Annotated in this window: 97 protein-coding genes and 1 rRNA gene; 49 read left to right on the top strand and 49 right to left on the bottom strand. The window is 59.0% G+C overall.

Translation table 11 applies throughout. From position 1 onward, the window contains the following. The first annotated feature begins 381 nt into the window (after positions 1-381). Positions 382-780: an endonuclease domain-containing protein gene (locus E8K79_RS18980; protein WP_136516121.1), complete on the top strand. Its 399-nt coding sequence runs from the start codon at positions 382-384 to the stop codon at positions 778-780. A 383-nt stretch (positions 781-1,163) separates the two neighbouring features. Beyond that, on the top strand, positions 1,164-4,886 hold the full coding sequence (locus E8K79_RS18975; RefSeq protein WP_136516120.1) for a choice-of-anchor D domain-containing protein: 3,723 nt from the start codon (positions 1,164-1,166) through the stop codon (positions 4,884-4,886). Between the two features lie 117 nt (positions 4,887-5,003). On the opposite strand, the gene E8K79_RS21630 is transcribed toward E8K79_RS18975, so the two are convergent. Then, entirely contained in the window at positions 5,004-5,582 is a 579-nt protein-coding gene (locus E8K79_RS21630; RefSeq protein WP_216629474.1) for a hypothetical protein, read from the bottom strand. A 111-nt stretch (positions 5,583-5,693) separates the two neighbouring features. After that, positions 5,694-8,336 (bottom strand): hypothetical protein, encoded by a 2,643-nt coding sequence (locus tag E8K79_RS21625; protein ID WP_216629473.1) that lies wholly within the window; start codon positions 8,334-8,336, stop codon positions 5,694-5,696. Between the two features lie 39 nt (positions 8,337-8,375). Between E8K79_RS21625 and E8K79_RS21360 the strand changes: the two genes are divergently transcribed. From E8K79_RS21360 to E8K79_RS18900, 15 genes are all read left to right on the top strand, one after another. Further along, positions 8,376-10,115, top strand: a complete 1,740-nt coding sequence (locus tag E8K79_RS21360; protein WP_198419855.1) for a collagen-like triple helix repeat-containing protein — start codon at positions 8,376-8,378, stop codon at positions 10,113-10,115. A 342-nt stretch (positions 10,116-10,457) separates the two neighbouring features. Next, the gene (locus E8K79_RS18965; protein WP_136516118.1) at positions 10,458-11,252 is read left to right on the top strand and encodes an ABC transporter permease; all 795 of its coding nucleotides are present in this window, start codon (positions 10,458-10,460) and stop codon (positions 11,250-11,252) included. Between the two features lie 116 nt (positions 11,253-11,368). Continuing rightward, complete coding sequence (locus E8K79_RS18960; protein ID WP_281276111.1) at positions 11,369-12,475, top strand: ABC transporter ATP-binding protein; 1,107 nt, start codon at positions 11,369-11,371, stop codon at positions 12,473-12,475. After that, positions 12,472-13,503 (top strand): FkbM family methyltransferase, encoded by a 1,032-nt coding sequence (locus E8K79_RS18955; protein ID WP_136516116.1) that lies wholly within the window; start codon positions 12,472-12,474, stop codon positions 13,501-13,503. The genes E8K79_RS18960 and E8K79_RS18955 overlap by 4 nt, the downstream gene beginning before the upstream one ends. A gap of 35 nt (positions 13,504-13,538) precedes the next feature. After that, the gene (locus tag E8K79_RS18950) at positions 13,539-16,580 is read left to right on the top strand and encodes a glycosyltransferase (protein ID WP_136516115.1); all 3,042 of its coding nucleotides are present in this window, start codon (positions 13,539-13,541) and stop codon (positions 16,578-16,580) included. 160 nt (positions 16,581-16,740) lie between these two features. After that, entirely contained in the window at positions 16,741-20,028 is a 3,288-nt protein-coding gene (locus E8K79_RS18945; protein WP_136516114.1) for a glycosyltransferase family 39 protein, read from the top strand. Between the two features lie 60 nt (positions 20,029-20,088). Further along, positions 20,089-21,051 (top strand): glycosyltransferase family 2 protein, encoded by a 963-nt coding sequence (locus E8K79_RS18940; protein ID WP_136516113.1) that lies wholly within the window; start codon positions 20,089-20,091, stop codon positions 21,049-21,051. Next, positions 21,044-21,691, top strand: a complete 648-nt coding sequence (locus E8K79_RS18935) for a class I SAM-dependent methyltransferase (protein ID WP_136516112.1) — start codon at positions 21,044-21,046, stop codon at positions 21,689-21,691. Before E8K79_RS18940 ends, E8K79_RS18935 begins: the two co-directional genes overlap by 8 nt. Next, positions 21,655-22,641 carry a hypothetical protein gene (locus E8K79_RS18930; RefSeq protein ID WP_136516111.1) on the top strand — a complete coding sequence of 329 codons (987 nt, stop codon included), beginning with the start codon at positions 21,655-21,657 and terminating at the stop codon, positions 22,639-22,641. Before E8K79_RS18935 ends, E8K79_RS18930 begins: the two co-directional genes overlap by 37 nt. Beyond that, positions 22,641-23,693 (top strand): GDP-mannose 4,6-dehydratase, encoded by a 1,053-nt coding sequence (gene gmd, locus E8K79_RS18925; protein ID WP_136516110.1) that lies wholly within the window; start codon positions 22,641-22,643, stop codon positions 23,691-23,693. The genes E8K79_RS18930 and gmd overlap by 1 nt, the downstream gene beginning before the upstream one ends. A 43-nt stretch (positions 23,694-23,736) precedes the next feature. Then, a complete protein-coding gene (locus E8K79_RS18920) occupies positions 23,737-24,711 on the top strand; it encodes a GDP-mannose 4,6-dehydratase (protein ID WP_136516109.1) in 975 nt (324 codons plus the stop codon). A 47-nt stretch (positions 24,712-24,758) separates the two neighbouring features. Further along, a complete protein-coding gene (locus tag E8K79_RS18915) occupies positions 24,759-25,919 on the top strand; it encodes a glycosyltransferase family 4 protein (RefSeq protein WP_136516108.1) in 1,161 nt (386 codons plus the stop codon). Next, positions 25,916-27,109: a glycosyltransferase gene (locus tag E8K79_RS18910; protein ID WP_136516107.1), complete on the top strand. Its 1,194-nt coding sequence runs from the start codon at positions 25,916-25,918 to the stop codon at positions 27,107-27,109. Before E8K79_RS18915 ends, E8K79_RS18910 begins: the two co-directional genes overlap by 4 nt. Positions 27,110-27,509: 400 nt before the next feature. Then, entirely contained in the window at positions 27,510-28,868 is a 1,359-nt protein-coding gene (locus tag E8K79_RS18905; RefSeq protein ID WP_136516106.1) for a phosphohexomutase domain-containing protein, read from the top strand. A gap of 90 nt (positions 28,869-28,958) precedes the next feature. Continuing rightward, the gene (locus tag E8K79_RS18900; protein WP_136516105.1) at positions 28,959-29,447 is read left to right on the top strand and encodes a hypothetical protein; all 489 of its coding nucleotides are present in this window, start codon (positions 28,959-28,961) and stop codon (positions 29,445-29,447) included. Between the two features lie 362 nt (positions 29,448-29,809). Here E8K79_RS18900 and E8K79_RS18895 read toward each other — a convergent pair whose 3' ends face one another. After that, positions 29,810-30,493: an RES family NAD+ phosphorylase gene (locus E8K79_RS18895; protein ID WP_136516104.1), complete on the bottom strand. Its 684-nt coding sequence runs from the start codon at positions 30,491-30,493 to the stop codon at positions 29,810-29,812. Next, positions 30,493-30,900 (bottom strand): MbcA/ParS/Xre antitoxin family protein, encoded by a 408-nt coding sequence (locus tag E8K79_RS18890; protein ID WP_136516103.1) that lies wholly within the window; start codon positions 30,898-30,900, stop codon positions 30,493-30,495. The genes E8K79_RS18895 and E8K79_RS18890 overlap by 1 nt, the downstream gene beginning before the upstream one ends. 1,357 nt (positions 30,901-32,257) lie before the next feature. Between E8K79_RS18890 and E8K79_RS18880 the strand changes: the two genes are divergently transcribed. Together E8K79_RS18880 and E8K79_RS18875 are read left to right on the top strand one after the other, a co-directional pair. Beyond that, on the top strand, positions 32,258-32,527 hold the full coding sequence (locus E8K79_RS18880) for a DUF4160 domain-containing protein (RefSeq protein WP_136516101.1): 270 nt from the start codon (positions 32,258-32,260) through the stop codon (positions 32,525-32,527). Between the two features lie 8 nt (positions 32,528-32,535). Further along, positions 32,536-32,772, top strand: coding sequence for a DUF2442 domain-containing protein (locus tag E8K79_RS18875; protein WP_136516100.1), 237 nt, complete (start codon positions 32,536-32,538; stop codon positions 32,770-32,772). Between the two features lie 320 nt (positions 32,773-33,092). Here E8K79_RS18875 and E8K79_RS18870 read toward each other — a convergent pair whose 3' ends face one another. Continuing rightward, positions 33,093-33,734: a hypothetical protein gene (locus E8K79_RS18870; RefSeq protein WP_136516099.1), complete on the bottom strand. Its 642-nt coding sequence runs from the start codon at positions 33,732-33,734 to the stop codon at positions 33,093-33,095. Between the two features lie 292 nt (positions 33,735-34,026). Continuing rightward, positions 34,027-34,788, bottom strand: coding sequence for a hypothetical protein (locus E8K79_RS18865; RefSeq protein WP_136516098.1), 762 nt, complete (start codon positions 34,786-34,788; stop codon positions 34,027-34,029). Between the two features lie 517 nt (positions 34,789-35,305). On the opposite strand from E8K79_RS18865, the gene E8K79_RS18860 reads away from it, so the two are divergent. Both E8K79_RS18860 and E8K79_RS18855 read left to right on the top strand, forming a co-directional pair. Further along, positions 35,306-37,108 carry a tetratricopeptide repeat protein gene (locus E8K79_RS18860; protein ID WP_136516097.1) on the top strand — a complete coding sequence of 601 codons (1,803 nt, stop codon included), beginning with the start codon at positions 35,306-35,308 and terminating at the stop codon, positions 37,106-37,108. A gap of 35 nt (positions 37,109-37,143) precedes the next feature. Then, positions 37,144-37,839, top strand: a complete 696-nt coding sequence (locus tag E8K79_RS18855; protein ID WP_136516096.1) for a hypothetical protein — start codon at positions 37,144-37,146, stop codon at positions 37,837-37,839. Between the two features lie 327 nt (positions 37,840-38,166). Here E8K79_RS18855 and E8K79_RS18850 read toward each other — a convergent pair whose 3' ends face one another. From E8K79_RS18850 to E8K79_RS18775, 16 genes are all read right to left on the bottom strand, one after another. After that, a complete protein-coding gene (locus E8K79_RS18850) occupies positions 38,167-38,556 on the bottom strand; it encodes a hypothetical protein (protein WP_136516095.1) in 390 nt (129 codons plus the stop codon). Between the two features lie 87 nt (positions 38,557-38,643). After that, positions 38,644-41,862, bottom strand: coding sequence for a cytochrome c3 family protein (locus E8K79_RS18845; RefSeq protein ID WP_136516094.1), 3,219 nt, complete (start codon positions 41,860-41,862; stop codon positions 38,644-38,646). Between the two features lie 114 nt (positions 41,863-41,976). Next, positions 41,977-42,732: a cytochrome C gene (locus tag E8K79_RS18840; protein WP_136516093.1), complete on the bottom strand. Its 756-nt coding sequence runs from the start codon at positions 42,730-42,732 to the stop codon at positions 41,977-41,979. 657 nt (positions 42,733-43,389) lie between these two features. Further along, positions 43,390-45,153: a cytochrome c3 family protein gene (locus E8K79_RS18835; protein ID WP_136516092.1), complete on the bottom strand. Its 1,764-nt coding sequence runs from the start codon at positions 45,151-45,153 to the stop codon at positions 43,390-43,392. Next, positions 45,150-46,217, bottom strand: a complete 1,068-nt coding sequence (locus E8K79_RS18830) for a 6-bladed beta-propeller (RefSeq protein WP_198419850.1) — start codon at positions 46,215-46,217, stop codon at positions 45,150-45,152. The genes E8K79_RS18835 and E8K79_RS18830 overlap by 4 nt, the downstream gene beginning before the upstream one ends. Before the next feature lie 15 nt (positions 46,218-46,232). Then, on the bottom strand, positions 46,233-48,197 hold the full coding sequence (locus E8K79_RS18825) for a hypothetical protein (protein ID WP_136516091.1): 1,965 nt from the start codon (positions 48,195-48,197) through the stop codon (positions 46,233-46,235). Between the two features lie 11 nt (positions 48,198-48,208). Next, positions 48,209-48,790 carry a cytochrome c3 family protein gene (locus E8K79_RS18820; RefSeq protein ID WP_136516090.1) on the bottom strand — a complete coding sequence of 194 codons (582 nt, stop codon included), beginning with the start codon at positions 48,788-48,790 and terminating at the stop codon, positions 48,209-48,211. 93 nt (positions 48,791-48,883) lie between these two features. Continuing rightward, positions 48,884-50,002, bottom strand: a complete 1,119-nt coding sequence (locus E8K79_RS18815; protein WP_162604719.1) for an NHL repeat-containing protein — start codon at positions 50,000-50,002, stop codon at positions 48,884-48,886. Between the two features lie 119 nt (positions 50,003-50,121). Continuing rightward, positions 50,122-51,459: a cytochrome c3 family protein gene (locus E8K79_RS18810; protein WP_136516088.1), complete on the bottom strand. Its 1,338-nt coding sequence runs from the start codon at positions 51,457-51,459 to the stop codon at positions 50,122-50,124. Positions 51,460-51,711: 252 nt separating this feature from the next. Beyond that, positions 51,712-52,338 carry a hypothetical protein gene (locus tag E8K79_RS18805; RefSeq protein ID WP_135872507.1) on the bottom strand — a complete coding sequence of 209 codons (627 nt, stop codon included), beginning with the start codon at positions 52,336-52,338 and terminating at the stop codon, positions 51,712-51,714. A 454-nt stretch (positions 52,339-52,792) separates the two neighbouring features. Continuing rightward, positions 52,793-53,266, bottom strand: coding sequence for a DUF2318 domain-containing protein (locus tag E8K79_RS18800; RefSeq protein ID WP_136516087.1), 474 nt, complete (start codon positions 53,264-53,266; stop codon positions 52,793-52,795). Between the two features lie 147 nt (positions 53,267-53,413). Next, entirely contained in the window at positions 53,414-53,824 is a 411-nt protein-coding gene (locus E8K79_RS18795) for a heavy-metal-associated domain-containing protein (RefSeq protein ID WP_136516086.1), read from the bottom strand. A gap of 191 nt (positions 53,825-54,015) precedes the next feature. Continuing rightward, positions 54,016-55,107, bottom strand: a complete 1,092-nt coding sequence (locus E8K79_RS18790) for a two-component system sensor histidine kinase NtrB (protein ID WP_136516085.1) — start codon at positions 55,105-55,107, stop codon at positions 54,016-54,018. Positions 55,108-55,115: 8 nt separating this feature from the next. Beyond that, entirely contained in the window at positions 55,116-55,310 is a 195-nt protein-coding gene (locus tag E8K79_RS18785) for a ferredoxin (protein WP_129128002.1), read from the bottom strand. Positions 55,311-55,442: 132 nt separating this feature from the next. Then, on the bottom strand, positions 55,443-56,402 hold the full coding sequence (arsS, locus tag E8K79_RS18780; protein WP_136516084.1) for an arsenosugar biosynthesis radical SAM (seleno)protein ArsS: 960 nt from the start codon (positions 56,400-56,402) through the stop codon (positions 55,443-55,445). An 8-nt stretch (positions 56,403-56,410) separates the two neighbouring features. Further along, positions 56,411-56,743, bottom strand: a complete 333-nt coding sequence (locus tag E8K79_RS18775; RefSeq protein WP_135872495.1) for an arsenosugar biosynthesis-associated peroxidase-like protein — start codon at positions 56,741-56,743, stop codon at positions 56,411-56,413. 239 nt (positions 56,744-56,982) lie between these two features. On the opposite strand from E8K79_RS18775, the gene E8K79_RS18770 reads away from it, so the two are divergent. Genes E8K79_RS18770 through E8K79_RS18760 form a run of 3 tightly spaced genes read left to right on the top strand, consistent with a single transcriptional unit; the run spans position 56,983 to position 59,321 of the window. After that, the gene (locus E8K79_RS18770) at positions 56,983-57,402 is read left to right on the top strand and encodes a QcrA and Rieske domain-containing protein (protein WP_135872493.1); all 420 of its coding nucleotides are present in this window, start codon (positions 56,983-56,985) and stop codon (positions 57,400-57,402) included. Between the two features lie 24 nt (positions 57,403-57,426). Further along, on the top strand, positions 57,427-58,524 hold the full coding sequence (locus tag E8K79_RS18765; RefSeq protein ID WP_136516083.1) for a cytochrome b: 1,098 nt from the start codon (positions 57,427-57,429) through the stop codon (positions 58,522-58,524). Then, a complete protein-coding gene (locus E8K79_RS18760; RefSeq protein ID WP_136516082.1) occupies positions 58,521-59,321 on the top strand; it encodes a cytochrome c3 family protein in 801 nt (266 codons plus the stop codon). The genes E8K79_RS18765 and E8K79_RS18760 overlap by 4 nt, the downstream gene beginning before the upstream one ends. On the opposite strand, the gene E8K79_RS18755 is transcribed toward E8K79_RS18760, so the two are convergent. The 14 genes from E8K79_RS18755 to E8K79_RS18690 form a co-directional block, all read right to left on the bottom strand. After that, on the bottom strand, positions 59,318-59,806 hold the full coding sequence (locus E8K79_RS18755; protein WP_136516081.1) for an acyltransferase: 489 nt from the start codon (positions 59,804-59,806) through the stop codon (positions 59,318-59,320). The genes E8K79_RS18760 and E8K79_RS18755 overlap by 4 nt on opposite strands. A gap of 10 nt (positions 59,807-59,816) precedes the next feature. Next, the gene (locus tag E8K79_RS18750; RefSeq protein ID WP_136516080.1) at positions 59,817-60,077 is read right to left on the bottom strand and encodes an acyl carrier protein; all 261 of its coding nucleotides are present in this window, start codon (positions 60,075-60,077) and stop codon (positions 59,817-59,819) included. Positions 60,078-60,102: 25 nt separating this feature from the next. Continuing rightward, positions 60,103-61,089, bottom strand: a complete 987-nt coding sequence (gene nadE / locus E8K79_RS18745; RefSeq protein WP_136516079.1) for an NAD(+) synthase — start codon at positions 61,087-61,089, stop codon at positions 60,103-60,105. 31 nt (positions 61,090-61,120) lie between these two features. Then, entirely contained in the window at positions 61,121-62,677 is a 1,557-nt protein-coding gene (locus tag E8K79_RS18740) for a class I adenylate-forming enzyme family protein (RefSeq protein ID WP_136516078.1), read from the bottom strand. After that, on the bottom strand, positions 62,674-64,701 hold the full coding sequence (asnB, locus tag E8K79_RS18735) for an asparagine synthase (glutamine-hydrolyzing) (RefSeq protein WP_136516077.1): 2,028 nt from the start codon (positions 64,699-64,701) through the stop codon (positions 62,674-62,676). Before asnB ends, E8K79_RS18740 begins: the two co-directional genes overlap by 4 nt. A gap of 277 nt (positions 64,702-64,978) precedes the next feature. Then, positions 64,979-66,016 carry a lipid II:glycine glycyltransferase FemX gene (locus tag E8K79_RS18730; protein WP_136516076.1) on the bottom strand — a complete coding sequence of 346 codons (1,038 nt, stop codon included), beginning with the start codon at positions 66,014-66,016 and terminating at the stop codon, positions 64,979-64,981. Continuing rightward, positions 66,006-67,115 carry a DegT/DnrJ/EryC1/StrS family aminotransferase gene (locus tag E8K79_RS18725; protein WP_136516075.1) on the bottom strand — a complete coding sequence of 370 codons (1,110 nt, stop codon included), beginning with the start codon at positions 67,113-67,115 and terminating at the stop codon, positions 66,006-66,008. Before E8K79_RS18725 ends, E8K79_RS18730 begins: the two co-directional genes overlap by 11 nt. Continuing rightward, on the bottom strand, positions 67,078-67,605 hold the full coding sequence (locus E8K79_RS18720; protein WP_136516074.1) for an acyltransferase: 528 nt from the start codon (positions 67,603-67,605) through the stop codon (positions 67,078-67,080). Before E8K79_RS18720 ends, E8K79_RS18725 begins: the two co-directional genes overlap by 38 nt. A gap of 41 nt (positions 67,606-67,646) precedes the next feature. After that, positions 67,647-68,672: a Gfo/Idh/MocA family protein gene (locus E8K79_RS18715; RefSeq protein WP_136516073.1), complete on the bottom strand. Its 1,026-nt coding sequence runs from the start codon at positions 68,670-68,672 to the stop codon at positions 67,647-67,649. A gap of 25 nt (positions 68,673-68,697) precedes the next feature. After that, entirely contained in the window at positions 68,698-69,831 is a 1,134-nt protein-coding gene (locus E8K79_RS18710; protein WP_136516072.1) for a sugar transferase, read from the bottom strand. A 129-nt stretch (positions 69,832-69,960) separates the two neighbouring features. Further along, positions 69,961-70,674, bottom strand: a complete 714-nt coding sequence (locus E8K79_RS18705; RefSeq protein WP_136516071.1) for a Crp/Fnr family transcriptional regulator — start codon at positions 70,672-70,674, stop codon at positions 69,961-69,963. A 26-nt stretch (positions 70,675-70,700) separates the two neighbouring features. Next, on the bottom strand, positions 70,701-72,011 hold the full coding sequence (locus E8K79_RS18700; protein WP_136516070.1) for a pilus assembly protein TadG-related protein: 1,311 nt from the start codon (positions 72,009-72,011) through the stop codon (positions 70,701-70,703). Positions 72,012-72,026: 15 nt separating this feature from the next. Next, complete coding sequence (locus E8K79_RS18695; protein WP_136516069.1) at positions 72,027-72,545, bottom strand: TadE/TadG family type IV pilus assembly protein; 519 nt, start codon at positions 72,543-72,545, stop codon at positions 72,027-72,029. Then, on the bottom strand, positions 72,545-73,036 hold the full coding sequence (locus E8K79_RS18690) for a TadE/TadG family type IV pilus assembly protein (RefSeq protein ID WP_135872464.1): 492 nt from the start codon (positions 73,034-73,036) through the stop codon (positions 72,545-72,547). The genes E8K79_RS18695 and E8K79_RS18690 overlap by 1 nt, the downstream gene beginning before the upstream one ends. Positions 73,037-73,463: 427 nt before the next feature. On the opposite strand from E8K79_RS18690, the gene E8K79_RS18685 reads away from it, so the two are divergent. The 18 genes from E8K79_RS18685 to E8K79_RS18600 all read left to right on the top strand — a co-directional run bounded on the left by E8K79_RS18685 (position 73,464) and on the right by E8K79_RS18600 (position 93,371). Then, positions 73,464-73,652, top strand: a complete 189-nt coding sequence (locus tag E8K79_RS18685; RefSeq protein WP_198419477.1) for a Flp family type IVb pilin — start codon at positions 73,464-73,466, stop codon at positions 73,650-73,652. Positions 73,653-73,786: 134 nt separating this feature from the next. Continuing rightward, positions 73,787-74,647, top strand: coding sequence for a Flp pilus assembly protein CpaB (cpaB, locus tag E8K79_RS18680; protein ID WP_136516068.1), 861 nt, complete (start codon positions 73,787-73,789; stop codon positions 74,645-74,647). Between the two features lie 44 nt (positions 74,648-74,691). Continuing rightward, positions 74,692-76,014 carry a type II and III secretion system protein family protein gene (locus E8K79_RS18675; protein ID WP_136516067.1) on the top strand — a complete coding sequence of 441 codons (1,323 nt, stop codon included), beginning with the start codon at positions 74,692-74,694 and terminating at the stop codon, positions 76,012-76,014. A gap of 58 nt (positions 76,015-76,072) precedes the next feature. Further along, a complete protein-coding gene (locus tag E8K79_RS18670) occupies positions 76,073-77,194 on the top strand; it encodes a nucleotide-binding protein (RefSeq protein ID WP_136516066.1) in 1,122 nt (373 codons plus the stop codon). Positions 77,195-77,246: 52 nt separating this feature from the next. Continuing rightward, on the top strand, positions 77,247-78,554 hold the full coding sequence (locus E8K79_RS18665; RefSeq protein ID WP_136516065.1) for a CpaF family protein: 1,308 nt from the start codon (positions 77,247-77,249) through the stop codon (positions 78,552-78,554). Positions 78,555-78,569: 15 nt separating this feature from the next. Then, entirely contained in the window at positions 78,570-79,529 is a 960-nt protein-coding gene (locus tag E8K79_RS18660; protein ID WP_136516064.1) for a type II secretion system F family protein, read from the top strand. 9 nt (positions 79,530-79,538) lie between these two features. After that, positions 79,539-80,447 (top strand): type II secretion system F family protein, encoded by a 909-nt coding sequence (locus E8K79_RS18655; protein ID WP_136516063.1) that lies wholly within the window; start codon positions 79,539-79,541, stop codon positions 80,445-80,447. A gap of 605 nt (positions 80,448-81,052) precedes the next feature. Further along, a complete protein-coding gene (locus E8K79_RS18650) occupies positions 81,053-81,373 on the top strand; it encodes an STAS domain-containing protein (protein WP_136516062.1) in 321 nt (106 codons plus the stop codon). Positions 81,374-81,423: 50 nt separating this feature from the next. After that, positions 81,424-83,466: a chemotaxis protein CheW gene (locus E8K79_RS18645; RefSeq protein WP_136516061.1), complete on the top strand. Its 2,043-nt coding sequence runs from the start codon at positions 81,424-81,426 to the stop codon at positions 83,464-83,466. Positions 83,467-83,487: 21 nt separating this feature from the next. Beyond that, positions 83,488-84,015, top strand: a complete 528-nt coding sequence (locus tag E8K79_RS18640) for a chemotaxis protein CheW (RefSeq protein ID WP_136516060.1) — start codon at positions 83,488-83,490, stop codon at positions 84,013-84,015. Further along, on the top strand, positions 84,012-85,748 hold the full coding sequence (locus tag E8K79_RS18635; protein WP_136516059.1) for a methyl-accepting chemotaxis protein: 1,737 nt from the start codon (positions 84,012-84,014) through the stop codon (positions 85,746-85,748). The genes E8K79_RS18640 and E8K79_RS18635 overlap by 4 nt, the downstream gene beginning before the upstream one ends. Before the next feature lie 8 nt (positions 85,749-85,756). Next, a complete protein-coding gene (locus tag E8K79_RS18630; protein ID WP_136516057.1) occupies positions 85,757-86,617 on the top strand; it encodes a CheR family methyltransferase in 861 nt (286 codons plus the stop codon). A 2-nt stretch (positions 86,618-86,619) separates the two neighbouring features. Beyond that, positions 86,620-87,189 carry a histidine kinase gene (locus tag E8K79_RS18625; protein ID WP_136516055.1) on the top strand — a complete coding sequence of 190 codons (570 nt, stop codon included), beginning with the start codon at positions 86,620-86,622 and terminating at the stop codon, positions 87,187-87,189. Then, positions 87,174-88,259, top strand: a complete 1,086-nt coding sequence (locus tag E8K79_RS18620) for a protein-glutamate methylesterase/protein-glutamine glutaminase (RefSeq protein WP_136516054.1) — start codon at positions 87,174-87,176, stop codon at positions 88,257-88,259. Before E8K79_RS18625 ends, E8K79_RS18620 begins: the two co-directional genes overlap by 16 nt. 28 nt (positions 88,260-88,287) lie before the next feature. Beyond that, the gene (locus E8K79_RS18615) at positions 88,288-90,054 is read left to right on the top strand and encodes a cache domain-containing protein (RefSeq protein WP_246043885.1); all 1,767 of its coding nucleotides are present in this window, start codon (positions 88,288-88,290) and stop codon (positions 90,052-90,054) included. Then, positions 90,051-92,423, top strand: a complete 2,373-nt coding sequence (locus E8K79_RS18610) for a GAF domain-containing protein (protein WP_136516053.1) — start codon at positions 90,051-90,053, stop codon at positions 92,421-92,423. Before E8K79_RS18615 ends, E8K79_RS18610 begins: the two co-directional genes overlap by 4 nt. Then, entirely contained in the window at positions 92,420-92,818 is a 399-nt protein-coding gene (locus tag E8K79_RS18605; RefSeq protein ID WP_136516052.1) for a response regulator, read from the top strand. The genes E8K79_RS18610 and E8K79_RS18605 overlap by 4 nt, the downstream gene beginning before the upstream one ends. Further along, the gene (locus tag E8K79_RS18600; RefSeq protein ID WP_136516050.1) at positions 92,808-93,371 is read left to right on the top strand and encodes a CheB methylesterase domain-containing protein; all 564 of its coding nucleotides are present in this window, start codon (positions 92,808-92,810) and stop codon (positions 93,369-93,371) included. The genes E8K79_RS18605 and E8K79_RS18600 overlap by 11 nt, the downstream gene beginning before the upstream one ends. Here E8K79_RS18600 and E8K79_RS18595 read toward each other — a convergent pair. Next, positions 93,368-94,279, bottom strand: coding sequence for a LysR family transcriptional regulator (locus tag E8K79_RS18595; RefSeq protein ID WP_136516049.1), 912 nt, complete (start codon positions 94,277-94,279; stop codon positions 93,368-93,370). The two genes, E8K79_RS18600 and E8K79_RS18595, sit on opposite strands and share 4 nt — an antisense overlap. 241 nt (positions 94,280-94,520) lie before the next feature. On the opposite strand from E8K79_RS18595, the gene E8K79_RS18590 reads away from it, so the two are divergent. Both E8K79_RS18590 and E8K79_RS18585 read left to right on the top strand, forming a co-directional pair. After that, positions 94,521-95,750 (top strand): MFS transporter, encoded by a 1,230-nt coding sequence (locus E8K79_RS18590; RefSeq protein ID WP_136516048.1) that lies wholly within the window; start codon positions 94,521-94,523, stop codon positions 95,748-95,750. Positions 95,751-95,810: 60 nt separating this feature from the next. Continuing rightward, positions 95,811-96,083 (top strand): hypothetical protein, encoded by a 273-nt coding sequence (locus E8K79_RS18585; RefSeq protein ID WP_136516047.1) that lies wholly within the window; start codon positions 95,811-95,813, stop codon positions 96,081-96,083. Positions 96,084-96,126: 43 nt separating this feature from the next. Here the strand turns inward: E8K79_RS18585 and E8K79_RS18580 are convergent, their stop codons facing one another. Beyond that, positions 96,127-96,303 (bottom strand): hypothetical protein, encoded by a 177-nt coding sequence (locus E8K79_RS18580; protein WP_162604718.1) that lies wholly within the window; start codon positions 96,301-96,303, stop codon positions 96,127-96,129. A 238-nt stretch (positions 96,304-96,541) separates the two neighbouring features. On the opposite strand from E8K79_RS18580, the gene hcp reads away from it, so the two are divergent. Then, positions 96,542-98,176, top strand: a complete 1,635-nt coding sequence (gene hcp, locus E8K79_RS18575) for a hydroxylamine reductase (RefSeq protein WP_281276110.1) — start codon at positions 96,542-96,544, stop codon at positions 98,174-98,176. 230 nt (positions 98,177-98,406) lie between these two features. Here hcp and E8K79_RS18570 read toward each other — a convergent pair whose 3' ends face one another. From E8K79_RS18570 to E8K79_RS21355, 3 genes are all read right to left on the bottom strand, one after another. Then, a complete protein-coding gene (locus E8K79_RS18570) occupies positions 98,407-98,682 on the bottom strand; it encodes a hypothetical protein (RefSeq protein ID WP_136516044.1) in 276 nt (91 codons plus the stop codon). Between the two features lie 112 nt (positions 98,683-98,794). Further along, positions 98,795-101,395 (bottom strand): polyphosphate kinase 1, encoded by a 2,601-nt coding sequence (gene ppk1 / locus E8K79_RS18565; RefSeq protein ID WP_246043882.1) that lies wholly within the window; start codon positions 101,393-101,395, stop codon positions 98,795-98,797. Positions 101,396-101,559: 164 nt separating this feature from the next. Further along, entirely contained in the window at positions 101,560-101,709 is a 150-nt protein-coding gene (locus tag E8K79_RS21355; protein ID WP_198419476.1) for a hypothetical protein, read from the bottom strand. A gap of 164 nt (positions 101,710-101,873) precedes the next feature. On the opposite strand from E8K79_RS21355, the gene E8K79_RS18560 reads away from it, so the two are divergent. Beyond that, a complete protein-coding gene (locus E8K79_RS18560; RefSeq protein ID WP_136516043.1) occupies positions 101,874-103,286 on the top strand; it encodes a B12-binding domain-containing radical SAM protein in 1,413 nt (470 codons plus the stop codon). 16 nt (positions 103,287-103,302) lie between these two features. On the opposite strand, the gene E8K79_RS18555 is transcribed toward E8K79_RS18560, so the two are convergent. The 5 genes from E8K79_RS18555 to E8K79_RS18535 form a co-directional block, all read right to left on the bottom strand. Continuing rightward, positions 103,303-104,391, bottom strand: coding sequence for a type III polyketide synthase (locus E8K79_RS18555; protein WP_136516042.1), 1,089 nt, complete (start codon positions 104,389-104,391; stop codon positions 103,303-103,305). Continuing rightward, positions 104,391-105,620: a U32 family peptidase gene (locus E8K79_RS18550; RefSeq protein ID WP_136516041.1), complete on the bottom strand. Its 1,230-nt coding sequence runs from the start codon at positions 105,618-105,620 to the stop codon at positions 104,391-104,393. The genes E8K79_RS18555 and E8K79_RS18550 overlap by 1 nt, the downstream gene beginning before the upstream one ends. Then, on the bottom strand, positions 105,617-106,324 hold the full coding sequence (locus E8K79_RS18545; protein WP_136516040.1) for a methyltransferase domain-containing protein: 708 nt from the start codon (positions 106,322-106,324) through the stop codon (positions 105,617-105,619). Before E8K79_RS18545 ends, E8K79_RS18550 begins: the two co-directional genes overlap by 4 nt. 20 nt (positions 106,325-106,344) lie before the next feature. Beyond that, on the bottom strand, positions 106,345-107,109 hold the full coding sequence (locus tag E8K79_RS18540) for a hypothetical protein (protein WP_136516039.1): 765 nt from the start codon (positions 107,107-107,109) through the stop codon (positions 106,345-106,347). 111 nt (positions 107,110-107,220) lie between these two features. Beyond that, positions 107,221-108,636 carry a B12-binding domain-containing radical SAM protein gene (locus tag E8K79_RS18535; RefSeq protein WP_136516037.1) on the bottom strand — a complete coding sequence of 472 codons (1,416 nt, stop codon included), beginning with the start codon at positions 108,634-108,636 and terminating at the stop codon, positions 107,221-107,223. A 567-nt stretch (positions 108,637-109,203) separates the two neighbouring features. Here E8K79_RS18535 and E8K79_RS18530 point away from each other — a divergent pair. Both E8K79_RS18530 and E8K79_RS18525 read left to right on the top strand, forming a co-directional pair. Beyond that, complete coding sequence (locus E8K79_RS18530) at positions 109,204-110,112, top strand: alpha/beta fold hydrolase (protein WP_136516036.1); 909 nt, start codon at positions 109,204-109,206, stop codon at positions 110,110-110,112. Positions 110,113-110,162: 50 nt separating this feature from the next. Beyond that, a complete protein-coding gene (locus tag E8K79_RS18525) occupies positions 110,163-110,852 on the top strand; it encodes an OmpA family protein (RefSeq protein WP_136516035.1) in 690 nt (229 codons plus the stop codon). A 70-nt stretch (positions 110,853-110,922) separates the two neighbouring features. Here the strand turns inward: E8K79_RS18525 and E8K79_RS18520 are convergent, their stop codons facing one another. Then, positions 110,923-111,822 carry a pirin family protein gene (locus tag E8K79_RS18520; RefSeq protein ID WP_136516034.1) on the bottom strand — a complete coding sequence of 300 codons (900 nt, stop codon included), beginning with the start codon at positions 111,820-111,822 and terminating at the stop codon, positions 110,923-110,925. A gap of 65 nt (positions 111,823-111,887) precedes the next feature. Next, positions 111,888-112,568, bottom strand: a complete 681-nt coding sequence (locus tag E8K79_RS18515; protein ID WP_136516033.1) for a type 1 glutamine amidotransferase domain-containing protein — start codon at positions 112,566-112,568, stop codon at positions 111,888-111,890. Positions 112,569-112,768: 200 nt separating this feature from the next. Between E8K79_RS18515 and lon the strand changes: the two genes are divergently transcribed. Next, positions 112,769-115,174: an endopeptidase La gene (lon, locus tag E8K79_RS18510; RefSeq protein WP_136516032.1), complete on the top strand. Its 2,406-nt coding sequence runs from the start codon at positions 112,769-112,771 to the stop codon at positions 115,172-115,174. Positions 115,175-115,260: 86 nt separating this feature from the next. Here lon and rrf read toward each other — a convergent pair. Further along, positions 115,261-115,343, bottom strand: a 5S ribosomal RNA gene (gene rrf / locus E8K79_RS18505); the annotation flags it as partial.

Raw genomic sequence — 115,343 nt, 5'->3', positions numbered from 1 at the left:
TATATCTTTAGTTATGGGTCAAATCGACCCGTGCCGCACCCATATGTGGGTATAACACCTACAACTTCCTACGCCCTTCCCCCGCCCTTACATATGAAAATCTGGAAAATCGAATACTTATAAAAGATTCATATTTTGGTACCAATGTTGCTAACGTTGCCCCCATCCAATTAACCGTTACCAAGCGATCTTCATCACTCCCGCCGCAAACACCCGACCGCGTAACGGCAAACGCCCGAACAATTGGTTTCAAAACTCAGAAGTCCCACGTAAGTGTGCTGCGTTCCACGAAGCGCCGCACGTGCCCAGGCGTCCCCCCCTTTGCGAAGGGGGACTTGACAGCTTCAGGGGGAAGAGAGCAGGGGCGGGGGGGGATTTGCCGTGGTCAGACCCTACAACCACCGACTGAAGGGGTTCTCCCGGGAACTGCGTAAGGATATGACGGATGCCGAGCAGTTGTTGTGGTCTCATCTGCGCGGCAAGCAGCTTTTAGGAATCCAGTTCAACCGGCAGAAGCCGGTCGGCCCGTATATCGTCGACTTCTATACCGCCGCAGCACGGCTGGTGATCGAGGTGGATGGCAGCCAGCACCTTCAGAAGGAACATCGCGAGCGTGATGCCGCACGCGATTGCTTTCTTAAAGAGCAAGGGTTGATGGTTCTTAGATTTGACGACCGGCAGGTGCTGTTGGAAACGGATGCAGTATTGGAAGAGATCTTCAGGATCTGCCGACAAAGAGCAAATCCCCCCCGCCCCCCCTTCGCAAAGGGGGGAGTTTAAAGGCCTCGCTTCCTACTTTTTGCGAAGCTTCTTAAGGAAATACCGGGGAAGCATGTGTGCATCAGTCTCGAAGCGGTGAGCATGGCATCACGTCCCCCCCTTTGCGAAGGGGGGACAGGGGGGATTTGCCTTCTCTGACCATACCAGAACCCGCTGACGCGGCCATCGCACACCTTGGGCATGGTATGGCGAGGGGGACAGGCGCCTGCGGAGCAAAAATCCCCCTAAATCCCCCTTCGCAAAGGGGAGCTTGCCCCCCGTAGCGTTCCGCGGAGGGGGGACTTAAATAACATGCATTGCGAGAGCCGCGGCACTGCCCGCCCGGCTCTCTTTTCAGCGCTGCCGTCCACCTGCCGGCAGATTTTAATCTAAAGGAGGGTACCGTGACACTTAGAAGCGCCTATCACCTCGCAGCAGCCGTTATTCTATTACTGCTGTCGCTGCAACCGGCCCGCGCCTCCACCTGGACCGCGTCCGTGGTCGACAACTCGGCGAGCGCCACCGGAAAGAACCTCTCGGTCGCGGTCGATCCGGCAGGAAAGCTCTACCTGGGCTACCTGGACACCTCGACCTCGGGAGCCCCGTATCTTAAATACGCCAACAACGTGTCGGGGAGCTGGTACACGGAGAGCCTGAAGAACATCCTCCCGAACGCCAGCGACGCCTCGACCGCGACGGTCTACACCCCGGGCGGCCCGCGCATCATGGCCTACTCCTACAACTCCGCCACCGGGCGGACCATGTACCAGGGGGCCAGGAAGATCAACGGCGACGGCTGGCAGCTCCAGGACATCGGCGGCGGCATCAACCCGCTCGACGGGAGCACGGAGGAGGCGATGACCGCCATCGCCACCGGCACCCAGACCGGCGCGGTCCAGTACATGGGCTTCACCTTCATCACCTTCAACAACGGCAACAAGCTCAAGTACGCCAACGAGCGTGACATGAAGTGGTACGACTTCTCGACGGCCGGGGTGCAGAGCGACCTCGCCATCGACGGCAACGGCAACGTGCACGTGGTCTACGCCACCGGCAACACCATCATGTACGCGCAGAACCCCACCCTCGCCGGACAGGCCGTGGCGGCGCAGACCGTGGTGGCCCAGCCCCAGCCTTCCCTGGTGAACCCGGCCATCGCCATCGACGGGAACAACGTGCTTCACGTCATCTACAGCTACGGCGGCGGCTCCAGCTTCAACGTCTGGTACACCAGCAAACCCGCCGCGGGCGGCTCATGGAGCACACCGGTCAACATCGGCTCCTGCGGCAAGACCGGCGGCTATCTCACGCTTAAGACCGACGGCGCCAACAACGTGCACGCCGCCTGGTACAACAGCGGCACGAACAGCCTCACTTACACCATGAAGGCCTCAGGCGGCACCTTCGCCGCCGCGGACACCATCACCTACACCGGTGCGAGCGCCGACTACGGGCAGTACGCCGCCCTCGCCATCGATCAGTACAACAAGGTGAACATAGCCTTCTACGACGCGAGCAACACCGCACTCATGGTGGTGACCAAACCGGCACCCGCCATCGACGCCGCCCCGGCCCCGCTTCTCTTCGGCTCAGTGGCCCAGGGCTCGGCGGCCGTGGATTCCGTCACCGTGACCAACCGCGGCACCACGAACCTCACCCTTTCCGGAGTACCGGCCATCACAGGAACGAACGCCTCGGAATTCGTGGTGACGAGCAACAACAGCTGCACCGCCGGGCGGGCACTCGCCCCGGGGGGGACCTGCAGCACCGAGGTCCGCTTCTCGCCGGTCTCCGCCGGGGACAAGAGCGCGGTCCTCACCTTTGCCTCCAACGATCCGAACTTCCCGGTCAAGCAGGTGAGCCTCAAGGGAACCACGGCGCAGAGCGCGAACTACACCATCTACACCGCGGTCTACAACACCTCCATGGTCCCGGACATCGGCGGCACCATATCCCCCTCCGGCGCGGTGAGTGCGACGGCCGGGCTCAACAAGACCTTCACCATCACGCCGAACCCGGGTTATCTCATCGCCGGCGTCTACTTAGACGGCACCGGCCCGGGCAACATGGGGACGCCGCTTGGCGCGGTGACCTCGTACACCTTCCCCGAGGTGAGCGCAAACCACAACATCACCGCGGTATTCTACCCGGTGGTCCCGGTCACCTCCTGGGGTGTCACCACCATCGACAACACGGGGACCGACACCGGCAAGTACTGCTCCATGGCGACGAACCCGGCCAACGGCAAGCTCGCCATCGGCTACCTGGACAACTCCGCGGCGACCCCGGTCCTGAAACTCGCCACCAACGCCTCGGGCTCCTGGGTCGCGTCGCAGACAATACCGATCCCCAACGTCACCAGCGCCGGCACCGCGACGGTCTACACCCCCGCGGGCCCCAGGGTCATGGCCTACACCTACGAGGCGGCGACCCTGAAAAGGAAGTACGTCTCGGCGAGAAAGTGGAGCGACCTCAACCCGCTCAATTACGCGGGTGCCCCCTTCTACGTCTCGGTGGACGCCAACAACTGGCAGTTGCAGGACATAGCGGGCGGCCTCGACCCCATGGGTAACCCGCAGCCGGCCATCTCCAACACCACCACCGACACCTTCACCGGCGCGGTGCAGTTCTGCCAGGGCTCCCCCTGCACCATGACCAACAGCAACACCTTCATCAGCTACACCGACGGCTATAACTTATGGTACGCTAATGAAAGAGACATGTACTACCACGAGTTCGAGCCGACGCTGCCGCAGGCGGGCGCGGGGAAACAAAGCGACCTCGCCCTCGACTCGCAGGGCAACATCCACATCGTCTACTACAACCCGACCAACGGCAGCCACGGCCGCCTGATGTACGCCGAGAACCCGACCGCGCAGGAAAGCGGCTTCACCACCTCGACGCTCACCGACACCACGGTCTCCTCCCCCGCCATCACGGTGGACAACAACAACCTGTTGCACGTGGTCTACGTCGACGCGAACAAACACCTGCAGTACATCAACAAGCAGGCGGCGACCGGCGGCACCTGGAGCGCCCCCTACGATCTTGGTCCCGTGGGTAGCGCCGGGGCCTTCACCTCGATCAAGGCGAACGGCCTCGACATCGTGCACGTCGCCTACTACAGCAACAACGGCGGGGGCACCGGCCAGCTCATGTACGCCCAACGCTCACCTAACGGCGTCTGGAGCACCCCGGCCGCGGTACCCGACAGCGGCAGCGCCAACTACGGCCAGTACACCGCCCTCGTGGTGGACGCGAACCACAACGTGAACATCGCCTACTACGACGTCACCAACACGGCGCTGAAGGTGGCGACGAAGCTCCTCCCCGTCATCTCCGCCACCCCCAACCCGGTAGCCTTCGGCTCCGTCGCGGTAAACGCGAACGCAACGAGGACGGTAACGGTCACCAACGCCGGGCAGTACAACCTGAGCGTGGGTAACGCCACCATCACCGGGACGGACGCGGCGCAGTTCACCATCACCGCAAACGGCTGCGCCGGGGTCTCTCTCGCGCCGGCCGCAAGCTGCAACATCACGATGAACCTCACCCCGGCGAGCGCGGGGTCCAAGAGCGCGCTCCTGCACATCCCGTCCAACGACCCGTACACCGCCGATAAGCAGATCGCCCTCACCGGCGGCGGCGTGAGCGGCTACGTGATCCACGCAAGCGCAAGCGCAGGCGGCAGCATCACCCCCTCCGGCGACGTAACCGTCAACGCGGGGGCATGCCAGAGCTTCACCGCCACGCCGGCAAACGGCTTCACCCTTGGCGACTTCCAAGTCGACGGAATCTGGCAGAACAGCGCGTCCTCGAGCTTCACCTTCTGCCCGGTGAACAGCGACCACACCATCTACGCATTCTTCAAGTCCCCCTTCCGCATCATGGGAACCCAGGAATACTACGGCTCGCTGCAGGCGGCCTACCAGGCCTCTTTCTCCGGAAGCGTGATCCAGAGCCAGTCGGTGAACACCCTCGAGGACCTGCTCATCGACGCGGACCGCTCCGTCACGGTAAGCGGCGGCTACGATGGCCAGTTCCAGAACCAGACCGGCGCAACGCAGCTCCACTCGCTGACCATAAGCAGCGGCGAGGCCGTCCTGGAGGGGCTCGTACTGCAATAGACCCGTAAAACTCACTTATTGAAAATATTCGATGCTCATTTTTTAAAGGAGGCAGATCCAATGGGAAAGAAGTTCAAGAGAAGGCAGTACTACAGGAGCCTTGGCATGGCCACGCTGCTAGTGGGACTGGTTTCCGGCGCAGCAAACGCCGAGGTGAACCGCCTCACCGTCAAGGACAGTTCCGGCAACACCACCTTCAACGTGACCGCAGAGGGTAACGTAAGCGCCACCTCCTACGCGGGGGACGGTTCCAACCTCACCAACACGCTGCACCAGCAGGGTGACTGGAGCGCCACGCCGGGCTATGCGAAAGACTCCGTGGTGCAATACAACGGCAATTCCTACGTGGCACTTCGCGCCAACATCAACGCGGTCCCCGACCAGTCGCCGCTCGACTGGAAACTCATGGCCGCCAAGGGTGAAACCGGCGCCACCGGTCTCCAGGGCCCGCAGGGCATCCAAGGCATTCAGGGTATCCAGGGTCTCAAGGGGGATACCGGTGCCCAAGGCATTCAAGGTATTCAAGGGGAGATCGGCCCGCAGGGCCCGAAGGGTGACCAAGGCATCCAGGGTCCCATCGGCCTGACCGGTCCGCAGGGTGTCAAAGGCGATACCGGTGCCCAGGGTCCGCAAGGCATCCAGGGCGACAAAGGCGATAAAGGTGACCAGGGTATCCAAGGCATCCAGGGTATCCAAGGTCCGCAAGGGCTCAAGGGTGACAAGGGCGACCAAGGCATTCAGGGTATCCAGGGTCCCAAGGGCGACACCGGTGCAACAGGTGCAACAGGTGCAACAGGCGCAACAGGATTACAAGGCGAGCAAGGCATCCAGGGTCCCATCGGTCCGGTGGGTCCGATTGGTCCGATCGGTCCCATGGGCGCGACAGGCCCGCAGGGTCCGCAAGGGGCGGAAGGCGCCCCCGGTCCGCGCGGCATGATCTGGCAGGGCGAGTGGACGGCACGCGATTACAACGCGACCGAGGCCGTGCAGTACCAGGGGAACACCTACGTGGCCGCAAGCGGTGCGACCGCGAACGACGTCCCCGGAACCAGCACCACCACCTGGTTGCTCGTGGCGGCGAAGGGCCTCGACGGCGCGGCAGGCGCAACCGGTCCCGCAGGTGCTGACGGGGCGGCAGGTGCCACGGGTCCGCAGGGTCCCAAAGGTGACACCGGTGCACAGGGTCCGCAGGGTATCCAGGGCGAGACCGGGCCGCAGGGCCTCAAAGGCGACCAAGGCATCCAAGGTCCGCAAGGTCTCAAAGGCGACAAGGGCGACCAAGGCATCCAGGGCATCCAGGGTGACAAAGGTGACCAGGGCATCCAGGGGCCGCAAGGTCTCAAAGGCGACACCGGCGCGACCGGCGCCACCGGCCCGCAGGGTCTCAAAGGTGACACCGGCGCACAGGGTCCACAGGGGATCCAGGGCATCCAGGGTCCTCAGGGCGACAAAGGCGACCAGGGCATCCAGGGTGTAGCGGGTCCCGCAGGCCCCACCGGTCCACAGGGAGCTAAAGGTGACACCGGCGCTACCGGTCCCGAAGGGCCGCAAGGTCCCCAAGGGGTGACAGGCTCGATGGGCCCGCAAGGTCCCGCAGGTCCGCAGGGTGAGCAGGGTCCCGCAGGTCAGGGGATGACCTGGAAAGGTGAGTGGGTGGCCGGCGACTACGTCAAGACCGACGCCGTGCAGTACCAGGGAAGCACCTACATCGCCGTAGCAGCGGCAACCGTTAACGACATCCCCGGCCCGGTAAGCACCGTATGGCAGCTCGTAGCGGCGAAAGGCCTCGACGGTGCCGCAGGTGCCACCGGCGCACAAGGTCCCGCAGGTGCGGACGGTGCGGCAGGCACCACCGGTCCCCAAGGTCCCAAAGGCGACACTGGCGCACAGGGGCCGCAAGGCATCCAAGGTCCGCAGGGCCTCAAAGGTGACAAGGGTGACCAAGGCATTCAAGGTATCCAAGGTATCCAAGGTATCCAGGGCGACAAAGGCGACCAAGGCCCCCAGGGTCTCCAAGGCCTCAAAGGCGACAAGGGCGATCAAGGCATCCAGGGCATCCAGGGTGTGAAAGGTGACATCGGCCCGATCGGGCCCGAAGGTCCGCAAGGGCTCAAAGGTGACAAGGGCGATCAAGGTCTCCAAGGCGTCCAGGGCGTAAAAGGCGATACCGGCGCAACCGGTCCCGAAGGTCCGCAAGGTCCCCAGGGCATCGCGGGTCCCGTTGGCCCGATCGGTCCGCAGGGTCCGAAAGGTGATAACGGCGCGACCGGCCCCGAAGGTCCACAAGGTCCGCAGGGTGTGGCAGGCTCGATGGGTCCGCAAGGTCCCGTAGGTCCGCAGGGCGAGCAAGGTCTGCAGGGTCCCGCAGGTCAGGGGATGACCTGGAAGGGCGAGTGGATCGCCGGCGACTACGTCAAGACCGACGCCGTGCAGTACCAGGGAAGCACCTACATCGCCGTGGCAGCGGCAACCGTTAACGACATCCCCGGCCCGGTAAGCACCGCATGGCAGCTCGTAGCGGCAAAAGGCCTCGACGGCGCCGCAGGTGCCACAGGCGCGGACGGTGCAGCAGGCGCCACCGGTCCGCAGGGTCCTAAAGGCGACAAGGGTGACCAAGGTATCCAAGGTATCCAAGGTATCCAGGGCGACAAAGGTGACCAAGGCCTCCAGGGTCTCCAAGGCCTCAAAGGCGACAAGGGCGATCAAGGCATCCAGGGCATCCAGGGCATCCAGGGTGTGAAAGGTGACATCGGCCCGATCGGGCCCGAAGGTCCGCAAGGGCTCAAAGGTGACAAGGGCGATCAAGGTCTCCAAGGCGTCCAGGGCGTAAAAGGCGATACCGGCGCAACCGGTCCCGAAGGTCCGCAAGGTCTCAAAGGTGACAAGGGCGATCAAGGCATCCAGGGTATCCAGGGCGTGAAGGGCGACACCGGCGCGACCGGTCCCGAAGGTCCGCAGGGCGTAGCAGGTCTCACTGGTCCCGCTGGTCCGCAAGGTATCCAGGGGCCGCAAGGTGAAGCAGGTGCACAAGGCCAGAAAGGGATGAGCTGGAAAGGAGACTGGGCAGCCGGGGACTACAAAACCGACGACGCCGTCCAGTACAACGGCAGCAGCTACATCGCAGTAGCCGCGGCAACCGTCAACGATGTCCCGGGCGCGAGCCAGGCATGGCAGCTTATGGCAGCGAAGGGTGTGGAAGGACCGTCCGGTCCGACCGGCCCGCAGGGTATCCAGGGACCTCCGGGAGAGCCCGGACTTCCCGGTGTTATCGGTCTGACCGGTCCGCAGGGTCCGCAAGGGATCCAAGGTCCCAAAGGCGATCAAGGTATTCAGGGCCCGATCGGCCCCGAAGGGCCGCAGGGGCTCAAAGGCGATCAAGGCATCCAAGGCGTGAAGGGCGACACCGGTCTCACCGGTCCCGCAGGTCCGCAAGGTGAGCAGGGTATCCAAGGCGTAGCAGGTCCTGCAGGTCCTGCAGGTCCGCAGGGCGTGGCGGGTACTACCGGCCCGCAAGGCCCCGCCGGCACCAACGGTGCAAATGGTGCAACAGGTCCGCAAGGCCCACAAGGTCCTGCAGGATCACCGGACACTCAAGCGGACATTCTTACAAAATTGCGCGCACAAACCGATGGTGCAGTTCTTACGATGCAGCAAGGGGCGACTGAAGATGCAAATACGGCTAAGTTGAAAGTTGTAGATGCGTCTGGAGCTGACAAGCTCGTTGTGACCGGGGACGGTAAATTAGGGATAGGGACGGCCACACCGTCAACTCCTTTACATGTATCTGGGAAGGCAACTATATACCAGTCTGGCAAAGCCTCTTCATCACAAGGTTTGTTGATAGCAGGAGATGGTATTTTAGCAGCTTCTCCCAAGTTTGATGACGGGGTTGTATTCCAACTCGGCTATAATTCTCCTGGTAACAGGCAGTTGTGGCTGGCAGATAGCACCCAAACCAATTCAGCAACTAATTACGCCTTTAGGTATATTCTGGGTTTCCAACTGCCACAAATTAGTGCAATGGCAACGGATGGCAGTGTCTCGGCAAACCTCAACATGCAATCTACACCATATGCAAAAGTGGGTATCGGCTTTGCTTCTAGCGCAGCACAATCGGCTGTACTGGCAAAACTCCATGTTAATAATGGCGACGCAGCAGTGCCAGCCCAAATAGTGCAGGGGGCCATATCACAAACGGCTAACCTTACGGAATGGCGGAGCAGCAATGGAGTGGTAAAAGCTGCTATAAATGCGAATGGTGGAATCATTTTCCCTGACGGATCAACCCAAACCACTGCGGCGGTGAATGGAGGTGGCACTGTAACAGGGGTTACTTCTGCGAACTCTGACATCTTTGTTACGAATACCTCCACCACTCCGACGCTGACGCTTAATAGTGGAACTGGTGCAAACCAGATTGTTAAATTAACGAGCACGGGCAAACTTCCAGCAGTAGACGGTTCGCTACTTACCGGCATAACCGCAGGGGCTACGCCAGCAGGCACAATAACTGGAGTAATTCAAGGACGGAATGCTGCGGGTAATGGGTTCATAGCAGATGATGCGGTTGTTGTGGACTCTACGAACCATCGCTTAGGTGTGGGAACGACCGTACCAACAAGTCCGCTGCACGTGGTAGGTAAAACGACCGTATACCAAGCAAACAAGGTTGCGGCATCACAGGGCCTACTTTTGGCGGGCGACGGAATTGCAGCGGCTTCACCTGCATCTGCCGACGGAGCAGTATTCCAGCTAGGATACAACGGCACTGGCAATAGACAGCTGTGGTTGCTGGATAGCGCTCAAATGGGATCAGCCTCTAACTATGCCTTCAGATACATCCTTGGCTTCCAACTCCCAATTATCGGAGGGGTAACCGCAGATGGATCTAATGCCGCTAACATTACGCTACAGACGAACAACTCAGCTAAAGTAGGCATAGGTTTCCCTGCGGCTTCCGCTCAAACGGCTGTACAGGCCAAACTTCATGTGATTAACAGCGAAGCCGCAGCTCCTGCACAGATAGTTCAGGGCGCCACGACCCAGACCGCAAATTTGACCGAATGGAGAGATAGCACTGCCGCAGTGAAAGCTGCTGTGACTTCCTCGGGACAAGCCACATTTAGTGGAGGAAGTGCAAACAAGGCAATTTGTTGGAAATCCGATGGGAAAACACTTGGTTATTGCACAACTGCGATTGATGCAACGGGTGGCTGCACTTGTAACTAGTCTTATGAGATTTCCTTGGGGGCGGCCACCTAGGCCGCCCTCTTTAACAGTTTTTTCCGAACAGTTTAGGTCGCCAAGCTTATGATTTTCTAGGGCTAACTGAATGGACACCACAACCTCCTCTCGATCACAAAATCACTAGTCTGCACGCCCCCCCCCATGACTACTACGAGCTCGCCGGACTTAATTGGCGTGGTGTAAGGCTCACGATGAATTATCCCTTTCCTTTTATATTAATTTCATTGATTTAAGCCATATGCACATGGTAACTTGACGACGTCATTTAAGCGTTAAAGGACAATAGCTGGGCGTGGACTGCCGCTGTCCATGCGAGGTATTTAGATGATCAGTTTGTTGACCGGTGCTTGGCGCTACCGGTATTTTATCCTCTCCTCGATCGTCACGGAATTCCGCTCGCGATTCATCCGAAGTCGCCTTGGTGGACTCTGGATGATTATCAACCCACTCGCTCAGGTCGCTATTTTTTCTTTCGTTCTTTCTGGATTCATGGGAGCAAAGCTCCCCGGCATTAGCACTCCTTTTGGTTATGCCATTTATTTGATGGCAGGCACATTAGGTTGGTCCCTCTTCAGCGAAATCGTTGCCCGCTGCCTAACCATTTTCATCGACAACGGCAACCTTCTGAAGAAACTGGTCTTCCCGAAGATATGCCTTCCACTCATTGTGTTTGGTTCAGCCCTCCTCAACAATTTCCTTCTATTTATGACAATGACAGTGCTCTTCGCCTTACTTGGGCATGTGCCCAGCACCACAGTTTTTTGGGTTCCCGTTCTAGCCCTGCTCACGGCAGCTTTGGCTTTTGGTATCGGACTCATCCTAGGGGTTATCAATGTTTTCATCCGCGACGTCGGTCAGGCAGTCCCCATAATCCTTCAGCTTCTGTACTGGTTCACTCCTATTGTCTATTTGGCAAATGTTGTGGACGAATCACATCGTATCTATTTAATGATGAACCCCCTTTACTGGATCATTGAAGGATTCCACAATATCTTGTTGTTTGGGACCAACCCGAACTTTAAGGCTTTAGCAGCTATCGCATTTCTGGACCTGATTTTACTTCTCCTGGCATTCGTAGTTCTGCGCAGGGCAAATGCTGATGTAGTGGATGCATTATGAGCACACCAATCCTTCAAGTTTCCCACCTCGGCAAATGTTTTCGCTCATATGCAGGCGAATGGCGCCGCATACTCAGTTGGCTTGGTCTGCCCCTAAAACCAGTGTCGGAGCACTCCGTGCTAAATAACATTTCTTTCACTATCCACCCGGGAGAGGCCATCGGGATTGTAGGGCAAAACGGCGCAGGTAAGAGCACCCTGCTCAAGCTAATCACCGGCACATTATTACCCACGACAGGCAGCTATACCTTGTCCGGCCGTGTTTCAGCCATCCTAGAATTGGGAATGGGATTCAATCCGGAACTTACCGGACGTCAGAACGTATATCACTCGGCGGGGCTCATGGGGTTTCACAGACATGAGGTTGACCAAATGATGCCCGGCATTGAGGCTTTTGCCGAGATCGGTGATTACTTTGATCAACCTGTAAGGATCTACTCGAGTGGGATGCAGGTTCGCGTAGCCTTCAGCGTGGCAACCGCATACAGACCCGAACTTCTTATAGTCGACGAAGCCCTCTCTGTTGGTGATACATATTTCCAGCACAAAAGTTTCGACCGCATACGTGAATTTCAACAACAAGGGACTTCACTACTAATAGTTTCTCATGACAAGGCGGCCGTTCAGACGCTTTGCAGTCGGGCTATCCTTCTTGACCAGGGCAGCATAATCAAAGACGGTGCGCCTGAAGAGGTCATGGACTATTACAATGCACTTATTGCGGAGCGAGAGAACCAAAGCGTTCAACAGGTCCTACACGAAAGTGGAAAAGTCCAGACAATTTCCGGAACCGGTCAAGCTTCGGTTACGGGAATTGGCATGTACAACTCTTCAGGAAATCCAGTCGAAGTTGTCAATGTCGGTGACGACGTTGTGCTAAAAATTAGCGTGACAGTAAATACATTTATTCCTCGCCTAGTTCTTGGATACATGATAAAGGACCGCCTCGGCCAACCGGTTTTTGGCACCAACACTCACCACACAAATCAACCACTATCTGGGCTGGCCCCTGGTGACTCTTTCCATTTTTATATTACTTTCCCCATGAGGATTGGGCCTGGTACATATTCCATAGCTACTGCTCTAGTTGATGCAGATACACATCTCACAAATAACTATGAGTGGAAAGATTTAGCATTCATATTTTCAGTATCAAATTTTGACAAAACAAATTTCATAGGTAGTGCATGGATTCCTCCACAGATCGAGATTAAAAAATTATGAACTTTATTTCTTATGCTCAAAATTTTGAAGATGTAATGTTGTGGCGTGCTCTAAACCATATAGAAAAAGGATTTTATATTGACGTTGGAGCTAATGACCCCACGATAGACTCTGTAACCAAATCATTTTACGATCACGGCTGGCATGGTATCAATATCGAGCCTCTTGAAGTACACCACAAGGATCTCGTAGAAGAGCGCCCGCGTGACATCAACTTATGCTGTGCTGCCGGCTCAACATCAGGCGAAATTGATTTATTTGTGTGTGATGTCAGAGGATGGGCAACAGCAGTTGACACTGTCATTGAAAAGCACACCTCAGAGGGGCATCCTGGCGTTTTTCATCGTGTTCCAGTTCTTACACTGGCTGATATTTGTAGACAACATGTAAAGGGCGAAATCCATTTTCTGAAGATCGATGTGGAGGGTTTTGAGGGTCAAGTTCTTCAAGGGATGAATTTTAACGAATACAGGCCTTGGATTGTCGTAGTTGAGGCGACTAGACCAAACTCAACCACAGAAGTACACCAACAGTGGGAAATTTACTTACAGGCTGCACATTATAGATTTGTATACGCTGATGGACTAAACAGGTTTTATATTGCCACCGAGCATGTGGAACTTGAGCAGAAACTGAAGTATCCACCGAATACATTTGATGAATATACATTGGCAGCACATTATCAGGCTGAGCAAAGGGCACTACAGGCAGAGCAAAGGGCAAAACAGGCCGAGATGGTTTTACAAGATGCACAGTTGGAAATTCAACTTGCTGCAACATTAGCACAAGAGGCCGAGAAAAGGGCCCAACATGCTGAAGAAAAGACGCAGGAGGCTGTTAGCAGAGTCAAAATTATTGAAGCGGTGGCACAAGATGCAGACCGGAGAGCTCAAATAGCTGAAGCATTGGCGCAAACGGCAAATCAAACAGCTCAACGAATAGAGAATGAACTGAAAGCCGTATACAGCAGTCGATCATGGCGATGGACGCAGCCGCTAAGATGGTTATTTAAACAAGTCCCCAAATAGGTTACTGCACCAAAGTTGTAAGTCAGGGAGGATTCTTGAAAACCGCTGTTTTCACTATAGTTTCTAACAATTACTTAGCCTTTGCCCGTACCTTGATGCAATCGCTAGCGGAGGTCCATCCGAGTTGGGAACGCCATGTTTTAGTAGTTGACCGGCCTACAACTGGGATCTTTTTAGACGATGGACTCTTCACCACAACTTATGTGGAAGAATTGCCACTGCCAAATATGTCAGCGTTTATTTTCCGTTATTCGATCATGGAGTTGAATACGGCGGTAAAACCTTACATGTTTTCATACTTGAAACGGATGGGCTATTCGAAGACTATTTATCTTGATCCAGACATCCTTGTCCTGCAACCAATGGTTGATGTAGAACACATGCTTCAAGAGGGCGCCACGGCCGTTTTAACCCCTCATCTAACTGCACCGTTGCTTGATGAATTTAAGCCAACAGAGTTGGACATTATGCGCGCTGGTTCCTACAATCTGGGTTTCCTTGCGGTCGGCAGTTCAGCACAGTCAGATGATATGATAGCGTGGTGGCAGCGTAAGCTTGAATTCCAGGCAGTAGTTGATTTTGAGAAAGGGCTGTTCACAGATCAGAAATGGCTTGACCTCGCACCAGGCATGTTTGAGGGCATAAAAATTCTCAGAGATGCGGGTTACAACGTTGCTTATTGGAACCTGATTCATCGCCCTCTGACCCGTAGGGGAGAATGTTGGTATGCAGGCGAGAGCTTGCTGAGATTTTTCCATTTTAGTGGTTTTAACCCAGAAAAACCCGGCCCCTTCTCAAAACATCAAAATCGCTTCGACCTTGAGTCCATAGGTGAGGCCAAACAACTTGCTATTTATTATTCCGACCGACTGCTCGCCAATGGTTACAAAGAGTATAGCGCACTAAAATATGCCTTTGACTGTTTTGATGACGGCACGCCAATACCTGAAATTATAAGATTCGCCTACCGAGATGGCACCGACCTGCAAGAACTTGCCGGACCTAACCCGTTTTCGCATGTCGAAGTTTTTGCTGAAGTCCCTCCAGATGGTCTGCCACCAGTGTTACGAGCGCTCATTACCTCAAGACAAGACTTGGCGTGTTGCTTCCCCGACCCTGAGGGTCGTGACCGTCAGTCGCTCTTTGAATGGTTTATCAATGATCAGGATTCTAATTCAGCTATTCCTAAAAGATTTATTTGGCCAATTAAAGAGGCCCTCGCAGGCAAAGCTGAAAGTAAAACACTATGTGGCGGAAAAACTATCCGCTTAGAAGATAATTTATGGAGCAGTTTGCTTGAGTATCTGCACCTCCGCTGGACCGGAGAGCGGCCATCGTTTCTGCGCCAACAGGACTATCGTGCGATCGGATCGGCCCGCCAGCTTTTATCATTTCTACCTGAATTGGCTCGTCGTTACTTTCGGCACCGCGTCGGCCTTCAGTCTCCGGCCACATCCCAACAACCTGCGTCACAACTGCCGGTACAGTTGGCCCCTTTACCATATCGCGCACGTATGCTTTCTCCTGGTACACACTGTTTTGGTTTTTACCCAGACGCCGATCCCGCAGGTTGGTGGATGGGGCGAGAAGCCGGGTTTGTTACGTTAAATTATACTTTTGGTGCCCTACTGAAGATTGAAGGTGTACACCACGCGTATCTTTACCAGAGTGCCTTTGGCGCGCCAGAGCTGGTAGTTGATATTTTTGTCAATGGAAGCATAGCAGGTAGTTTCAATTTGCAAGCGGATGGGCATTTTAGCCGACAAACCAGGTTAAAATGCGAAACGCAGGTAAATCGAGTAGAAGTTTTGCTGGTTCCTCGTCAGAGCGTCATTCCGCAAGAAACAGGTGTTAACCAAGACCCCCGCTGTCTTTCCATACAGATTAGCTCAATAGAGTACGCTGGGAAACAAATTCCTATTGCTGCTAGCAGTGAAGGACCGATACCAGAAGAATCCAACAATAAAGATGTGTTAGGCGTAAATGTTTTTGGTTACGTCCGTTCAGAACACGGATTAGGGCAATCTCCTCGCCTATTCTCTGATGCATTGACTTCCATTGGACATCCCCATGTTTTGGTAGACTTCAATATTGGCAATTCCAGCCGTACAAATGACACCACCCACGAACACCTCATCACAGAACATCCTCGTTTTCCGGTAAATATGTTTCATATTAATGCTGACCAGATGCCGGTAGTCTGTCAAAGCCTCTCACCAGACGTTTTCAAAAATAGATACAACGTTGGTTTTTGGCATTGGGAGCTACCTAACTTACCGGATGCATTTTTAGGAGGTTTCAATGGCCTGAACGAAGTATGGGTGCCAAGTGGATTCGTACAGGACGCTGTCTCCAGAAAATCACCGCTACCAGTGGTCAAAATACCTCATGCAATCCAATTTATGGTTCAACCTTGCTGCCGAGCAGATTTCGAGTTACCCGAACAGCGGTTTCTGTTTTTGACAATGTATGATTTTTCTTCTTATCAGGAACGCAAAAACCCAAAGGGCGCACTCGAGGCCTTCGACCGTGCTTTTAATCGAACTGATGAACGGGTTTCGCTCGTAATAAAAACCCAGAATTCTCATCACCACCCGGAGGCATTGGAGGATTTGCAAGTTTGGCTTGATGGTCGTAAAAATGTTATCTGGCTCGACAAAACGCTAACAAGACAAGAAGTTTACAACCTTGAATCGCTGTGTGATTGCTACTTGTCACTTCACCGCTCTGAGGGGTTTGGCCTGGGACCGGCTGAGGCGATGTTTCTCGGTAAACCAGTCATTGCAACCAACTGGTCAGGTACAACTGAATTCATGCGCCAAGACAACTCTCTGCCAGTCAATTATAAATTAATCAAAATCGAGCAGACCATAGGTGTTTACGAAAAAGGGCAATATTGGGCAGCACCGGATATAGAACATGCTGCATGGCACATGCGTCAAATTGTAGATGATAAGATTTTGTACGATCGGATATCTCAAGCCGCACAAAACACCATAAAAACAGACCTGTCACCGCTCAGAATCGGTAAATTGCATCAAGACAGGTTAGCATTTATTAAAAGATACCTACTGTAATACTTACATGAATAGAGATGACGTACTCGCTCGTTTAAGAGATTTAGACTGCCTCGAATTAGCTAATCGGGTAAGACTATTAAGTCTGAACCTCTCACTACACAGCATATCCTATATCTTCATGATTCATGCCGAATATCGGTTCTAAGATGCTTTGCTAGTGAGCAAAAGGATTGTCGTGCAACAATTCCAAATGTTTATTTCATCGGGTCTGTGGCCCGCGTTGCTAGTAACCGGGTACTCGTTTATCGGACAACATTATCGCAATGAGAGGGTAAATCTTTTCCTGCCAATGACATGGTTTTCGCTTATGGTTGTTACAGGCATTGCGGTCTGGTCCGGCCCTATGCTTCTAACAGCCATGTGCGGTGTCTACTATCCACAAGCAATAGGTGCTGCCGGGTGGGCGATTACTATTTACGCTCTTTGCACTGTGCTCAAGAATAAAACCCACGCCCCTAAGTTTACTAAGCCTGATTTCAACAACTTGTTAGTTTATGTTGGCTTTCTTATTGCGCTCGCAGTCTACGCAGGGTTCCCAACTGAATCCATTGAAGGTGGTAGAGATATGGGCGTATATGCCAATCATGGCATATACATATCGCAAAGCAGTCGTTTGGACGTACCTTACCCCTGGCTGGGAACAAATGATTTTCTTTACAATTCATTCCAACAATTGCCGGGATTCTATAAAACATCCCCGACCATGACAGCCCAGTTTTCTCATCTTTTCCCTGTCTGGCTTGCTCAAACCTATTCTTCTTTTGGCCCCGCGGGACTCTTTCGACTCAATGCTTTTTTCTCAATACTTTCCATAACTATCTTCTATGGCATATGTCGGCTTATAGTCCCCACTTCTTTCGCTACAGCAGCAGCACTATTTTTGGCCTTTAACGCAAGTCAGATCTGGATAGCTAGGATCACTTTGACTGAAGTTTTAACACAATTATTCATCTGGTCTGGGCTGTTGCTGATTGCTGAAGCCTTAAGAAATGAGGACCGAAGTCTTGCGCGGTTAGCTGGAGTTTTTTTTGGTCTGTCAGCTTTTGTACGGATAGATAGCCTGTTACTGATCCCACTACTTTTTTATGCCCAGTGGTTCTTCAAGATTTTTACCGCGGAGAATAATCCTTCACAAATTTGGAAACCTTTGCATCAAGCATCGCTACCTGTTTTTGTCTTAGCTGTTTGCTACTACAGATTTTATAGTACTCCATATTTTTACGATCTCTTACCGCAAATAACCAAGATAGGCATCGCTAGCGGCATCGCGCTGCTAACTTTATTACTGACCACCAATCGACTAGCCCTTTTTCTGCGCACAGTTTTTTATAATAGAATATTGTGGATAACTGTAGGCGTATTTATATTTGCGTTCGCATCATATGCGTATTGGCTACGACCGAATTTAGATCATTTTTCCCTCATCGACTGGCCAGGAAATCCGCTTAACGGTACCAGAGATTATCGAGAAGATTCATTAGTCAATCTGGCAAGATATCTATCACCACTTGTCGTATGGTCTGCGATCAGCGGGTGGTTTCTAATGTTTTGGCAAGTTGGTCGTCATCGCCTGAATTTTATTTTTCTTCCCGCATTAATAGTAGCAGGGGGGTTCACCGTAATATACCTGTGGAATCCTTCTATAACTCCTTATCACTTTTGGGCAATCCGCAGATTCATCCCAGTAGCGATTCCAGCAATTATCTTCTTTGCCACCTTTGCCTTATACACTGTGGCCAACATGGTTTCTAAACCTCTCTCAGTACTACTATCGTTGTCAATCTTGTTGTCACTTGCATTATTTACATACGGATCCAATACATCACTACTTAATTTTTCAGAAAATAAGGGTTTTTATTCACAGGTTAGCGATCTCGCAAAGCATATCCCTGAGAATACACTTATCTTCTCAAATGATGGCACATCCAGTGCACAAATAGAAACACCTTTATTCCTTTCCTTTAGACGTAAAATATTTCCCCTCGATCTTAATTCGCGCGATGGAGTGAATAATATTTCACTGTATTTAAAACAGTGCGGGTCATTTTACCTCCTTAATGAGGGCTCTCAATTGCCTAAGGGGCTAAACGGAACGAAGATCTATAGTAAAAAAATCACAAGGTCATACCTTCAGCAAGAGTTTCATCCATTACCAACTAAAGTAAGAATGGAAGAAAAAAGCATCACTCTTTACAGAATTACAGGTATAGACACCAATTTTTTAAACATAAACCTAGGGGCTGAGCACCATTTTGGTACATTTGAGGAAGGTTTTTACATCCAAGAGGTTGGCGCACACGGGCCACTACGTTGGACTAATGGCAATGCTAAACTTGTCATCCCAATCGTTACAGGTAGTAAACCAAATTTTTTAAGAATAAGCCTAGAATCTAATGGCACTAATCTTACTATAAGTGCGAATAAAGAAATTCTTTTTACAGGCCATATCACGGCAGGGGCATGGTCAAAACTGATCCCTCTCCCAAATATGATTTCGGAAAAAGAAGTAGTCGTTAAAATACAAAGTGGAACTTTCACACCTCAAAAGACTAAAAACGATTCATCCGATATCCGAACATTAGGAGTGTCAATCCACGAGATCAAGCTTTTAACAAAAATCCCTGATTACAACGATACTCTTCTTGGTGCACAAACGATTGCAGGCATAGAAGAATCTGGTTTCTATGGCCAGGATGAACCGAACAAAGAACCTGCACGTTGGACCAATGGCAATGCAAGGATCACGGTACCCGTCGAGATAGTGCCCAAAGCTTTGCAAGTTGAGCTCATTTCAACAGGTCCGAAAGGCACAATTCTCAAAATCCTAGTCAATAAAAAAATATTATTTCACGAACAACTCCCAGTAGGACCTTGGGCAAAATTGTTCCCACTATCGAAAATACCTATCCGTAAAGACGTTGTAGTCGAAATTCAATGCACACCCTTTATCCCGCAAGAAAGTATAAAAGGCTCTACTGATAACCGCCCATTGGGGGTATTACTCCGGGACATCAAGTTGTTGTCAAAAGCCCCTGACTATACGAATATTGTTCTAGGTTCTCAGCAAATTGCAGGGATTGAAGAATCCGGATTTCATCTACAGGAAATCTATAATGGAGCGCCCGGACGTTGGACAAATGGAATAGCAAAGCTAGCTGTTCCACTTGACGAAGGCAGTAAGCCCAAAAAGCTGAGACTCGATCTAAAAGCTGTCGGACCAAAGGGAGCAACCGTACAAGTTATTCTGAATGGTCAAAAATTGTCGCGTGATAAAATCGTTAGTGGTCCATGGTCGGGTACTTTTAATATTGCTCATATCGAACTTGGGACCGTAGCAAACATTGAAATCCGCAGTGACACTTTCACGCCGAGTAAAGATGGTATCAATCAAGACTCTAGAAAGCTGGGCGCTTTCGTGTCAGGAATAAAACTTATTTGCCAGTGATTTTTTATTAACCTTTTCGTTTATTTATTATTTTGTTAAGTCAAGACAACAAGGCTCATAATGAAAAAGCTAATCATTCAGATACCATGCTTCAACGAAGAGGCAACACTTGCAGTTGCCCTTACAGCACTGCCACGAGAAATTCCAGGGGTCGATGTTGTTGAATGGCTGATAATTGACGATGGATGCACTGATCGGACAGTTGAAGTAGCGCTGAGGCACGGTGTTGACCATGTAGTCCGGCATTCTTGCAATAAAGGTCTCGCTAAAGGTTTTATCGCTGGATTGGATGCTTGCATAAAAGCAGGTGCCGACATTATAGTTAATACCGATGCTGATAACCAGTATTGCGCCGATGATATTCCTGTACTGATTGAACCAATTCTAACGGGACGAGCAGAAATTGTCGTTGGAGCACGACCAATTAGTGCCATTCAGCATTTTTCTCCGACAAAGAAAGCACTGCAGAAGCTTGGCAGTTGGGTAGTGCGGCAAGCAAGTAATACTGACATCCCTGATGCCCCAAGCGGGTTCCGTGCAATAAGTCGCGATGCAGCTATGCAGCTCCATGTTTTCAACAATTACACGTATACTCTCGAAACAATCATTCAAGCTGGACAAAAAGGAATGGCGATAACTTCTGTTCCGATTAGGACGAACCAGGATTTACGCCCTTCAAGGCTTGTCAAAAGCATTCCTAGTTACGTAAAGCGTTCTATCTTGACTATCCTTCGCATTTTCTTGACTTATAAACCGTTCAGATGCTTCGCAATACCCGGCTTTGTTTTTTTCTCAATCGGTTTTCTGATTGGCCTTCGTTTTCTGTTTTATTTCTATACGGGTGATGGCACAGGGCATATACAGTCTCTAATTCTTGCCGCACTTCTCATGGGGAACGGCTTTCTGCTGATTATCGTCGGTTTTCTTGCCGACCTCATTTCCGTAAACCGTTTGCTGCTCGAAAATATTGACTGGAGAATCAAGAAGGTGGAAGAAAACTTCCAAGGCAGAATGCATGACTGACCATGGACATCAACATAAGGCCATCACTGAAAATGGAGTCGTAGCAGGTAATTTCTATGACAAATACACAACGGCCAACCCGATTGCCAAGCTCCTGATGGAGAATTTCTCCAAGTCCATTCGCGAACTGGCTATAATGTCGGGGGCTTGCGAGATCCACGAGGTAGGCTGCGGCGAAGGGCATTTGAGTAGAATGTTGGCAACGATGGGGCCTGACGTTCGCGGTTCTGACTTCTCGCAACAAATCATTGAAAAGGCGAATCAGCTTTCGCAGTCTGAAGGTGTTCATGTCCCTTTCAAAGCCGCATCGATTTACGATCTGCAGTCGTCGGAGGATGCTGCGGAACTGATCGTTTGCTGCGAAGTCTTGGAGCATCTTGAAGCCCCAGAGAAAGCGTTGGAGCTTCTCTCCAAATTGGCAAAGCCGTATATTATCGTCAGTGTCCCCCGTGAGCCGCTTTGGCGATTGCTTAACATGGCAAGAGGGAAATACCTCACTAGTCTTGGAAACACTCCCGGTCATATCAACCATTGGTCGCTAAAGCAGTTCCTGAGGTTGATCTCCGCCTTCTTCGACATCATCGAGGTGCGCACCCCGCTGCCATGGTCGGTGGTTTTCTGCCGTGCCAAGAACTTATGAGGACGCGAAACAAAATCATCAACATTGCCGGCGCCCTATTATCCGTTTGCGCATTCTGGTTCGTCGGCAGCAAAGTCTTCCTCAACTGGTCGATGATCACTACTTGGCCGCGGCAGCAAGTCCCGTTTTGGACGGTTGTTTTTTCTGCAGCGTGTGTTTATGCATCGGCTTCATTCTCACTGTCCTTCGCGTGGAGTCTATTGTTACGATTCCTGGGCCAGACCGAAGTCGACTTCAGATTGTGGCATGCAATCTACGCCCGCACCCAGATCGCTAAATATGCCCCCGGCAATATCTTCCACTTTGCAGGAAGGCATGTTTGGGGAAAGAAGGCCGGCATAAGTCACTCCGTATTGGTGGGAGCGACTGTTCTTGAAGCACTGGGCTTAGTTAGTGCGGCCTGCGCAGTCTCCTTGATCGGCTTTGTATCCGGCAGCCAAATATTCGGCAACGCTCGATGGTATCTTTTGGGATTACTCACAGCACTTTTCTTGCCTTTCATAACCGTAACCGCCGTTAAATACATCCGACCGTTGCAGCTACCTAACGTGTCGACTCGACCATTAACGGAGATATTGAGACCATTATTTCGCGCTTATTCTCTTTATATTTTATTTTTCGCGATTTCTGGAGGCATTCTACTTTGGTTAGTCGGCCTGGTTGGAGGAACCCCTGACATAAAGATGTCCGGAATAGTGTTTTCAGCCTATGCAGCGTCTTGGATCGGTGGCTATGTTACACCGGGCTCTCCTGCTGGCCTAGGTGTAAGAGAATCATTGGTGATCATTATCTTGAATGGTATTATGGCCGAGCCAATGGCTCTGCTAGTAGCACTGGCTCTGAGGTGCATAACAATAACCGGCGACCTTTTATACTTTACGACTTCGTTCATCACGATTAGACAACTAAAGAACAAGATATCCCCGACTGGACATCTGGAGACAAAATGATGAAAAAAGCACTTATCACCGGCATCACCGGCCAAGACGGCTCCTATCTCGCGGAGCTTCTCCTCAGCAAAGGTTATGAGGTTCACGGCATAATTCGCCGATCTTCATCCTTCAACACCGGGCGCATCGACCATCTATACCGCGACAGGCACGAACAGGGTGTCCGGCTCTTTCTCCACTATGGCGACTTAAACGACGCAAGCTCCCTCAACAAGGTTTTGAGAGACGTGCGTCCCGACGAGATTTACAACCTCGGCGCCCAAAGCCATGTCCAGGTATCTTTCGACGTCCCGGAATACTCCGGTGAAGTGGACGCTCTCGGAGCGGTCCGCATCCTCGAGGCCGTGCGTGAGACGGGCATACAGCCGAAGTTTTACCAAGCTTCCTCGTCGGAATTGTATGGCAAGGTGGTGGAGACCCCCCAGAAGGAAACAACGCCCTTCTACCCCCGCTCCCCGTACGCCTGCGCCAAGGCCTATGCCTATTACATCACGGTCAACTACAGGGAAAGCTACAACATGTTCGCCTGTAACGGGATTCTCTTCAACCACGAATCCCCTCGCCGGGGGGAGACCTTCGTCACCCGCAAGATCACCAGAGCCGCCGGTCGGATCAAATGCGGCCTGCAAAACACCCTCTACCTCGGCAACATGGATGCGAAGCGCGACTGGGGCTTCGCCGGCGATTACGTTGAGGCGATGTGGCTCATGCTTCAACAAGAAGAACCTAGTGATTACGTCGTTGCCACAGGCGAAACGCATTCTGTACGGGAGTTCGCGGAGAAGGTGTTCACCCGCCTCGACATGCCGCTTGAATGGCTCGGCGAAGGGGTCAACGAGAAGGGTATCGACACCAAGTCGGGCAAAACCGTGATCGAGATCGACCCCAGATACTTCCGTCCCGCCGAGGTTGATCTCCTGTTAGGCGACCCTACCAAGGCGAAAACCACCTTGAACTGGACCCCTAAGGTCACCTTTGAAGGCCTCGTACATACAATGACGGATGCGGACCTCGCTCTGGCCGAGAAGGAGAAGCGTGCCGCAGGCATCTGATTAGCACCCTAGGAACTCACCCAACATGCGGAGGGATTACGAAATGAGCCAAAAGCGAGCTTTGATCAGCGGGATTTCCGGACAGGACGGTGCATACCTGGCACAGTTGCTTTTGAAAAAAGGGTACGAGGTGTACGGTACGGCGCGTGACGCGCAGATGGCATCGTTTTACAACCTCGAGATCCTGGGCATACGAAACCAGGTAAAAACTGAGTCCATGGCGTTGAACGACTTTCGTTCCGTGCTGCAAACGTTGGCAAAGATCAAGCCGGACGAGCTCTATAACCTGGCGGGGCAAAGCTCGGTAGGACTCTCCTTCCAGCAACCGGTAGAGACCCTGGAAAGCATAAGCGTCGGCACCCTCAACCTTCTGGAAGCGATCAGGTTCTTGGACTCGCCGATAAGGTTCTATAACGCGGGTTCCGGGGAATGCTTCGGCGACATCGGCGGGGCTCCCGCCGACGAGGAGACACCCTTTCGCCCACGCAGCCCATATGCGGTTGCAAAGGCGACGGCATTCTGGGAGGTCGCCAACTATCGCGAGGCTTACGGCATCTACGCCTGTTCCGGCATCCTTTTCAACCACGAATCGGCCCTACGCCCCGAACGCTTCGTTACCAAAAAGATCGTGAACGCCGTGCGCAGGATCGCGGACGGAAGTAAGGAGAAGCTTCATCTGGGCAATATCTCCGTATCGAGGGACTGGGGCTGGGCACCCGAATATGTCGATGCCATGTGGCGCATCCTTCAGCAGGACACCCCGGACGATTTCGTCATCGCCACAGGCGAGACATACAGCCTGGAAGACTTCATCGCCACCGCCTTCAACTGTGCCGGCCTGGATTGGAAGCAGCATGTAGTGACGGATTCGTCGCTCCTTAGACCTTCGGAAATCACAGTGAGCCGGGCGAACCCCTCCAAGGCCTTCACGAAGCTTGGCTGGAAAGCGCAACTCACCATGCCGCAGGTGGTGCGTGTGATGTTTGAGGACCGGCACGAGCTAGACGGATGCGCCTAAGGCGCGGCATAGGCTTTTACGCTGCCATGAAATGAAACGGTAACCACATGAAGATAGCGATGGACGCCTTTCCCGCCATGATTCAAAAGACCGGGATCGGACACTACACCTACAACCTGATCGATCGATTCCCCAAGGTCGCCCCTGAAGAGGACTTCTATCTCTGCGACGCTTTGAGCGGCATGGGGTTTTACAATATGACCCGTTTGAAAGGGACGGACGGCGCCGAGAGATTTCTCGGAGTCTCCAAAGTCTCGTTCCCCTTCGTAACCCTGGCGCGTCTCGCCCTTTTGCTGCGGAACAAGCTAAGCGGAGAGACGACAAAGGTCGAGGAGGCCGATGTTTTTTTCGGCACCAACTACAGGGCCCTCTTCGGTCCGTCCTTCAAGACGGTGATCACGATCCACGACATGGCCCATGTCTATTACCCTGATGCCACCGAAGAGAAATCCCTTGCTTATCTGCGCGACGAGCTACCCGACGCAGCCCGCAAAGCGCAACGCATCATAGCCGATTCAGAAGCTACCAGAAATGACATCATTGCCCACCTTGGTGTGCCTGCTGAGAAGGTGAAGGTTGTCTATCTCGGTGTAGATCCGATGTTCCACCCCGTAGACGACCGCGCGCAGCTAGAGGCGACTCGTCAGCGGTACCGACTGCCGGAAAAATTCATCCTCTGCGTCGGCACCATCCAGCCGAGGAAGAATCTGATGAGGCTCCTCCAGGCCTACGGCCTTCTTTGCAAGAACGATGACTTTCACCACGACCTCGTACTTGCCGGCGGAGTCGGTTGGAAAAACGAGGGGCTCAAAGAACGTATCGAATCGCTCGGGATTTCCCATCGCGTTCATTTCACCGGATATCTACCTGATGCCGACCTTCCTTTGATCTACAACCTCTGCGACATGTTCGCCTTCCCCAGCATCTACGAGGGGTTCGGCCTTCCCGTTCTGGAAGCGATGGCGTCGGGCGTACCCGTAATGACGTCTAAAGCGTCTTCCCTCCCCGAGGTGGCGGGCGATGCGGCCCTTCTAGTGGATCCTTTTTCCATTGAGGATATGGCTGCCGCAATGCAACGGCTCCTGACGGACCAAGAACTTAGAGACAGGTGCAGAGAAAAAGGGTTCGAAAGGGTAAAGCTGTTTTCCTGGGAACGCTGCGCTAAGGAAACGTTGCAGGTACTACGGGAAGCGGCGAACACGGCATGAATATTCTAGTTATCTCACCCTTTTTGCCCTACCCCCTTGATCAGGGCGGAAAGATCCGCGTCTTCAACCTGGTGAAACACCTCTCCAGCAATCATAGGGTTACCTTGGCATGCATTTCGGAGACGGAGCCCGCTGACCTGGGCCCTCTCCCACACCTGTGCGATGAAATTGTCACCGTCACCCGGCAAAGCCGCGTCAGTCTTGACCTCGCCCGTTTTCTCTTCTTAGGAAAAGCCTTCAACTGCTGCAGGTTCTCTTCCTCAGCTTTTTCAAAGCGACTGACCCGGCTTGTATCTGACAAAAACTTCGACATGGTGCAGATCGAGTTCAGCCTGCTTTGGCAGTACGCTCGTCTCTTTCCTAATCTGCCGGTTGCCCTTGATGCCCATAACATAGAGTGCAACAACGTAAGGGAGATCGGAAAAAGGACCAAGTCCCCACTGAAGCGCTTGCTCTATCAGCTGGAGACACGAAGACTGGAAGCCGTGGAGCACGCGGCGTGGCGGGAATGCACGGTCTGCTTTTCCGTATCGGAAAATGAGCGTGAGGAGATCGCACTGCGACTGCCGGATGGCTTCAAGGTGGTGACTGCAGCTAACGGGGTCGATCCTGAAAGATTTGTCTTCACGCCAAGTTCTCGCACGTCCAAACGAATACTTCTTTTAGGAGGGATGGACTACAGTCCGAATCTGGATGCGGCCCGATTCTTCTTGAGACACGTCTTCCCACAAGTACGTCTGAAAGAGCCTAGCGCACAAGTGCTTATGGTCGGAAGGGAGCTTTTCCGTTTAGGAGACGACGCCGCACTTCCAGGAGTCGAGTGCCACGAAAGCGTCCCAGATGTCCTTCCTTGGTTCTATGAGGCGGACATTTTGGCGGTTCCCTTGAGGCAGGGGGCCGGAACCCGCATTAAGGTCCTCGAAGCAATGGCCGCCGGACTCCCTATCGTTACCACCTCCAAGGGATGCGAAGGGATACAGGGTGAGGACGGCAGGGATTTCTTGGTCGCGGACACTGCAGAGAAATTCGCGTCGGGGACGTTGCGGTTACTCGCCCATCCCGAACTCAGGCTTCAAATAGCTGACAATGCACACCGGCTTGTGATCGATAAGTACACCTGGAGAAGAAGCGCCGAGATCGTCGACACCGCGCTGCAACGCTTCGCCGGAGGCAAAGGCAAAATCGATTAACAGGGATGAAGGGGATAAAGGCTTTAGCACTGACATCGGATAAAACCTTACTGGCTTTTCTCACGCAAAGTCGCAAAAACGCAAAGAGAGACCAGACAAAAACGGTTTAAAGAATAAAGTGTTTGAACCTGATAAAAGGTTCGGTCTCGGGTTTTATCCTGTTCATCCCCTTCATCCCTGTTAAATGGTTTCATTTTTGACTATGTCTTGCTTTGCCGCTTTGCGTCTTGAGTGAGCATAGCGAACGGGCGCGACAAAACACAGGGATGACCGGGATTAAAATCAAAGGGTAAAACCTGAGAGACTTTGTCACGCAAAGACGCTTTGAACCCGAGAAAGGGCAGGCATGAGGGCTCCGCTCCTTTCAAATTCATACTTTAACGCTACAGGAAGGTATTAGATGAACCATCTGGAATGCTTTAAGGCGTACGACATCCGCGGCAGGGTGCCTGAAGAACTTAACGAGGACGTGGCCTACCGCATCGGCAGAGCCTACGCTGCAAGCATCAACCCCAAAAACGTCGTGGTCGGTCGGGACATCCGGCTCACCAGTGCGTCCCTATGCGCCGCACTCACCAAAGGACTCACCGACAGCGGAGTGAACGTCTTCGACATCGGCCTTTGCGGCACCGAGCAGGTCTACTTCGCCACCTTCTTCAAGGGAATGGACGGCGGGATCATGGTGACCGCAAGCCACAACCCGATGAACTACAACGGGATGAAATTGGTCCGCGAAAAGTCGAAGCCGATCAGCGGCGATACCGGATTGCACGATATCAAGCGTATGGTCGCGGAGAACAGATTCACGCAGTCCTCCTGCACCGGAAGCGTTACCGCTCTGGACATTCGGAAGGATTACATCGAGCACCTGCTGCAGTACGTTGCGGACGACACACTGCGCCCCCTCAAGGTTGTGGTCAACGCCGGCAACGGCTGCGCAGGCCCCGTGCTAGACCTCCTCGAGCAGCACCTTCCCTTCACCTTCATCAAGGTCAACCACACCCCTGACGGGACCTTCCCCAATGGAATCCCGAATCCCCTCCTACCCGAGAACCGTTCAGCCACCATAGAGGCAATCAGGGAACACGGTGCGGACGTCGGGATCGCCTGGGACGGTGACTTCGACAGATGCTTTCTTTTCGACGGGGACGGCCGCTTCATCGAGGGGTATTACATCGTGGGGCTACTGGCGGCGGCCTTTTTGAAGAAGCACCCCGGTGCTAAGATCATTCACGACCCGAGACTTTACTGGAACACGGTTGATCTCATCGAGTCGCACGGCGGCGTCCCCGTGATGAGCAAAACTGGTCACGCCTTCATCAAGGAGCGGATGAGAGCGGAGGACGCCGTGTACGGCGGCGAGATGAGCGCCCATCATTACTTCAGCACCTTCGCCTACTGTGACAGCGGCATGATTCCCTGGCTGTTGGTCCTTGAGATGATCTGTGCCAGTGGGAAGTCGTTGGCGGAACTCCTTGACGAACGCATGCGCTTGTACCCGGCGAGCGGAGAGATCAACCGCACCGTGACAGACGCGGGTGCGATGATGAACCTTGTAAAAGAGCGGTACCTGGCGGAAGCACGCGAGGTCGACTATACCGACGGCGTGAGTCTCGACTGCGGGACGTGGCGTTTCAACTTGCGCTCCTCCAACACGGAGCCCGTACTGCGTCTAAATGTGGAGTCGATGGGGGACCAGGCACTCATGGAGCGGAAAACCACCGAGATTCTAGCCTTAATTGACGGAACAACGCCATAGCGCCCTCCCCTTCATCCCTGCTACATGGTTTCAGGCAACCTCACAATGGTCTGCCACTGAACAGTGTGACCATGACTTTGGAGGTACGAAATGATCAATATCAACACGTTGGATCCAGACGTCCGGAAAGTCTTTCTTATTTCGACTATTGCTACAGACACCTATGACATTTATGCCGGTCAGCTCCTTGAAAAAATGATAAGGACAGGGGAACGATTTATCTACAAACGCTCCAACTGGAAACTTATTAAAGCAATCTTGACCACACTTATATTTTTAGTGCTGGCTGCGGGTTTTCCATTTTTGTTCTGTTTTAGCGGACCGAGTAAAGGTGTTATGCGTGTAATAGTTGCAGGGATCGTCTTGGTAGTCTTGTTTTGCACGTTCGGTGCATACAGCGATACTGTAGATACGGAGAAAAGATTTAAGAAGTCCATGAACACGCTTATAGATTCAGCTGCTAATCTCAGTGAACAGCAGCAGCAAGAATTATTCGCTGCGATGTACCAGGTAGGTTTACAAGTAAGGGAGAACAAGAAGCTTGCATCAACCATTGCGTACATGGCGAGATATGATTAAAAGCAGAAAAGCGATTAACAGGGATGAAGGGGATAAAAGGGATAAAGACTTAAACCTAACAAAAAGACTGAGACTCTTGTCACGCAAAGACGCAAAGAAGGGCGATGCAAAAACGTTTAAAGAATAAAGCCTTCGAACCTGATAAAAGGTTCAGTCTCGGGTTTATCCTGTTCATCCCCTTCATCCCCTTCATCCCTGTTAAACGATTTCCGTTTTTGACTATGTCTTGCTTTGCGGCTTTGCGTCTTGAGTTAGCATAGCGAACGGGCGTGACAAAACATTAAACGATTCAACAGAGATGAAGGGGATAAAAGGGATAAAGGCATTCCCCTGAACGGGATAAAACCTCAAAGTGGTTTCGCCTAGTGGAAGGCATGCTCCAGTATGATCTCTCCGGGAGTTCTTTCGACCAGGACCGACTTTTTCTGATAGTCGTAGGTGTAGGTCAGGTAACAGGTGAGACGAGGATCGCTGAGTATTTTAGGGGTGAATGCCACGAGGTTTATACCGCTGGAGCGCGCGGACGGCACCAAAAGCCCCGGATGCTCTGAGTGTAACCGCTCCGCGATCTGCTGCGTTAGGGCATAGTTGTCAGATACCAGCTCTGGATATTGCTTTTCCTTACCAACAAGGTCGATGAGAAGCGCGCGAGCCCTCACTAGGTACACGGCCCGTTCCCTTATCAGGACTCCGGAAAGCCCCTCGATCTTCGATTCCTCTTTAACAAGATGAAAGATCGTTTCGTGGATGGTCGTCATGAGATCCAACGCTCCGTACCAGACCCCGAATGTACCATTGCCGTACCTCGACAGCAAAAAAGGCTCCTTCGTGAAGGGGGACTCCACAGCCGTCGTATAGTGAAAACCCCGCTCAACCATACCCAAGGGTAGCCCCTCCTTGACGTGCGCCTCGACGGCAATGGCGTACTGCGTTACCCCCTGCTCGTCGACCAGATCATCGAAAAGATCCTGTGACTCCCGTAGCGAAACGATATTGCGGAATATATCGTCGTTGAAGTCCCTTACCCTCTCAAAAAGCGACTTCACTAAAGCCCCCGGTAATGGTCGAGATACCGGGACACCCGGGCGAGCCCGATGATCCCCTGCTCCTTCATGACGTCCAGGGGCTTCATGTTATTGAACGCCTCGTTGCGGCGATTAACCCATGAGTAGCGGATCTCGGGATTCTGCGGATAGAGAAGCCGGAGGGCCTTGTGGATTGACAAGAGCCACCCCACCCGGTCCAGCGTATCCCTGCTCTCAGGCAACGCGTCGCCTTTTGCATACTTGGACAGCATGGCGCGGCTCTTTGTGCTAAGGCCAAGCAATTCGAGTTGGTCCGCCGTCGGCAGCCCCCACAATCCGAACAGCTTTGTTACCATCTTCGCTAGGGCGGTGCGGCCTTCAAGGCTTCTGAAATCATAATCATGATGCTGCGCTTTGATTACCGACATGGCACACCTCCATTGTGTTAAATAATATACAAACTTTGTTTCTTATTCAACCATCTTTGTTGGCTGCGAACTGGCAGTGGGTAGGAAGGTTAAACCTAACATGGCATAAAACCTCAGAAGCTCTTGTCACGCAAAGACGCAAAGTCGCAAAGAGAGGCGGAAGCAAAAGGATCTTGGGTTAGCCCACATGCTTCTTCTTTGCGCCTTTGCGTGACATTGTTTTTTGCCTCCATCCCCTCCATCCCCTTCATCCCTGTTAACTCGCTTCTGCTTTTTTTCGACTTATGCGTGGGATTCTCAAAAACGTGTAAGAGATCGCGATCCCTTACATGTTTTTCTCAATTTCATGCATGAAATCGCGTTCTCATGCATGAAATCGACGCCTCCTTACCCTTTTTGGGATCTTTTGCCTATTTTCCGAACTAAAATCGTGCCAAGGGCTTCTCAATTCGCCGTCGACGCCTCATTTTTCTGCTCGTGAGAGCACCATTTCACCTTTTTATTGCGATCTTATGCATGCAATCCTGGAAAACAAGTAAGAGATCACGATCTCTTACGTGTTTTTGTCAATTTCATGCATGAAGTCGCGTTCTCTTGCTTAAAAATGGGTCTGCGTGAGGTTTCTTGAGGGCGTTTTGTCGATGCCAGGACAAAAGCGTGCCAGGTTTAGCGGAAAACGCGGTTAAAAAGGCGGGGAATGGGGAAGGAAGGCGGGGAACTTCTCTTTTGTTCGCGATCTCATGCGTGCTTTTCGTAAAAACAGGTAAGAGCTCGCGTTCGCATGCGTGTTGTGGGCAAAAGCATGCACGCAAAGACGCAAAGAGAGACAAAAAACAAAGACGATTTACAGGGATGAAGGGGATGAAAGGGATAGAGGCAAAGGACTGAACGGGGGTAAACCTCCAGGCTGTTTTGGGGTTAACCTTTGCGCCTTCGCGGCTTGGCGTCTTTGCGTTCTGTCTTTTTACGCATTAGGACTTTATCCCGTTCATCCCCTTCATCCCTGTCCCTGTCAGATGGCTTGGCTCTGCGCCTTGAGGGGGCGCTGCGAACTGCGTGAGAAACAAAAACAAGACGATTTACAGGGATGAAGGGGATAAAAGGGATAAAGACAAAGACCTAATCTGGGGGGTAAACCTCCAGGCTGTTTTGGGGTTAACCTTTGCGCCTTCGCGGCTTGGCGTCTTTGCGTTCTGTCTTTTTAAAGCTTCGGGTTTGGACCTTATCCCGTTCATCCCCTTAATCCCTGTTAAACGGTTTGTGTTTTCGGAGATGTAGCTTCTCGGGCCTGGATCATGTGGTAAACTTGACGCTCTTTTTGTTTTCTAGTACCTTGGGTTCAGGCACCGGAGGCACTATGCCGACGATCAGCATGTTCTATGGGATTCTGATTTTGATGTTCTTCAGGGACAATCGGCGCCACCACCTTCCACATATTCACGCACGGTATCAAAGTGATGAAGCTGCTATTTCGATAGAAGACGGTGACGTCCTTGATGGCGCTTTGCCGGCTAAGCAACTTAAACTGGTGCAAGCCTGGATTGAGATCCACAAGGATGATCTGTTGGTGGATTGGAACTTGGCTGTCAATGGTGAAGAACCGTTCCGAATTGCTCCCCTGCAGTGAGGCTAAAGATGTTGATAGACGTCGTCCAGGTTTTTGCTAAATCGGACTTTCGACTCGAGTTGGTATTCGAGAACGGCGAGCGGCGCATGTTCGACATGAAACCGCTGCTCTCCATGAAACCGTGGTCCAGAATTGCGTACCCCGAAATATTCTCCATGGCACGCGTCGACTACGGAACCGTCGTATGGCCGGGAGACGTAGACATAGCCCCTGAGACCCTATACGACGACTCGGTCCCCGTTTAACATAGATAAATTTACAGGGATGAAGGGGATAAAAGGGATAAAGACAAAGACCTCATCTGGGGGGTAAACCTTCAGGCTGTTTGGGGGGTAACCTTTGCGCCTTCGCGCCTTGGCGTCTTTGCGTTCTGTCTTTTTAAAGCTTCGGGTTTGGACTTATCCCGTTCATCCCCTTAATCCCTGTTAAACGGTTTGTGTTTTGGGATCGTGTCTTTCTTTGCGGCTTTGCGTCTTAAGTGAGCGTAGCGAACGGGCATGAACACCGGGTTTACTGGAGGGGAAAAGGAAAGGGCCCGTGCTTCGGCACGGGCCCTTTTTGTTCTTTAGGTGGGCATGAAGGGTAAGGGGTTTGACCAGGGCCCCGGCCCAGTGGTGGTGATCACCCTCATCCTGAAGTAGTGATCGATTCCGGCGGTAAGCCCCCCAAGTTCTCCGTTGCAGCCAGCGAAAACCGCCCCGTGCCTCCAGTTGCTTTCCACGGCCGGATCCCCCACAGCGAAATGGACCTCGTAACTCGCTGCTCCAGGTACGCGTGTCGCCTTGATCATCACCGCCCCGCGCTGCACCCCCTGCCTCATTTCAAACACGGGCACCGTCTCATGGGCGTGCTTCTTATTCGCGGCCGTGTTCGGTTTGGCGAGATCGAAACCGGAGGAAGTGAGCTTCTGGGCATCCCCCCTGGCGACCAGAATCACATACGCGGCCAGCGACTTGTACTCCTCGGCGTACTCCCTCTCGGCCATCACGCGCAGGGCGATCTTCCCCTTGTCTCCACCCAGGCTGGCGAAATGGGCGACTTCAAGGTTGTGGCTCACCTCGTTCAGGCGCGACAGCGAAGGGGCATGCTCAGACCATGGCTCGGGAAAGAAGGGGTTGTTGGTCATCGCCGCGATGATGACCTTCCCCTTCACGAGTCGCACCGGTATCGGTGCCCGCAAGAAATCCAGCTTCAAGCTGTTCACCATTTAAACCTCCAAATTAAATAAAATCAATATATGACCAAATATATCGCATCGCAGAAACAAGTCAACAGAAAAATGAAAATATCTTAAAAATTTGACAAAAAGGCCTGCTGCCACGCAAAGACGTAAAAGCGGGAAGGGAGACCAAACAAATGCGATCAACACGCTGGAGGGGGATAAAAGCCTAAAGACAGCAACTTAAGCAGGCGTCAATCTTTGCGTGCAACGGTGTTGAATAAAAAAAGGCTCCCGTTCTGTGACGGGGGCCTTTTCTTCGCGTGCTGGAGCGGTGCGGCTACTTGATGTGGCAGGACAGGCAGATCTGCGAGTTGGTGTTGGGCGAGAGGAGCAGGTAGTTTTTAGTGCCTTCGTCGACGTTCTTCTTGTTGTGCACATCGTGGCAGGTTGCGCAGGTCATGATCGCCTTGTTCTGGACGTTGACGAAGAGGCGCGATGCTACGGTGATGCTCAGGTTGCTGCTGAATTTAGCACCCGAGTTCTTGATGTAGTTGTCCTTGCCCGCCTCGGTACTGGTGCCGACTGCGCCGGCTGCCGTACCAGCAGCCACGTCATCGTAAACGAATCCGATCGGATGGTCGTTGGTGAGGGTAAAGTCCTTGGCGACGGCTGCACCACCGAAGGCGTCGGAGTCGAGCCATAACGTACCGGTCGTGGTGGCGTAGTGAACGTCGGCCGCGACAGTGCCGTCATGACAGCTCATGCAGAGTTTACTCGGTCCCTCCATCATCGTGGTAGCATCCTTAATAGTAGCATCGAGGGTGGCTGAATCGTATGGCTTGTAGCCGGAAGTGTTTGCAAGGGTATGGGACCAAAGCGGCATATAGTCAGTCACCGTTGTGGAGGTGAGGGCATGATGTGGCGTGTGGCAGAAAGCGCATACGCGTCCCTCAGTGTCTTTGGTTGCGGCGGTGTACTGGTTCATGTCATGAACCGAGCCGACTACCCCTTGGCCAGGGGCGGTGAAAGCTGCAAATGAGGCACTCGAGGAAACTGCGGCAACGATACTCAGCGCGGACAACACCATCTTCTTGTTCATGTCTTTCTCCTTTTTTTCATTGGAATGACGAACATTTGATGCGGTTGCTACTGCTATTGCCACCATCACGTACCTGCAGCCAGTCCCTCCTTTCGTGGCTTAATATCCCAAACCAGGTCTTACGAAACCCGGGAGGTAAACGTCTACCCACGTCAGTATTTGGGACTCTATTCGGAGCCTCATCAAAAACATTTAGCGCCGTTTACGATTTTTTTCACGTTAAAACAAACACTTACATGCTTAACACGGTGATATAACCAGCAGTATGAGCGCACCGCCTGTATACACTTTGTCTGCGGCAGCTCCAGAGAGGCACGACAGAACCGCCATCGCATGGCACGGTCGCCTCTTCGTGACCGGAGACTATTCCCCGCCAAATGACGGGGAAATTATTTTTGGCCCCGCCGAGAGGCGTTCTATTCCTGACAGCCTCATAATAGGAGGGCAAAGGCTCTTTAAACTGTTCTCCCGCCGCTGTTTATGCTAGATTACGCGGAAATCTTTCTGAAGGTCAGCCATGTCCATGAAACCGTACTCGAAGCCTGCGCTGCATCTCTTCCTCATCGCGCTACTCGGTCTGCTTGCCTATTCCAACTCCTTCCATGTCCCCTTCTTCCTGGACGACGACGGCTCGATCCTTAACAACATGGTTATCAAGGACCTGTCTCGCTTTCTCAGCGGCGATGGGTACGCCTACAATCCCCGCAGGTTCCTTGGCTACCTCTCCGTAGCGCTCAACTACCGCTTCGGCGGCCTGGACGTCACCGGCTACCATGTCTTTAACCTAGCGGTGCATATCATTACCGCTTGGCTCGTCTACGCCCTCGCGGCGGTAACACTGCGAACCCCTTTCTTCGCCGAAGCGGCTCCCAAGCTGGACGAAGCCGCAGCTCCCCCCACGACGATGGTGCCGCTTTTCGCAGCCCTTATTTTCGTTGCACATCCCGTACAGACCCAGGCGGTCACCTACATCATCCAGCGGCTCGCGGCACTCGCCACCTTGTTCTACGTCTTGTCCCTCGTTTGCTACGCAAAGGCAAGACTGGTCCAGGAGGCAAAGGGGAAGGCGCTGGGACTAAAGCCTGTATCGCTTTACCTTCTTGCCTTGGCCTTCGCCGGATGCGCCATGAAGACCAAGGAGATCGCCTTCACCCTCCCCTTCGTGATCGCGCTCTACGAGTTCCTCTTCTTCCGGATGAGCACCGCGAAAAAACTCGCCGTCCTCGCGCCGATGGTGCTCACGGCAGTGGTCGTGCCGCTCGGCGTCCTCGGCTCAGGGCGTTCCATGGGAAGCCTCCTCTCAGAGGTGAACGCCCTCACCCGCGTCGACACCAACGTCTCCCGGCTCGACTACCTCTTCACCCAGTTTCCGGTTATCGCGACCTATCTGCGCCTTTTCTTCCTGCCGGTAAATCAGAACCTGGACTACGATTTTCCGGTGTACCACTCCTTCGTGAGCCTCCCGGTGCTGCTCCCGTTCCTGCTCCTTCTGGCGCTCTTTCTCCTGTCGCTGTTCCTTCTGAGACGGAGCTGGGATCCTCGGGTGAGGCTCATCTCCTTCGGCATCCTCTGGTTCTTCATAACCATCTCGGTGGAGTCGAGCATCATCCCGATCGCCGATGTCATTTATGAGCACCGCGTTTATCTCCCCTCCGTCGGGGCCTTCATAGCGTTCGCCGCTGCCGCATCACTTCTGCTCAGGCGTGTACCGGCGCTTGCCTCGATGGCCGCGGCCACAGTGGTGGTACTGGCATTAGCAGGCACCACCTTCGCGCGCAATCAAGTATGGGGAAGCGAGGTATCGCTGTGGTCCGATGCGGTACGGAAGGCACCCAACAAGGCTCGGCCGCATTACAACCTGGCGCTCGCACTCGACAAGGTGAACCGCAGCGACGAAGCGCTACCCCACGCCGTCGAAGCGGCGCGCTTCGCACCGTCCGAGCCGTACGCCTACAACCTCATCGGGAGCATCATGGCGAAAACTGGGAGGATCGAACAGGCGGCGGCCGCCCTCACCGAGGCGGTGCGCCTCGCGCCGCAGGTTCCGGCCCCGCATGTGAATCTTGGGGACATCTACGCGAAGGCGGGGCAGACCGCCCAGGCTCTCGAGCAGTACCAGATCGCGCTGCAACTCATGCCCACCGATGCGGACATCTATCACAAGATCGGAGTGGTTCACGCGGTGAGTAACGATATGGACAAGGCGGTTATCTTCTTCCAGTGCGCCGCGAGCATCGCACCGCAGCGCCCGGATTACCGCGTGGATTTGGAGAAGGCGCGCAACCTGCTTGGCAGCAGGGTCGCGCCGCAGATGCATTGAGTGGGGCTATTGTCATGACGCAAGGAGAGATCGGTATGAAACAAGGTCGCATCGCAGCAGTTGCAAGCATATCCCTGGGCTTCTCAGCCCTTTTCCAGGCGGGTTGTTCCGGCCCAGCCGCGGTGTCGCCGTCTATAGCAAAGGCGACAACGCAGCCCGTAGTAACCGCCAAGAACGAGCAGCCCGCACAGGCCTATGAGACCCGCGCCGTATCCGGTAAGGCCGTGGAATCCCTGACCGTTCTCGGTTACACTTACATCAATCTCGAGAAAGATGGTAAGACGACCTGGGTCGCCGTCAGCGGGGATCCGAAGGTTGATATAGGCAGGGAATTGCAGGTGAAACCGGGGCTCATTATGAAGAACTTCACCAGCAAGGGGCTTAACAGGAAGTTCGACGAGATCATCTTCTCGGAAGGGTTCACCACCGCGGGACCGGTATCCACCATCGCCATGCAAGCTATCGGCGGTAAGGTTACGGAAACCATGGATTCGGGCGGCTACACATACGCTAACCTGGAGAGGGACGGCAAGTCCGTGTGGGTTGCGGTTCCGGCCACACAGTTGAAGGTCGGGCAGGAAATCGAGATCGCCAACGCGATGCCGATGAAGTCGTTCAGCAGCAAAACACTGAACCGCACCTTCGATGTCATCTATTTCTCCTCCGGGGTGAAAGGTGAGGCGCCGGCCGGCCAGGTCACGCCTCCGGGGCATCCGCCGATAGGGAAGTAGCTGGAAGAAACATCAGTCTGAGCAAGAGGGGGGCGAGCAATCGCCTCCCTTTTTTTGTGGTGCCGGGAAATAAGGCAAAGCCACCTTCTCCCCTCTTCGCGGAGAGGCTAAGAGGGCAGGGGCCATAACCCAGGGGGTCGGCACATGTCCGTGAGCATACTGAGTTGGATGCCACTGCTTTGATAATCGTTGATCGTGCAGGCCATGTTACAGGAAGAGTGTGTTTTTCGCGGGCGAAACGAGGGTAATGGGAGGGCTTCGGTAATCAGTAGACTGGTGGTATTGAGCGGGAATCCCTGCGCTTGACCGGATCGGAGAAGCGGAATTTCAGTACTGGTCGGGATATTCCTGGGCCCGGTAGTAGTCCTTGGGGGCAGGGGGCGGGGCAGTGGAGTTCATCTTCACCCACTGAGCTGCGCGAGCAGCGCGCGCTGCAGATCTGGTTTGCGCCTGTTCTTGTAACGCGGTTCTCGCCTTGGCTTTTGCTGCTGCTACCTTGTCTGCGCTGCTCGTCTTGGACGTTGACGCACTTTGGGCAGGAACAGGCTTAGCGTCAACGGGTGCCGCCTCAACGGGCTTGGCCATGGCCTTATTTTCGGGTTCACCGGTGTACTCGACTACAATTGCTGTTTCGGTTTCGTGAATCTTGAATTCTGCGGCGTAGGCGGAGAGAGGGAGAGCAGCGGCAAGGATCAATGCTATCAATGTTCTTTTCATGACTTTCTCCACCTCACTGCTTGGAAAAAAGCCCCGCCTCTTTCGAGGCGGGGCAGAGACTGCATCAAATCAGGAATTCAGAACTTTCTACGGACGGACCCAAGCGTTCCAGGCGAAGCTGGTACGGTTGTAACCAGCGATGTACTTGTAACCCTCGGTGGTGAGCGGGTCGTTCGAGGTTGCACCTTTCACGTACACGAGGTTGCCTTTGGCGTCCTTCAGGCCGGAAGCAAGGGCGGTAGCTGCAGCAGACTGGTTCATGATGCCATCGTCAAGGAAGTCGATGGTATCAAACAGCAGCCTGCGTGCGTAGGTACGAGCGTGCGCGTAGGCAGCCGGATCGCGCTTCAGCAGGTTGATGTTGAAGCAGGCACCCATGAGCTTCTCAGCATCAGCAGCGGAGAGGCCGGTGGTCAGGAAGTTGGAGCGGGTCCAGTTCTTCACTGCGCCAGCGCTTGCGCTCTGGTCGTAGAAGTAGGGGTAAGCCGCCTGGTCGTAGGTGATGTTGTACTTGGTGGACAGCAGGTTGAGTGCCAGGGTCAGAGTCTCCTGGAACGGCTCGGACTGCTCCTCAATGAAGGTGTTGAGGCCTGCTGCATCAGCAGCTTCTGCAGCGTGGCAGTTGGTGCACACGCCGTTCAGGGTTTTAGCGCCCATCTCGAGGGTGTGGTCAGCAACGCCGTTGTCGCCTTTGGCAACGTCGCCTTTGGCGTAGTGGCAGGTCACGCACGGACCGTCGGTGTCGAGGAAGCCCGGGACGAACTTGGCCGTGTTGTGGGTGTCACCGTTGATGGCGGAGGTACCCAGCTTGCGGTGGGTGGAGGTCAGTTTACCTGCGGTAGCAACGCCAGCGGTGGTGACGGTCTGGTCTGCATCGGAGGTGAGGGACTGGCCGTAGGACATGGTGTCCGCTGCGGTGGTAGCCGGAACGAAGTTGGTGTAGCCACCTTTCGCGTACATAAGCGAGCCAGCTGCCATGTAGTGCGAGTTAACGAAGCTTACGTTGGTGAAGGTGTTACCAGCTGCGGTCAGGTCGGTGACGCTGTTGCCGGAAGCCTGGCCAACGTGGCAGGTAAGGCAGGTGTTGGAGGGGCCAACGTTCGGGTAGACAGCAGCTGTACCCTGGAATTTGTAGTCAGCAACAACGGAACCCGGGTTACGCAGAGCGCCGGTTGCGGAGTCAGAGTGGCAGCCCCAGCAGTAGAGGAGTTCGGTCTGTTTCGAACCAGCAGTTTTAGACCACCCAGCAAGGTGAGAGTAGTCGTTGTTTGCTGCAGCGTAAGTAGTGGGGTTGTTCATGTAGTTAGCTGCACCAGTTGCGGTGTGGCACTTCTGGCAAGCGGCACGGCCGGTTCTGTCACCAACAACGGTGTCATCGGTCTTGGACCAGTTGTAGTGAACGAATGCCTCGAGGGGATCCGGACCAATGGTCTTGAGCAGTGCGTTGGCAGACAGGGTGCCGTTTGCAGCAGCGGTGGTGGTGCGCTTGTAGTCTTCGAGGTAGGTCCTGGTGCTGCCCGGATTGAGGACAGTGGTCACGTCAGTCCCAGCAGGAGCGCCGTAGTAAAGGGCAGCGTTGGTCACGAGGGCTGCTTCTTTGGCTGCAAGGATCTTACCAGCGTGGCCGGACTCGGCCCACTCTTCCTGGACGGTTACGTCAGCTTTGTGCAGGTTGTGGCAATCAGCGCAGGGGGTTGCGCCGTTTTTGCGCAGGTTGTAACCTTCAACAACAGTGGTATCAGGGTTGTCGAAGTGGGAGTCAGAGATGGTGCGCTCTACGCTGGCGGAGCTACCGTCGTGGTAGTTACCAACCAGGGCGCCGGAGTTGTTGGTCAGGGTGTGGCAGCCGGTGCAGACGTCGTACTGGTCAACCTTGCCGTTCCCGTTCGGATCCCAAACGATGGCTTTTTTGTTAGTGGTGTCGTAGGTGTTGACCGCGCGCAGACCACCGGTGTTGTGCGGATCGTGGCAGACTTTGCAGCTGATGCCCGGGTTGGAAGTGAGCCCGGTGGAGACGGTGGTCCAAGCAGCTTTCGCATTAGTGTTGTTGAGCACATCAGCATAGCCGCCGGTGAAGCCAACTGCGAAGCCTGCGATGGCGCCTTCGGTTGCGTGGCAGCGCTGGCAGGTGCCGGTGTTGTGACCGCTGGCAAGGCCGTGTGCGCCAGTAGACCAGTCAGCGGTTATAGCATCAGCGGTGTTGTGGCAATCAACGCAGGCAGCTTTAACAACGTGCGGATCGGTAGCGGTATGGCAGCTCACGCAGGAGGGAGCGGCGCTGGTGCCGGGGCCGTGGGTGCTGGTGTTCCAAGAGGCGAAAAGGCTAGCGTTCCTGGTTGCGTGGCAGGTGGTGCAGGCGTTGTTGTTTTCAACCGTTACCAGGTCCTTCTTGGTGGCGGTGAAAGCGGTGTTGTTAGCCGTTGCGGTGACGGTCAGGTCGTACTTACCGACAGTCGGGAACTTAACGGTGAACTGGTTAGGGATTACCACACCTTTGCTGTCTTTAGCAGGGGCAATAACCGCGTCGCTCGCGTCGGTGGAGACCGCGTAGGTCACGGGGGACATATTCGAGACGGCCGATGCGGTCACGATGATGGTGTCACCCGGGTTGAGGTAGGTGCTGCTTGCCGAAAGGTTCGGCTTCACTACCGCGACCTGGGTGAAGGACACGGGCACGGTCAGCGTGCCAGCGGTGGCGGTGACATCCTGGGAGAAGCTGTCGCCCGGGTACAGGGTCGGCAGGGCGGTCGGCTGGCTCGTGGCGGTGAGGCCGTTCAGGTTGCTAATCACGTAGTCGGAGTTCGGCATCGCGGTAACCCTGACCTTGGTGCCCGGCTTCACGTTGGGCATGTCGCTCATGGTCATGGAGCCGATCGGCTTGTTGGTGAGAGCATCGAGGCGCTGCAGGGTGATCTTGCCGCCGGTCACCTGGGTGATGTCGATGGTGCCGAGGTTCTGCTTGAAGTAAACAACCAGAGACTGGTTGTTTATGACCGGAGTGCCTTTTGCTACGGTGTAGGTCCCGTTAGCATTGGGAAGCACGGTGCCGGTCACATCGACGCCGTTCACAATAACAGAGGCAACAGAATAGCCGTCTGCCGGATCTACGGTAAAGGTCTGAGTGGTTGCACCAGTAAGGTTATCCTGCTTGTAGTAAGCAATGGAGGTGCCCGGTTTGGCAATCTGAGTAGTGCCATCGGTGACGATGCCCGCGCCGCTGCCGATCTTCGCCGTGACGGTCCATGCGCTGGCGAGTGCCGGGATGGCGAGCAAGAGGGCTGATGCTAACCCAACTTTTCTCAACATATATGTTCTCCTTTTCGATTTAGTGTTCAAAAGTAACTTCGGGTCGAAGTGCCACAGGGCTCGGCCCTTCATTCTGGTTTAATCCGCCTGTGGTCCGCTTCGACCACGTTCAAGTTACTTGATATGGCAAGACAGGCAAAGCTTAGAATCGGTGTTCGGAGCGAGCAACAGATAGTTGGTCTTGGTCGGGTCGTCAGCGTTTTTCTTGTTGTGTACGTCGTGGCAGGTTGCGCAGGTCATGATGGCGCCCTGGCTGCCGTTGTACAGACGGGAAGCGACGGTCATGGTGGTATCGAGGTTGCCGTCGTATTTAGCGCCCGAGGTCTTGATATAGTTATCCTTGCCCTTTTCGGTACTGGTACCCGGGGCGCCGGTGTCCGGATTGCCGGCTGCAACTGCGTCGAACACGAACCCGATCGGGTGGTCGTTGGACAGCGATGCGTTCTCTGCGAGGGCCGCGTTGCCGAAGCTGTCGCCGGAGAGGTGCTTGCTGCCGTTGTCGGTGGTGGAGTAGTGAGTGTCAACCGCGATCGCGCCGTCGTGGCAGCTCATGCAGAGCTTGCTCGGACCTTCCATCATGGTGGAGGGATCGATGGTTGCGTCGATGGTAGCGGTGTTGTACGGCACGTAGGAGGTGGTCGGAAGAACGTGCGACCAGAGCGGGAGGTAATCGTTGCCGTCGGTTGCAGCGTGGTGCGGGGTATGGCAGAAAGCACATACGCGGCCCTGGCTGTCCTTGGTTGCGCCGGGGTACTGATTCATGTCGTGGATGGAACCGGCCACCCCACCGCGCGGGGCGGTCAGAGCGAATGCCATGCTCGTGGACAGAGCAACGATGCTGAGTGCAGATAATACGATCTTCTTGTTCATTTGTACTCTCCTTTTTCGATTGAATGATATTCCAACTACTGCTCGGTACTACTCGTTTACACCGTTAAGAACTTTGAACCTGGACACGACCTCCTTTCATGTTCGTTTTCTTTGTCTGGGCCTGGCGGCTGGCTGGGCCATCCGTCATTTGCCCGAAAATGGCCACGAAAAGTACGATGATTACCTATTTTGCAACTGCGGTGCCACGTGGTTTTGGGGACCGTTTATTTTTGGACTAAGGGAAAAGGCCCAGCCGCAAGACGCTGATTTGCTATGATTTTTTTTAATTGGGGCTGAAGCAAAAAGATGGAGGGAAAAGACTTCCAGGGGGGAGACGCCGCCTTGTCGCGGGGAGGGCACGGGGTTTTCACGGGATAACACGGAAAGGGGGCCGTTCTTTCACGGAACGGCGTATGATCCCTTAGAAAGTCCCCCTTTGCGAAGGGGGATTTAGGGGGATTTGCTGTTGGTCCGGCTGAAGCAAATCCCCCCTGCCCCCCCCTTCGCAAAGGGGGGAACGCTAGGGCTCATGCAGCGCTTCGTGGGGCAGTTGCACTCTACATTCAAGGTATAACAAATGACTTCGCCCGCCGGGCGTGGGCCGGGCGGGCGATGGGTACATTCGAGATAACTGGATATGGTGGAAGGCTGGACTGTTTAGTAGGTCCTGGTACCTCCGCCCACGTGACAGGTGCCGGCCACGGCGCAGCTACGCAACGACGCGTTATAGGTCGGGGCATCGCCGGTGTACCGCGTGTCGAAGTTGATCAGATGGGCCGCGTTGTTGCCGGTGGATCCCGCAAGCGTAGGAATACCATGGGGATCGTGGCAGGCGGAACAGGGAACGCTGTTCACACTGACATGCGACTGGTGCATGTTTACCGCACTGGAATGCGGCGTGTGCGTTGGATCAAGCAGGAACAACTGCTCGTGGCACTTAAAGCATAACGGGTAACTAGTGGCCGTGGAGGGGAAGACGTCGGCATTCTGCTGCACCAGGATGAAACGCTCCTCGGAACCGTGCGGCGCATGGCAGTCCGAGCAGTAAATGCGGAACTGGGTGTTTTGCAGCGCGGTTATTAGGCTTCTGCCTGTTCTCCCCACCGTATCGTTGGTTACCGGATGGTAGGAGGGGCTCGCGATGGCGAAACGCTTGCCCTCGTCGTAAGTGGAGAACAGGCGCACCGGCCTTAGGGAGTTCTCCGTCTTGAAATAGGCGGCGGATGAGCCCAGGTGGCATCTGAAGCAGACCTCGTACTCGTAACGCGCCGAGCCGTCCCCCCCGATCGGGCTGCCGTACAGGTCAACGCCGCGCACTCCGCGCAGAGGGCCGTTCACCATGGGGGCTACCGATGCAGGCGTGGCGACCGGGTTGGGATCGCCAAGCGGCGACCCCTGCATCCCGGCCTGGTGGGGGTTGTGACAGTCCACGCACTGCACGTGCTTTTGTGTGCTGACCAAGGGGAGAGCTTCGTCTTCCTCGTGCACCCCTGGATAAAGCGAGACCTTGTGGCTGTAAGTGCGCGCGATCTGGGTCGCGATGTCCGTGCTATTCACGTTCGTGTAGCTCGCACCGGAATGACAGTTCGCCAGACAGTTGCTTTCCTCTCCCGCACCGGCGGTAGCCGCTTTCAGAAGGTGCACGCCGCGTTGCGCCGAGTGTGGCAGATGACAGCTGCGGCAGCCATCCGCCTTGACCTGGGTCCCCACGCTCGCGCTGTAGCGCGTCCCACCGGTCCTGTGCCTGCTGTCGGCGTTGTCCCAGCCGCTCTTGTTGTGGCAGTCGCGGCACAAAAGGTCGTGCTCCTTGCTCGTGTCGCGCACAAGGAAGTTGCCGTACTGGTTGTTGTGGGGGTCGTGGCAGGAGTTGCACTCGACGAAGGTCTCCTCGGAAAGGGAAATCCCCTTCGCCTGAAGGGTACTCTTGTCGTGGAGCTCCCCACTGAGGCCGTAAGTCATGGAGACGGGATGGCTGGTGGAGAGGTCCACTCCGAGGTTCGCGTTGAGCTCAGGGTTGATATCGTACGGGATCTTACCGAGTCCCGAGACCTGGTAGTTGTTGTTCAAAACACCCAGGGCAACGGTACCGTCGTGGCACGAGAGGCAGAGCCGTGAGGCGCCCTTGGGCTGTTCCGGGTTCGCCTTGATGGTGGTCGAGGCGTAGGGGATGTAGGTGGTGATGTTGGACCTGCGGCTCCAAAGAGGCCCTTCGCTGATGGCGTGGTGCGGCGTGTGGCAGAACACGCAGATGCGCGCCTCGTCGGTGGATTTTACGTTGTGCGCCCCCCCCCCGCCGCTGATGGAGAGGTTGTGGGGGGTGTTGAGGATGCGGGAGCCCTGTGCCGAGGCGGCCGCATACGCGGGCATCACGAGCGTGGCGGCAAGCAGGAAGAGACCCGCAGGAAACAAGGACCTTTTCATTTGCTTTCTCCTGTCGCCTGGGCGGCGCCCTCCGGCCTCGGATCGTCGACCTTCAGGTACCTGAAGACCTGGACCCTCCTGTTGTAGGAATCGGCCACATAGATCATGTCACCCTTACCGATGAAGATGCCGGAAGGCATCCAGAATTTGCCTGGGGCGCTGCCGTGGGTGCCGAAATCGAGTAGCACACGCCCGTTGTCGTTGAAGATCTGTACCGCGTCGAAGAGGGCGTCGCAGACGTAGACGTGCCCGTCGCTGTCCACCGCCACCCCCTTGGGACGGGCGAAATTGCCGACCGTGTCCCCTGCCCTGCCGAACTGCTTGAGGAAGTGGCCGTTGGCGGAAAAGATCTGGATGCGCGAGTTGAGGGCGTCGGTAACGTAGAGCTTTCCGGAGGGATCAACGAAGAGGTCGGTGGGGTAGTTGAACTGCCCAGCCCCGGTCCCGCGCCCGCCGATACGGTAGCGCTCGTTACCTGCGAGATCGTACACCACCACCTGGTGGCTCGCCGTGTCGGAGACGTAGATAAAGCGGTTGTTGGCGTTGAAGGCGAGACCGGTTGGGCGGTCGAGCCCGGAGACGTTGAAGCGCTCGAGCTTGCCGCCGGAAAGGGCGTAGCGATAGACGGTACCCGCCCCGGCATCGGATATATAAAGGTTGTCCTTGTCGTCCTCGGTCACCGCGATGGGGGTGCGCAGCGCGTTTCCACCGCCGATGATGCTGTACTTTTTCTGCCCCATGTCCATGACGTGCACCACGGCGAGACCGACGTCGGCGATGAAGAGCCGCTCCTTATCGTCGACGTGGATCCCGTACGGCTTGCCCAGGCGCTGATCCGGCTCTCCGGTCAGAAACTCCACCGCCCGCTGCCAAAAGCCCTTGGTGATCCCCACGTCGCGCAGGTCCTGGATCTCCTTGACCCAGGTGATGCGGGGAGGCGTAGGTAGCGGGGGCCACTGCAGCTCGCGGTAGTCCCCTCCTGCGCTGCGCGGGACGCTCCCGGCACAACCGGCGAGCAGCACCATAAGCAGCAAGGCGACTACGGACCCTTTCAATCTTGTCATGTTTCCCCCTTCCCGTCAGAACTGCCGCGACAAACGGACCAGGATGTTCTGGTCACTGGTCCACGCCCCCGAGGAGTAGCGGAAGTTCGCCTGGGAGATGGCGTTTATGGTGAGCCTGCGCATGCGCCAACGTACGTCGACGCCGAGCATCAGGTGGTTGCTGTTGGTGAACCCGATGGTGTTAAGGTAGTTGGCAGTGGCGGTCAACTGCGCTGCGGTCATGAACGAGGTGCTGTAACTGCCGCCGGCTGAAAAGACGTTGGAGTCGTCGCTGCGGCTGCCGTTTCCGTTCAAGAGCTTGCTCTCCCGCGTGATGTAGCGGTCGGTCGCGTTGAAGTTGTAGCGCCCCTGCCACCAAGTCCCGCTGCTTGTGAAGGCCCCCTTGAAGGTCTGGCTGCTCTCGGCGCTGGAGGAGAGCTTGTCGTACTCGAAAAGCAGCGTATCCGCCTCCACCATCCTCATCTCAAAGCCGGCCCGCAAAGACTTGGACCCGGTCAGGTTCACCTGGTCCGCCGCCCCGGAGATGAGCTCCTGGCTGGTGTCGCTCCAGTTGGTGTACAGGCGATACTTCCCTCCCCGGAGGGAGAGGTCGGCGCCTAGGTTGGTCCTGGTGGTGGCGTAGGTGATGTTGGAATTGACCAGCATCTTGTAGTCTATGGAAAGCTTGTCGTTCAGCTTGATGCGGGTCGTGTCGACCAGTATCACGATCTCGGTATCGGGACCATTGGTCCTCACGTCGTAATCGGTCCCCTTGTTGTAGCGCACGGTGCGCGACTCGTTCCAGACCAGGATCGTATCCGGAGCAACGTTCTGTTGGGAAAGGGTGAAGACGTACAGGTTCCCGACCGTCTGAGGCTCCCCGAAGACCCCCTGGTTCCCCTCATCGAGGTGATTTGAGGTGACGAGGTAGTGCTTCCCCGCCGAGAGGTGCATGCTGCTCTCGGCGGGGAGGAGCTTGCGGTAATTAAGGCTCACGCCACCACCGCCGCTTTTCTCGGAGCCGCCGTTCAGGGTGCGGTTGGTCCCTTCGGCATCGAGGCGTGTGAAGAGGCTGCTGAAGAGCTGGTGCTGGAGCCAGGCTCGGGCACTGTTACTGGTTTGGTCCTGGGTCGGCTCTTCGCGCAGGTTGAAGGAGTAGTCGGCGCCGCTCTCGAGCGCCCTGCCGAGGTCCCAGTTGAGCGAGGTACTCAGGTCGGTGGTCCTCGACTCGTTCAGGCCGCGCTGGGTAACCACGTGGGCGCGCGTGTAGAGCATGCGATTTAGACCGGCGGTACCGAAGTCCAAGGTGTTGTTCAAGTTAGCGTCGATGTTGGAACTGCGCTGATCATCGCCACCTTCGCTGCTGAGGTCGGTAGTGGTACCGGAAATGGTGAAATAGGTCTGGCTATGCTTCAGGTGATGGGTCGCCCCGAAGGTATAGGTCTCGCTCTTGGTCGTGCTGTCGATCTCGAGACCGTTGGTCTGGCTGGAGTTTCGGTTGTAGCTGAACACGACGGGAAGCAGTTGCGAGGTTATCGGGAGCTGGAGGGACAGGTTGTCGGTCTGCTGCCGGTAACTTGAGGCGAACTCGCGGGGGACCTCAGTGATGTTCGAGGAGTAGTTGAAGCTGAGCGGATACGGGAAACGGTCCAGAAAGATGCCGTTTATGTCGTAAAGAAGCCCTACGCCGTTGGTCTGATTGGTGGAGCGGTTGCTGCCGGTGTACAGGTTCTGGTCCGCCCGGATGTCGAGGTTCACCTCGCCGTGCAGAAGGCGCGGACGGTAGATGGCATAGTCGACGCCGATGCGGTAATCCTCCTGCAGCGTGTTATCGGTGGATGAGGTGAGCTCTGCTTGGCTCGCCTTCAACTGATAGCTCGCCTCCACGGACTGGCGCAGGTTCTTAAGCTGCAGGATCCTCGTCACCTGGGCCGTGGCTTCTCCCGGCGCCAACAGCGGCAGAGTCGCCAGGGGTATGAGCAGTACTTTGCGTCGATTCATCCCCATCCCGGTCATTTCAAGAAAAACGGCGTGGTCCCGTAATGGGGGTCATGGCAGTCGGCGCAAGCCATTTTGCGCTCGGCTACCTTCGTGTGCAGGCCGAGGGCCGCGCGCTGCTCCTTGTGGCAGAGGTTACAGATGTCCTTACGGTCTACCTTCAAAAGCGTAGTGTAGGCGGAGTTGTGCGGCACGTGACAGGAGAGGCAGTCCCCTACCGCGGCGGGGCCGTGCTCGAAATGCGCCTTGAAGAAGCCCTTGTGACACATGAGGCAGAGCTGCTTCGCGGGGCGCACGAGGCCGTCGTCCTTGTTCTTGTCGTGGCAGTTGTCGCACTTCTTCTCTTCGTAGGGCTGGTGCACCGACCCCTTGGACACGTCTCCCGCTTCGGCGGCCTTTTTCGCGCCGGCCAACTCCTCCTTGTACTCGGTGAGCTTCGTGTCCGCGTACTGGGTGCAGATCTCCTCGGGCGGTGGGAGCGTCGGCACCCCGTCGAAGACCGTGGAGAGGACCTTGTGCCTGGTGATCGGATCACACCCGGAGAGGATGGCGAAAAGCATCAGGATAGCCGCGATATGTATCGTGAGTCGTGCCATGTGCCCCTTGGTCGCCGCGGGAATCCGGTCTAGGCGGGCCGCCGCCCCGGCGTCTCGGGGGCGGCGGCTTCCCTGGCGTTTAGTTGACTTTGCCTACTTCTTCTGCCCTGCGGCGCCGCCCTTCTCCTTCTCCGCCGGCGTAATACTCTCGTACCCCTTGAAGTCCTTCATCTGGCCTAGGCCGTAGAAGGAAACCTTGGTGGGACCGAACTGGTTCGTCACCACGATGACCTCTTCCAGGATGAATCCTGGGGCGGCCAACTTCTGAAAGTAGTCGAGGTTGGAGGAGATGGTGGTCACCCCGGCAGGCAAGTTGAGCGATTCGTACACGTACCCCGGGTCGCCGAAGAACATGAGGATGCGTCCCGTCTCGTTGAAGATCTGCACGTTCTGGTGCGAGGCGTCCGCGACGAGGATGCGCCCCTTGTCATCCACGGTGATGCCGCGCGGGCGGCCGAACTCGCCGAAGGAGTCGCCAAGCTTGCCGAAGGCATGCACGATGTGCCCGTCGCGGTCGAGTTTCACCACCTTGCCGGTGCCGGAGTTGGTGACGTAGAGGAAGCCGTCCTTATCCATGCTGAGGTTGGTCGGCAGCGCCAGACCTTCCTGTCCCTCGACCGCCTTGCCAATGACGCCTGCGGGTTCGCCGCTTGCGCGGTCGATCACCTTGATCTCGCTGTGCGAGATATCGAGTGCGTAGATCTTGTTGTCGTCCACCGCCACGTCGACCGGCTTCATCTCCAGTTCTTTGCCGTAGGCCTTCACGAAGTTCCCCATCTCGTCGTACTCGAGGATCTCCTTTCTGAAGCTGTCGGCGACGAACAGGTTACCGTTGTTAGACGCGATGGTCAGGTTGATCGGCTTTTTCAGCTTGCCGCGTCCCTTGTTGGGAAGGATCTCGAAGGTCTCCTTCACCAGGTCGAAGATGGCAATGTTGTTCTGAATGGTGTCGACGACGTAGAACTTCCCTTTGCTGAATGCGACGCCGTAGGGCTTAGCGATCATCTTGGGCCCCTCGTCATCATCGTTGTTGAGGGAAAGGAGCTTCACCGAGCTTGCGGTGGTCACGTCCTTCGACCCGGAGACACCTTTCAGGAACTGTACCCTGGGGGGGTTCGGATCGGGGGGCCAGAAAACCGGCTCCCTGGCTGCCTTACCTCCCATGCAGCCGGCAAGCCCCAGCGCGAGCAGCGCGCCCGAAAGCAGCGACAATACCTTTCCAATGCCCATCAACCTAACAGACCGTGTTGCTGACATGCCTTTCTCCTTGATGCTGCGCGTGTTTCTCCCGCCCGTTTGGGGTTATCCTTCCGGCGGGTGCGTGGTACTTCTTACTTCGCTTTGTTGGTGCTGTACTCCTGCGGTTTGTCCCTGTCGTAGGCAAGTGGCCTGTGGCATCCCGGGGCGCAGGAGCCGCCGGTCGCCGTGATGGTGAAGTTCACCGGGATCTTCCACTCCCCGAACTCGACTCCGTCCACGTGCATGAGCTTCTCACCGTTGCTCGCGTGCGGTGCGTGGCATACGCGGCAGGTGCGCCCCTTGCGGCTATTCACCACGTGTACGTAGTGCAGGTTCCTGTTGCCGTTTCTAAACTTCGTGTAGATGGTGGTGTCGGCGAAACGCAAGAGGTTCTTCTCGTGGCACTTAAGACACGCGTCGTAGAGCCCGTCTTTGTAAGGGGCATAAAGGGTTTCCGGGTAGTTGCCGCCGAGCATACGGAAATAATTGGAACCGTGGGGGTCGTGGCACGCCCTGCACTGGCCGTTTTTAATCGGGCCGTGCAGGTACTTTTTCTTCGCAATCTCCTTGCTGATGTTCTTCATGCCGGGCTTGTCCTGGCCGTGGCAGGAGAGGCAGGTTTCCATCTCGGGGAAGGCCAGGAGACCTTTCGCTTTGGAGAAGTGGCTCGAATGACAGGCGCTGCAGCCGGCCTCGCTCTTGATCGGCTTGTGCACGACCTTCGCATCGGTGATCTTTTTGCCGATGGCGGTGTGGCAGGAGATGCAGAGGTCGGGCATCTTCTTGACGAGGAACATGGGAACACCGGAGCCGTGCGGATCGTGACAGGTGGTGCAGGGGTCCTTCTTCACCGGCGGATGCTGGAAAGCGGCGGACTTCAACTGGTTGTTGAAGTCGGAATGACACCTAAGGCAGAGATCGCGCACGGGCTGCTTTAGAAGCGCCTTCTCCTGGGACTGGTGCGGATCGTGGCACTCGGTGCAAGAGCCGACCGCGGCGGGGCCGTGCATGAAGCGCTGCTGGAAGGTCGCCTGGTCGTGGCAGCCGGTACAGAGCGGGTTCTGGTCGTCGCCCTTTTCGAGCAGGAAACGGCCGGAACTGCCGTGCGGCTTGTGGCAAGCGACGCACTCCCCCCCTTTCACCGGTGCGTGCACGAGTTTCTTGGTAGCAAGCCCGTCGTGGCAGCCGGTGCAGAGCGCTCCCCCCTTGGCGGCAAGCTGGAAGCTCTTGCCCCCCTTGATCGGGTGTTCCTTGGAGACGGCGTTGTGGCAGCTCGCGCAGTCGCCGTCTTTAACCGGGGCATGCGGAACGGCAATCTTGGAAATTTCGACGTGGCAGGCCGAGGTAACACAGGAGTCACCACGGGCGTTGCCGGCGGAGGTGAGAAGCAGCGCGGCCAGCGCGAAAGGGACAAAGGCAAGCATCTTCATGATGACACCCTAGCAAGTAAGATTGGAATGGTGGACATGGGGCCAGCCAACACAATCAATGCAAATTCCAGGGGAGGCAGAGGTTCCTCCCATAACAATGGTATTCCCCATAAGCGGCAGGATGCGGCCCGGGAAGCGGCTGCAGGGAAGCCGGGCAAGCTTCGGGAAAATCCCCAGTCTGTCTAACAGATTTGCACTTTTTTTTCAAGCAATAGATCTGGGGTGTGGTGGTAACACCCCCTCTTTCGCTTTTTATTCGGGGTAGTCGGAGAGGGTGAGGAAGGTTTCCTTCAGCTCAAAGGAGAAGATGGAGAACATCCGCTCGGCGAGCCGTGCTGTGAGCACGGGGGGGTAGAGCGGTACGGCAAGCCGGTAGATGAGGTCGAGCATGCCGTCGTGGGGGTTCTCCTCGAGGAACAGGGCGCCGTACTGCAGCACCGGGGCGAAGAGAAGTGCCTCCTCCATTACCTGGTCGTCCTCGCTGAAGTACGGGAGGATCATCTCCAGGGAGAAGCAAAGGCCGGTGCCGCCGGCGTCCTCGGCGATGCAGAGGAGCACCTCGTCCTGCGGCGAGCCGTATTCGAGCGATTCGGGGGAGAGGTGTCCTGCGGGGAGGACCATCACCTTGCCGTGCACGGGGTCGATGCCGTAGGGGGCGCCGCGGCCGGCTAAGAAGCGCTCCAGGGACTGGTATCCCTTGGTCTGCAGCCTGCCCATGCCGCGGTAGAAAGCGGCACGGAACGCGTCGCGGTTGGCGATCAGCTCCTCGAGCGGAACGAACTCCTGCTCCGGTGCCGAAGGTCTGGCGCTGCGCATCTCCGCGTTGTCCACCACGAGCCGGAGGTGTGACCTCTTGCGCTCGTCTTTGTCTTTGCTCACTTGATACCCCCTGATGCTAACTGCACTTTCTGTAATACACCGGGGGCGAGACGGGTGTCAACCTCGGGCTCCAACTTACCCGCATAAAAACTCAAGGCGGCGGTGGCAAGGCCGACGTCTGACAAAGGCAAATCCCCCCGCCCCCCCCTTCGCAAAGGGGGGAACGTCAGGCTCGGGCAGTACTGCGTGGCGAGCTTTCCGCAACGGTGATGAACGAAAAAACGCCGGGGGCGGCTGGTGCCGCACCCCGGCGTTGCTTGCATCGCGGCCGAGACTCCTACATGAGGCTGTCCACAAAGCGCCGCACGTGACTTCGCGTCCCCCCCTTTGCGAAGGGGGGCCAGGGGGGATTTGCTTTTGCTTCTGCCAGCCAACGGCAAATCCCCCTAAATCCCCCGTCGCAAAGGGGAGCCTGCCCCCCGTAGCCCCAACGGGGCGAAGGGGGGACTTCAAACTAGAAGAAGCGCGCGCCGGACTTCAGATCGGTGACGGAGATGGTGACGTTGCTCGCATCGATTTTGGCGGTCAGGTGGGAGGGGTTGCACCCGCCACCGGAAGCGGCGCCGATCTTGTTGATGGCGAACTTCTGGTTGCAGTTGTTGCAGTTCATCTTGTCGCCCTGCTGCTCATACCCCTTCTTCTCGCGGTAGCAGACGTCGCAGGCGTCGAAGGCGGTGTGGAGCTGGCCGTCGCTTCCCTTGACGATGAAGAAGTTGATTTCCTTACCGCCGTCGGCGAGTTTGTAGTAGTGCGCCTTGCCGTCGTTCACCTTGGCGACCGGGATAGTGACAGTGCCGTTCACCGGCTTCACCTTCTCGTACTTGCCCATGCCGGGGAGGGAGAACGCGAAGGCGACGGTGGCCATGGCGGCAACGGCGACAAGGGCGATGATGAGGGCCTGCAATCCTTTTTTGTTCTGCTGAACCATGTGAAGCTCCTTTTGATCCGGCTCGCTAAAGCCGTGTGATATGAAGGTTTTCACCCCGTACGTTGGGGCTACGGGGGGGGCGGGGGGGATTTGCCTCTGCCACCCCAGCTGAAATCCCCCTAAATCCCCCTTCGCAAAGGGGGACTTTTAGTTCTTCCCGCCACAACCGTCTTTGCCGCAGCAGCCACCGTGGGCCGCCTTGCCGCCCAGGTCGCGCCCGGCCATGGTGCGGAACTGCTCCGGGGTGAGCACGCCGGCTACCTTGGAGGCGAAGCCGCACTTCTCTACCGCGGCGACCAGCCTCTCCGGCGCCACCTGCTTCGAGTCGTAACCGGCGATGACGAGCCCGCTTTCAAGATCTACCTCGGTGGCCGCCACACCTTTTTGCGTCTGCAGCGCCTCGTTGATCTTCTTGACGCAGGCGCCGCAGGTCATCCCGGAGGTGCGCAGCACGACGACCTTGTCGGCGGTAGCCCCTACCCTCACGTAAAAGGCGAAGACGCCAAGCACCGTGACCACGACGAGCAAGAGGACGCTGTTCCATATCCTGTTCTTCATAAGCTCTCCCGGACCGGCGTGGCTGACGCGGGATGCGTCAAGCAGGCTCGGTCGGGGAATTATTTTCAAGGAGCGTGCCACGCCGCTGGAAGGCGGTAACCCACCGGGATCACTTGCCGGCGGGGTGACCTATGGACGACATGCGCCCACATTCTGTGGAATATCCGGCAGCCGGCGTAGGATTTTCCACACTACGGGGAGAGCGGGAGGGCTACCAGGAAGGTGGTCCCGCGCCCCGGTTCGCTCTGCACCTCCAGGGTGCCGCCATGCCCTTCGATGATCTTCTTGGTGATGGAGAGGCCTAAACCGGTGCCGCTTCCCTTGGTGGTGAAGAAGGGTTCGAAGATCTTGGCAAGCGCCTCGGCGGAGATGCCGCTCCCTTCGTCGGTGAAGCGGATCTCGATGCGCCCGTCGCGCCCCAGGGTGGTGGCGACGCGCACCTTCCCACCATGCGACGAGGCCTGGATCGCGTTCAGCAGGATGTTCATGAAGGCCTGGTGCAGCTTTCCCGGGTCGGCGACTACCGGCGGAAGCGCACCGCGTTCTAGCTCTAACGTGACGCCGCCGGTGCGGGCCTGGGCGGAGAGGAGGGTCACGATGTTGGCAAGTTCCTCGTTTAGGTCGCATTCCCTCTTGTCGGCCGGCTCAGGGCGGGCCATGCGCAGGAAGTCCTCGACGACGCGGTTTAAGCGGTCGGACTCCTTGACAAGGATCTCGAGGAACTCATGGCGGTTCTCGGCGCTGCCGTCTTCCATGAGAATTTCGGCGGTGCCGCGGATCGAGGCTAGGGGATTGCGGATCTCGTGGGCCAGAATGGCGGAGAGCTCGCCCAGGGCGGAAAGGCGCTCGGCGCGCCGCAACTGCTCCTCGATCCTGATGATGAGTTCGGACTGCTCTTTCAGCTGCCGGTAGGAGTCCTCGAGCCCCTTTGCGCTACGCTCCAGCTCCTCACGGCGGAAACGGTCCTGCTGCGACAAGAAGCCGGTGATCCCGCCTACCACGTTGTAGAGGATGACCTCGAGGTATTTCTCCATCTCCATGGCGATGTGGCCGCCCCACTGGAAGAGGATGTGGGGGGCGTAGGCGATAGTGACCAGGATGGCGCAGCCGATGCCGCCGCGAAAGCCGAACCAGAAGGCGGCTAAGATGATGGGGATGTAGTAAAGGCGCTGGAAGATGTCGTGCAACACCGCGAGACGGAGCGGTGTTAGGTAGTGCAGAAGGCTTATGGCGACGACGCAGGTGAAAAGGGTGGCGCCCCTGAAGAGGTCGGTTCGTCTCATGTGGAGGCTTACTCCTCCCACATGATGCAGGAGACCGGGCAGAGGTCGATGGCGCGGGCCTGGATCTCCGCCTCGTCGGCCCCTTCCGGGTCGTAACACTCGGACTTTCCGTGGTCGTCAAAGCGGAACACGGCGGGAAGGTTCCCGATGCATATGCCGCAACTGATGCATTCGTCCTTTTTTACCAGCGGTTTTCTCGCCACATGTTCCTCCTTTCCCGGCGTCGCCGCGGGCGCTGAGCGCTCGGGGCCAGGGGCCACTATAGCGCAGGATGACACGACTTCCCAATGAAAATTTGCGGACCGGCGGCCTAACTAGGCCACGATGCTCCCCCCTCAGGTGAAGCCGGCGCCCACGGTGCAGGCGTAGCAGTGGTCGGCGGCGGGGATGGCCGTGCCCGGCGCGGGAAGCTCGGAGAGTTCTCGCAGGAGGCGCTCTTCTCCCCCCATGTTGATGCCGCGGGAGAGGTGAAAATCGCAGTCGTAGAGGCGCCCGGTCCAGTCGACGGAGAGCTGGCTGCGGCACATGACGCCGGAGACGGCGCACGGGTTGAAGCCGGAGGCGAGCTTGTCGAGGTAGGCGTCCAGGTTCCCCGAGCGCTCAAGGAAGAGGCGGAAGCGGCCGAGCGGCGCGTTGGCGAAGGTGTAGAGGTTGTGGAAGCTGACGCCGTACCTGCGCGCGAGATCGCGCCGGAACTTCTCCTGGGCCTGGAGCTGCGGCGGCGGGAGGAAGGCGCCCGAGGGGTTGCTGACGAGGTCGAGTTCGAGCGGGCTCCCCGGCATGCCGTAGCCGAGCGCGTTTAGGTGCGTGAGCGCCGCCATGCTCCGTTCCCAGACGCCGGCACCGCGCTGGGCGTCGGTCTGCGCCTGGTTGGCGGCGGGAAGCGAAGCGACAAGCGTGACGCCTAGGTCGCGGTAGAGCTCCATGAGGGGCTCACCCCGCTCCCCCTCAAGGACGACCAGGTTCGTGCGCACGATGAGCCTCGGGGTGTGAGGTGCCAGACCGCGTAAGAGGTAGGGGAGCTCCGGCACCAGTTCCGGGGCACCGCCGGTCACGTCGATCACGGCGAAGGGAAGGCGCGTGGCGGCGGCGATCACCTCGTCCATCACCGGGCGCGCCATCATCTCGCTGCGGGCCGGCCCCGCCTCGAGGTGACAGTGCCCGCAGGAGAGGTTGCAGACAAGGCCCACGTTCACCTGCAGTGCGTGGGTCTCGTCCCGCTCGAGGCGTAGCTCGTGGCGCGCGAGCCGTTGCCGGAAGCTCTCCGTCGCGGTGTTTTCCGTTGTCCCGGACATCCCGTCTCCTAGAGCGAAAGTTTTTCCGCGATCTTGCGCATCTGCACCCCGTGCACCAGAGAGGCGCCGCCGCGGATCGCGGTCACCACGTGCAGGGCCTCGGTCATCTCTCCCAGGTGCGATCCCTTCTCGAGGCAGGCCCTCGTGTAGGCGTCGATGCAGTAGGGGCACTGCACGGTGTGGGCGACGGCCAAGGCGATGAGGGCCTTTTCCCTTTCGGTTAGGTCACCTTCGGCGAAGACCTCGTTGTAGTAGTCGAAGAACTTCCCGGCCAGTTCCGGCGCGTCCTTGCCGATCTCGGCGAAGCTCCCGAGGTCCTTCGGGTCGTAGTAGGTTTCCATGGCGTTCTCCTTTTCTCATCGTGGGGTACGGACGTGGAAGCATATCGGAAACGGCGCCGCGGGTAAAGGGAAAGAGGGTACTCCCTCATGAGCGGACGCCTCGGTTAAAGTCCCGTAGTTTCTAGCCGGCGGGGGGATGAGCGGCGAGGGCAGCCGATATTCATGAAGAAAGTCGCTTGAAATGGCCCAAGTGGTCATTATACTTGTGCCGAATCAACCGACACTAGCGGGGGGAAGGCATGGAGAACGAAGGGAGAAGGAAGTTTCTCGGGGTCTGTGTGGCCGGCTGCACGGTCGCGGCCGCGGCTGCCGCCGGATACCCGGTGCTGCGCTACCTGGCACCCAGGTCCGGACAGGGAGGGGCGGCCAAACTGGTGATACCGGCCGGGGAGCTTAAGGAGGGGGACGCCAAGTTCTTCGAGTTCGCCGGGTCTTCCGCCGTCCTCATCAAGACGAACAGCGGCCAACTGGTCGCGCTCTCCGCGGTCTGTACCCATCTTGGCTGCATCGTGCAGTGGGTGAAGGAGAAGCAGCAGTTTCTCTGTCCCTGCCACGGCGGCCAGTTCTCCACCGACGGCACCGTGCTGGGGGGCCCTCCCCCGCGCCCGCTCGCGAAGATCCCGTTCACCGTCACCGAAGGTAACATCACCATCGGTTAACCCTTTCCGCTTACGGAGGCATCCATGTTAAACCGGCTGTACCGCTGGCTCGATCTGCGCTACGGGATCGGCGAGATCGCGGAAAAGGAGCTCACCGGCTACCTTCTGCCGCGCAACATCAACGAATGGTATTCCCTGGGGAGCGTCCTTTTGGTGATCTTCGCCATACAGGTCGTGACCGGCATGCTACTCATGATCTACTACGTGCCCGACGCGGACAAGGCGTTCAAGAGCGTCTCCTTCATCATGAACGAGGTCCCCTTCGGCTGGTTCATCCGCCTGTGTCACGCGGTGGGGTCGAACATGATGGTGGCGGTGCTCCTGCTGCACATGTTCTCCACGCTCATGATGGGAAGCTACAAGGCGCCGCGCGAGTTGAACTGGGTCACCGGCTTCACGCTCTTCGCCCTGGTGCAGGGGATCTCGCTTACCGGCTACCTCGCGCCCTGGAGCCAGCTCTCCTTCTGGGCCACGACGGTCGCCACCAACAGCGTCAGCGCCATCCCGGTCTTGGGCCCCACCCTGGTCGAGTTCCTGCGCGGCGGAAAGCTCGTGGGGCCGGCTACACTCGGGCGCTTCTTCGCCCTGCACGCGGCGGTCCTTCCCGTGGTGATCGCGGCGCTGATCGGGGCTCATCTCTTCTTCCTGAAGCGGACCGGCATCTCGGCGCCCCCTTTCGGAAAAGACGAGACGGCGAACCCGTTCGAGGCGCGCGAGTACCATTACCAGGGGCACCCGGGGGGGATCCCCTTCTTCCCGAACTACGCGCTGCAGGATCTCAGCTCGATCTCCATCTACTTCGCGGTGTTCCTCGCGGTGGTCTTTTTCTGGCCCAACATGCCGTTCACGCCGGACGCCTTCGTCCCGGCCGATCCCTTCAAGACCCCGGCGCACATAAAGCCCGAGTGGTACTTCCTGGCCAACTACCAGACCCTGAAGATCTTCCCGAGCGAGCTTCTGGGGCTCTCGGTGCAGGCGGCGGCGATGACATTTTTGGCGCTGCTCCCTTTCATCGACCGCTCTCCTGAGCGCCACCCCTTGAAGCGCCCGCTCTTTCTCACCCTGGTGATCGCCGGCATCCTGCTCTGGATCGCACTAAGCGTATGGGGGCACCTGTCATGATTCGGAAAAACATCCTGGCCATCCTGCTCCTAGCCCCGCTTCTCTTCCTGAAACCGGCCGCAGCTACAGCCTTGGAACAGCCGGAGACGGTCTGCATCCAGTGTCACGGCTCCATGCCGGACCGGCTCGGGGCGCCGGTGAACCTCTGGCGCGGCAGCATCCACGCGGAAAACGGCATCTCCTGCAACGGCTGTCACGGCGGCGACCCGAAGGACGCGGCGAACGCCATGAGCCCGCAGCGCGGCTTTTTGGGGGCTCCGAAGGAAAAGGACATCCCCGCCTTTTGCGGGCGCTGCCACCCCGGCGTCTACAAGGATTACCTGGCCAGCGCCCACGGCCGGGCTCTCGGCGCGGGGGGACCGACCTGTGTTACCTGTCACAGCAACCACCAGGTGGTGAAGGCGTCGCTCGCCCTCATCAACGAGAAGAGCTGCACCCGCTGCCACAGCTTCGAGAGGGCTAAGACGATTAGGGACGCCATGAGCGGGACCGAGGCGCGCATAGTCGGGATCTCGGGAAGGATCGCGCAGTTCCAGGTGAGCGGGGTGGATACCGAGAAGATGGGCAAGGCGCTCTTCTCGGTGAGAAACCGTTTCCACACCCTGTTCCACGACGTGGACGTGAACCGGGTGAAGAACGAGTCGGCGGCGATCAACAAGGAGCTCGACAAGCTGGACGCGGCGCTCAAGGTGATCGATGACGAGCATGCGCGCCGGCGCGTGGTGGGGGGGATCGCGGTGGCCTTTGCCGTACTGCTCGCGATCCTGTTCCATCTGATGAAGAAGACCTACGACTAGAGCTTTTTCAGCCCGAAGAGGAATTTGCGGTACTGGACCTCCCCCGCCTTGGTCAGCGGGTGCGTGATGCGCGCTATGGGTTGCGCGGCGGGGGGACCGTAGAGGGTGCCGGCGGGGACGTTGCGCGTGACGACGCTCCCCGCCACGACCACCGCCCCCGCGCCGATGGTGACCCCGTGCAGGATGGTGCAGTTGGGTCCGATGAAGGCGCCGTCCTCTATCACCACCCCTCCCTTCGCCTCTTCGGTGGCGCGGTCGCCCAGGTAGAAGTGGGCGAACACGGTGCAGCGAAGGCCGATGGTGACGTTGTCACCGATGACGATCTGCTCGGGGTGCTGGTCGTCCAGGTAGACGAGCTGGCTCAGCCAGACTTTTTTCCCCATACGCACCCCGCGCCGACGCTGCAGCCACGGGCGCAGCGTGTATCCCCCCGGGACCACCATCGCCAGCTTTCCGAGCACCCTCTGCAGGATCCCCAGCCCCATGATCGCCCCCTTAAGCCCCTGCTGCGGCACGGCCCCGTTTCATCTCGACAAACACCGCCACCCGGCGCACCGAGTCGAGGTTCTCCGGGGTGAGTTCCTCGTCGTCCACCGCGATCTGGTAGCGCTCCTGGAGGTAGCTGACCAGTTGCAGGATGCCGGTGGAGTCGACGATCCCTTCCCTGATGAAGGAGCTGTCGTCGGTAAGCCCCGCCTCATCCCCGAACAAAAAGTTGTCCACGACAAAGTTCCTGATCTCTTCGGCAACGCTCATGGTACGCCTCCTTTACCCCTTCGGGTCACAGCCACCCCACCTCCTCCATCAACAGTGGCGGCAGGTGCAGGTAACGGGTGGTCCTTCTCTTGGTTTCGATATCCTCGTAGACCATGCGCACCTGGTCCGGGGTGAGCCCTAGGACGGGTGCGACGGTTTCGGCCGCGACGCCGTGGTTTTTCCCCCAGAGGCAGAGGTCCATCTGTCGGTAGGGGAGCGAGAAGTAGAATTCGTCCTGCCCTTGGGCAAGCGAATAGGTGTCGGTGGTCGGCGCTCTCCGGCGGATCTCCTCGGGAACGCCCAGGTACTCAGCCATCTGGTACACCTGAGACTTGTAAAGGTGCGCGATCGGTTTCAGGTCGGCGGCGCCGTCCCCTAGCTTCACGAAGAAGCCCTGGTCGTACTCGAGCCGGTTCGGCGTGCCGGCGACGGCGAAGTTCAACCGGTCGGCGTGGTAGTACTCGAGCATCTTCCTCACGCGCTGCTTGAAGTTTGTGGCGGCGACGATCTGCAGGTAGGGCTCCAGGGGGAGGCGCACCGTGCGCTGCTCCCCCTTCTCGTCCTGCGTGACGAGGAAGAAGGTGGTGAAGCGCGGCTTGTCGGTTACCGCGGAGATGACGATCTTCGAGCTCCACCCCGGCCCGTACCCCGGCACCACCTGGCGCACCGCCTGGTCGTACTTCTCGTAGCAGCCGACGGCGTGCAGGATCCCGGAGATGTCCTCCACGCAGGTCGTTATCCCGAAGGTAGCCGCGAGCTTCCCGCTCAACGCGAGGGTCTCCGGGGCGGAGTGGCGCTCGGGCATCTCGAGCCCCACCACGCGCCTTGCACCGAGCGCCCGGACCGCAAGGGCGGCGGTCACGCTGCTGTCGATCCCGCCGGAAAGGGCCACCACCATCCCTCCCCGCTTGACCTCCCTGCGCATCAGTTCCCTGATCCTGGCACAGATCCGTTCCGCCTCCCGTTCTGGGTCGAGGCGGAGCACCTCGGGTGAAAACGTAGCTGTCGTCATAAACACCTTCCTGTCCGGTCCCTAAGGGGACCTAGCTGGTGGTCGATGGAGCCGCGCCGCAGATGACCAGGCATGAGGCCCGGTCCACCTTGCCGCTTGGGTGTTTGGGGAGCAGGGAGACGAGCCTTATCTCCGCCGGTATCTTGTGTCTCGGGAGTTTTGCGCGGCAATGGGCTAAAAGCGCAAGGTGGTCGGCGGCCCCTTCAAGCGGCGCGGCAAGTGCCACAAGCCTCGTCCCCAAAAGGGCGTCGTCCACACCGAGCACCGCCGTCTCCAGCAAAAGTCCGCTCGACATGAGCACCTCCTCGATCTCCTGCGGGTCGACGCGGTGCCCACCCACCTTGAGCAGGTGGTCCTTCCTGCCGGTCACGTAGAGGTAGCCGTCGCCGTCGCGGTAACCCATGTCCCCGGTGTGGTAGCCGTTTCGGTCTAGGACGCGCGCCGTTCCCTCCATGTCTCCCCAGTACCCGAGCATGATGTTGGGGCCTGAGGCGACCAGTTCGCCGCTTTCCCCCTCGGGAAGCTCCTCGCCGGACGGGCCGAGGACGCGGACCGTCACCCCGGGGATCGCTTTTCCGATGGAGCCGATCTTCTCGGCGAGCCGCTCCGGCTCGACGTAGGTGAGGCGCGCCGCGGCCTCGGTCGCCCCGTACATGACGAAGAGCTTCGTGTGCGCCGGCAGGACCTGCATGAGCCGCTCCTTGATCTCGCGCGCCATGTGCCCTCCCGCCTGGGTGCAGTAGCGCAGGGCTGAGAGCCGCTCCCGGAAGGAGGCGAGCGGCGAGCGGTGCAGAAGGTAGGCGTAGGTGGAGGGGACGCCGGAAAAGCCGGTTACCCCCTCCTCGGCCATCTGCCGCAGCACCGAGGCGCTGTAGGCGAAGTTGTTGTTGATCACCACCGTCCCCCCGACGGCCACGTGCGTGTTGAGGAGCGATTTCCCCATGACGTAGAAGAAGGGGAGCACCACCATCTGGACGTCGTCCTCGGTGAGGTGCAGGTATTCGACGATGGAGCGGGTGTTGCTCACGATGTTCGCGTGCGAAAGCATCACCCCCTTAGGGACCCCCGTGGAGCCGGAGGTGTAGATGATGCTGGCTAAGGAGGTATCGGCGACGGGGCGACCTTCCGGTGGGAGTTCCTCCCCCTTCAGGGCCTGATCCCACCCCCAGGCGCCCCCCTCCCCCGCCGGGGCCGCCGCGTCGGCGAAGAGAACGAAACGGACCGAGGGGAGAAATTGGGGCGGGGTGCGCAGCAGGGTACCCTCCCGCTCCATGATGATGCCTGCAGGCTGCAGTTCCTCGCAAAGACGCGCGAGCGCCTCGGGCCTGGTCTGAAGGTTCAGCGGCACCGCGACCGCCCCCGCCTTCAGGATGCCGTAGTAGCTCGCCACGTACTGGACGCCGTTGTCCAGAAGCAGAACGATGCGGTCTCCCGGCAGCACCCCGCGCTCCACCAGGAAGGCGGCCAGGCGGGACGCGGCACGATCGAGCCGACGGTAGGTGACCCGCTCGCCGTCGTGGACGAGGGCCACCTTGTCCGGGCGGAGCGACGCGCTGTTCTCCAGGAAATGGTGCACGCAACCGTTCATGGTTTCTCCTTTAAAGCATTAGGCCTTACCCGCAGGGGCGCCCCCCCCCCTTTCCGCCCCAGGGGGGTGCATACCAGGTCCGGACGCACGACGGGCACCCCTTTCCAGGAGGAGGCAGCGACGAACTGGCGGTGCAGTATTTCGGTGGTGACGATCCCCATGAGGGCCATGTTGTCGAATTCACCGGCCGGGACGGAGAGCACCTTGCGAAAAAGGCGCCCAACCCGCTCCGGATCGAAGTAGCCGCTTGCCTTAAGGCTCGCCGTGCTCAGGAGTTCTTCCACGTAATCCGCCGCGGCCAGGGTGAAAAGGGAGCGGACCGGCGCACGGTAGGGCTGCTTCGCCCTTTTCAAGATCCTCTCGGGCAAAAGATCGCGGCAGGCCTTTTTCAGGAAGTACTTCTCGGCGAGCCCTCGCATCTTCCAATGCGGAGGGAGCCTGAAGGCGGACTCGATCACCCGGTAGTCGAGGAACGGGTGGCGCATCTCCACCGAGTGGGCCATGGCGACGCGGTCTCCCTGCGCGGAGAGGAGAAAGCCCGCGAGGAAGAGTTCGATCTCGAGGACTTGGGCGCGGCTGAAAAAGTCGCGCCCGGCGAACCCATCCGGGAGCAGGTGTACAAGTTCCTCACGCGGATCGTACCCCTCGAGCTGCTCGCGGACCCCCTTCGAAATGAACGTGAGGTTTCTCGCACCTCCCCCCCAGCGCACCGCATGCGAGAAGAAGGGATCATCCAACTGCCTCGGGTCGACGGCGAAGAACTCCCGCAGGAACTGGCGCCCGCGAGAGGGGTCGCGGAACACGTAAGGGTAGAGCCGCTCGAGAAGGCGCGGGCGCAGCGACGAACCGGGAAGGCGCCCCCACCACTGCCTGATCTTCGCCTCTTTGAAGATGTTATACCCCCCGAGCATCTCGTCCGCCCCCTCTCCGGAGAGGACCACCTTGTACCCCTCCTCGCGGACCAGGCTGGAAAGGAGGTACATCGGGACCGGAGAAGTGCGCAGGGTCGGCTGTTCGCAGTGCCAGACCGTCTCGGGCAGAAGCGTCCGGATCTGCGCGTCTTCGACGAGGACACGCCGGTGGTCCGTCCCCAGACGGGTCACCATCTCGTCCTGCGCGGAGCTCTCGTCGAAGGCGGGGTCGGCGAAACCAAGCGAGAAGGTCTTAAGACGGCTCTTGCAGTGGCGTGCGATGAGGGCGGCGATGATGGAGGAGTCGAGCCCGCCGGAGAGATAGGCGCCCACCGGGACGTCGGCACGCAGCCTCAGACGGACCGCGTCGTCAAGGAGCGCGGCGAAGGAGTCCGCAGCCTCGGCAAGCTCCCCCCGGGGGATCTCCTGCTCGCAAAAGTGGGGGATGCGCCAGTAGGAAACGGGGGCGGAGCGCCTGCCGGCGACGCGCAGGTAGTGCCCCGGGGGGAGCGCCTCGACCCCCTGGAAGAAGGTCCGCCCCGGTAGGGTGCTCCAGAAGACGAAGAGCTGGCTGAGCGCCTGCGCGTCGAGCTCGCGCCTGCCGGCGACGGCGAGGATCGCCTTGATCTCAGAGGCGAAGAGGAGCCGGCCGTCGGGGGTAAAGGTGTAGTAGAGCGGCCGGACGCCGACGCGGTCCCGGGCGAGGAAAAGCTCCCCCTTTACGGCATCCCAGATGGCGAAGGCGAACTGGCCGTTGATCCTGTCGAGGCAGGCGGGGCCGTACTCTTCGTAAAGGTGCAGCAGCACCTCGGTGTCGGTGCGGGTGGTGAAGCGGTGCCCCCGGGCGAGGAGGTCCTCCTTCAGCTCGAGGTAGTTGTAGGCCTCACCGTTGTAGACGATCCAGAGCGTGCCGGTCTCGTTGCCGATCGGCTGCGTTCCGCCGTCGATACCGATGATGCTGAGGCGTAGGTGCCCAAGCCCAGCGCGGGTATCGAGGTATACCCCAGACTCGTCCGGTCCCCGATGGCGCAGCGGCGAGATCATCGCCACCACCTGCTCCAGGCTTGGGGCTTCGGCTTCTTTCAGATTAACGATGCCTGCAATCCCGCACACTTGGTTCCTCCCAAGCCACCCACGCCCTCCGGGCGGCGCAAAACCATGAAACTATACCAATGAAGCCTCTTGAAGCAATGCGTTTTTTGGCACGGAATCTCGGGCGTACCGTCAGTGAAAGCCTGACGGCGCAGCATGCGGTGCGTGAAACAGGACGGGAATAGCGGCGCAACATAGAAGGGGCAGCGGTCACGACCACTGCCCCTTCACTTTTCCCGTTTGTCCTGCACTGATCCTCTTACCGGGGAGGGGAGCACATCAACGCCGCGGGGAAGCATCATCCCATGTGCCGGTAACCGAGCTCTCCAAGGGCCCTCAGCATCCCCCCCGGCAGCTTCTTCAAGAGTGCGCTGTAGTTCCACCCCTCGGCGTCCGGCCCGCAAAAGCCCCCCTTGCGGAAATCATAGCGGTGGTACCTGAGTTCGCTCCTGACCCCGCCCCAGCCGTCCTTGAAGTGAATCAGGCCGCTGTTGTCCGGATCGGTCCGGCCAAGGCTCAGGTTGTCGAAGCCTTTTTGCGCACATCTGATGATCATCTCCCAGAAAAGCAGGTTGTTGGCGCGCAGCCCCTGGTACCTCTCGTCCGAGGCACCGTACTTGTAGATGGCGTTACTGCCATAGTGAAGGCAGATGGCCCCGGCGACGGCGGTCCCTGCATGATAGGCGAGGGCGGCGAACCCGAGCCCTCTGCCGATCAGATGCCGATGCAGGTTGACGAAGTAGCTCCTGGGCTGTGGGGGGACCCCCTGACGTTTCCTTGTCAGGCAGTGCAGCTTGTAGTAGGTCAGAACGCCTGCAAGGTCCAGATGGAACTGGACACGCACCCCTTCCTTAAGCGCCTTCCTGATCCCCCTCGCCGTGCTCTTTCTCACCCTCGCGAACATCTCGTCGGTATCCCGGCAAAGGGCAAGGGTATGATTCACGAAGCATCGGCTTGCCACCTCACCCTCCAGGAAGCGCTCCCCCCTGAACTCGAGATAGCGCCACTTCCGCTTTCTGCCGTGGGCCAGTGCGGCCTGCAAAAGCGCCTGGAACTCCTCCTGCCTGTCGGCCACTGCGCCGCAAGTATCGGAAAAACAGAGGGAGACGCCGCGTCTTCCCGTGATGAGGCTGTCCACCTCCATCAAGGGAAGACACGCGGCAACCTCCCATGCATTGTTCAAAAGCAGGTAGGCGGGACGAAAGCGGTAGGAATCGGCGAGCAGCCGCGCCCACGCGGAACAGTGGAACACGGTGCTCGCCCGACGGCTGCCGACCCATGTGTCATATACATCATCACTGCGGGGATCGATAACGTGGAGATCGTTAAGGTGCATCACTGATCCGCCTTACTTCTTGGCAGATGTATTGAATCTGGTGTTCCGTCAGCTCAGGGAACATGGGTAGCGACAGCAGTTCAGCGGCACAGCACTCGGCAAAGGGAAAGCTCCCCGGAGCCTTTCCGCTTGCGCTGTAAGCCTCCTGCAGGTGGATGGGAACCGGGTAGTGCACGCCGCACTCTATGCCGCTTGCGTGGAGCGCTTCTTTCATCTGTTCCCGGTTCGGGGTCCTAACTGCAAAGACGTGATAGACGTGACGGGCGTAATCCATCTCCTGCGGCGTTTTTACCGCCGTGATCCCCGAAAGGTCCTTGCGGTACCACTGGGCGTGGTCGCGGCGCCTGGCGTTCCACCCTTCCAGGTACTTCAGCTTGACGCTCAGCACCGCGCCCTGGATGCCGTCCATGCGGCCGTTCATCCCGATCACTTTGTGGTAGTACTTGCGCGACTGGCCGTGGTCGCGCAGCATCCTGATCCGGCGCGCGAGCTGTTCGTCGGCGGTGACCACCCCACCGGCCTCGCCGTATGCGCCGAGGTTCTTGCCGGGGTAGAAGCTGAAGCAGGCGGCATGCCCCAAGGAGCCCGCGCGCCGCCCCTTGTACTCGGCACCGTGGGCCTGGCAGGCATCCTCGATGACCGCGAGGCCGTGCCGGTCGGCGATGGCTAAGATCGGATCCATGTCCGCGGTCTGGCCGTAGAGGTGCACCGGGATGACGGCCTTTGTCCTCGTGGTGATGGCATTCTCCAATAGGGCCGGATCCATGGTGTAGCTTTTCTGGTCGATGTCGACGAAAACAGGGGTCGCGCCGCACAGGGTGATTGCTTCCGCCGTAGCGATGAAGCTGTTCGGGACCGTGATGACCTCGTCCCCCGCTCCGATGCCGAGGCCTAGCAGCACAAGCCAAAGTGCCTCAGTGCCGCTACCCACCCCCGCCGCGTACCTGCTCCCGCAGAAGGCGGCGAACTCCTCCTCGAACTTTTCGACATAGGGGCCTCCGGAGAAGGCGCAGTTGGCCATGACCTCGCCTATCGACTGCTGCACCTCATCCGCTATGGCGTCATACTGGGCTTTGAGATTGAGAAATGGCACTTTCATCTGAGTTCTCCTTCGGGATGTACCGCAACACCCGGGCCGGATTTCCGGCGACTATGCTGTAAGGCTCCACGTTCTTCGTGACGACGCTGCCGGCGCCGACGATGGCATTTTCGCCCACCGTTACGCCGCACAGGATTGTTGAGCTGGAACCTATGGAGGCGTTTTTCCTGATCACGGTTTTGACCACGCTCCAGTCCGATTCCAGTTGCAGTTCCCCCGAAGCTGTGGTGGCCTTGGGATAAAGGTCGTTGATGAAGGTCACGTTGTGACCGATGAAGACATTCTCCTCGATCTCAATCCCTTCACAGATAAAGCTGTGGCTCGATATCTTGCAGTTCTTGCCGATCTCGGCGTTCTTCTGGATCTCCACGAAGGCGCCAATCTTCGAGTTGTCACCGATGGTGCAGCCGTAGAGGTTGATGAACTTCCCAAGTTTCACGTTCTGCCCGAGCTTTACGTCAGGTGCCACTGCCGCGAAATTTTCCACCATAGCGTTCTCCTTTCCAGGGTGCGGGCGCCGACTCCTTCCCGTCAGTTTAGCCGCACGAGCACGCCACCGCCGGCTAACGACTTCTTGATCGCCTCGAGGATGCGGACCACCCGCAACCCGGCGTGGCCGTCGTTTTTCGGGGTGACGTTGTTGTTTATGCAATCTATGAAATAGGATGTTTCGCCCTGCAGCGCCTCGACCTGGGTAACGCGCGGGGCCCACATGTCGCCGCTGCGGTAGCTGAGCCGCAGCCCATACGCCTTCTCCTTGGACTCCATGTTAAGGCTGTCAAGGCCGTCCACCCCTTTATCGTAAACACGTATCTTCTCGTCACTCACCAGGTCGTTCCAGACCAGCATCTTCTTCTGTCCGCCGATCAAGGTCGTCCTGATCTTTACCGGCGACAGCCAGTTCACGTTCAGGTGCGCGATGACGTTGCCGGGGAAGTAGATGGTGATGTAGGCTACGTCCTCGAGGTCGTTTCTGAAGTGTGCGATGCCGGTGGCGGTCACCGCGATGGGCTCCATACGCAGGAGATGGTCCATGATGGAAAGGTCATGCGGGGCGAGATCCCACACCACGTTCACGTCCTTCTGGAAGAGCCCGAGGTTCACCCTTATCGAATCAAAGTAGTAGAGGTCCCCGAGGATACCGTCGTCGATCAACTCCTTGATCTTCTTCACCGCGCCGGTGAAGAGAAAGGTGTGATCCACCATGATCTTCAGGTTTCTGCGCTCGGCGAGCTCGATAAGCTTTTCCGCCTCGGCTACCGAGGCCGTGAACGGTTTTTCGATGAAGATGTGCTTCCCGTTCGCGAGCGCCTTGCGGGCGATCTCGAAGTGCGACGAAACGGGTGTAACGACCGCCACGACGTCGATATCCTTGGCACTAAGAAGCCTGTCGCATTCGCGCTCAGTCCGGACTCCGGGATAGCTTGCGGCTGCCCGCAGCAGGGACTTCTCGTCCGCATCGCTTATGGCGACGACCCTGGCGCCCGGGGTCGTGTTGAAGTTCCGTGCGACGTTGGGCCCCCAATAGCCGAATCCTACTATGCCGACGTTGATCATAGCTCCCACCCTGAATGTTGAAGCGCTAGTAAGCCCCCCTGCACCTCAGTACGGCCATGGGGGTCATGAGGAGGATCTTCAAGTCCAGCAGCACGTTCCAGTTCCTTAGATACCGAAGGTCGAGCCGCACCATCTCATCGAAATTCGTCGAGCTTCTGCCGCTTACCTGCCAGGCGCCGGTGATGCCGGGTTTTTTCCCGATCAGGCGGTTGCGCTGCCAGCCGCGATAGTTCTCGACCTCGTAGTGGATCGGCGGCCGCGGCCCTACCAGAGACATCTCCCCCTTCAGCACGTTGAAAAGCTGCGGCAGTTCGTCCAGGCTGTACGCCCTCAGAAACCTGCCGACGCCGGTTACACGGGGATCGCTGGTGATCTTGTACACGGTGTCCTCGCCGGCATCGATCCTCCCCTCGATCAGTTCCTTCACGAACTCCCGGTGGATGGCGTCGTCCCGGTTCACGTGCATGCTTCTGAACTTCAACAGCTTGAACCGGGCACCGTTCAGCCCATAGCGCTCCTGGACGAAGAAGACAGGCCCCTCCGAACCGAGCCTGATGGCGAGGGGGGCCAGGAGAAAGATAGGGCTCAGCAGCAGTAACGCCGTGAGGCTTCCGACCAGGTCGAGGGCCCGCTTGGCGAGCGCCCCGGGCGTCTTGGCCATGGCGGTAGCGTTTACCTCCGGGAAAAAGAGCAGGTCGAAGGCGGCGCCGTCCCCCCCCGATTCGGGGTAAAGCCTGAAGGTGACCACCATGCGACTCGCCGCCTCCTCGCCGAAGCAGCTACGCAGCATCCCGATCACCTTGTTGCCGACGCACCGCTCCGCCTCTTTCACTTTGTCCGCGGCCACCTCGGCTAGGATCGCGCCGGCCGCCCTCCCCTCCAGTGCCCCGCAGATGTCGGTCTCCCTCAGGCAGCCGGGAAGCTCCTTGGCCAGCCGGCCAAGGAATGCGGCGGGGTCATCGTCAAAGCCGCCTCCGGCAGTCACCACCATGACAAGAAGCGGCTTACCCGCTCTTTCAGCGCGTTTTCGTTCCTGGCTGAGCTTTTGGCGGAAGCTCTCAACGTCATGAAAGCCGTGACCGAAGCAGTCTGTACTACCTGCGCGGCGCTCGCACAGCATGCGCCACCAGGAAAGTTTTTTTGTCCATTGACCGTCCATGTGCAGCTCCGAAAGAACCAGATACAGCCGGTGCAGTTTCAATGACAGCGTCCAACCGGTATCATTAATTTTTTCCAACCGTGCAAGTATAGTGAGGCGCTTCACCATGTCAAGGCGCCCGTCGCTGGGCTACAGGAACTGCATCTTGCGCTTGAACCCGGGCTTCAGCAGGATGGTCCGGTTCTGCAACATCTCCAGATCCCCCTCCTGCGTCAGCCGCTGCAAAAGCCTCGTCACCGTCTCCCGGGATACCGACGTGTAACCCGCCAGCTCCTTGTGGGTGAGTCGAAGGGCGATCACCACGCCGCGGGAGTCCGGCACGCCGTGCAGCAGGCTCAGGTGGTTCAGTATGGAGCGCAGCCTCTGCTCCGCATCCGGCAGGGTGATCGCCTTCAGTACCAGCTGCGCCTCGCGCAGGCGCTGACAAAGCATCGCGACCAACTGGAGCAGGACCTTATCGTTGCCGAGGAAGAAGGTGTCGAAGGTTTCCTTAGAGATAAGCCCTATCTCAGTGTCCTCCATGGCGATCACCGTGGCCGGCGCGGTCTTCGCGTCGAGGAGCGCCATCTCCCCGAAGACGTCGCCGCGCTTGTGCAAGGCAAGGATGCGCTCTGTCCCCTCTCCCCCGAGGTGGACCACGCGGACCTTCCCGCTGAAAACGACATACATGAAGTTGGCGGTGTCCTCTTCGAGAAGGACGATCTGGTTTTTGTGGAACTTCTTCTCGAGGATCCTGCGCTGCACCTCGTCGAACTCCCCCTCGTCCAGGTGCGAGAACAGCGCGATCGACCTGAGCAGTCTCGCGTGGCCGGTCAATTCCCCTTCCGTTCCCGATTTCTTCAACGTGCACCCCCAGATGGGTGATGATCTCACCTTGACAGGCGCAGCACCGAAGTGGCGACCTTGCGAAAGGCCGCGTCGAACTCTTCCGGCTCCGCCGAAAAGTATGTGCCGCTTGGCTGGTTCGCGTTGTAGGTATCCACCCCGTTCACGTTCGCCAGCCGCCTCATGATGTTCTCCCCCTTTTCGTTGTTGCCGTACGACGGGCAGGCAGCCTCGATCTCGCTGAGCTTGGAGCCGCGCCCGATGACGTGGATGGTGATCGGGTACCCCTGCAAACCCGATTCGCCGCGCGCCGCGTCGGCCACGTTCTCGGCCATGTTGCGCGCCGCGCGGTCGACGTTGCACTTTTGCTCATCGAAGCTGTTCGCCACGGTGAGAAGCTCCCGCGCTGCGTTGAAGCTTTTAACGAGCACGGTCCCGCTCCAGTCCATCTCTGGTAGCGTGTTCAGGGACAGGGCCGAGCGCCGCAGCGGCGAGCTCACCTCGTCCCTTTGGTAGAGCGGGTAGAGGCCGCCGTCCTGTGAGGAAAGGGCTCCTACAGCCTCCCCTGTGCCGGTTTCGAAGCGAGCGACCATGCCGTTGGGCGCGCCGGCGGCAAAGAGGACGATGATGCGCCGCTTCGATTGCCTGGGCTTCGGCAAGGAGTCCAGTTGCGCCTTGGCAACCCGGAGCGCTTCCTCCACCACAGCGTACCCCGGCTCCCGTGCTTCCGGACCGGCGAGATAATCCTGCATCCTTCTCAGGTCGAAACCGCGTTTTTCCCTGATCCTGAACTCGTCCCGTGCCTCGACCCCGTTTGCAAAACGGATCAAGCCGACGCGGTCTGACTCAGGGTTGAAGTTTCCCAGAAACCTGCCTGCCGCGGCTTTTGCCGCCTCTAGCGCCTGGTCGCCCGGTCTTTCCGGGGTTGCCAGCACGAGTACCAGGTCCACGGGGGAAAGCGTCGTAGTTGCACTCGCGCTGACTACGAATTGCCTCGTCCCCACCGCCTTGGCGAAGTACGAGGGGAGCATCGCCGTGGCGCTCACCGTTACGTGCCAGGATTGGTCCTCTTCCGTGACGACAGTGGTCGGAGCGACAACCTGTGCGCCCAAAAGGCCATCAGGGTAGTTAGCGGCAAAGAACCTGGCGGCTTCCGCACCAGCAGTCACCTCCCCCTGGGGGGCCACCTTACCGGCGGCGAGCGCTGCGGCGTCGACCGCCGCTCTCAATTTCGTCTTCACCAGGTAGGCCATGCCGACGTCTATGGCCAGCCCGATCATCGCCAGGAGAAACGTCGCTGTGAGGACGAACGCGACGAGCACCTGCCCCTTCTCCCTGCCTGCAGGCTCTTTCATGTCCCCTCCGTACCGTCAGAAGACGGTCCTCGCGTAGAACTGCTTGTCCAGCGTCACCATGCTCCCGGAAAAAAGACTCCGGTACTCGTAGAAAACCTCCACGACGAAAACCCTCTCCCCGTTCCCCAGCTTCAGCGCGTCCAGGCCCAACGCCTGTGGGTGCGCCCCACCCGGCGTGTAGGTTCCAATCCTGCTGTCGACCCTCAGGGCCCCTTTATTCCACGCCTCCTGCGCCTGGATGGTGTCCCCCTGCACCTCGGTGATGTACATCATCCCCCTTTGCGCCATGTCCAGCGGCTGGGCGGTGGCCGCCAGGAGATCCATGATCCCCTGCAGATCCGGTAGCGTCCCCGGAGCGGGGCGGGCAGCGAGGTTGGCCCCCTCGCGGCTCACGTTTGATATCACGGTGTTGGCGCGGATAGCGCAGGAGAAATCGTAGATCGCCAGCAGCACCAGCCCGAAAACGAGCAGCAGCAGGGCAAGCTCGACGCAGGCCTGACCACGCGCCCGGTTCCAGCTCCCCCCGGGCCTCATTATTTCCCCTCCTTAAGGGGGAAGTCCTCGTTTCTCATGGTTGATCTAGCGGTGAAGGTGTAGGTAGGGCCGAAGACCGGCCTGAGGACCGGCGTCAGCAGCGGACAGGTATAGGTGAGGCTTACCATGATGAGCCGGTTCGGCTCACCGGGGTCTCCCCCATCTTCGACCGGGGCACCGGTGTAGTTGGCAAAGGCCAGGACATCACGGGGAAGCACGCTCACCTTCGGGTCCTTCGGGTTATGGAGGTTGCGGTCGTAGAGCCCCATGGACTGTTCCCTAATCTTGGCGATAAGAGCCGCCCTGCGCGAGGGTGCCCCATCGCTGGAGCCAGTAACGGCGAGCCGCGCCCCCTCTCTTACCGCGTGCTGCATGGTGAGGTTTGCGTAAAAAATCCACCCCAGATCGATGACCGCGAACCCCAGCAGGGAAACGATCACAACCACCAGCGCGAGCTCCACCAACGCCTGCCCCCTTTTATCGTTCCGCATAAGAAAGCTCCTTGCGCGCCGCGATTGCCGGCACCCTCCGGACAAAACAGGCACCAGTATAGGTTAGAGACCTCCAATTTCAAGCCGGCCGGAAGGCAAAAAAGGGCCATCCTCAATTAACGGAGAGAGGCCACCCGGAATTCCTCGGGCCCCTAAAAAAATCGCTTGCACAATCGTTCCGCCGTCGTAGTATTTTAAAGTTTTTTAATTTCCAGCAAAATTTAATGATTGTTACGAGTCATGATCACTAACAACCCGCATGACCACACATATCCTGAGTTGAAATAACTGTTTGAATCAGAACAACTAGGAATCATCACCGGTACTGCATCCAATCAAATCAGTTGTGCAAACAACATCACCGCGATGTTGTACTGAAGTCCGGGTGGTAGATACTCCAACAGCAGCCACGAAAAGGGAGGTCAACATGTCTGTAAAAGCGAAAGTATCAAGCAAGATGAAGTGTCTGTTCAAAAGCATCAGTGGGCAGGGGTTGGTCGAGTACGCTCTGATACTGGTGCTCATCGCGATCGTAGTGATGGTTGCGGTGAGAACCCTCGGCAGAACGACCAGCACCGTGTTCACGGACGTCAACACCAACCTGAGTGCCCGCTGAAACGGCTCCGTGGGGCCACCTGCGCGCGCACTCCGCCGCAGGTGGCCCCTGGCATCGCCTTCTTAAGGGCGCCTCCCCTCTGATCCAGCACCCCCGCATGTGGCTGCCGGCGCACGTGAACGAGGAGGAAACGTATGACCCGCCCAAACACTGTCGCAGTGGTCTCGGTATTCGCTTTGCTGTTCGCCGTGGCCGCGGCCTGGCTCTCCTACACCTACCTGCAAAAGGAAATGGCTACCTTCAAGGCGGTCCAACCGCAAAGGATCGTCGTCGCCGCGACGGACATCCCGGTCGGGTCCACAATCAAGGAGGCGCAGCTTAAGGTAACGAGCTGGCCCAAAGACAGCATCCCCCCCGGAAGCAGCCGTGAGCCGGAGCCCCTGGTGAACCGGGTGGCGGTTCGACCGATCAACGGCGGCGACGCCGTCACCGAGGCGAAACTAAAGCCCTGCTCCGGCGCCCCCGGGAGCGGTTTCATGACCTACGTGGTGCCGCAGGGGCACCGCGCCGTCACCGTCGCTGTTAATGAAGTAGCGGGGGTCGCGGGGTTTCTCACCCCGAGCGACCGGGTCGACGTCGTCGTGACCATGCCCCTGCCGGAAAACGAAAGAGACAGCATCAGTAGAATCGTCCTCGAGAATGCCCCCGTGCTTGCCACCGGCCAGATCACCGACCAGAAGGGGGGAAAGCCCGTGGTGGTGCCGACCGTCACCCTCGACCTAACGCCGGAGGATTCGGAAAAGCTGGTGCTTTCTGCGAGCAAGGGGTCACTGCAGCTGCTGCTTCGAAACATCTCCGACAGCGCCCCTGTTGCCTCCCGTGGGATCACCGTATCCAGGCTTCTCGGGGTGCAGGCCGCCCGCACGCCGCAACCGGTGGCAAACCGCGCCCCCTTGACACGCCCGAAACGGGAGGCAAAGCCGACGCTGGGGGCCTCCTACACCCTGGTGATCGTCAGGGGATCAGAGAAGTCTTCACGACAATACCCCGAGTAAAAGTGCCGATAAAATGACCGCTTCCGCATCGGACGAGGTGACCCATGACGTTTCTCCGCGCCCTTAAAAGCCTTGCGTTTGCCGTGACACTGCTGATGGCAACACTCCCCCCCCAAGCGGCCTCGGCCGGGGTCCCGACCACGGTGATCGTCAACAAGGGGGTTGTGCTGACGCTGAAGCAGCCGGCAACCTATATCACCATCACCGACCGCGACATCATCGACGTCCCCGATCCCCCGCGACGCAACCAGATCCTCATCAACGGCAAGAAGATCGGCAACACCAACCTGGTCGTGTGGGAGCAAAACAGCGACAAGCCCATCTTCTTCGACGTGAGCGTGGTCGGGGACCGGGAAGGTATCGAGTCGCTCCTTGAGGAGTGGGCTCCCGACGACGACATCAACGTGCAGTTTGCCCGGGACACTCTTGTCCTCTCCGGGAGCGTTGCCAGCGAAGCCACCCTGAAGAGGGCGGAGGAGATCGCGAAGGCGTACGCACCAAAGGTGCTGAACCACCTCACCGTCGAGCCTCCCGCGCAGGTGCTGCTACAGGTCAAGGTGGCGCAGGTGGATCGCACCTCGCTCAAGCAGTTAGGCATCAGTGCCATGGTCAAAGGGACCAGCGCCGAGGGGTTCTTGAACCTCATCGCGGCACCAAGCAGCACGAGTTCCTCCGCGGGGCTCAAGGGGATAGCCGGCTCGGTCCCAGCACTCACCTCGTTCGACCCTCTGGACCCGTTCACCGTCGGGGTCTCCTACTTCCCGGCCGGTATCGGGGCGGTGCTGCAGGCGCTTAGCAGCAAGGGGCTCGCAAAGATCCTCGCCGAGCCGAACCTCCTGGTGAAGAGCGGACAGGAAGGGGATTTCCTGGCAGGGAGCAAGATCCCGTACAACGTAGTGGTGAGTACCGGCGGGACCGCCACCACCTCCATCGTCTTCGAAACGGTCGGGGTGAAGCTGAGGTTCAAACCCGAGGTGCTGCCAAGCGGTCTCATCAACCTGAAGATCGACCCGGCCGAGGTGAGCAGCATCGCCGGAACGCTCGCCGTGAATGGCTACCCCATCATCGACACGCGTGACGTACGCACCAGCGTCGAGCTGCGCGAGGGGGAGAGCCTGGTCCTCGCGGGGCTGCTTCAGGAAGAACAGGTGAGGAACATGTCAAAGATTCCGCTCCTTGGGGACATCCCGATCCTCGGCGCACTGTTTCGGGCCACGGACAAGGAGATGAGAGAAAAAGACCTCGTATTCTTCATCACGCCTAAGATCGTGCAACCTACGCCTCCGGGGGAGGCCACCGTGCTCCCCACGGACCGGGTGAAACCGGGAGAAAAACGGGAGTTCGACTGGATACCTAAGACACACTAGCGGCGGTGGCCGGTTGCGGACATGTGACACCGGGGAAGGCCCGGTGAAGGGGCTCAAGATGACTGCCGAGTTTTCCATTGCCATCATCGACGAGGACAGCGCGGCCCGAGAGGCGCTCCAGTCTTCCTTGAAGATGTACGCCGACGCGATCACCGTCGCGGGAACCGTCGAGCATGCCACGAGGGAGACCTCGCTTTCCAAGGGGGTCCCAAACGTCGTGTTCCTCGGGGTCGGGACGGTCGAGAAGGGGATCCGGGACATCCGCGCCATCACCGCGCGGTTCCCTAGGGCCTCGGTCATCGCCTGTTCGGCCGAGAAGAGCGTCGAGGGGTTTATGGCGCTCATGCGCGCCGGTGCGGTGGAATACCTGCTGCGCCCCATAGCACCCGAGGAACTGGACCAGTCCATGCGGAAGGTAGGGCGCCTGCTTTTCCCGGTCGCCCCCCAGGCGACCCCAGCAGGGGAGATCATCGTCGTCTACAACCCGATCGGGGGCATGGGGACCACCACCATCGCGGTCAACCTCGCCGCGGCGCTAGCCGAGGACGGCGCCAAAGTCGCCATGGTGGACTTGAACCTGGAGGCCGGCGACGTCAGCACCTTCCTGAACGTGAACCCCGCCTACACCCTTAGCAGCGTCACGAGCAACATGGAGCGCCTCGACGCCGAGTTCCTCATGGGGGTGATGACGCGCCACAGCTCCGGCCCCTACATCCTCACCGAACCGCTGGAGGTGGACGAGGCGGTCTCCATCACACCCGAGCAGGTGCAGCGCGTGCTGGAACTATTGCGCGGGATCTTCTCCTATGTCGTGGTCGATGCGGTGGGGCTTTTGGCCGGCTGCAACTCCTCCATCCTTTCCAGCGCCAACCTCATCCTCTTCACCACGACCCTGAGCCTCCCCGCCCTCAAACACACCAAGCGCTACATAGCCGCCATGGAGGCGAGGGGGCTGGGAAGCGACCGAGTGAAGCTCGTCATCAACCGGTACCTCCCAAGGGCGGACATCCAGCTCAAAGACGCTGAAAAGGTACTGGGCATCCCGGTGTTCCAGGCCATCCCCAACGAGTACGGCGACGTGGTCGCCTCGATAAACAAAGGGATCCCGGTCGTCAAGCTGCTGCCAAAGTCACCGGTCAGCAGGGCGATAAAGGGGCTAGCCGAGCGCGTCAGGCGCTAGGGCGCCGGGCTCTAGCGCCTGAACGCGGCTAGGGTGCCGAAAGGGGGGAGCTATGCTGTTGGACGACCCGCTTAGGAAGGCAGGCGAAGACGCCGTCATGGCGGATGACGATCAGTTGAAGGAGATGAAAACCCGCATCCACCGGCGCCTGATCGATACCATCGACCTCGCTAAGATGGACCTGATGAGAAGCTGCGAGATGACGGAGCAGATCCGCGGCATCATCGAGACGCTCATCACCGGGGAGGGGATCCCCCTGAACCAGAAGGAGCGGGACCGGCTGGTCCGTGAAATCCAGCACGAAACCTTCGGCCTCGGGCCGCTCGAGCCTCTGCTCGCCGACGACAGGATCTCCGACATCCTCGTCAACAACAGCTCCAGCGTCTACATCGAGCGGGAGGGAAGGCTCTTTCGGACACCGGTACGCTTCCGGGACAACGCGCACCTGATGCAGATCATAGAGCGCATCGTCTCAAAGGTGGGAAGGCGCATCGACGAATCCTCCCCCTACGTCGACGCGAGGCTTCCCGACGGCTCCCGGGTGAACGCCATCATCCCCCCGCTCGCCCTGGACGGACCGGTCCTCTCTATCCGCCGCTTCGGCCGCGACCCCCTCACCATGAAAGACCTGGTACAGCTGGAAACGGTCGACGAGCGCATGGCGCAGCTTCTCGAGGCGGCGGTGCAGACGCGCCTCAACATCCTCGTCTCGGGCGGGACCGGGACCGGGAAGACCACCCTTTTGAACGTCCTCTCCGCCTTCATCCCGGAAGGCGAGCGCGTGGTAACCATCGAGGACTCGGCCGAGCTGAAGCTCAAGCAGGAACACGTGGTGCGCCTGGAGACGAGGCTGCCGAACCTCGAGGGACGGGGCGAGGTGACCTCGCGCGACCTTTTGCGTAACGCCCTCAGGATGCGGCCGGACCGAATCATCATCGGCGAGGTGCGCGGCGCCGAGGCGCTCGACCTTTTGCAGGCGATGAACACCGGGCACGACGGCTCACTCTCCACCGTCCACTCGAACACGCCCCGGGACGCCCTCTCCCGGCTGGAAACCATGGTGCTCATGTCAGGCGTCGAGCTTCCCGAGCGGGCCGTGAAGGAACAGCTCGCCTCGGCCCTGAACCTCGTGCTGCAGCTCGTGCGCTTCTCTGACGGCACCCGTAAGGTGATGAAGCTCTCGGAGATCACCGGGATGGAGGGGAACACCATCGTAATGCACGACGTGATGGTCTTCCAGCAGCAGGGGATCGACCGGGAGGGAAGGGTCGTCGGGGAGTTCGTCACCACCGGCGTCCGTCCCCTCTTCGCCGAACGGTTCCGGCTTTTCGGCATCGAGCTCCCCCAGGCCATGTTCTAGCCCCAGGAGACGGTCATGCTCATCCCCATCGTCACCTTCGTTTTCCTCACAGCCCTCTTCTCCTTCGGCGCCGCCTGCCTCTACCTCGTGCAGCGAAGCGCATCGCCACGCACCGAGCTGAAAAGGCGGCTACAGCAACTGGCAGGGACGGACCGGGAGCTCCCTCCGGAACTGCAGGCACGCCTCACCGAGCAGGCCCGCCGTGCCGGAGCCCTCGTGACCGGTACGCCACTCGCGCGCAGCATCGTCAAAAGGCTTGAGCTTGCGGGGATGTCAATCCCGCCCGCTTCGGTACTTGCGGCAAGTGCCCTGACCGTGGTCGTCGCGGGAGCGGCAACGGCGCTCGTGACCGGACAGGCGGCACCCGCAGCAGCGGCGGCAGCGGCCGTCATCGGCACCATGGAGATCGCGCTTCGCTTGAGGATCTCGCGCCGGCGCGAACGCTTCACCGAGCTTTTACCCGACGCGCTTACCATGATCGCCCGCTCGCTACGCGCCGGGCACTCCCTCGCCGTCGCGGTGCAGCTCGTGGCCGAGGAAATCCCCCCTCCGGTCGGCCCCCTCTTCAGGACGGCGCACGAGCAACAGCAGCTCGGGCTTAGGATGGTGGATGCCCTCACCGCGATGAACGAACGGGTGGAAAGCCCCGACCTCAGGTTCTTCACCACCATGGTGACCATCAACGCCGAGATCGGCGGCAACCTCGCCGAGCTTCTGGACAAACTCGCCGGCACCATACGGGAGCGGCTGAAGATCAGACGTCAGGTAAGGGTCTACACCGCACAGGGGAGGATGTCGGGCTACGTACTGGGAGCCCTCCCCCTGATCGCCTTCCTGGTCTTCAACAGCACCAGTCCCGAGTACGAGTCGGCGCTTTTGAAAGAGCCGACCGGTCTGATCATCCTGTTGCTCGCGGCGCTGCTGAAGCTCGTCGGGCTTGCCGTCATCAGGAAGATCATCAACATCCGCATCTAGAGGTGCACCATGCTCTACCTCATCTCCTTCACCGTGTTCTGCACCGCGCTTTTTCTGTGTGCCGCCCTGTACGGCGTCCTCACCCGGCGGAGCACCGTCGCCCAGCGTCTCTCCGCTTTTTTCCCGGCGGGGCATAAGCCGGGAGCTGCCAGGGAGTCCGCATCGGGCGCTTGGGCCGGGAAACTGAGCCGCATCGGTGAACGGGTGAAGCTCCCAAAGGAAGAGAACTCCCGTTATCGCAAGGCGCTGGTTGCGGCCGGACTGCGCAGGGACACCCTGCATGCCTTCATCGGGAGCAAGCTGCTGCTCGCCTTATTACTACCGCTTCCCTACCTGCTCCTGGCGGCCGCCCCCGGCCAAGACTATTTCAGCGCCAACACCTTGCTCATCACCTCCGCATTGACCGTTTGCGGATACCTCCTGCCCAGCTTATGGCTAAAGCGACGGGTGAAGCACCGCCAGGAGGCGATATTCCACGCCCTGCCCGACCTGCTCGACCTGGTAACCCTTTGCGTTGAGGCGGGGCTCAGCATGGACGCGGCGCTGCTTAGGGCCTCAGAGACCCCGCAGTTCGACAACAACCCGCTCACCGCGGAGATCCGGCAGGTGACCATGGAAACCCGCGCCGGCAAACCCCGCATGGAGGCCCTCAAGGACATGGCGTTGCGGACCATGGTGGATGACCTTAGGTCCTTCGCCACCATGCTCGCCCAGACCGAGCGGTTCGGCACCGGGCTCGGCCAGGCGCTGCGCACCTTTTCCGACGACCTCAGGACCAGGCGGCGTCAGATGGCGGAGGAGGAGGCGGCGAAGACAACAGTAAAGCTCATCTTCCCGCTTGTCTTCGCCATTTTCCCGGCGCTGCTGGTGGTCGTACTCGGACCGGCCGTGATGCAGATAGCAAAGGTGTTCAAGTAAGCGCACGGTGCGCGAAACCGGAGCCCAATCCCACCCTGAAGGAGGTGAGGCGCATGAAGATCGATTTCAATACGTTCGTACTACTCATCATTTCGGTCCAACTGGCACTGGGGTACGTGAAGTCCTCCAGGAAGTAACTTTTCCCCCTCTTGCCGGTCCAGCGCCGGCAAGAGGCCCCTCCAGCTAGACGTCTAGCACTCCTCCCCCCCTCCCCTTCCTCGCACACCATTCCACCGCCCCCTCTCCCCCCTTCCCCGTCAGGCGTCACCCGAACCTTAATGAGGACTCCCGACCCCAAAGATAAATTAAAGTGCCGGGCATGCNTAACTTTTCCCCCTCTTGCCGGTCCAGCGCCGGCAAGAGGCCCCTCCAGCTAGACGTCTAGCACTCCTCCCCCCCTCCCCTTCCTCGCACACCATTCCACCGCCCCCTCTCCCCCCTTCCCCGTCAGGCGTCACCCGAACCTTAATGAGGACTCCCGACCCCAAAGATAAATTAAAGTGCCGGGCATGCCTGCCGATAAGCAGCTCATCATATAACACTGGTTGTTTGTTGCGAAAACTCCCGGACTGAATAGGGAAAACACCTCATGGGGCCTGAGGATCATGACAAAAAAAGGTTTTGTTAATGACGTAAACATCACGCTGGACGGCGCCTGCACCATGGAACGGGTCACCGACCTGCATGCGTTCCTCGCCGAGCGCTGCGCTGCCCTGGCCGAGACTCCCCCCTCCGCGGTGCGCGTCGACTTGGCACGGGTGCCCGGGATCGACGCCTGCGGTTGCCAGCTCCTCGCACTCTTTCTGGAGCAGTTGAGGCACCTGAGCATCGGTGCCAGCGCGGACGGCGCCGGCACCGAGGTCAGGGAGAGTATCGAGCTCCTCGGGTTCTCCTCTCTTTTCGCCGGGGAACACCCGCAACCGTAACGCGCCCCGGCAGCAAAGCCGGCGCGATCGACCGCAACGAAGGGACTAGCATGACGACTGCAGGCGGGGAACAAAGCGGCGTTGATCTGAAACGCTTCAACGAGGTGTTCTTCGAGGAGTGCGCGGAGAACCTTGCGCAGATGGAGCAGATCCTCATCTCGCTCGGGGACCGGGAGCCGGACCAGGAGCAGATGAACGCCATCTTCCGTGCCGCCCATTCCATCAAGGGTGGCGCCGGCATCTTCGGCTTCGACGACATGACCGTGGTGACCCATGTCATGGAATCGCTGCTTGACCGGCTTAGAAACCACGAGATCGTCTTCGCCCCTGGCATGATCGATCTCTTCCTGGAAGCCGGCGACGCGATCGCCATGCAGCTAGCCGGTCACCGCGACGGGAAACCGGTGCACCAGGAGGCGATCGACCAGGTGCGCGCCAGGCTGCAACAGACCATAGATGGCGACACGACGCAGGCGCCCGCCTCCCCCGTGTCCCAGACGCAGACACAGGCCCCGCCCGAAGGTGGGCTCCCGACAAGCTACCGACTCGCCTTCACACCGGAGCCCGAGATCTTCATGAGGCGGGTCCGGATGGAGAGCATCATCGCGGAGCTCGCCGACCTCGCCGAGGCGGGAACGTTCCGCTGCGAGGCACGGCTCGCGGAACTCCCTGACTTCGCAGGGTTCGACCCCGAGTGCTGCATCACCCGATGGGAGTTCGCCCTCGTCTCGCGGGCAACCAGGGACCAACTCGCCGATGTCTTCATGTTCGTGGCGGACGAAGACCAGCTCCGGATCGAGGAGCACCCAGCGGAGCGGCGCTCCCAGGTACAGGACCCGCCGAGCGAGCCCGCGCTACCGGTCGAGGGGAGACGCGCCTACGACCGCAACGAAACCGCACCCGGCGCCTTCGGCAGGCGCGGCGGCGAGGCGGAGTCTACGTTCAGGGTGAACGTCACCAAGGTGGACCAGTTGGTGAACCAGGTGGGGGAACTTCTCATCACCCAAGCCATGCTGAGCCAGGTCGCGGGGGGGCTCGACCCGATACTGCACCAGTCACTGCAGCGCGGGCTCGCCCAGTTGGAGCGAAACACCCGCGACCTGCAGGCGAGCGTCATGTCGATCCGGCTCGTCCCGATCAGCATCGTCTTCAACCGCTTCCCGCGCCTTGTGCGCGAGATAGCGGCAAAGCTCGGCAAGCAGGTAGAGCTTAAGACCTCAGGCGACAGCACCGAACTCGACCGCGGCCTCATCGAGAAGATCTCCGATCCCCTCACTCACCTCGTGCGCAACGCCCTCGACCACGGGCTGGAAAGCCCGGAGAAACGGACGGCGACCGGCAAGAATCCGGTCGGGACGCTCCAGCTCTCGGCCTCACAGGTGGGGGGAAGGATCGTGATCGACGTCATCGACGACGGTGCGGGGCTCCCACGGGAGAAGATCCTCGCGAAGGCGACGGAAAACGGCATCACATGCTCGGAGACGATGAGCGACGAAGAGGTGTGGCAGCTCATCTTCGCCCCAGGCTTCTCCACCGCGAGCGAGATCACCGACCTCTCCGGGCGCGGCGTCGGGATGGACGTGGTACTGAAGAACGTCCAGGCGATCGGCGGCCGGGTGCAGATCGCCTCCGAGGTGGGAAAAGGGGTGCGGGTGACCATCAGCCTTCCGCTCACCCTGGCCATCCTCGATGGGCTCTCGGTGGCGGTAGGGGGCGAGAAGTTCATCGTCCCGCTCAACGTGGTGATCGAATCGCTGCAGCCGAAAGCGGAGCAGTTGAAGACGGTGAACGGGCGCGAGGTGGTCCAGGTGCGCGGCGAGTACCTCCCCATCCTGAAGCTGCATTCGATCTTCAACCTGGAGACCGAGGTGACCGAACCGTGCCGCGGGATCCTGGTGCTGGTGGAGGCGGACGGCGAGCGCGGGGCAGTCATGGTGGACGCCCTTTTGGACGAACAGCAGGTCGTGGTGAAGAGCATCGAGACCAATTACCGTCGGGTCGAAGGGAGCGCCGGGGCGACTATCCTTGGCGACGGGCGCGTGGCGCTCATCCTCGACCTACCGGAGCTATTCTCGATGCACAGGCAGCTTTAAAGGGAAGGAGGCTAAGGGACCATGCAACAGACGGCACAAAACAGCTCCGAACAGCAGGGGGTGGCGCAGGCGGCATCCGAGTACCTCACCTTCACGCTGGGAAGCGAGAGCTACGGGATCGACATCCTGAAGGTGCAGGAGATCAGGGGGTACGACTGCGTCACCCGGATCGCCAACACCCCCCCGTTCATCAAAGGGGTGATCAACCTGCGCGGGGTCATCGTTCCCATCGTGGACCTGCGCATCAAGTTCAACGTGGGTGAGGCGACTTACCACGAGTTCACCGTGGTGATCATTATCAACGTGCTCGGCAAGGTGGTGGGGATCGTGGTGGACGGCGTTTCCGACGTGGTGGCGCTTCCCAGAGAAAGCATCAAGCCGGCGCCGGAACTCGGGGCGTCGCTCGACACCCGCTACATCACCGGGCTCGGCACCTTGAACGACCAGATGCTGATCCTCGTGGACATCGAAAAGCTGATCGGCAGCGACGAGCTGCAGATCGTCGACAGCGCGGCTGACAATTCCCAAAGCGAGGTGGTGAACCAATGAAAACGGCACGATTCAAAGACTGGAAGATACTTACCAAGATCCTCAGCATCTCCATAGCCACCATTCTCATGATGGTGCTCGGCGTGATGCTCTACGTACTCCCCTTCATGCAGAACAAGCTGATGGACGAGAAGATCCAGGCGACGAAGGCAGTGGTCGACGTGGCCTACGACGTCCTGACCTCGAACCAGAACGCGGTGAAGGAGGGGAGAAAGACCCTGCAGCAGGCTCAGGCCGACGCGCTGAAGCAGATCTCCGAGATGAGGTACCAGGGGAACGAGTACTTCTGGGTCAACGACTTGGATACAAAGGTGCTCATGCACCCGATAAAACCGGAGCTGGTAGGCAAAACACAGTACGACAACAAGGATCCGAACGGCAAAAAGCTCTACGTGGAATTCGTCAACGTCTGCAAGGAGAAAGGCGAAGGGGTGGTGGACTACATGTGGGCCAAGCCCGGGTCCACCGTTCCCGTCCCTAAAATCTCCTACGTCATTTTGATGAAGGAGTGGGGCTGGATCGTGGGAAGCGGCATCTACGTCGACACCGTCAAGGTGGAGATGAACAAGATGAAGTGGCAGATCATCGGCGGCACCGCGGCGCTTGCCATCCTCATCGTCGTCTTCGCCTGGTTCGTCGCGCGCCGCATCAAGGAGGCACTCGATCAGGCGATCGGCGCATCGAAGCGCATCGCCTCCGGGGATCTCACCGCCCAAATCGTGGTGAACAGCAAGGACGAGACCGGCGAACTCCTCGCCTCGCTCAAAGAGATGAACGAGGGGCTCGCCCACATCGTGGGGGACGTGAGAAACGGCGCCGAGTCGATCGCGACGGCGACCGAGGAGATCGCGGCGGGCAACGCCGACCTCTCCCAGCGTACCGAGGAGCAGGCGAGCGCCCTCGAGGAGACCGCCTCGAGCATGGAGGAGCTCACCTCGACGGTGAAGCAAAACGCAGACAACGCGCAGGCGGCAAACCAGCTTGCCATCAACGCCTCCGGCGTCGCGGTGAAGGGTGGCGAGGTGATCAACCGCGTGGTGCGCACCATGGAGTCGATCACCGACAGCTCCAAGAAGATCTCGGACATCATCGGTGTCATCGACGGCATCGCCTTCCAGACCAACATCCTGGCCTTAAACGCTGCGGTCGAGGCGGCGCGCGCCGGCGAGCAGGGAAGAGGGTTTGCCGTGGTCGCCGCCGAGGTGAGAAGCCTCGCGCAAAGAAGCGCCGCGGCAGCCAAGGAGATCAAGTCGCTCATCGAGGACTCGGTCGCCAAGGTCCAGGACGGCAGCCGGCTCGTCGAGGAGGCGGGGCGCACCACCCAGGACATCGTCACCAGCATCAAGCGGGTGACCGACATCATGGCCGAGATCTCGGCCGCCTCGATAGAGCAGTCCTCCGGGATCGAACAGGTGAACACCGCGATCACCCAGATGGACGACGTGACGCAACAAAACGCCGCACTCGTGGAAGAAGCCGCGGCGGCGGCCGAGTCTCTCGAGGAACAGGCCCAGCAGCTCGTCTCCGTCGTGGCCCGCTTCACCCTCGAGCAGGCGCAGAAGCAGGCGGCGCCGCCTGCGGAGAAGCGCAAACTCACCCGTGCGGCGACCAAGCCCCAGACGCAGGAGAAAAAAGTGAAACCCGTAGCGGCATCGGCAGGGGTAAGAGCGCTGGAACAACGTCCCGCACGCGCAGCGGAAGCTGAGCAGGACGATGACTGGAAGGAGTTCTGAGACCCGATATGCTCCATAGCGCGCCGCTGCCCCTGACGGGGGGGGGAGCGGCGCAGCACGCGGGGCAGTTCGAATTCACCGGGGACGACTTCGCGCGCATCCGGGCCTTCATCTACCGCTACGCGGGGATCGCCCTCGCCCCAGGTAAGATGGACATGGTCTACAGTCGCCTGGCGCGCCGGCTGCGGGCGCGCGGGGTCACCACCTTCTCGGAATACATCTCGATCGTGGAAGGTGGGGAACCTGAGGAGGTGGAGGCCTTCATCAACGCCCTCACCACCAACATGACCTCATTCTTCCGGGAGCCGCACCACTTCAGGACGCTGGCGGAGCGCCTGGCGCAGCGCCCGGCGAACCGCGCGGTCAGCATCTGGAGCTGCGCCTCGTCAAGCGGCGAGGAGCCCTACTCGATAGCCATGACCACCCGGGACGCACTCGGTGAGAGGAACCAGGCGAGCATCCTCGCCACCGACATCGACACCAACGTCCTCGGGCGTGGGCGCGAGGGGATCTACCCCGTCGACCAGATGGAAAAGGTCCCCGAGGCCTACCGCAAGCGTTTCTTCCTGCGCGGCGACGGGAAAAACGAGGGGTTCGTCCGCGTGAAGGAGGAGCTGCGCCGCATGGTCTCGTTCAAGAGGCTGAACCTCCTCGACCAGGAGTGGCCCATGCGCGGCAGGTTCGATTTCATCTTCTGCCGCAACGTGATGATCTACTTCGACAGGAACACCCAGCAGGCGATCCTGGAGCGGATCGCCCGGGTGCTGCAACCCGACGGGCTCCTTTTCGTCGGGCACTCGGAGAGCCTGCATCACGCCCAGGATCTCTTCAGGATCTGCGGCAACACGACCTATGCATTGAGGAGCTGACGGTGGCGAAAAGGGGGAAGGAGCAGGAGCCGGCGCGCTACTTCGATCAGGAGTTCGCAACCGAGGCGGTGAAGATCGTGGCGGGCGAGTTCTTCGCCACCTCGGAAGAACTCGCCATCACCACGCTCCTTGGTTCCTGCGTGGCCGTCTGCCTCTACGATCTCGAGTGCGGCGTAGGCGGCATGAACCACTTCATGCTCCCGGAACTGCAAAAAGGGGGCGACGCCACCCCCTGCGCCGGCCTCTGCAACACCCAATCGCGCAGTTGCGCACGCTACGGCAGTTGCGCGATGAGGCGCCTCATGGCGCAGCTGGAGCTTCTGGGTGCGAACCGCAGGCGCCTGGCGGCAAAGCTCTTCGGGGCGGGACGCGTCATGGCGACCGCCGCCGACATCGGCGGAAGCAACGCGGCCTTCGCCATCGAATACTTGAAACAACAGGGGATCCCCATCGTCGCCTCGGACCTTGGGGAGTGCTGCCCCAGAAAGGTGATCTTCTTCCCCAAAACCGGTCGCGCCCTCGTGAAAAGGATGCGCAACCCGCAGGAACAAACGCAATGCCCATCAAGGTGATGATAGTAGATGACTCCGCGCTGATCCGGTCGCTTTTGACCGAGATCATCGACGCCGAACCCGACCTCAAGGTGGTGGGGACGGCGCCGGACCCGCTCGCGGCGCGGCAGAAGATAAAGGAGTTGAACCCGGACGTGCTCACCCTGGACGTCGAGATGCCCAAGATGGACGGGCTCGTCTTCCTGGAAAAGCTGATGCGGCTGCGCCCCATGCCGGTGGTGATGGTCTCCTCGCTGACCGAAAAGAGTTCGACGGTGACGCTGAGGGCGCTAGAGCTTGGCGCCTTCGATTTCGTCACCAAGCCGAAGATCGACATCAGAAGCGGCCTCATGGAGTACGCGCGGGAGCTCACCGAAAAGATCCGCTGCGCCCACCTCTCCTTCCGCAACCGGGGTGCCGCACGGGTCGTGCCGCAGGTGGAGCGAAAACTCACCGCCGACGCGGTACTCCCGAGCGCCCGCCAGCATTTCTCCACTACGGAGAAGGTGATCGCCGTCGGCTCCTCCACCGGGGGGACCGAGGCGCTCAAGGCCTTCCTGACCCAGCTCCCTCCGGACTGCCCGGGGATCCTCATCACCCAGCACATGCCCGAGACCTTCACGCGCACCTTCGCGGCGCGGCTGAACGGCCTTTGCGCGCTGGCGGTGAAGGAAGCGGAGCACGGCGAGCGGGTGCTGCCGGGTCACGCCTACATAGCCCCCGGCAACCGCCACATGATGCTCGCCAGAAGCGGCGCCAACTACACCATCGCCCTGGACGACGGCCCACCGGTATCGCGGCACCGCCCATCGGTGGACGTCCTTTTCCGCTCCGCGGCCAACTGCGCCGGCGCCAACGGTCTGGGCATCATCATGACCGGCATGGGGGACGACGGCGCGGCCGGGATGCTCGAGATGCACGAGGCCGGGGCGAGGACCTTCGCCCAGGACGAGGAGAGCTGCGTCGTGTTCGGCATGCCCCGTGAGGCGATCGCCCGGGGGGGCGTGGACGAGGTGGTCCCCTTGTCCGAGATGGCGCATCGACTCCTTGGCTGGCTCGCCTCGCACGGCAAGCGCAGCTTCAGGGTCTGAACACCTTTTGCGACCGGAGAAAAGAAACTTGAAGCATCTGAAGATGGCAACCGAAAAGGTCCCCATACTGCTTGTGATAACGGCAGTCGCCATCGCGTTCGTGATGATGGTCGCCAACCGCCTCGTGCTGGAACAGATCCGCGAGGAGGCGGTGCGCCAGGCGAGCCGGCAGCAGGAAAGCAGCATGGCGGCCTTCTGGGAGCAGACGAGCCGCCACGGCAACCTTTTCCACATCGAGGACGGCAGGATGATCCTCGGCGACTACTACGTGCTGAACGACAGCAACGAGATCCCGGACCGGATCTTCCACATCACCGGCAGCCGCGCGACCATCTTCATGGGCGACACCCGGATCGCCACCAACGTGATGAAGGCGGACGGAACCCGCGCCATCGGGACGAGGCTCATCGGCCCGGCGTACGACACCGTCTTCCGGCAGGGGATGCGTTACCGCGGCAGCGTCGACATCCTCGGCATCCCCTACTTCACCGCCTACGACCCGATCCGGGATCCCAGCGGCAAGGTGATCGGCGCCCTCTTCGTCGGCGTGAAGCAAAGCGAGTACCTCGCGCGCTACAACGGCATCGCCGTGAAGATCACCGCGATCAACGGCACCCTGGCTGCCATCTTCGTGCTCTTCGCCGTCCTTTTGATCCTGAACCGCAGGCATTCGGAAAAGGAGATAAGGACGCAGTTACTGTTCCAGCAGCACCTGCTCGACACCATCCCCAGTCCCATCTTCTCCAAGGATGCCCTGGGGCGCTACAACCTGTGCAACAAGGCCTTCCAGTCCTACGTGGGGCTTACCCGCGAGGAGCTGATCGGCAAGTCCGTTTTCGAACTCTGGCCGGAAGAACTGGCGCAGCGCTACTACGACATGGACAGGGAAATCATGGAGGCGACCGGAACGCAGATCTACGAGTCGCAGGTGCGCTACGCCGACGGGTCGCTGCGCGACGTGATGTTCCACAAGGCCTCCTTCCGTGACGAGCACGGCACCCCCGGCGGCTTGGTGGGGGTGATCCTCGACATCACCGAGAGAAAGGCGGCCGAAAAGGAGCGCAGCCTGATGGAGGCCCAAAGGCACCGCTCCCGCATGATGGAGTTGCTCTTGATCCAGCTGAACCACGACCTGAACACTCCGCTCACCCCTCTTTTCGCCCTGCTGCCGATGATAAGGCGGAAGGTAGAGGACGCGGGCGTGGACCGGATGTTGGAAATCTGCCAGCAGTGCGTGAATCAGATCCAGGGGTTGGCGGGGAAGACGTTCGACCTGGTGCGCATCTCCTCCGATCGCCCGAGGCTCCTTCCGGTGAACCTCGCCGTCGCCGCGGACAGCGCGCTCGGCGACGTCTCCAACGCCCTTGCCGAGCGCGGCGTGATCTGCTGCAACGCCATCGATCCCGAACTGAAGGTGCTGGGCTCGGCGGAACAGCTTACCCTCCTCTTCAAGAACCTGCTCGGCAACGCGGCACGTTACGCGGCGCAAAACGGTAAGGTGGTGCTCTCCACGACCAGCAGGGAGGACGAGATCGTGGTCTCGGTGCGGGATGACGGTGTAGGACTCGACCGGGAACATCTCGCCCTCATTTTCGACGAATTCTATAAGGCGGACAGCGCGCGCCACGACCTCACCACCCAGGGGCTTGGGCTCGCCATCTGCAAGAGGATCGTCATCAACCACGACGGCATGATCTGGGCCGAGAGCCCCGGTCCCGGCCTTGGCACCACCATTTTCTTCACCCTCAAGGGGGACAGTTCCGGCGACCCGCTCCCGGTGCTGTACGACATATGAAATATCTTTCCGTTGATCAACTGAAACGCCGCATCGGCATCACCGTCGCAGTCGTGACCGGTGCGGCACTGGGCACCTTCACCCTCGGGCTCCTGCGGGGAGGCGGCGCCGGCGACCGGACCTCGCAGTTGCAATCGGTACTCGTCCTTTTTTTGTGCATGGCTGTCGCCGTGCTCGCCCGGCTTCTCTTCGCCCACCTTGAGCACCTCGAGGAGACCCGGCGCATCATCGAGGAACAGCGCACGGAGCTTGCCCTGAAGGCGGCCCAGATCGACGCCGCCAACGACTGCATCGTGCAGATCGACGCAGAGGGGCGTCTCATCCACTTCAACCAGGCGCTAAGCCGCATGACCGGATACGCACCCGAGGAACTGGCGGGACTTAAGCTGCACCAGATCGAACCGCCCGAATGCGCGGCGCAGATAGAGCCGACCATCCGCCTCATCACCGAGCGCGGCGAGGCCGCCTTCGAGAGCGCCTACCGGGCCAAGGACGGCCGGGTGATCCCGGTCGAGGTGCAGGCGCGGACCATGGAGAGCCGCGAGGGGCAGCTCATCCTGAACATCGCGCGCGACATCACCCAGAGAAAACAGGCCGAGATTAGGGAGCAATGCCGCCTGAAAACGCTGGAGAGGGTCGCCTCGGACGCCCCCCTCGAGGAACTCCTCACCTCGGTGGTCCGTTTCGTCGAGGAGTCCATCCCCGGTTCGCTCTGCTCCATCCTCCTCATCGACAACTCCGGAACCAAGCTGCACCACGGCGCGGCCCCCTCCTTCCCAAGCGCCTTCAACGAGGCAATGGACGGGCTGCAGATCCTCAAGGGGAATGGTTCCTGCGGCACGGCCGCCTTCCTGCGGCAGCGCGTGGTGATCGAGGACCTGGAAGAGCACCCGTGGTGGCGCGCGTTCCCCGCCGCGCGCGATGCGGGGCTCCGGTCGTGCTGGTCCGACCCGGTCTTCGCCGCCAACGGCACCCTGCTCGGCACCATCGCCGTGTACAGGAGAGAACCGCTCCCCCCGAGCGAGGACGACCTCCAGCTCCTGGAATCGGCGGCTCATCTCGCCGGGATCGCCATCAGCCGCGTGCGGGCCGACGAGGGTCGCCACGTCCTGGAGGAGCAGCTGCGCCAGAGTCAGAAGATCGAGGCGGTCGGGCAGCTGGCGGCCGGCGTGGCCCACGACTTCAACAACCTCTTGACGCCTATAATCGTCTACGGCGACATGCTGTTGCGCATGGCGCCGGATGGTTCGCCCCAGGCCCGCATGGTGCAGTCGATGAGTGCCGCAGCGCATAAAGCTAGCGAACTCACTCAGAAACTGCTATCTTTCGGGCGCAGACAGGCGCTGCATATAACGCTCCTTGACCTGAACGAGGTGATCACCTCCTTCAGGGAGATCATGCGCGCCACCATAAGGGACGACATCGTCATCGACCTCATCCTCTCCCCCGGCGCCGCCAAGGTGCAGGCGGACCGCGGCCAGCTCGAACAGGTGCTCTTGAACCTCATCCTGAACGCACAGGACGCGATAGAGGGAAGGGGCTCCATCTGCCTCGAGACGGGGCACCTGATCCTTGATGACGAGTTCCACCGGCAGCACCCGGTCGCGAAGCCCGGGCACTACATCCTGCTCGCCTGCAGCGACGATGGCTGCGGCATGAGCGAGGAGATATTGAGGCGGGTCTACGAGCCCTTCTTCTCCACGAAGGAAACCGGTCGCGGCACCGGCCTCGGGCTCGCCACCGTCTACGGCATCATCAAGCACCACGGCGGCTGCATCGAGGTTAAGAGCGCCCCCGGGGAAGGGACGAGGTTCGCGATCTACCTTCCGGCCAGCGCAAGCCTCGAGGAGCCGATCCTCACGCCGCCGCTGAGAACCCAGCTGCAGCAGGAGGGGAGCGCGGAGAAGGTGATCCTTCTCGTCGTGGACAACCGGATGATCCGCGAGGCGACCGCCGACCTGCTCGACTCCTTCGGCTATCGCGTCCTCGCCGCAGACTCGCCGGCACGCGCCCTGGAGCTTGCCGCTAGCACGACCGCTACCATCGACCTGCTGGCAACCGATGTTATCATGCCGGAGATGACCGGTCCCGAGCTTTACCAGAAGTTGCAGGAGCAGTACCCCGACCTGCCGGTACTGTACATCTCGGGCTACACCAGTAGCCCCCTCCAGGAAGAGCAGGAAAGCCGGCAGGCGATCTTCCTGGCGAAACCCTTCACCCTGGAACAGTTCATGGCGAGGATCACCGAGATGCTGTTCCAGATGGCCCCTGGCGTTGCCGAACCTCCTCCGCTGGATCACAGGGAGATGGCACGACTCATAGGAGAACAGAGGGGCTATCCCCCCCACAGGAAGGAACCCGCGCCATGAACAGAAAGATAATGATCGTAGACGACAACGAGTACGTAAGGGCATCGGTGGACATCATCTGCGAGTCGGGACAACTCGACCTGACCAGCGCCGCCAGCGGCATGGAATGCCTGCAGCGCCTGAAGGAGGGGTTCAGGGGGGTGATCCTCATGGACATCATGATGCCGGAGATGGACGGCTGGGACACCATAAGGGAGATGGTGGATCGGGACCTTTACCAGGGAAACATCGTGGTGATGCTGACCGGCATGGGAGAGCCAGACTCCAAGATGGAAGGGCTCCAGGAGTACGTATCGGACTACATGACCAAGCCCTTCAACCCGGACGAACTGCTCGATTCCCTGGAGTACTACCTGACGCTTTTAAACACGCCGGTGGATAACCATGAGCGCTAGGAACCTCGTTGTCATAGGGGTCTCGACCGGAGGTCCGCTTACCCTGAAGGCGCTCTTCAAGGAGATTCCCCCGCTGGACGCCGCCTTTCTCATCGTGCTGCACATCACGCCGCAGATGGATTACCGGATCGCGCAGGGCCTAGCCGCCGCGGCAACGATGCCGGTGACCCTCGCCGAGGACGGAGAGTACCTGAAACACGGGCACATCTACATGGCCCCGGGGGGCTTTCATCTAAAGCTCGAGGGGAACCAGCGGGTCGTGCTGTACGAGGGGGCACGGGTGAACTACGTGCAGCCGGCGGCCGACGTGGCGATGCTTTCCGTCTCCCGGCCGCTCAAGGGAAAACTGGTCGGCATCGTGCTGACCGGTATGGGGCGCGACGGCGCCGACGGGATCAAACACATCCATGATATCGGCGGGATCACCATCGCGCAGGACCAACATTCCTCGACCATCTACGGCATGCCCAAGGCCGCGGCGCTCACCGGGGCGGTCGACCACGTGCTCCCCCCGAAGAAGATCGCGGCGAAACTGATCGAACTCCTCGCCTAGCCCCGGGGCTCGCCCGCCGCGCGTTCCCCGGGGGCGTGCTTCAGGAGAAAATCGACGAAAGCCCGATTGGCAAGGGAAAGGTAGGTATCCTTCTTCCAGGCGATGAGGAGATCGAGGGACAGGGGCGGATCGAAGGGGACCGCGGCTAGGTCCTCGTCACCCGCCACCACCATCTTGAGGAAGATGGAGATCCCTGTCCCGTTTCTAACCAGCGATTTCACCAGCGAAAAAAGGTTCGTCTCGAAGACGATGTCCGGCGTACTGCCGCTCTCCTTGATCGCCTCCAGAAAGAACTCCCTGATGTAGTACCCCTCCTTGTAGAAGACCAGCGGCTCCCGGATGAACTCGGCGAGCGTCACCGAGGCGCGTCCGGCGAAGGGGTGGCCAAGCGGCACGCAGACGACGATCTCCTCGCGCAGGAAGCGACGCACTTCCAGGGCGTCGGGAAAAGCGGCGCTCCCCCCTCCCGCCACCACCCCCATGTCGAGTTCCCCCTGGCCGATCATCTTCTGGATCCGTCCCGAACCCTCGCCGAGCACGGAGATGCTCAACTGCGGGTAGGCCCTCTTGAAGTCCCTTATGATGTCCGGGAAGAAGTAGGCGCTGATCATCGGCGTGATCCCAATCCTCACCTCACCGCGGCTGAGCCCCTTCAGCTCGGCCATCTCCAGCTCCGCCCCGTGCAGGTCGTCGAGGATGCGCCGGGCATGCGGCAGAAAGATCTCACCCTCCGCGGTGAGGGAAACCCGCTTATCCTGGCGGTTGAAAAGCACCAGGTCGAGCTCCTCCTCGAGCTTCTTCACCGCCATGCTGATCGCGGGCTGCGCGATACGCAGCGACTCCGCCGCCTTGGTGAAGTTCTTGAGCCGCGCCACCTCCAGGAAATATTTGAGCTGCCGTATCTCCATGTTTCTCCCCGCGATAAAGATGCCTTCCCCGGAAACCTCCTCCCCCTGGAGGGGGGAGGTCGGGAGGGGGGAAGCTTCTTGTCCGAGAAGGACGCTACGCGCCCCCTCCCCTACCTTCCCCCTCCAGGGGGAGGGATATCATATCGAATCGTTATTAATACGATAAGCATTATATATTTTGCTTATGGTATGGCAAGCGCTATAGTGAACTCCGTCACAGGCAGTACGCGGGGAGAGAGCAATGGGATCGATAACAAGCGGCACCAAGAGATACCGGCAGATCAACTGGGCTTTTTTCTGCGCCGGGTTCGTAACCTTCATCACCCTTTACGACGTGCAGCCGCTGTTGCCGGTCTTCACCCGTGAATTCGGGGTGAGCGCCGCCTTCGCGAGCCTCCCCCTCTCGGTGACCACCTGCGCCCTCGCCGTCTCCATGCTCTTTGCCGGGACCATCTCCGAGACGCTGGGACGCAAGGCCGTCATGGTCGCCTCGCTTGTCACGACCTCGGTACTCGCGCTGATCACCTCCCAGACGGCGAACCTAGAACAGCTGGTCGTCGTCAGGTTCCTGCAGGGGATCGCCCTTGCCGGGCTTCCGGCGGTGGCCATGGCCTACCTGAGTGAAGAGATCGCCCCCAGCTCGCTCACCTCGGCGATCGGCCTGTACATAAGCGGCAACGCCATCGGCGGCATGACCGGCAGGATCTTCACCGCCGTGATGTCCGAGCAGACCAGTTGGAGGGCGGCCCTCGAGGTGATCGGCGTGGTCTGCCTCGTCTTGAGCCTTTACTTCGCCAAGACCCTTCCCCCATCCGAGAACCTGAAGAAGCGCCCGTTCGCGGTGCGCTACCTGTTCAGCTCGCTGCTGCGCCAGTTGAAGGATCCGGGACTGCTCTGCCTGTACGGCATCTCTTTCCTGATCATGGGGAGCTTCGTAACCCTTTACAACTACATCACCTTCCGGCTTCTCGGCGCACCCTACCACCTTTCCGCCTGGCTGGTTTCCCTGATCTTCCTGGTCTACATGCTCGGTTCCTTCAGCTCCTCCATGATCGGCGGACAGGTCGAACGTTTCGGTCGCGGGAGGATGCTCTTTCTCACCATCGGCACCATGGTTTTCGGGGCTGCCGTCACCACGAGCCGCGACGTCGGCAGCATCGTCACCGGCATCGCCATCTTCACCTGCGGCTTTTTCGGCGCCCACACCATCGCCTCCAGCTGGGTCGGGAGCCGCGCCAAGACCGCCCGAGCACAAGCCGCATCCCTCTACCTATTCTTCTACTATCTGGGGTCAAGCGTCTCCGGCACCGTCGGCGGAGTCTTCTGGGTATCCCACGGATGGGGTGGCGTGGTGCTGCTCATCCTGGGCCTTTTATTGCTGGCGCTCGCCCTTTGGAAGTTACTCACGAGTTGTGCCGCCGAGTGCCCAGCCCGTAACGCCGTCGCGAGCCTCGACGCCATGCGCAGCTGACCGCTCAAGTTCCGGGCCGGCCTGCCGATAGGTCTCATCAAAAGGACCGAGGAGCGAGCCATGCCTGAACTGATACGCGTAGCAGAAGGGATAGCGATCCCCGTAGACATGTGGGCGACCTGGGACAGTCTTTCCGAGTTGGCCGTGAAGCACGGTCCCATTTTCGAAGCCGATCTGGTGCGGCTGGGTTTTAACTTGCGCCCGATCTATCATCTGAACAGCTCCATAGGGGGCGAGCAAGCGATAGGCTTTGGAGCCGCCACCTCCGCCAGTTTGCAACTGGTACTGCGTCCCGACATCTATCGCGCTATGATCGGCAGCGTCGTCAACTGACGCTGCCTCCGCCCCCCCTCCCGCACCGCCAACTCTCCGAGCCTCAGCGCACCCCAGCTCCCCCCCTACCAGCCCAGCGAACCGCCAGCAGCAGCCAGCCCGGCCGGCGTGTCACCACCCCTTTGCTGCCGTCCATCCCGTCCACCAAGTCCACCAAGTCCACCAAGTCCACCAAGTCCACCAAGTCCACCAAGTCCACCAAGTCCACCAAGTCCACCAAGCAGCCTCCACAAGACAAAAAAGATCCCAAAACCCAGAATCGCGTTTTTATGACTTAGGTCAAGGTCGCCCCCCGTAATAGTGGTTAAAGTCGCATCATCGAGAGCGGGGCAAAGGTGCCGAAGGCAGCCGAGACCGACCGCCTCAAGAGATCACTATTAGGAGAGACGATGAAAGCCTTTTTTAAAAACCTGTTCGGCATTGAAACCTCAACCAAAAACAACGCAAAGGGGGAAGTAATGGAAAACATGTTTTGCTACCAGTGCGAACAAGCCGCCAATGGCGGTTGCTCCAAAGTAGGTGTCTGCGGTAAGAAACCGGATGTCGCCGCGCTGCAGGACCTCCTGGTCTACTCGATGAAAGGTATCGCCTTCTGGGCCAACCTGGCCCGCGAGAAAGGCGCCAAGGACGCCGCCATCGACCGCTTCATGATCGACGGCCTCTTCACCACGGTAACCAACGTCGACTTCGACGCCGACGAGATCGCCAAACTGGTCCGCGACGCCGCGTCCTACCGCAACCAGGCCCAGGCCCTCTATGAGAAGGCAAACGGCGGCGCCTACACCGGCATCGTTCCCGAAGCCGCTAAGGCCTTCCACGCCGGCACCACCGCGGAACTCGTCGAGCTCGGCGCGAAACACGGCGTCAAGAGCGACGACATCGATGCGGACGTGAAATCGGTCCAGGAAATTGTCACCTACGGCATGAAAGGCTACGCAGCCTACGCCCACCACGCCCTGGTGATCGGCCTTGAGAACGACGAGATCTACGCCTTCACCCACAAGGCCTTCGCCGCTACCCTCGACCCGAAACTCGGCCTCATGGACTTCGTCGGCCTCGCCATGGAGTGCGGCCGCATCAACCTGGTCACCATGGAGCTCCTCGACAAGGCCAACACCGACAGCTTCGGCCACCCGGTACCGACCCCGGTACAGCTCGGCACCAAGGCGGGCAAGGCGATCCTCGTTTCCGGCCACGACCTGCGCATGCTCGAGGAACTCCTCAAGCAGACCGAAGGCAAAGGGATCAACATCTACACCCACGGTGAGATGCTCCCGGCCCACGGTTACCCTGGCCTCAAGAAGTACGCCCACCTGGCCGGCAACTTCGGCGGTGCATGGCAGGATCAGGCTAAGGAATTCGTCGACTTCCCCGGCGCCATCATCTTCAACACCAACTGCATCCAGCGCCCGGCCGACAGCTACAAAGACCGTCTCTTCACCTGGGGCCTCGTCCAGTGGCCGGACGTCAAGAACATCAACGGCTGGGACTTCTCCCCGGTCATCGAGAAGGCTCTCTCCCTCCCGGGCTTCGAAGAAAAACCGGGCAAAGAGATCCTCACCGGCTTCGGGCACAACGCGGTGCTCGGCGTCGCCGACAAGGTCATCGACGCAGTGAAAGGCGGGCAGATCCGTCACTTCTTCCTGATCGGCGGCTGCGACGGTGCCAAGACCGGCCGTAACTACTACACCGAGTTCGCCGAGAACGTCCCGGCCGATTGCGTCATCCTGACCCTGGCCTGCGGCAAGTACCGCTTCAACAAGCTCGACTTCGGCGACATCGGCGGCATCCCGCGCCTTCTGGACATCGGGCAGTGCAACGACGCCTACTCCGCGATCCAGATCGCCGTGGCACTGGCAGGCGCCTTCAACTGCGGCGTCAACGACCTCCCGCTCTCCTTCATCCTCTCCTGGTACGAGCAGAAGGCGGTTGCCATCCTCCTCACCCTGCTCCACCTGGGCGTGAAGAACATCAAGCTGGGACCGAGCCTGCCGGCCTTCATCACCCCGAACGTGCTGAACTTCCTGGTCGAGAACTTCAACATCGGCCCGATCGGCACCGCCGAAGGCGACCTGAAGCAGATCCTCGGCTAATCAACAAAACTGCAGCATGAACAAAAAGGCGACCCCGGTATCATCACCGGGGCCGCCTTTTCTTTTCCTGGTCCACGCAAGCCCCTCACCCCGGAGGGGGGAGGCTGGGAGGGGGGAATTCGTGGTCGGCGTGGGGGGGGGGGGGGNCCCCCCGGTGGGGGGTGGCTGGGTGGGGGGAATTCGTGGTCGGCGTTCCCCCTCCCTAACCCTCCCCATCCAGGGGAGGGAACCTACTTCCCCGTTTTCTCCTTCTCAGGGATCGCCTCCGTCACACTCTCGCAGATCACCTTCTTGCTTCCCTTCATATCTGAGTATTTGAACCCACCGCCGAGCGTGGTGGGCGAGCAAACGTTATCGGGCGAATTTGCGTTCACAAGACAAATGGAACAAGTCACCGTCGGGTTATCGGTCAGTTGCTCGACCTCTTTGACCAGTCCCTTGCTATGTAGAAAGCAGATGTGGTGTTCGTGATCGCCGGCGCAGATACAATTGTTCTTCGGTTCCATCAGTTCCCCCTGCTGTTGTCTCTCTGTTTGGGGCCCAACATTAGTATTGGCACATCGCACATACTACCGCTTTTCCCGTCGCATGTCATCTCACACCGAGTAAAGTGAGTCGCTACTTCTGCAGCGGCTTTTTCTTCTGCTTGAGCGCATCCTTCAGCCGTTTTTGTGCCTGTGCGATCAGCATCTGGTGTGTCCCCTCACCGCTCTCCCCTTCGACAGGCTGACGCTGGAGGTAGCTTCCGTCCGGCCGCATGTCCCACGCCGAGCGGCGGTCCGCGTCGTAGCAATCGAAGATGGCGCGCAGCTCAGCGGTCAGCTCCGGCGCAGTCACCGGACAAAGCACCTCCACCCGCGCCTCCAGATTCCGCTTCATGGCGTCGGCAGATGATATGAAATACTCCTCGGCACCGCCGTTTCTGAAGTAGTAGATGCGCGCATGCTCCAGGAAGCGCCCGACGATGCTCACCACGCGGATGTGGTCCGAAAGGCCCGGAACCCCGGGACGCAGCCGGCAGGTGTCCCGCACGTAGAGATCGACCTTCACCCCGGCCATGGAGGCCTGGTACAGCGCCTTCACGATCTCGCCGTCCTCCAGCGCGTTCATCTTGAACTGCAGCCACCCGCCGCCGCTTTGCCGGTGCAGCTCGATCTCCCGCTCGATGCGCGAGAGGAGCGCCTTTTTAAGGAGCTTCGGCGCAGGCATGACCGCCTGGTAGTTCCTCTTCGCGGTGAACCCGGTGGTCAGGTAGTTGAAAAGCTCGGTGACGTCCTGCGCGATCACCTCGTCGCAGGTGATGAGCCCGATATCGCTGTAGATCCTGGCGGTCTCCGTGTGGTAGTTGCCGGTGCCGATGTGTACGTAACGCTTAAGGCCGGTGTAATCCTGGCGCACCACAAGGATCACCTTGCAATGGGTCTTCAGCCCCACCACGCCGTAGGTGACGTGTATCCCCGCCTCCTCCATCACCTCGGCGAGATGGATGTTGGTCGCCTCGTCGAAACGCGCCTTCAGCTCCACCACCACCGCCACCTGCTTGCCGTTTTGCGCGGCCTGCACCAGGGCGTCGATGATGCGCCCCTGGATCGAGGTGCGATAGAGGGTCATCTTGATGGCGCGCACCTTGGGATCGTTGGCCGCCTCGCGCAGGAAGCGCTCCACCGAAGTGGAGAAGGAAACGTAGGGATGTTGCAAAAGGAGCGATCCCAGGTCGCGGATGGTGTGGAAGATGTTTCGCTCGGCCGGTAGCCCCGGGTGATCGACCGGGTGATGCGGCGGATCGTGCAGGCGCGGGTAATCGAGCCGCGACATCTCGAAGAGATCGCGCAGGGCGAGCATGCCGGGGACCTCGAAGACGTCGTTCTCCTCGTCCAGTTCCAGCTCTGCCGCCAGCCGGCCGCGGTGCAGCGGCTCCATGCCGGCTCCGATTTCCAGGCGCACGATGGGGGCGAACTTGCGCTCCTTCAACTCCGATTCGATCATCGACATCAGGTCGTCCGCCTCTTCCTCGTCCTTCTCCGTGTTGGCGTTGCGGGTGACGCGGAAGATCTCGCAGGAGACGATCAGCATGCCGGGAAAGAGCATGTCCAGGTTGTTCATCATCACCTGTTCGAGCGGGACGAAGTGGTCCCCCTTGCCGACGCGGATAAAGCGCGGCGTGCCAAGACCGACCGGGACCTTCACCCGCGCCAGGGAATGCTCGCGGGACTTGGGATAACGCAGGGTTACCAGGAGGTTCAGCGAAAGGTTCGAGATGAACGGAAAGGGGTGAGCCGGGTCGATGGACTGCGGCGTCAGGAGGGGATAGATGTTCTTGTAGTAATGCTCGCGAAGCTGCTTCTTATCTTTCGGGGCAAGGGTGTCGTAGCTCTCGATAACGATCCCCTTAGCCTCCAAGAGTTCCCGCACCACCCGAAACGCCTCCCGCTTGACCGTCTCGATCTCGCGCACCGACGTGTTGCACTCGAGCACCTGCTGGCGCGGCGAGCGGCCGTCCAGGGTCAGGTCGTGCAGCCCGGCCCCGATCTGCTGCTTTAAGCCGCCGATCCTCTTCATGGTGAATTCGTCGAGGTTGGAACTTACGATGGCGATGAACTTCAGACGCTCCAGAAGCGGTGTCCGCTCGTCCATCGCCTCGTGCAGCACGCGCCGGTTGAATTCGAGCCAGGTCAGCTCCCGGTTCAGGTACCAGCGGCTCTCGCTCAGGTCGAAGGGTGACTCTTCCGTTACCGGCTGTTTCGGCTTAGGTCCCCCCTTCGGTTTAGCCTTCGCCACCTTCGCCTTACCAGCCTTGGCGGGCTTTACCCCGGCGGCCGCCTTTACCGGCTTCTCCCCCTTCGCTTTCGCCACTTTCGCCGCCTTCTCATCTTTGCCCGTCTTCGCATCCTTCGCTACTTTGGAGCCCTTGGCCGTCTTCGCCCCCTTCGCGCCTTTAGCCGCCTTCGATTTGGCTTGCGGCCGCCCCTGCTTTCCCCCCTTGCGGTCGACACCTGCCTGCGGCAGGACGGCGATCGTCTCGGTCCTGGTGCCGGGAGTGGCAGCATCGTTTTGGACGGAGGTGGGGATGGCAAAAGGATTGTCTGCGTCAACAGTGGGGACTTGGGGGGCCTGCACTGGATCTGCTGCAGTATCAGGAAGGATCGGCAACTCATTCACCAGCTGCAAGATGTTCTCTTCCCGCTCAATATTTAAGGGTACGACAGTCTTGGTCTCCATGACCTTGGTCTCCGGAGGTTGTAGGGATGGAATATTCTTGCATTATTATCTCACATTGCAACCGCTGCTGATCATGTAAAGGAGAAATGGAAAGGCCTCCGGCCCAGTTAACACTGTGGTTACTGAAACGGAGGCCTTCACATTGCCGATAATGACAACTCCTCTCACTCACGAGTTGGGTTCTTCCGCACCCGAGCCGCCCTCTTTCTCAATATCTTCATGACCTCAGCCGGACTCAACTCCGTCTCACTTTGCCTGCGCCGCTCTACAATCACCACCACCGGTGCTACCTCTTTTTTTTCCTGTTCGTCCATGGGAACCTCCAGCCGCGGCGGCTTCTACCGCAGCACCGGATTTAATGACGAACATTTTATCTTCAATCCTCCCCCTTGCCAGCAGGCGTTCCGTTTGCGCAAGCGGTCTCAGCCACTATAATGCTAGGGGCTCAATCGAACCTGCCGCAGTCACAAGGGAAATCATGAACGTACTCCTCCTGGCGATGCCTGATGCCGCCAACAATTTCCATCGCATCATAAAGGTCCCCAACCTCGGGCTCTGTTCCATCGCCGCGCACCTCAAGGGGCACCGGGTCAAGGTCGTCGATCTCGTCCTCGTGCATCGCGACATCGAGTCGTGGCTCAGGCGGCTTCTAGCGGAGTTCTCTCCCGACGTGATCGGCGTCAGCAGCATGAGCTTCCAGTACGAAAGCGCCCTGAAAGTCTTCGCCATCTGCCGGGCAGCCACCCCGCGCGCCAAGCTTGTTCTTGGCGGCTACCACGCCACCCTCGCCCGCGAAGAACTCGCCTCCGGCAACGCCCCGTTTGACTTCCTGGTACGCGGCGAAGGTGAGCATGCCTTTGCCGCCCTTTTGGAAGCGCTCGACGGCCAGCGCTCCTTTTTCGATGTCCCCGGCCTCGCCTGGCCGCGCCACGGCATCTTCGTCCACAATCCTCCCGGACCTCTGCTCGACCTGAAGTGCCTGCCACTGCCGGACCGCAGCGTGCGCGTTCTGGACGGCTTCACCTACTTCGACCGCCGGCTCGACTGCGTTGAGACCTCGCGCGGCTGCACCAAGACCTGCACCTTCTGTTCGATCACCGGGATGTACGGCTCCAGCTTCCGATGCCGCCCGATCGAGATGGTGCTCGAAGACCTGCGGGAACTCAAGCGGCGTGGCACGAAGACGGTGCTTTTGGTCGACGACAACATCACCCTGGACAGCCGCCGTTTCACTCGGCTCGCCGAGGCGATCGCGGAGCAGGGGCTGAACGACATGGAGTACCTGGTCCAAGCCTCCGTCGCCGGCATCGTGGCCGACCCGGCGCTTATACCTGCGCTTTCCCGTGCCAACTTCGCCATGGTCTTCCTCGGCATTGAATCGGTGCTGCCAAAGAACCTCGCTCTTTTTGAAAAGGGTGACATCAGGGAGCAGACCAGGCAGGCGGTGCGCCGGTTGCGCGAACACGGCATCGGGGTGATGGGAGGCTTCATCATCGGCAATCCCGACGACGGGAAAGAGGAGATAAGGGAAGTGTTCCGCGCCTCGCGCCGGCTGGGGGTGGATCTCCCCTACGTGCAGTGCGTCACCCCCTACCCCGGCACCAGAATCAGGGAGGAGTTGCTGCAGGCGGGGCTCGTCACGAATTCCGACCGACTGAGCAGGTACACCGGCTTCATGTGCAACGTGAAGACGAGGCAGCTCAGCACGGCCCAGTTGAACAGGCTGATGAACTGGGAGAACCTGAAGGCGTTCTTCAGCCCCTCGATGTTCGTGGGGAACCGCTTCGTGAAGAAGCGCGAGAAGGGGGCCTGGAAGGTGCTGCTCAACAACCTCGACCTCGTGCGCGGCTATTTCACCGGCGACCAGTTCCGCTCCCGCCACAGGTTTTGAAAACCATTTATCACCTTCACGTCTTGCGAAGCAGGTAGGCATGGGCCGATAGCCCCGCGCCGTAGGCGAGCAGGACGCACCACGTGCCGGCAGGGATCCCCTTCTGCATCATCTCCTCGAGTACGAACCAGACGGTGGGCGAAGACATGTTGCCGTACTGGGACAGAACCCGCCGTGTCGCCCAAAGGAGCTCTTCCGGTATCCCCACCTGGTCCCGCACCGCGTTGATAATCTTTTCGCCGCCGGTGTGCAGGGCCCACGCCCCGATGTCTTCCTTTTCCAGCGAGGCCGAGTCCAAAAGGTCGTCGACCACCTCTGCCGCGGCCCTTGCCACCAGACCGGGGAGGTCGGTCGACAACTGGTTGTGCAACTGCCCCCCCTTGTGGATGAAGCGGATCGCCTCGCGCTCCTCGGGCACGTAGCGCCCCGCCGACGCCGTCAACTCGAACCCTACCGGTTTCTGCCACAAAACTGCTGCCGCCGCGCCATCACCAAAGAGCGCATTGGAAAGGATGAGGCTCAGGTCGTTTCCCATTTGGAAGGCAGCGCTGCAGATCTCCACCGAGACGCTCACCACAACGCCGCCGATCGTTCTCAGCATCGACTCGGCCACCTGCAGGTTCGGGATCGCGCCGCCGCAGCCGCTACCGACGAGGTCGTAAAGCCGCGTACTCGGTCGCATACCGAGGCGCTGGGCAACGTAGGTGGAGATGCCGGGACAGATGTAGCCGGTACAGGTGTTGAGCACCAAGCCGCTCACCTGCCAGGGCGAAACCCCGACTTTTTCCAGTGCGGAGAGCACCGCCCGCCCCGCAAGCTCCACCGACTCTTCCGTGAAGCGGGCCACACGTTCGTCCACGGTCTCGTCGAAGATCCGCGCTGGCGCGTCGACGGCGAAGTGACGCTTCTCTATGGCCGGGTGCTCGAAGGTAGCCCGGATCAGCCCGAGGCTCCTCGGCGTAAGGGTTTCTTTGAAGCGTTGCCGGACGAGTTCCGCCGCGTAACTTTGTGTTGCGCTGAACTCCGGTACGGCCAGCGCCACCGAGGCGACATAGACCGCCCCGGGCGAGGCAGGCTCCCCCTTGGTGAAACGTGCATCGATCATCATCCCCTCCCATCGGTCACCCCCCAGAGGGCCCCGGAATGCATGTCATGGAAAGCTTCCTGGTAATTCTGCAGCATCTCTTCGCGGTACTTCGCGTCGACTCGGACCGCCTTGTCCGCCCAGCCGGCGCAGTAGCCGCACCGGGAGCAATCACACCCCCGGCATTCGATATCCTTCAGGCCGTCCAGAAAGCCGTCCAGAAGCCGGTTGTCGATGTAAACCGGGTCCCAGTCCAGTCCCGCCAGCAGGCCACGCTTCTCGGCCAGACGCTTCAGGCGCATGAGCCCGGTGGGGCTCACCGTTGCCGGACGGAGGAAGAACCTCACGAACCTCAAAAGTCCGGAAAGCCCCCCGCTCCCCCCGCCCCCCCGGTAACCATAGGGCTGGATCAAGTCGAGCAGGTTCCCTTCGAAGCGCCCTTCGGCGTAGGCCTTCACCCGGCGCGCCAACACCTGCGTCGGCGCACCCCGCTCCAGGATCTTGAAGGAATGGTAGCCAAGGCCGGTGTAGGCACCGAGGTCCTCGGGCCTGATGAACTCGGAGCGCAGGTAATGCGTCGGGTCGGCGAGCTTTGCCGCGGAGCAGCGCAGGGCGCAGTAATCAATCATGAAGCCGCGGCTTTCGTGCCCCTTATGGGAGGCGTGCGACAGGTTCACCATGTGCTGTCCCGACCAGGGGCAGAAGATAAGGCAGTTTGAGTTGGCGATGAGCTGCAGCTCGATGCGCACCGTCTCGCGGATCGCCTGTAGCATGGCGAAGTCCCGGTTCACCGTTATCGATTCCAGCGTGATGCAGTCCGCCCCCAGGTCCTCCCAGAACCTGGCCTTCGCCACGCAGTCCACCCGCGCGTAGACGCCCACCCGCACCTTGAGACGCGGGTGCCGCTTCTTGATGATGGGAAGCAGGAAAGGAAGCGAGACCGTGACCGAGGTAACGCCGCACTCCTCGACAAACTCGAGCAGCCGCTCCAGGTCCCGCTGTCCCTTCCGGGTGTACTCGCGGTTGTCCAGGCAGGCGGGGTTCAGCAGGTAGTTGAACCCGATCCCCCTGCGCGCCGCATCTGCGACGTGGGCGCGGAACCGGTCCCTACCAAGGGGCGCCAGCATGAAAGAGGCGCGCCCCCCGCCGATGCTGTCACTAGGGAGCTTGCCGAAAAGCTCCGCGACCGGAAACCCTTCGAGAGCGGACAGCAGGTCGGGCTCGAAATTGGTGGCGACGGAGAACTTCATGATTTATCCCCGGAGAGAACGAGCAGCCAGAACGGCTCGCGGTGGATCCTGAAGGAAGGGGCCCCCGCCTGCTGCGCCCACAGAGTGAGGTCCTCGACGGTGAACGCCTTCAGCACGGAGAGCGGGCCGTCGTATCGGGTCATGCGGTTTCTGGTGAAAATTCTCGTGAGCGCGTAGATGAGGAGGTAGGCGACCCAGCTCCTTTGCAGGTCCATGACGAGGTATCCCCTACGCGCCACCCGCATTATTTCCCGCAGCGCAGCAACCCCTTCCGGCTCCTTCATGTGGTGCAAGGTCTTGCTGCAGAGCACGAAATCGAAGCTCCCATCCCCGAACGGAAGTTCCAGGGCATCGGCGACCATCAGCTCGATCTCGGGGTATTGCAGGGTGCACCGGCGCGCGATGTCTATGGTGCGGCTGTTGATGTCGACTGCAGTGACGCTGATATCGATCCCTTTTTTACGCGCCCACTCAACCAGGGTAACCGGGAGGTCGGCGGAACCGGTGGCCACGTCAAGCACCGTTATCCGCGCGAGCCCCCTCGCCCGAGCCGACAGGTGTTTCAAAAGCGCCCAGCGGTCGCCCAGATAACGGTTCACCGTGCGGATGTCGGCGAGGCTCCCTTCGAGTTCGTCGACACTGCAGACGTCCGACGGGAGATCGAGAAATTCCAGTTTTGTCCTCCTGCGGGGGATAAACGGCATAGGCTGATTCTTTCCCTTTTCTATTTGGGCCAACTGGGGCTGGTCAGCTCGATACGCCAGATGGGGCCACCCGTGGCGAGAGGGCCTACGAATTTAACGAAGGCGGGCACCTCGTCCATGACGGTCCAGATGTGGTTGTCCGGCGGGCTCTTGCCGAGGAGCGCGGCGGGAAGCCTCAGCAGTCCGAGCTTCGGTTTGAGCACGTAGTGGTTTGCCGTCTTCTCGACGTCCCCGATCAGTATCTTGTTCTCGCCGGAAGGGGACATATCAAGCTCGACGACCCTCGGTGTCGGGGTGAAGGCCACCATGTGGATGGTCTCGCTGTTCCCCTTGACGAGGTTCTTCATCACCGTCGGCACCATGCCGTTGTAGACATCGGGCGGAAGTTCAAGCTCCCCCTGCATGACTTTCTCGCGGCCGTCCTTTCCTTTCACGCGCACCCGGTAGGTGCCGGGGCTCCGTTCCAGGGACACATCAAGGTCCTCGTCAAAAGACTTCCCTTTCTGGATGAGCCGGTAGCTCTTCAAGAGGAAGTGGCGCTGCTGCGAGAAGATCACCGTCTCGTCGTGGAGAGAACCGTCCTTGAAATATAGTATGATGCGGGTCTTGATCCCGCCTTCCTTGGGTAGCTGCATAAAATCACCGGAAGCGATCCGATTGCCGGCTTCGTCCTTGAGTACGAGAAAGCCGCGCACCATTCCTTCGGTGAACCTTACCGTCACCGGTGCGCCATGCACCGGCAAAGGCAACAGCAGCAAAAGCACCAACAGCAGCTTGCTACTCATTCGACTGTACGCAGACACTGTCTCTCCTTGGTGCTGAAGGGAATTGAGTGACAAAGCATTTGGCGATTCTAACATATTATTGTCAACGTGCAGGAGTGACGTACACCTCTGTCAGCGTTTGCGGCTCATCCCCTTGGTGAAACGGGTATAGCGCCAGTACGGCGTCGGCAACCCCACGGCAGTTCCTATCCGGCGCAAAGCCCCAATTACCGGAGCTTGTGTATCAAGCAGATTGATGCAGCGCGACGGCGCACTTATTCCCCGGTCCAAAAGCGTCCGGGCCTGCTGCGGGGTAAGCTGCGGCGAAAAATAGAAAGCCGGCATGAGCAGATCGTCTCCGGTCTCAACCAGCCCATCCCGCAAGGCCACATCATGCAAACCGGTGCCCGGGTAGATACGTATCCCGGTGGTCAGGAAGGCGTGATCTTTGTCGCTCAGGTAGCGGTTCAGAAAGGCCACCGTCTTCCCCAGGGTCATCTCGTCTTCGGAGGGACCACCCAGGAGAAAACACCACAAGGCGCGCAGGCGCGAGCTTGAAACAAGTTCCGCGGCGCGGTGCACCTCACCCTCATCGAATCCCTTGCCAAGCGCAGCCAAGGTGGCGCCGGCTGCACTCTCGGGGGTGATAACCGCGGAAGCCACTCCCGCGCGGGCCATCAGCTGAAGTTGATTCCTGGTGAGTCCCTTCGGGGAAAGGGACGAGACGCTGAAGCGGGCCTTGATCCCGCGCCTCAAAATCTCCTCGAGCAGCGTTTCCAGATACCCCTCCGGCTCGTTGAAGATGCTGTCCACGAACTCGAACTCGCGAGCCCGGGTATTACGCATGGCCGACAGGATCTCGTCGACCACCGCTCCCGGCTCCCTGACCCGCCACGAATCCCCCTCGATGCTGCGGTAGGTGCAGTATAGGCATCGATGGGCGCATCCCCTCTTTCCCTGGATGGGCAATACCGGCTCCAGCGCGAGGTAACGCCGTGTCTCCACCCAGCGGTGCAGACGCGGCGTGATGAAGGGACCGGCGCTTGCCGCCTCACCGCCCGCTTCCACCACACCCGCTTTGCTACGGCGGACCACACCTGCCACGCGTCCGGCATGCTCGGCTCCTTCAGCGCGAAAAAAAAGCGGGGCGGCGTGCTCCCCCTCCCCAACGACGGCATGGTCCAACTCGAGAAAGTCGAGGACCTGCTGCGGCATGATGCTCACGCCGGAGCCTCCCACCAGGATTCTGGCGTCGCTGCGTGACTTGATGAAATCCACCAGTAGCCGCACCTCGGGAAGATAGGATTTGGGGGCGAGGAAGTTGCAGTTGTCGAGATTTCTAACAGAAATGGCGATGCCGTCAGGAGCGAACGCGGCGATGGCGTTCTGCGTCGCAAGCAGTGCATCCCGCGCGAAGCAGAGGTCGAGCAGGCCGACCTGGAAGCCGGCCTGCAGCAGCGACTCGGCCACCCAGGCGGCGCCGAGAGGAACCGTCGGCTGCGGCGCGCGTTCACGGTTCGTGCTGATAACGAGTATGCGGGACGGCACATCTTCCTCCTGAAAAACAGTATCTTGCACTTCATAGCCCGGCACAAAAAGTGTTGATCCGACAATGTGGCAGGAGTAAAATGTTTCTTATGGAGGGAGCAAAAGACAAAAAACTTCACAAACCGACATAAAACAACTCCAGGTGCATGAAGCGACATCCGGGGTTGGTAACTGACGTTCAGGAGACCAGGCCGAAAGGCTTAGATATCTCGTCCGTTATGGCATAAAAAGACCAGATAAGGGTGGCTACCGAAGTTTCTCCCAGAAGCACAAAAACCACTCCTACGGATTGAGCAGGTTCACTGGACGCCAGTTATTTTTCCACATAAGGCTCGATGGCTATACATCGGGCCTTTTCTGTTGGCAGACCCTGCTGTTGCCGGACCCTGCTGTTGTCGGACCCTGCTGTTGCCTACGGTCACCTGTGGCCGATACAGAAGGTCCGTTGCTTGGCCAAGTACTGAATATGTCCAATTACTGATTACCCATCCACAAGAGTAACAGAGACTTCACTTTTCGCCGCCTTCCACCCCAGCGTTCCGTCGGTATTCTGTTAAACTACCCGACATGAACATCGCCACCCTCCCCCTTCTATTCTGCCGCCTGTCGGAAACCGAGACTCTCGCCTACCGTACCTACGGGACGGGGCCAACCAACGTCGTCCTGGTGCACGGCCTGGCGGCAAGATCCGAGACATGGAGTGATCTCGTGTCGCTCTTCCCCGCCGACCGCTACAGCGTCCACCTTCTCGACCTGCTTGGATCAGGGGAATCTTCGAAACCGAACGGGGGAGACTACTCCATCCGCGGCCACGCGGTCCGCCTCATCGGCTTTCTGGAACAGGAAGAGCTAGCCCAGGTCATCGTCGCAGGCCACTCCCTTGGCGGAGCAGTGGTGTTGCTGACCGCGGTAGAGGCGATGCTCCGGGATGAGCGCGATCTTTTGGCATCCATGATCATCATGGCCGGCCCCGGTTACTTACAGCGTTTGCCGCTTATGGCAGAGATTTTTAATAACCGTTACGCCGCCGCTCTCTTCGTTGCCCTGTATGCACCGGACGTATGGGTGAAAGTTGGGCTGAAGATGGCCTACCACGACCACAGCCTCATCGACCGGGAACACATCGCCCGGTACGCCCCCTGCTACCGCAACAAAGCCGCCAAGCGGGCCCTCGTCGCGACCTGCCGCAGCCTGGTGCCGGTCAACCAGGAAGAGATCGCCTCCCGTTACCAGGACCTGCGCCTGCCGGTATTGCTTCTCTGGGGAAGGCACGACGAGATCGTGCCACTGTCACAGGGGAGTCGTCTTCAAGCTGCCATTCCAGGGGCAAAACTACGTGTGCTCGAGGAATGCGGACATAACCCTCAGGAGGAGAAACCTGCTGAAACTTATGAGATCATTGACAGTTTCATCACCGAGGCCGAGAAAGAAAATACGTCGCAAAGCCAAAGGCACATTGATTCCAAACAACTGTAGTGCTATGTTTGGCGAGTTCCATCATATTTTAATCAACAAGGAGATGGAGTATGAAAGCACGTTGGATAGCCAGAATGATCGTTGGAATGACAGCAGCCGCCCTGTTAGTAACCGGCTGCGCGACCAATCCTGACGGAAGCTACGAGTACAAGAGAACCGGTCTTGGAGCTTTGGGCGGTGCGGTCCTGGGCGCCGGCGCCGGCGCACTCATCGGCGGCAAATCCCACCGTGGACGCAACGCGGCCATTGGCGGGTTGACCGGTGCGGTCGTAGGCGGTGGCGTAGGTAATTACATGGACCGGCAGGCGGCCGCGCTCAAAAAGAGCATGCCCCAGGCTGAAGTAGTGCGCGACGGCGACAAGGTCTACGTGGCCCTTCCGTCGGGTGTCCTCTTCGACGTGAATAAAGACGTCTTGAAGCAGGAAGCGAAGGATGCACTCGGCAAGGCGGCACCGACGCTTAAGGATTCCCAGACCACCATCGTCATCGAGGGGCACACGGATTCCACCGGCTCCGACGCCATCAACCAACCGCTCAGCGAGCGGCGCGCCGGACGGGTGCGCGACTTCCTGATTTCCCAGGGAGTACCCGCATCCAAGATGACTGCCGTAGGGTACGGCTCCACCCGTCCTGCCGTGGCCAACGATACCGAGGCCAACCGCGCCTTGAACCGCCGCGTGCAGATCGAGCTCACTCCCACCGAGAAGCTCAAGGCACAGGAGGGAAGCGGCAGCAACTAGCTCCCCGCAAACAACAACGGGACGCCGGCCTCGGCGTCCCGTTGTTATTTCAACTACCTCAACTCCCCGCCTACTTCACGAAGGTGCCGTTGCGGTACTCCTCGAAGGCCTGCTCCAACTCTTCCTGCGTATTCATGACGATGGGGCCGTACCACGCCACAGGTTCCCCGATCGGTTTTCCCGAGATCAATAGGAAGCGCACCGGTTTCCCCTGTGTGGTTACCGATACCACGTCGCCGTCCTCGAAAAGGATGAGGTTCTCCGGACCGCACTCACACTGCCGATCGAGGTCGAAGTATTTATTACCGACTACCTCGTGCCCGAAGGCGTTGCGCTCGTGATCGAAGTACCCTTCACCGTCGATGATGTAGGCAAGTGCCGTGTAGCCGCGCTTTATGGGGTGGGTGAAGCTACTCCCCTCGGGGATGGTCACGTCGAGGTATTCGGGATCGACCACCACGTCCCGTACCGGTCCCTGCACGCCCCCCGCCGTCCCGGCGATCACCTTCACCTTGATACCGTTCATAGTGACCTCGGGTATCTCCGAGGCGACGATGCCGCGATAACGCGGCGCCATCATCTTGTGGGAGGCAGGGAGGTTCGCCCAAAGCTGAAATCCCCACATGAGCCCCTCACCGTCGCCTAGCGGCATTTCCTGATGGATGATGCCGCTGCCGGCAGTCATCCACTGCAGGTCGCCGGAATCGATCACCCCTTTGTTTCCCATGCTGTCACCATGTTCCACTTTCCCGTGGAGCACGTAGGTTATCGTCTCGATGCCGCGGTGCGGGTGCCATGGAAACCCCTTCAAGTAATGCGGCGGGTGGTTGGAATGGAAGTCGTCGAAGAGCAGGAACGGGTCCAAAAGCGGCGCCTCGTGGTACCCGAAGGCGCGCTTCAGATGCACGCCCGCCCCCTCGATGGTCGGCTCACTCTTCCAGATCTTCCGTATCTTGCGCAAGGTCTCCATAGTAGCTCCTTTCGTGATGGGCTCCGCGGTCCGCTGTCCGGTGTGCCGGCACGGCTCGGGACAGGTTACGGCTTCAACAGCTTCAGTAACGCTTCGGCGGCAGGTGCAGATGACGCCGGGTTCTGGCCGGTGACGAGCTTGCCGTCCACTTCAACGTGGGAAGCCCAATCTCCCCCGCTCCGGAAGGTAGCACCACGCTGCTTGAGCCGGTCCTCCAGCAGGAACGGCACCACATCGGTCAGCCCCACCGCCTCTTCTTCTGCGTTGGTGAAGCCGGTAACATGCTTTCCTTTCACAAGGAAATCGCCAGCCGTTACCTTCACGTCCGCCAGCACCGCCGGGGCGTGGCAAACGGCGCCCACCGGTTTGTCGGCCCGTACAAATGCCTCGATGAGCGCTATGGAATCCGTATCGACCGCCAGGTCCCACAACGGTCCGTGTCCCCCGGGATAGAAGATCGCATCGAAGTCGTTCACCGACACCTCGCGCAGCCTCCTGGAATGAGCGAGGTCGTCCTGCGCCGCTTGGTCGTCCTTAAAGCGCATCGTCGACTCGGTCTCGTTTTCCGGCAGATTGCTTTTCGGATCCACCGGGGGCATTCCTCCCCTTGGAGAGGCTATGGTCACCGTTACCCCTGCATCGTGAAAGACGTAATAGGGCGCGGCAAGCTCTTCCAGCCAGAAACCTGTCTTCTCGCCGGTGTCGCCTAACTTGTCATGCGAGGTCACTACCATCAGAATTTTCATCACTGACTCCTTTGCGCGTTGCAGCCTTCGAGAGCGTGTTGGGATTTGGTTGAGCACTGCTAAGTCTTACAACATCCCCGGGATATATCAACCTACAGGCAGATGTTTCGCGCCTTCGCACGGATCGTCTGCTGTCGGTGAGGTTGACACCGCCGGGTTCCGTGCTTACGTTTTATTAAAACTACGCCAGGAGTCTCATCATGAGCGAAAAGGATATCGAAGTTGTAGAAGCTGAAATAAACGGCAAGCCTTCGCAGCCAGGCAGTCTCGTTCTGGCTTCAGAGGTCCTGCCGCTTGGTGTCCCCATAATTCCGATACGGCCGCGCCCTGCGTTTCCGAACATGCTGATTCCCATGGCGCTTGATGATCCAAACCAGATACGCGCCATCAAACACGCCATGGAATCCCAGGCCCAGGCGATCGGGCTCGTGCTCGTCAAGGACCCGGATAAGCCGGACGGTCCCGATAACCTCCATGCCGTCGGGGTTGTGGGGAAGATCGTCAAGATGATCCACCTTGGGGACGACAACGCCCAGTTCCTGCTCAACACCCTTGAGCGTTTCAGGATCGTCGAACTGCACCAAAGCGATGGGGCCACCTATGCCACGGTCAGTTACCAGTACGGCACCGAGCTTTCCGTCAACCCGGAACTGAAGGCATATTCCATCGCGGTGGTGAGCACGCTGAAGGAACTGGTACAGATCAACCCGCTCTACTCCGAGGAGATCAAGATGTTCCTCGGACGCTCAAGCCTTGACGATCCGAGCAAGCTGGCTGACTTCGCCGCGAGCCTCACTTCTGCCGACGGGCAGGAACTGCAACTGGTCCTTGAATCCTTCGATGTAAGGAAAAGGCTCGACCTGGTCCTCACCCTGCTCAAGAAGGAGCTCGAGGTCTCCCGGCTGCAGAAAAAGATCACCAAGCAGATCGAAGAGAAGATCAGTCGTCAGCAGCGCGAGTTTTTCCTGCGGGAACAGTTGAAGGCGATCAAGAAGGAACTGGGACTGGAGAAAGAGGGAAAGACGTCCGAGATCGAGAAATTCGAGCAGCGCCTGAAGGAGCTGAAACTGAACGACGAGGCGCAGCGCGCAGTCGCCGACGAGCTCGACAAGTTCAGGCTGTTGGAGCCGTCCTCGCCGGAGTACCACGTGACCCGGAACTACCTCGACTGGCTCACCATTCTGCCGTGGGGCAAATACAGCAAGGACTCGTACAACGTCGAGAAGGCGCGCAAGGCGCTGGATCGCGACCATCACGGGCTGAATGACGTGAAGGACCGCATCACTGAGTTCATCGCGGTGGGCAAGATGAAGGGTGACATCTCCGGTTCGATCCTCTGCCTCGTCGGTCCCCCGGGCGTCGGCAAGACTTCCATCGGGAAGAGCATCGCGGACGCCCTCGGTCGTTCGTTTTTCCGTTTCTCACTGGGCGGCATGCGGGACGAGGCCGAGATCAAGGGCCATCGCCGAACCTACATCGGCGCAATGCCCGGGAAATTCCTGCAGGCCATGAAGAATGCGGGGACCGCAAACCCCGTGCTGATGCTGGACGAGATCGATAAGATCGGCGCCTCGTTCCAGGGCGATCCGGCCTCGGCGCTCCTCGAAGTACTGGACCCGGAGCAGAACGGGACTTTCCGCGACCATTATCTCGACGTGCCGTTCGATCTTTCCAATGTCCTGTTTATTGCCACGGCGAACCAGCTGGACACGATTCCCGCGCCGTTACTCGACAGGATGGAGGTGATCCGCCTTTCCGGCTATGTCCTTGAGGAGAAAATGGAGATCGCGAAGCGCTACCTGATACCCAAGGCGATGAAGAACCACGGGCTGAAACACGGACAGGTTACCATCAGGAAGGATGCCCTGGCCGCGATAGTCGACGGATGGGCAAGGGAAGCCGGAGTCAGGACCCTTGAAAACCGTATCAAGAAACTTATGCGCAAGGCGGCAATGGAGTTCGCCTCCGGACGGACCGAAGCCATAGTGGTCACCCAAAAGGACCTGCATGATTACTTGGGGCAGCCGGTATTCACTACTGAGGAGATCTTCGAAGGGGTCCCCGGTGTGGTGACCGGTCTGGCCTGGACCAGCATGGGGGGAGCGACTCTCCCCATCGAAGCCACCGCCATGGCGAGCAAGGGCAAGGGGTTCAGACAGACAGGGCAACTTGGTAACGTGATGATAGAGAGTTCCGAGATTGCCTATTCCTTTGTGATGGCGCATTTGAAGTCTTACGGGGCACCGGCGGACTACTTCGACAACCACTTCGTGCACCTGCATGTCCCGGCCGGCGCTACTCCGAAAGACGGCCCGTCGGCTGGTGTGACCATGGCAACGGCGCTCATTTCGATGATTAAAGGAAAGCCCGTACGGAAGAAACTGGGGATGACCGGAGAATTGACTCTGACGGGGCGGGTTTTACCAATCGGCGGACTGAAGGAAAAGACCATCGCAGCACGTCGAGCCGGACTGAAAGTGCTGATCTTCCCCGAGGCGAACAAGAGGGATTTTGACGAATTACCGGATTACCTTAAAGAGGGGCTGGAGGTTCATTTCGCCAAAGAGTATAAAGACGTCGCCAAAGTTGCGTTCGGGAAGGTTTAAGAAGTTTGTGATTTGCATGACAGGTTGGTAGAGGGCAGAAAAGCGAAAAGCCCCACCGGATATCCAGTGGGGCTTCTCTATTAAATTCCCTGCGGCGACCTACTCTCCCACATCGTTACCAATGCAGTACCATCGGCCCAGAGAGGCTTAACTTCCGTGTTCGGGATGG

Source organism: Geomonas edaphica, from assembly GCF_004917075.1.
Classification (GTDB): Bacteria; Desulfobacterota; Desulfuromonadia; order Geobacterales; family Geobacteraceae; genus Geomonas; species Geomonas edaphica.
The sequence above is the reverse complement of the archived record's forward strand: the minus strand, read 5'-3'. Positions and strand labels throughout refer to the sequence as shown.

Excerpts from the sequence above, each read along its gene's own strand:
- E8K79_RS18770 (WP_135872493.1), top strand. The coding sequence starts at position 56,983 with ATGGAGAACGAAGGGAGAAGGAAGTTTCTCGGGGTCTGTGTGGCCGGC.
- E8K79_RS21355 (WP_198419476.1), bottom strand. The coding sequence starts at position 101,709 with ATGGACGAACAGGAAAAAAAAGAGGTAGCACCGGTGGTGGTGATTGTA.
- E8K79_RS18695 (WP_136516069.1), bottom strand. The coding sequence starts at position 72,545 with ATGAGGCCCGGGGGGAGCTGGAACCGGGCGCGTGGTCAGGCCTGCGTC.
- E8K79_RS18965 (WP_136516118.1), top strand. The coding sequence starts at position 10,458 with ATGATCAGTTTGTTGACCGGTGCTTGGCGCTACCGGTATTTTATCCTC.
- E8K79_RS18540 (WP_136516039.1), bottom strand. The coding sequence starts at position 107,109 with ATGAGTAGCAAGCTGCTGTTGGTGCTTTTGCTGCTGTTGCCTTTGCCG.
- E8K79_RS18740 (WP_136516078.1), bottom strand. The coding sequence starts at position 62,677 with ATGAACGGTTGCGTGCACCATTTCCTGGAGAACAGCGCGTCGCTCCGC.
- E8K79_RS18555 (WP_136516042.1), bottom strand. The coding sequence starts at position 104,391 with ATGATCGATGCACGTTTCACCAAGGGGGAGCCTGCCTCGCCCGGGGCG.
- E8K79_RS18665 (WP_136516065.1), top strand. The coding sequence starts at position 77,247 with ATGCTGTTGGACGACCCGCTTAGGAAGGCAGGCGAAGACGCCGTCATG.
- E8K79_RS18675 (WP_136516067.1), top strand. The coding sequence starts at position 74,692 with ATGACGTTTCTCCGCGCCCTTAAAAGCCTTGCGTTTGCCGTGACACTG.
- E8K79_RS18900 (WP_136516105.1), top strand. The coding sequence starts at position 28,959 with ATGATCAATATCAACACGTTGGATCCAGACGTCCGGAAAGTCTTTCTT.
- E8K79_RS18860 (WP_136516097.1), top strand. The coding sequence starts at position 35,306 with ATGTCCATGAAACCGTACTCGAAGCCTGCGCTGCATCTCTTCCTCATC.
- nadE (WP_136516079.1), bottom strand. The coding sequence starts at position 61,089 with ATGACGACAGCTACGTTTTCACCCGAGGTGCTCCGCCTCGACCCAGAA.
- E8K79_RS18640 (WP_136516060.1), top strand. The coding sequence starts at position 83,488 with ATGCAACAGACGGCACAAAACAGCTCCGAACAGCAGGGGGTGGCGCAG.
- E8K79_RS18655 (WP_136516063.1), top strand. The coding sequence starts at position 79,539 with ATGCTCTACCTCATCTCCTTCACCGTGTTCTGCACCGCGCTTTTTCTG.
- E8K79_RS18620 (WP_136516054.1), top strand. The coding sequence starts at position 87,174 with ATGCCCATCAAGGTGATGATAGTAGATGACTCCGCGCTGATCCGGTCG.
- E8K79_RS18660 (WP_136516064.1), top strand. The coding sequence starts at position 78,570 with ATGCTCATCCCCATCGTCACCTTCGTTTTCCTCACAGCCCTCTTCTCC.
- E8K79_RS18595 (WP_136516049.1), bottom strand. The coding sequence starts at position 94,279 with ATGGAGATACGGCAGCTCAAATATTTCCTGGAGGTGGCGCGGCTCAAG.
- E8K79_RS18840 (WP_136516093.1), bottom strand. The coding sequence starts at position 42,732 with ATGAACAAGAAGATCGTATTATCTGCACTCAGCATCGTTGCTCTGTCC.
- E8K79_RS18530 (WP_136516036.1), top strand. The coding sequence starts at position 109,204 with ATGAACATCGCCACCCTCCCCCTTCTATTCTGCCGCCTGTCGGAAACC.
- E8K79_RS18525 (WP_136516035.1), top strand. The coding sequence starts at position 110,163 with ATGAAAGCACGTTGGATAGCCAGAATGATCGTTGGAATGACAGCAGCC.
- E8K79_RS18685 (WP_198419477.1), top strand. The coding sequence starts at position 73,464 with ATGTCTGTAAAAGCGAAAGTATCAAGCAAGATGAAGTGTCTGTTCAAA.
- E8K79_RS18880 (WP_136516101.1), top strand. The coding sequence starts at position 32,258 with ATGCCGACGATCAGCATGTTCTATGGGATTCTGATTTTGATGTTCTTC.
- E8K79_RS18710 (WP_136516072.1), bottom strand. The coding sequence starts at position 69,831 with ATGGACGGTCAATGGACAAAAAAACTTTCCTGGTGGCGCATGCTGTGC.
- E8K79_RS18550 (WP_136516041.1), bottom strand. The coding sequence starts at position 105,620 with ATGAAGTTCTCCGTCGCCACCAATTTCGAGCCCGACCTGCTGTCCGCT.
- E8K79_RS18650 (WP_136516062.1), top strand. The coding sequence starts at position 81,053 with ATGACAAAAAAAGGTTTTGTTAATGACGTAAACATCACGCTGGACGGC.
- E8K79_RS18700 (WP_136516070.1), bottom strand. The coding sequence starts at position 72,011 with ATGAAAGAGCCTGCAGGCAGGGAGAAGGGGCAGGTGCTCGTCGCGTTC.
- E8K79_RS18725 (WP_136516075.1), bottom strand. The coding sequence starts at position 67,115 with ATGAAAGTGCCATTTCTCAATCTCAAAGCCCAGTATGACGCCATAGCG.
- E8K79_RS18760 (WP_136516082.1), top strand. The coding sequence starts at position 58,521 with ATGATTCGGAAAAACATCCTGGCCATCCTGCTCCTAGCCCCGCTTCTC.
- E8K79_RS18870 (WP_136516099.1), bottom strand. The coding sequence starts at position 33,734 with ATGGTGAACAGCTTGAAGCTGGATTTCTTGCGGGCACCGATACCGGTG.
- E8K79_RS18940 (WP_136516113.1), top strand. The coding sequence starts at position 20,089 with ATGAAAAAGCTAATCATTCAGATACCATGCTTCAACGAAGAGGCAACA.
- arsS (WP_136516084.1), bottom strand. The coding sequence starts at position 56,402 with ATGTCCGGGACAACGGAAAACACCGCGACGGAGAGCTTCCGGCAACGG.
- E8K79_RS18920 (WP_136516109.1), top strand. The coding sequence starts at position 23,737 with ATGAGCCAAAAGCGAGCTTTGATCAGCGGGATTTCCGGACAGGACGGT.
- E8K79_RS18800 (WP_136516087.1), bottom strand. The coding sequence starts at position 53,266 with ATGGTTCAGCAGAACAAAAAAGGATTGCAGGCCCTCATCATCGCCCTT.
- E8K79_RS18765 (WP_136516083.1), top strand. The coding sequence starts at position 57,427 with ATGTTAAACCGGCTGTACCGCTGGCTCGATCTGCGCTACGGGATCGGC.
- E8K79_RS18855 (WP_136516096.1), top strand. The coding sequence starts at position 37,144 with ATGAAACAAGGTCGCATCGCAGCAGTTGCAAGCATATCCCTGGGCTTC.
- gmd (WP_136516110.1), top strand. The coding sequence starts at position 22,641 with ATGAAAAAAGCACTTATCACCGGCATCACCGGCCAAGACGGCTCCTAT.
- E8K79_RS18915 (WP_136516108.1), top strand. The coding sequence starts at position 24,759 with ATGAAGATAGCGATGGACGCCTTTCCCGCCATGATTCAAAAGACCGGG.
- E8K79_RS18720 (WP_136516074.1), bottom strand. The coding sequence starts at position 67,605 with ATGGTGGAAAATTTCGCGGCAGTGGCACCTGACGTAAAGCTCGGGCAG.
- E8K79_RS18730 (WP_136516076.1), bottom strand. The coding sequence starts at position 66,016 with ATGCACCTTAACGATCTCCACGTTATCGATCCCCGCAGTGATGATGTA.
- E8K79_RS18645 (WP_136516061.1), top strand. The coding sequence starts at position 81,424 with ATGACGACTGCAGGCGGGGAACAAAGCGGCGTTGATCTGAAACGCTTC.
- E8K79_RS18570 (WP_136516044.1), bottom strand. The coding sequence starts at position 98,682 with ATGGAACCGAAGAACAATTGTATCTGCGCCGGCGATCACGAACACCAC.
- E8K79_RS18605 (WP_136516052.1), top strand. The coding sequence starts at position 92,420 with ATGAACAGAAAGATAATGATCGTAGACGACAACGAGTACGTAAGGGCA.
- E8K79_RS18825 (WP_136516091.1), bottom strand. The coding sequence starts at position 48,197 with ATGAATCGACGCAAAGTACTGCTCATACCCCTGGCGACTCTGCCGCTG.
- E8K79_RS18930 (WP_136516111.1), top strand. The coding sequence starts at position 21,655 with ATGGTCGGTGGTTTTCTGCCGTGCCAAGAACTTATGAGGACGCGAAAC.
- E8K79_RS18670 (WP_136516066.1), top strand. The coding sequence starts at position 76,073 with ATGACTGCCGAGTTTTCCATTGCCATCATCGACGAGGACAGCGCGGCC.
- E8K79_RS18910 (WP_136516107.1), top strand. The coding sequence starts at position 25,916 with ATGAATATTCTAGTTATCTCACCCTTTTTGCCCTACCCCCTTGATCAG.
- E8K79_RS18755 (WP_136516081.1), bottom strand. The coding sequence starts at position 59,806 with ATGGGGCTGGGGATCCTGCAGAGGGTGCTCGGAAAGCTGGCGATGGTG.
- lon (WP_136516032.1), top strand. The coding sequence starts at position 112,769 with ATGAGCGAAAAGGATATCGAAGTTGTAGAAGCTGAAATAAACGGCAAG.
- E8K79_RS18810 (WP_136516088.1), bottom strand. The coding sequence starts at position 51,459 with ATGAAGATGCTTGCCTTTGTCCCTTTCGCGCTGGCCGCGCTGCTTCTC.
- E8K79_RS18750 (WP_136516080.1), bottom strand. The coding sequence starts at position 60,077 with ATGAGCGTTGCCGAAGAGATCAGGAACTTTGTCGTGGACAACTTTTTG.
- E8K79_RS18600 (WP_136516050.1), top strand. The coding sequence starts at position 92,808 with ATGAGCGCTAGGAACCTCGTTGTCATAGGGGTCTCGACCGGAGGTCCG.
- E8K79_RS18585 (WP_136516047.1), top strand. The coding sequence starts at position 95,811 with ATGCCTGAACTGATACGCGTAGCAGAAGGGATAGCGATCCCCGTAGAC.
- E8K79_RS18690 (WP_135872464.1), bottom strand. The coding sequence starts at position 73,036 with ATGCGGAACGATAAAAGGGGGCAGGCGTTGGTGGAGCTCGCGCTGGTG.
- E8K79_RS18775 (WP_135872495.1), bottom strand. The coding sequence starts at position 56,743 with ATGGAAACCTACTACGACCCGAAGGACCTCGGGAGCTTCGCCGAGATC.
- E8K79_RS18795 (WP_136516086.1), bottom strand. The coding sequence starts at position 53,824 with ATGAAGAACAGGATATGGAACAGCGTCCTCTTGCTCGTCGTGGTCACG.
- E8K79_RS18515 (WP_136516033.1), bottom strand. The coding sequence starts at position 112,568 with ATGAAAATTCTGATGGTAGTGACCTCGCATGACAAGTTAGGCGACACC.
- E8K79_RS18820 (WP_136516090.1), bottom strand. The coding sequence starts at position 48,790 with ATGGCACGACTCACGATACATATCGCGGCTATCCTGATGCTTTTCGCC.
- E8K79_RS18610 (WP_136516053.1), top strand. The coding sequence starts at position 90,051 with ATGAAATATCTTTCCGTTGATCAACTGAAACGCCGCATCGGCATCACC.
- E8K79_RS18845 (WP_136516094.1), bottom strand. The coding sequence starts at position 41,862 with ATGTTGAGAAAAGTTGGGTTAGCATCAGCCCTCTTGCTCGCCATCCCG.
- E8K79_RS18545 (WP_136516040.1), bottom strand. The coding sequence starts at position 106,324 with ATGCCGTTTATCCCCCGCAGGAGGACAAAACTGGAATTTCTCGATCTC.
- E8K79_RS18830 (WP_198419850.1), bottom strand. The coding sequence starts at position 46,217 with ATGACAAGATTGAAAGGGTCCGTAGTCGCCTTGCTGCTTATGGTGCTG.
- E8K79_RS18875 (WP_136516100.1), top strand. The coding sequence starts at position 32,536 with ATGTTGATAGACGTCGTCCAGGTTTTTGCTAAATCGGACTTTCGACTC.
- hcp (WP_281276110.1), top strand. The coding sequence starts at position 96,542 with ATGGAAAACATGTTTTGCTACCAGTGCGAACAAGCCGCCAATGGCGGT.
- E8K79_RS18905 (WP_136516106.1), top strand. The coding sequence starts at position 27,510 with ATGAACCATCTGGAATGCTTTAAGGCGTACGACATCCGCGGCAGGGTG.
- E8K79_RS18865 (WP_136516098.1), bottom strand. The coding sequence starts at position 34,788 with ATGAACAAGAAGATGGTGTTGTCCGCGCTGAGTATCGTTGCCGCAGTT.
- E8K79_RS18630 (WP_136516057.1), top strand. The coding sequence starts at position 85,757 with ATGCTCCATAGCGCGCCGCTGCCCCTGACGGGGGGGGGAGCGGCGCAG.
- ppk1 (WP_246043882.1), bottom strand. The coding sequence starts at position 101,395 with ATGGAGACCAAGACTGTCGTACCCTTAAATATTGAGCGGGAAGAGAAC.
- E8K79_RS18890 (WP_136516103.1), bottom strand. The coding sequence starts at position 30,900 with ATGTCGGTAATCAAAGCGCAGCATCATGATTATGATTTCAGAAGCCTT.
- E8K79_RS18835 (WP_136516092.1), bottom strand. The coding sequence starts at position 45,153 with ATGAAAAGGTCCTTGTTTCCTGCGGGTCTCTTCCTGCTTGCCGCCACG.
- E8K79_RS18560 (WP_136516043.1), top strand. The coding sequence starts at position 101,874 with ATGAACGTACTCCTCCTGGCGATGCCTGATGCCGCCAACAATTTCCAT.
- E8K79_RS18955 (WP_136516116.1), top strand. The coding sequence starts at position 12,472 with ATGAACTTTATTTCTTATGCTCAAAATTTTGAAGATGTAATGTTGTGG.
- E8K79_RS18850 (WP_136516095.1), bottom strand. The coding sequence starts at position 38,556 with ATGAAAAGAACATTGATAGCATTGATCCTTGCCGCTGCTCTCCCTCTC.
- E8K79_RS18635 (WP_136516059.1), top strand. The coding sequence starts at position 84,012 with ATGAAAACGGCACGATTCAAAGACTGGAAGATACTTACCAAGATCCTC.
- E8K79_RS18790 (WP_136516085.1), bottom strand. The coding sequence starts at position 55,107 with ATGAGACGAACCGACCTCTTCAGGGGCGCCACCCTTTTCACCTGCGTC.
- E8K79_RS18520 (WP_136516034.1), bottom strand. The coding sequence starts at position 111,822 with ATGGAGACCTTGCGCAAGATACGGAAGATCTGGAAGAGTGAGCCGACC.
- E8K79_RS18590 (WP_136516048.1), top strand. The coding sequence starts at position 94,521 with ATGGGATCGATAACAAGCGGCACCAAGAGATACCGGCAGATCAACTGG.
- cpaB (WP_136516068.1), top strand. The coding sequence starts at position 73,787 with ATGACCCGCCCAAACACTGTCGCAGTGGTCTCGGTATTCGCTTTGCTG.
- E8K79_RS18715 (WP_136516073.1), bottom strand. The coding sequence starts at position 68,672 with ATGATCAACGTCGGCATAGTAGGATTCGGCTATTGGGGGCCCAACGTC.
- E8K79_RS18935 (WP_136516112.1), top strand. The coding sequence starts at position 21,044 with ATGACTGACCATGGACATCAACATAAGGCCATCACTGAAAATGGAGTC.